The 113107-nt window shown below is 64.6% G+C and carries 111 protein-coding genes and 1 pseudogene (2 of these 112 cut by a window edge); 63 read left to right on the top strand and 49 right to left on the bottom strand.

Going from position 1 to position 113107, the window contains the following annotated elements; all coding sequences use genetic code 11:
- Positions 1-291, bottom strand: partial view of a GMC family oxidoreductase gene (locus FCT00_RS03810; RefSeq protein WP_138421908.1) — the 5' end (the start) only. Its footprint begins 1317 nt before the window's first position; only the first 291 of its 1608 coding nucleotides appear in the window; it begins with the start codon at positions 289-291; the stop codon falls past the left edge of the window.
- A 126-nt stretch (positions 292-417) separates the two neighbouring features.
- Here FCT00_RS03810 and FCT00_RS03805 point away from each other — a divergent pair, with 126 nt between their 5' ends.
- Positions 418-1182, top strand: coding sequence for a LytTR family DNA-binding domain-containing protein (locus FCT00_RS03805; RefSeq protein WP_138421907.1), 765 nt, complete (start codon positions 418-420; stop codon positions 1180-1182).
- 53 nt (positions 1183-1235) lie between these two features.
- Positions 1236-2252, top strand: a complete 1017-nt coding sequence (locus FCT00_RS03800; protein ID WP_138421906.1) for an LLM class flavin-dependent oxidoreductase — start codon at positions 1236-1238, stop codon at positions 2250-2252.
- On the opposite strand, the gene FCT00_RS03795 is transcribed toward FCT00_RS03800, so the two are convergent.
- On the bottom strand, positions 2228-2971 hold the full coding sequence (locus FCT00_RS03795) for an IclR family transcriptional regulator (RefSeq protein ID WP_138421905.1): 744 nt from the start codon (positions 2969-2971) through the stop codon (positions 2228-2230). The two genes, FCT00_RS03800 and FCT00_RS03795, sit on opposite strands and share 25 nt — an antisense overlap.
- Positions 2964-3389: an acyl-CoA thioesterase gene (locus FCT00_RS03790; RefSeq protein WP_138421904.1), complete on the bottom strand. Its 426-nt coding sequence runs from the start codon at positions 3387-3389 to the stop codon at positions 2964-2966. Before FCT00_RS03790 ends, FCT00_RS03795 begins: the two co-directional genes overlap by 8 nt.
- Positions 3390-3478: 89 nt before the next feature.
- Between FCT00_RS03790 and FCT00_RS21780 the strand changes: the two genes are divergently transcribed.
- The 6 genes from FCT00_RS21780 to FCT00_RS03760 all read left to right on the top strand — a co-directional run bounded on the left by FCT00_RS21780 (position 3479) and on the right by FCT00_RS03760 (position 10851).
- A complete protein-coding gene (locus FCT00_RS21780) occupies positions 3479-6205 on the top strand; it encodes a benzoate-CoA ligase family protein (protein WP_138421903.1) in 2727 nt (908 codons plus the stop codon).
- Positions 6206-6270: 65 nt separating this feature from the next.
- Positions 6271-7449 carry an ABC transporter substrate-binding protein gene (locus FCT00_RS03780; protein WP_171042874.1) on the top strand — a complete coding sequence of 393 codons (1179 nt, stop codon included), beginning with the start codon at positions 6271-6273 and terminating at the stop codon, positions 7447-7449.
- Between the two features lie 55 nt (positions 7450-7504).
- Complete coding sequence (locus FCT00_RS03775) at positions 7505-8428, top strand: branched-chain amino acid ABC transporter permease (protein WP_138421902.1); 924 nt, start codon at positions 7505-7507, stop codon at positions 8426-8428.
- Position 8429: 1 nt separating this feature from the next.
- Positions 8430-9401: a branched-chain amino acid ABC transporter permease gene (locus FCT00_RS03770; protein WP_138421901.1), complete on the top strand. Its 972-nt coding sequence runs from the start codon at positions 8430-8432 to the stop codon at positions 9399-9401.
- A complete protein-coding gene (locus FCT00_RS03765; protein WP_138421900.1) occupies positions 9398-10150 on the top strand; it encodes an ABC transporter ATP-binding protein in 753 nt (250 codons plus the stop codon). The genes FCT00_RS03770 and FCT00_RS03765 overlap by 4 nt, the downstream gene beginning before the upstream one ends.
- The gene (locus FCT00_RS03760) at positions 10150-10851 is read left to right on the top strand and encodes an ABC transporter ATP-binding protein (protein ID WP_008333797.1); all 702 of its coding nucleotides are present in this window, start codon (positions 10150-10152) and stop codon (positions 10849-10851) included. Before FCT00_RS03765 ends, FCT00_RS03760 begins: the two co-directional genes overlap by 1 nt.
- Positions 10852-10929: 78 nt before the next feature.
- Here the strand turns inward: FCT00_RS03760 and FCT00_RS03755 are convergent, their stop codons facing one another.
- Positions 10930-12279, bottom strand: coding sequence for a flavin monoamine oxidase family protein (locus FCT00_RS03755; protein ID WP_138421899.1), 1350 nt, complete (start codon positions 12277-12279; stop codon positions 10930-10932).
- Positions 12280-12423: 144 nt separating this feature from the next.
- Here FCT00_RS03755 and FCT00_RS03750 point away from each other — a divergent pair, with 144 nt between their 5' ends.
- Genes FCT00_RS03750 through FCT00_RS03725 form a run of 6 tightly spaced genes read left to right on the top strand, consistent with a single transcriptional unit; the run spans position 12424 to position 18552 of the window.
- Complete coding sequence (locus FCT00_RS03750) at positions 12424-13404, top strand: 3-oxoacyl-ACP synthase III family protein (protein ID WP_138421898.1); 981 nt, start codon at positions 12424-12426, stop codon at positions 13402-13404.
- Positions 13394-14377: an NAD-dependent epimerase/dehydratase family protein gene (locus tag FCT00_RS03745; RefSeq protein WP_138421897.1), complete on the top strand. Its 984-nt coding sequence runs from the start codon at positions 13394-13396 to the stop codon at positions 14375-14377. The genes FCT00_RS03750 and FCT00_RS03745 overlap by 11 nt, the downstream gene beginning before the upstream one ends.
- Positions 14374-15198, top strand: a complete 825-nt coding sequence (locus FCT00_RS03740; RefSeq protein ID WP_138421896.1) for an MBL fold metallo-hydrolase — start codon at positions 14374-14376, stop codon at positions 15196-15198. Before FCT00_RS03745 ends, FCT00_RS03740 begins: the two co-directional genes overlap by 4 nt.
- Entirely contained in the window at positions 15195-16445 is a 1251-nt protein-coding gene (locus tag FCT00_RS03735) for a F390 synthetase-related protein (RefSeq protein WP_138421895.1), read from the top strand. Before FCT00_RS03740 ends, FCT00_RS03735 begins: the two co-directional genes overlap by 4 nt.
- The gene (locus FCT00_RS03730; RefSeq protein ID WP_235888931.1) at positions 16442-17572 is read left to right on the top strand and encodes a GNAT family N-acetyltransferase; all 1131 of its coding nucleotides are present in this window, start codon (positions 16442-16444) and stop codon (positions 17570-17572) included. The genes FCT00_RS03735 and FCT00_RS03730 overlap by 4 nt, the downstream gene beginning before the upstream one ends.
- On the top strand, positions 17569-18552 hold the full coding sequence (locus FCT00_RS03725; RefSeq protein ID WP_138421893.1) for a Rieske 2Fe-2S domain-containing protein: 984 nt from the start codon (positions 17569-17571) through the stop codon (positions 18550-18552). Before FCT00_RS03730 ends, FCT00_RS03725 begins: the two co-directional genes overlap by 4 nt.
- Here the strand turns inward: FCT00_RS03725 and FCT00_RS03720 are convergent.
- The 6 genes from FCT00_RS03720 to FCT00_RS03695 all read right to left on the bottom strand — a co-directional run bounded on the left by FCT00_RS03720 (position 18537) and on the right by FCT00_RS03695 (position 25247).
- On the bottom strand, positions 18537-19694 hold the full coding sequence (locus FCT00_RS03720) for an ATP-grasp domain-containing protein (RefSeq protein WP_138421892.1): 1158 nt from the start codon (positions 19692-19694) through the stop codon (positions 18537-18539). The genes FCT00_RS03725 and FCT00_RS03720 overlap by 16 nt on opposite strands.
- Positions 19695-19732: 38 nt before the next feature.
- The gene (locus FCT00_RS03715) at positions 19733-20683 is read right to left on the bottom strand and encodes a dipeptide ABC transporter ATP-binding protein (protein WP_138421891.1); all 951 of its coding nucleotides are present in this window, start codon (positions 20681-20683) and stop codon (positions 19733-19735) included.
- A complete protein-coding gene (locus tag FCT00_RS03710; RefSeq protein ID WP_138421890.1) occupies positions 20680-21654 on the bottom strand; it encodes an ABC transporter ATP-binding protein in 975 nt (324 codons plus the stop codon). Before FCT00_RS03710 ends, FCT00_RS03715 begins: the two co-directional genes overlap by 4 nt.
- Positions 21655-21656: 2 nt before the next feature.
- Positions 21657-22568 carry an ABC transporter permease subunit gene (locus tag FCT00_RS03705; protein WP_008333824.1) on the bottom strand — a complete coding sequence of 304 codons (912 nt, stop codon included), beginning with the start codon at positions 22566-22568 and terminating at the stop codon, positions 21657-21659.
- A 1-nt stretch (position 22569) separates the two neighbouring features.
- Positions 22570-23577, bottom strand: a complete 1008-nt coding sequence (locus FCT00_RS03700; RefSeq protein ID WP_008333826.1) for an ABC transporter permease subunit — start codon at positions 23575-23577, stop codon at positions 22570-22572.
- A gap of 98 nt (positions 23578-23675) precedes the next feature.
- Entirely contained in the window at positions 23676-25247 is a 1572-nt protein-coding gene (locus FCT00_RS03695; protein WP_138421889.1) for an ABC transporter substrate-binding protein, read from the bottom strand.
- Between the two features lie 299 nt (positions 25248-25546).
- Here FCT00_RS03695 and FCT00_RS03690 point away from each other — a divergent pair, with 299 nt between their 5' ends.
- A complete protein-coding gene (locus FCT00_RS03690) occupies positions 25547-25915 on the top strand; it encodes a GFA family protein (protein ID WP_138421888.1) in 369 nt (122 codons plus the stop codon).
- 10 nt (positions 25916-25925) lie between these two features.
- Here FCT00_RS03690 and FCT00_RS03685 read toward each other — a convergent pair whose 3' ends face one another.
- The gene (locus FCT00_RS03685) at positions 25926-27110 is read right to left on the bottom strand and encodes a M24 family metallopeptidase (protein ID WP_008333832.1); all 1185 of its coding nucleotides are present in this window, start codon (positions 27108-27110) and stop codon (positions 25926-25928) included.
- 161 nt (positions 27111-27271) lie between these two features.
- Between FCT00_RS03685 and FCT00_RS03680 the strand changes: the two genes are divergently transcribed.
- The 8 genes from FCT00_RS03680 (at position 27272) to FCT00_RS03645 (ending at position 40474) form a co-directional block, all read left to right on the top strand.
- Positions 27272-27751 carry an Lrp/AsnC family transcriptional regulator gene (locus FCT00_RS03680; RefSeq protein ID WP_008333834.1) on the top strand — a complete coding sequence of 160 codons (480 nt, stop codon included), beginning with the start codon at positions 27272-27274 and terminating at the stop codon, positions 27749-27751.
- A 109-nt stretch (positions 27752-27860) separates the two neighbouring features.
- Entirely contained in the window at positions 27861-29336 is a 1476-nt protein-coding gene (locus tag FCT00_RS03675) for an NAD-dependent succinate-semialdehyde dehydrogenase (RefSeq protein ID WP_138421887.1), read from the top strand.
- A 24-nt stretch (positions 29337-29360) separates the two neighbouring features.
- Positions 29361-30731: an aspartate aminotransferase family protein gene (locus FCT00_RS03670; RefSeq protein ID WP_138421886.1), complete on the top strand. Its 1371-nt coding sequence runs from the start codon at positions 29361-29363 to the stop codon at positions 30729-30731.
- A 152-nt stretch (positions 30732-30883) separates the two neighbouring features.
- Complete coding sequence (gene nadA, locus FCT00_RS03665; RefSeq protein WP_138421885.1) at positions 30884-31936, top strand: quinolinate synthase NadA; 1053 nt, start codon at positions 30884-30886, stop codon at positions 31934-31936.
- 14 nt (positions 31937-31950) lie between these two features.
- Positions 31951-33501 carry an L-aspartate oxidase gene (locus tag FCT00_RS03660; protein ID WP_138421884.1) on the top strand — a complete coding sequence of 517 codons (1551 nt, stop codon included), beginning with the start codon at positions 31951-31953 and terminating at the stop codon, positions 33499-33501.
- Positions 33498-34346: a carboxylating nicotinate-nucleotide diphosphorylase gene (gene nadC / locus FCT00_RS03655; RefSeq protein ID WP_138421883.1), complete on the top strand. Its 849-nt coding sequence runs from the start codon at positions 33498-33500 to the stop codon at positions 34344-34346. The genes FCT00_RS03660 and nadC overlap by 4 nt, the downstream gene beginning before the upstream one ends.
- 267 nt (positions 34347-34613) lie before the next feature.
- Positions 34614-36359, top strand: coding sequence for an autotransporter assembly complex protein TamA (locus FCT00_RS03650; protein WP_171042873.1), 1746 nt, complete (start codon positions 34614-34616; stop codon positions 36357-36359).
- Entirely contained in the window at positions 36359-40474 is a 4116-nt protein-coding gene (locus FCT00_RS03645) for a translocation/assembly module TamB domain-containing protein (RefSeq protein WP_138421881.1), read from the top strand. The genes FCT00_RS03650 and FCT00_RS03645 overlap by 1 nt, the downstream gene beginning before the upstream one ends.
- Positions 40475-40722: 248 nt before the next feature.
- Here the strand turns inward: FCT00_RS03645 and FCT00_RS03640 are convergent, their stop codons facing one another.
- The 3 genes from FCT00_RS03640 to FCT00_RS03630 form a co-directional block, all read right to left on the bottom strand.
- Positions 40723-41388, bottom strand: a complete 666-nt coding sequence (locus tag FCT00_RS03640; protein ID WP_138421880.1) for a hypothetical protein — start codon at positions 41386-41388, stop codon at positions 40723-40725.
- A gap of 91 nt (positions 41389-41479) precedes the next feature.
- The gene (locus tag FCT00_RS03635; RefSeq protein ID WP_138421879.1) at positions 41480-42127 is read right to left on the bottom strand and encodes a hypothetical protein; all 648 of its coding nucleotides are present in this window, start codon (positions 42125-42127) and stop codon (positions 41480-41482) included.
- Between the two features lie 131 nt (positions 42128-42258).
- On the bottom strand, positions 42259-42900 hold the full coding sequence (locus FCT00_RS03630) for a hypothetical protein (RefSeq protein ID WP_138421878.1): 642 nt from the start codon (positions 42898-42900) through the stop codon (positions 42259-42261).
- A gap of 152 nt (positions 42901-43052) precedes the next feature.
- Between FCT00_RS03630 and FCT00_RS03625 the strand changes: the two genes are divergently transcribed.
- Entirely contained in the window at positions 43053-45266 is a 2214-nt protein-coding gene (locus tag FCT00_RS03625; RefSeq protein ID WP_138421877.1) for a sensor histidine kinase, read from the top strand.
- A complete protein-coding gene (locus tag FCT00_RS03620) occupies positions 45263-45910 on the top strand; it encodes a LuxR C-terminal-related transcriptional regulator (protein ID WP_008333850.1) in 648 nt (215 codons plus the stop codon). The genes FCT00_RS03625 and FCT00_RS03620 overlap by 4 nt, the downstream gene beginning before the upstream one ends.
- Here the strand turns inward: FCT00_RS03620 and FCT00_RS21585 are convergent.
- Both FCT00_RS21585 and FCT00_RS03610 read right to left on the bottom strand, forming a co-directional pair.
- Positions 45907-46440 carry a helix-turn-helix transcriptional regulator gene (locus FCT00_RS21585; protein ID WP_212747992.1) on the bottom strand — a complete coding sequence of 178 codons (534 nt, stop codon included), beginning with the start codon at positions 46438-46440 and terminating at the stop codon, positions 45907-45909. The genes FCT00_RS03620 and FCT00_RS21585 overlap by 4 nt on opposite strands.
- Positions 46441-46770: 330 nt before the next feature.
- The gene (locus tag FCT00_RS03610) at positions 46771-47886 is read right to left on the bottom strand and encodes a HupE/UreJ family protein (protein ID WP_138421876.1); all 1116 of its coding nucleotides are present in this window, start codon (positions 47884-47886) and stop codon (positions 46771-46773) included.
- Positions 47887-47950: 64 nt separating this feature from the next.
- Between FCT00_RS03610 and FCT00_RS03605 the strand changes: the two genes are divergently transcribed.
- Positions 47951-48751 (top strand): DUF4198 domain-containing protein, encoded by an 801-nt coding sequence (locus FCT00_RS03605; protein WP_138421875.1) that lies wholly within the window; start codon positions 47951-47953, stop codon positions 48749-48751.
- A gap of 157 nt (positions 48752-48908) precedes the next feature.
- Here FCT00_RS03605 and FCT00_RS03600 read toward each other — a convergent pair whose 3' ends face one another.
- Positions 48909-49511: an arylesterase gene (locus FCT00_RS03600; protein WP_138421874.1), complete on the bottom strand. Its 603-nt coding sequence runs from the start codon at positions 49509-49511 to the stop codon at positions 48909-48911.
- Positions 49512-49599: 88 nt separating this feature from the next.
- On the opposite strand from FCT00_RS03600, the gene FCT00_RS03595 reads away from it, so the two are divergent.
- Positions 49600-50268 (top strand): ABC transporter ATP-binding protein, encoded by a 669-nt coding sequence (locus FCT00_RS03595; protein ID WP_040885122.1) that lies wholly within the window; start codon positions 49600-49602, stop codon positions 50266-50268.
- Positions 50265-52784: an ABC transporter permease gene (locus tag FCT00_RS03590; RefSeq protein WP_138421873.1), complete on the top strand. Its 2520-nt coding sequence runs from the start codon at positions 50265-50267 to the stop codon at positions 52782-52784. The genes FCT00_RS03595 and FCT00_RS03590 overlap by 4 nt, the downstream gene beginning before the upstream one ends.
- On the opposite strand, the gene creD is transcribed toward FCT00_RS03590, so the two are convergent.
- The 12 genes and pseudogenes from creD to FCT00_RS03530 all read right to left on the bottom strand — a co-directional run bounded on the left by creD (position 52768) and on the right by FCT00_RS03530 (position 62712).
- Complete coding sequence (creD, locus tag FCT00_RS03585; RefSeq protein WP_138421872.1) at positions 52768-54171, bottom strand: cell envelope integrity protein CreD; 1404 nt, start codon at positions 54169-54171, stop codon at positions 52768-52770. The genes FCT00_RS03590 and creD overlap by 17 nt on opposite strands.
- A gap of 194 nt (positions 54172-54365) precedes the next feature.
- Positions 54366-55145 (bottom strand): succinate dehydrogenase iron-sulfur subunit, encoded by a 780-nt coding sequence (locus tag FCT00_RS03580; RefSeq protein ID WP_008333876.1) that lies wholly within the window; start codon positions 55143-55145, stop codon positions 54366-54368.
- A 12-nt stretch (positions 55146-55157) separates the two neighbouring features.
- Positions 55158-56963 carry a succinate dehydrogenase flavoprotein subunit gene (gene sdhA, locus FCT00_RS03575; protein ID WP_138421871.1) on the bottom strand — a complete coding sequence of 602 codons (1806 nt, stop codon included), beginning with the start codon at positions 56961-56963 and terminating at the stop codon, positions 55158-55160.
- Between the two features lie 10 nt (positions 56964-56973).
- On the bottom strand, positions 56974-57351 hold the full coding sequence (gene sdhD, locus FCT00_RS03570) for a succinate dehydrogenase, hydrophobic membrane anchor protein (RefSeq protein WP_008333881.1): 378 nt from the start codon (positions 57349-57351) through the stop codon (positions 56974-56976).
- Between the two features lie 10 nt (positions 57352-57361).
- Positions 57362-57745, bottom strand: a complete 384-nt coding sequence (gene sdhC, locus FCT00_RS03565; protein WP_138421870.1) for a succinate dehydrogenase, cytochrome b556 subunit — start codon at positions 57743-57745, stop codon at positions 57362-57364.
- A gap of 169 nt (positions 57746-57914) precedes the next feature.
- The gene (locus tag FCT00_RS21650) at positions 57915-58154 is read right to left on the bottom strand and encodes a DUF4344 domain-containing metallopeptidase (protein WP_235888960.1); all 240 of its coding nucleotides are present in this window, start codon (positions 58152-58154) and stop codon (positions 57915-57917) included.
- Between the two features lie 18 nt (positions 58155-58172).
- Positions 58173-59447, bottom strand: a pseudogene (locus FCT00_RS21645) (DUF4344 domain-containing metallopeptidase); the annotation flags it as partial.
- A 38-nt stretch (positions 59448-59485) separates the two neighbouring features.
- Complete coding sequence (locus FCT00_RS03550; RefSeq protein WP_138421867.1) at positions 59486-60031, bottom strand: hypothetical protein; 546 nt, start codon at positions 60029-60031, stop codon at positions 59486-59488.
- A 28-nt stretch (positions 60032-60059) separates the two neighbouring features.
- Complete coding sequence (locus FCT00_RS03545; RefSeq protein ID WP_138421866.1) at positions 60060-61094, bottom strand: MaoC family dehydratase; 1035 nt, start codon at positions 61092-61094, stop codon at positions 60060-60062.
- A gap of 1 nt (position 61095) precedes the next feature.
- Positions 61096-61299: a DUF1737 domain-containing protein gene (locus FCT00_RS03540; RefSeq protein WP_008333892.1), complete on the bottom strand. Its 204-nt coding sequence runs from the start codon at positions 61297-61299 to the stop codon at positions 61096-61098.
- A gap of 9 nt (positions 61300-61308) precedes the next feature.
- Entirely contained in the window at positions 61309-61854 is a 546-nt protein-coding gene (locus FCT00_RS03535; RefSeq protein ID WP_138421865.1) for an NnrU family protein, read from the bottom strand.
- 3 nt (positions 61855-61857) lie between these two features.
- Positions 61858-62712, bottom strand: a complete 855-nt coding sequence (locus FCT00_RS03530; protein WP_138421864.1) for an HpcH/HpaI aldolase/citrate lyase family protein — start codon at positions 62710-62712, stop codon at positions 61858-61860.
- A 280-nt stretch (positions 62713-62992) separates the two neighbouring features.
- On the opposite strand from FCT00_RS03530, the gene FCT00_RS03525 reads away from it, so the two are divergent.
- Positions 62993-63304 (top strand): hypothetical protein, encoded by a 312-nt coding sequence (locus FCT00_RS03525; RefSeq protein WP_138421863.1) that lies wholly within the window; start codon positions 62993-62995, stop codon positions 63302-63304.
- On the opposite strand, the gene FCT00_RS03520 is transcribed toward FCT00_RS03525, so the two are convergent.
- Positions 63297-64049 carry a sulfite exporter TauE/SafE family protein gene (locus FCT00_RS03520; RefSeq protein WP_235888930.1) on the bottom strand — a complete coding sequence of 251 codons (753 nt, stop codon included), beginning with the start codon at positions 64047-64049 and terminating at the stop codon, positions 63297-63299. The two genes, FCT00_RS03525 and FCT00_RS03520, sit on opposite strands and share 8 nt — an antisense overlap.
- Positions 64050-64201: 152 nt before the next feature.
- Between FCT00_RS03520 and mdh the strand changes: the two genes are divergently transcribed.
- Positions 64202-65164, top strand: coding sequence for a malate dehydrogenase (mdh, locus tag FCT00_RS03515; RefSeq protein WP_008333903.1), 963 nt, complete (start codon positions 64202-64204; stop codon positions 65162-65164).
- A 217-nt stretch (positions 65165-65381) separates the two neighbouring features.
- Here the strand turns inward: mdh and FCT00_RS03510 are convergent, their stop codons facing one another.
- Both FCT00_RS03510 and FCT00_RS03505 read right to left on the bottom strand, forming a co-directional pair.
- Complete coding sequence (locus FCT00_RS03510) at positions 65382-66398, bottom strand: glycosyltransferase family 2 protein (RefSeq protein ID WP_171042872.1); 1017 nt, start codon at positions 66396-66398, stop codon at positions 65382-65384.
- Positions 66391-67443 carry a glycosyltransferase family 2 protein gene (locus FCT00_RS03505; RefSeq protein WP_138421861.1) on the bottom strand — a complete coding sequence of 351 codons (1053 nt, stop codon included), beginning with the start codon at positions 67441-67443 and terminating at the stop codon, positions 66391-66393. The genes FCT00_RS03510 and FCT00_RS03505 overlap by 8 nt, the downstream gene beginning before the upstream one ends.
- Before the next feature lie 120 nt (positions 67444-67563).
- On the opposite strand from FCT00_RS03505, the gene FCT00_RS03500 reads away from it, so the two are divergent.
- From FCT00_RS03500 to lpdA, 10 genes are all read left to right on the top strand, one after another.
- A complete protein-coding gene (locus FCT00_RS03500) occupies positions 67564-68115 on the top strand; it encodes a TetR/AcrR family transcriptional regulator (protein WP_008333909.1) in 552 nt (183 codons plus the stop codon).
- Positions 68116-68295: 180 nt separating this feature from the next.
- Positions 68296-69489, top strand: coding sequence for an ADP-forming succinate--CoA ligase subunit beta (sucC, locus tag FCT00_RS03495; protein WP_138421859.1), 1194 nt, complete (start codon positions 68296-68298; stop codon positions 69487-69489).
- An 11-nt stretch (positions 69490-69500) separates the two neighbouring features.
- Positions 69501-70247, top strand: coding sequence for a sulfotransferase family 2 domain-containing protein (locus FCT00_RS03490; RefSeq protein ID WP_138421858.1), 747 nt, complete (start codon positions 69501-69503; stop codon positions 70245-70247).
- A gap of 2 nt (positions 70248-70249) precedes the next feature.
- On the top strand, positions 70250-71134 hold the full coding sequence (sucD, locus tag FCT00_RS03485; RefSeq protein ID WP_138421857.1) for a succinate--CoA ligase subunit alpha: 885 nt from the start codon (positions 70250-70252) through the stop codon (positions 71132-71134).
- 59 nt (positions 71135-71193) lie between these two features.
- Positions 71194-74169, top strand: a complete 2976-nt coding sequence (locus FCT00_RS03480; protein WP_138421856.1) for a 2-oxoglutarate dehydrogenase E1 component — start codon at positions 71194-71196, stop codon at positions 74167-74169.
- A gap of 4 nt (positions 74170-74173) precedes the next feature.
- Positions 74174-75697 carry a 2-oxoglutarate dehydrogenase complex dihydrolipoyllysine-residue succinyltransferase gene (odhB, locus tag FCT00_RS03475; protein ID WP_138421855.1) on the top strand — a complete coding sequence of 508 codons (1524 nt, stop codon included), beginning with the start codon at positions 74174-74176 and terminating at the stop codon, positions 75695-75697.
- 91 nt (positions 75698-75788) lie between these two features.
- A complete protein-coding gene (locus tag FCT00_RS03470; protein ID WP_138421854.1) occupies positions 75789-76181 on the top strand; it encodes an MAPEG family protein in 393 nt (130 codons plus the stop codon).
- A 116-nt stretch (positions 76182-76297) separates the two neighbouring features.
- Entirely contained in the window at positions 76298-76795 is a 498-nt protein-coding gene (locus FCT00_RS03465; protein WP_040885127.1) for a hypothetical protein, read from the top strand.
- A 7-nt stretch (positions 76796-76802) separates the two neighbouring features.
- A complete protein-coding gene (locus FCT00_RS03460; protein WP_138421853.1) occupies positions 76803-77213 on the top strand; it encodes an MAPEG family protein in 411 nt (136 codons plus the stop codon).
- Between the two features lie 84 nt (positions 77214-77297).
- Positions 77298-78683 carry a dihydrolipoyl dehydrogenase gene (lpdA, locus tag FCT00_RS03455; protein WP_138421852.1) on the top strand — a complete coding sequence of 462 codons (1386 nt, stop codon included), beginning with the start codon at positions 77298-77300 and terminating at the stop codon, positions 78681-78683.
- Between the two features lie 449 nt (positions 78684-79132).
- Here lpdA and FCT00_RS03450 read toward each other — a convergent pair whose 3' ends face one another.
- The 3 genes from FCT00_RS03450 to FCT00_RS03440 all read right to left on the bottom strand — a co-directional run bounded on the left by FCT00_RS03450 (position 79133) and on the right by FCT00_RS03440 (position 81892).
- Complete coding sequence (locus FCT00_RS03450; protein WP_138421851.1) at positions 79133-80317, bottom strand: amino acid aminotransferase; 1185 nt, start codon at positions 80315-80317, stop codon at positions 79133-79135.
- 37 nt (positions 80318-80354) lie between these two features.
- Positions 80355-81212, bottom strand: coding sequence for a 3-mercaptopyruvate sulfurtransferase (gene sseA / locus FCT00_RS03445; protein WP_138421850.1), 858 nt, complete (start codon positions 81210-81212; stop codon positions 80355-80357).
- Between the two features lie 92 nt (positions 81213-81304).
- Positions 81305-81892 carry a TetR/AcrR family transcriptional regulator gene (locus FCT00_RS03440; RefSeq protein ID WP_138421849.1) on the bottom strand — a complete coding sequence of 196 codons (588 nt, stop codon included), beginning with the start codon at positions 81890-81892 and terminating at the stop codon, positions 81305-81307.
- Between the two features lie 51 nt (positions 81893-81943).
- On the opposite strand from FCT00_RS03440, the gene FCT00_RS03435 reads away from it, so the two are divergent.
- Entirely contained in the window at positions 81944-82375 is a 432-nt protein-coding gene (locus FCT00_RS03435) for a VOC family protein (RefSeq protein WP_138421848.1), read from the top strand.
- Here the strand turns inward: FCT00_RS03435 and FCT00_RS03430 are convergent.
- The 5 genes from FCT00_RS03430 to FCT00_RS03410 form a co-directional block, all read right to left on the bottom strand.
- Complete coding sequence (locus FCT00_RS03430; RefSeq protein ID WP_138421847.1) at positions 82372-83406, bottom strand: permease; 1035 nt, start codon at positions 83404-83406, stop codon at positions 82372-82374. The genes FCT00_RS03435 and FCT00_RS03430 overlap by 4 nt on opposite strands.
- Positions 83403-83768: an ArsR/SmtB family transcription factor gene (locus tag FCT00_RS03425; RefSeq protein ID WP_138422550.1), complete on the bottom strand. Its 366-nt coding sequence runs from the start codon at positions 83766-83768 to the stop codon at positions 83403-83405. Before FCT00_RS03425 ends, FCT00_RS03430 begins: the two co-directional genes overlap by 4 nt.
- Before the next feature lie 213 nt (positions 83769-83981).
- On the bottom strand, positions 83982-84425 hold the full coding sequence (locus tag FCT00_RS03420; protein WP_138421846.1) for a YaiI/YqxD family protein: 444 nt from the start codon (positions 84423-84425) through the stop codon (positions 83982-83984).
- A complete protein-coding gene (gene fghA, locus FCT00_RS03415; protein ID WP_138421845.1) occupies positions 84422-85252 on the bottom strand; it encodes an S-formylglutathione hydrolase in 831 nt (276 codons plus the stop codon). The genes FCT00_RS03420 and fghA overlap by 4 nt, the downstream gene beginning before the upstream one ends.
- A gap of 73 nt (positions 85253-85325) precedes the next feature.
- Positions 85326-85901 (bottom strand): YqgE/AlgH family protein, encoded by a 576-nt coding sequence (locus tag FCT00_RS03410; protein ID WP_008333950.1) that lies wholly within the window; start codon positions 85899-85901, stop codon positions 85326-85328.
- A gap of 110 nt (positions 85902-86011) precedes the next feature.
- Between FCT00_RS03410 and FCT00_RS03405 the strand changes: the two genes are divergently transcribed.
- Entirely contained in the window at positions 86012-86818 is an 807-nt protein-coding gene (locus FCT00_RS03405) for a protein-disulfide reductase DsbD domain-containing protein (protein ID WP_138421844.1), read from the top strand.
- On the opposite strand, the gene FCT00_RS03400 is transcribed toward FCT00_RS03405, so the two are convergent.
- The 4 genes from FCT00_RS03400 to FCT00_RS03385 form a co-directional block, all read right to left on the bottom strand.
- The gene (locus FCT00_RS03400; protein ID WP_138421843.1) at positions 86810-90166 is read right to left on the bottom strand and encodes an efflux RND transporter permease subunit; all 3357 of its coding nucleotides are present in this window, start codon (positions 90164-90166) and stop codon (positions 86810-86812) included. The two genes, FCT00_RS03405 and FCT00_RS03400, sit on opposite strands and share 9 nt — an antisense overlap.
- Before the next feature lie 3 nt (positions 90167-90169).
- On the bottom strand, positions 90170-91642 hold the full coding sequence (locus FCT00_RS03395) for an efflux RND transporter periplasmic adaptor subunit (protein WP_138421842.1): 1473 nt from the start codon (positions 91640-91642) through the stop codon (positions 90170-90172).
- 105 nt (positions 91643-91747) lie between these two features.
- Positions 91748-92290 carry a molybdenum cofactor biosynthesis protein B gene (gene moaB, locus FCT00_RS03390; protein WP_138421841.1) on the bottom strand — a complete coding sequence of 181 codons (543 nt, stop codon included), beginning with the start codon at positions 92288-92290 and terminating at the stop codon, positions 91748-91750.
- Positions 92287-93081 (bottom strand): uracil-DNA glycosylase, encoded by a 795-nt coding sequence (locus FCT00_RS03385; protein WP_138421840.1) that lies wholly within the window; start codon positions 93079-93081, stop codon positions 92287-92289. Before FCT00_RS03385 ends, moaB begins: the two co-directional genes overlap by 4 nt.
- Positions 93082-93199: 118 nt before the next feature.
- Between FCT00_RS03385 and FCT00_RS03380 the strand changes: the two genes are divergently transcribed.
- The 12 genes from FCT00_RS03380 to FCT00_RS03325 all read left to right on the top strand — a co-directional run bounded on the left by FCT00_RS03380 (position 93200) and on the right by FCT00_RS03325 (position 100116).
- The gene (locus FCT00_RS03380) at positions 93200-94156 is read left to right on the top strand and encodes an aspartate carbamoyltransferase catalytic subunit (protein ID WP_138421839.1); all 957 of its coding nucleotides are present in this window, start codon (positions 93200-93202) and stop codon (positions 94154-94156) included.
- Positions 94153-94701 carry a hypothetical protein gene (locus FCT00_RS03375; protein WP_138421838.1) on the top strand — a complete coding sequence of 183 codons (549 nt, stop codon included), beginning with the start codon at positions 94153-94155 and terminating at the stop codon, positions 94699-94701. The genes FCT00_RS03380 and FCT00_RS03375 overlap by 4 nt, the downstream gene beginning before the upstream one ends.
- Positions 94698-95090: a hypothetical protein gene (locus FCT00_RS03370; RefSeq protein ID WP_138421837.1), complete on the top strand. Its 393-nt coding sequence runs from the start codon at positions 94698-94700 to the stop codon at positions 95088-95090. The genes FCT00_RS03375 and FCT00_RS03370 overlap by 4 nt, the downstream gene beginning before the upstream one ends.
- Complete coding sequence (locus tag FCT00_RS03365) at positions 95087-95635, top strand: aspartate carbamoyltransferase catalytic subunit (RefSeq protein WP_138421836.1); 549 nt, start codon at positions 95087-95089, stop codon at positions 95633-95635. The genes FCT00_RS03370 and FCT00_RS03365 overlap by 4 nt, the downstream gene beginning before the upstream one ends.
- On the top strand, positions 95632-96894 hold the full coding sequence (gene pyrC, locus FCT00_RS03360) for a dihydroorotase (protein ID WP_138421835.1): 1263 nt from the start codon (positions 95632-95634) through the stop codon (positions 96892-96894). The genes FCT00_RS03365 and pyrC overlap by 4 nt, the downstream gene beginning before the upstream one ends.
- Positions 96891-97331 (top strand): GNAT family N-acetyltransferase, encoded by a 441-nt coding sequence (locus FCT00_RS03355; RefSeq protein ID WP_008333963.1) that lies wholly within the window; start codon positions 96891-96893, stop codon positions 97329-97331. Before pyrC ends, FCT00_RS03355 begins: the two co-directional genes overlap by 4 nt.
- 9 nt (positions 97332-97340) lie before the next feature.
- A complete protein-coding gene (gene plsY / locus FCT00_RS03350) occupies positions 97341-97946 on the top strand; it encodes a glycerol-3-phosphate 1-O-acyltransferase PlsY (RefSeq protein ID WP_008333965.1) in 606 nt (201 codons plus the stop codon).
- Positions 97943-98164, top strand: a complete 222-nt coding sequence (locus FCT00_RS03345) for a toxin-antitoxin system YwqK family antitoxin (protein ID WP_138421834.1) — start codon at positions 97943-97945, stop codon at positions 98162-98164. The genes plsY and FCT00_RS03345 overlap by 4 nt, the downstream gene beginning before the upstream one ends.
- A gap of 93 nt (positions 98165-98257) precedes the next feature.
- Positions 98258-98707, top strand: a complete 450-nt coding sequence (locus tag FCT00_RS03340) for a DUF805 domain-containing protein (protein WP_008333968.1) — start codon at positions 98258-98260, stop codon at positions 98705-98707.
- A gap of 28 nt (positions 98708-98735) precedes the next feature.
- The gene (locus FCT00_RS03335; protein WP_008333971.1) at positions 98736-99188 is read left to right on the top strand and encodes a DUF805 domain-containing protein; all 453 of its coding nucleotides are present in this window, start codon (positions 98736-98738) and stop codon (positions 99186-99188) included.
- An 89-nt stretch (positions 99189-99277) separates the two neighbouring features.
- Positions 99278-99667: a DUF805 domain-containing protein gene (locus FCT00_RS03330; protein WP_138421833.1), complete on the top strand. Its 390-nt coding sequence runs from the start codon at positions 99278-99280 to the stop codon at positions 99665-99667.
- Positions 99664-100116, top strand: a complete 453-nt coding sequence (locus FCT00_RS03325) for a DUF805 domain-containing protein (protein WP_138421832.1) — start codon at positions 99664-99666, stop codon at positions 100114-100116. Before FCT00_RS03330 ends, FCT00_RS03325 begins: the two co-directional genes overlap by 4 nt.
- Positions 100117-100131: 15 nt before the next feature.
- Here the strand turns inward: FCT00_RS03325 and FCT00_RS03320 are convergent, their stop codons facing one another.
- The 5 genes from FCT00_RS03320 to FCT00_RS03300 form a co-directional block, all read right to left on the bottom strand.
- Positions 100132-100839, bottom strand: a complete 708-nt coding sequence (locus tag FCT00_RS03320; RefSeq protein WP_235888929.1) for an ABC transporter ATP-binding protein — start codon at positions 100837-100839, stop codon at positions 100132-100134.
- A complete protein-coding gene (locus tag FCT00_RS03315; RefSeq protein WP_008333976.1) occupies positions 100836-101606 on the bottom strand; it encodes an ABC transporter ATP-binding protein in 771 nt (256 codons plus the stop codon). Before FCT00_RS03315 ends, FCT00_RS03320 begins: the two co-directional genes overlap by 4 nt.
- The gene (locus tag FCT00_RS03310) at positions 101603-102865 is read right to left on the bottom strand and encodes a branched-chain amino acid ABC transporter permease (protein ID WP_138421831.1); all 1263 of its coding nucleotides are present in this window, start codon (positions 102863-102865) and stop codon (positions 101603-101605) included. The genes FCT00_RS03315 and FCT00_RS03310 overlap by 4 nt, the downstream gene beginning before the upstream one ends.
- Positions 102862-103794: a branched-chain amino acid ABC transporter permease gene (locus tag FCT00_RS03305; protein ID WP_138421830.1), complete on the bottom strand. Its 933-nt coding sequence runs from the start codon at positions 103792-103794 to the stop codon at positions 102862-102864. Before FCT00_RS03305 ends, FCT00_RS03310 begins: the two co-directional genes overlap by 4 nt.
- A gap of 91 nt (positions 103795-103885) precedes the next feature.
- Complete coding sequence (locus FCT00_RS03300) at positions 103886-105121, bottom strand: branched-chain amino acid ABC transporter substrate-binding protein (protein WP_008333980.1); 1236 nt, start codon at positions 105119-105121, stop codon at positions 103886-103888.
- A gap of 163 nt (positions 105122-105284) precedes the next feature.
- On the opposite strand from FCT00_RS03300, the gene FCT00_RS03295 reads away from it, so the two are divergent.
- The 9 genes from FCT00_RS03295 to FCT00_RS03255 form a co-directional block, all read left to right on the top strand.
- On the top strand, positions 105285-106472 hold the full coding sequence (locus FCT00_RS03295) for an acyl-CoA dehydrogenase family protein (RefSeq protein WP_138421829.1): 1188 nt from the start codon (positions 105285-105287) through the stop codon (positions 106470-106472).
- Between the two features lie 4 nt (positions 106473-106476).
- Positions 106477-107583, top strand: a complete 1107-nt coding sequence (locus FCT00_RS03290) for an acyl-CoA dehydrogenase family protein (protein ID WP_171042871.1) — start codon at positions 106477-106479, stop codon at positions 107581-107583.
- Positions 107580-108398 (top strand): SDR family NAD(P)-dependent oxidoreductase, encoded by an 819-nt coding sequence (locus tag FCT00_RS03285; protein ID WP_138421828.1) that lies wholly within the window; start codon positions 107580-107582, stop codon positions 108396-108398. The genes FCT00_RS03290 and FCT00_RS03285 overlap by 4 nt, the downstream gene beginning before the upstream one ends.
- 4 nt (positions 108399-108402) lie before the next feature.
- Positions 108403-108861: a MaoC family dehydratase gene (locus FCT00_RS03280; protein WP_138421827.1), complete on the top strand. Its 459-nt coding sequence runs from the start codon at positions 108403-108405 to the stop codon at positions 108859-108861.
- Entirely contained in the window at positions 108858-109787 is a 930-nt protein-coding gene (locus tag FCT00_RS03275) for an SDR family NAD(P)-dependent oxidoreductase (protein WP_138421826.1), read from the top strand. Before FCT00_RS03280 ends, FCT00_RS03275 begins: the two co-directional genes overlap by 4 nt.
- Positions 109788-109801: 14 nt before the next feature.
- Entirely contained in the window at positions 109802-111004 is a 1203-nt protein-coding gene (locus FCT00_RS03270; protein ID WP_138421825.1) for an acetyl-CoA C-acyltransferase, read from the top strand.
- Positions 111005-111085: 81 nt separating this feature from the next.
- The gene (locus FCT00_RS03265) at positions 111086-112321 is read left to right on the top strand and encodes an acyl-CoA dehydrogenase family protein (protein ID WP_138421824.1); all 1236 of its coding nucleotides are present in this window, start codon (positions 111086-111088) and stop codon (positions 112319-112321) included.
- The gene (locus FCT00_RS03260) at positions 112322-112978 is read left to right on the top strand and encodes a histidine phosphatase family protein (protein WP_138421823.1); all 657 of its coding nucleotides are present in this window, start codon (positions 112322-112324) and stop codon (positions 112976-112978) included.
- A gap of 7 nt (positions 112979-112985) precedes the next feature.
- Positions 112986-113107 carry the start of a phosphotransferase family protein gene (locus tag FCT00_RS03255; protein WP_138421822.1) on the top strand. 901 nt of this gene lie beyond the right edge of the window, so only the first 122 of its 1023 coding nucleotides appear in the window; its start codon is at positions 112986-112988; its stop codon lies beyond the right edge, outside the window.

Genomic DNA, 113107 nt, shown 5'->3' with positions numbered 1-113107 from the left:
CATGCCGTTGATCGAGGTGCAGCCGCCGACGACCTTGCCGCGGGGATAGGCGAGCGACCGTCCGTTCAGACCCGGTTCCGGCCCGGTGGTCATCATCCAGTCGGTCTTGGGGTTCCCCATCGTATAGAGATACCCGACCGGCACATGGATCCACGGGTAGGTGTCCTTGCCCCCGGCTTCGAGCAGGAGAACGCGGGTGCCCGGATCCTCGCTCAGTCGGTTCGCAAGCACGCATCCGGCGGTTCCAGCGCCGACGATGATGTAGTCCCAGTTGCCGCCGATATCCGCCATGACCCGCTCCCAAGTTTTCAACCGCTTCCATAGTCCCCGTGGCCAAGCTGACGCAAGGTTCGAGGGACGATTTGTTTCGCGTGCGACGAATTGCGCAAAGTGACGGGATCGCTTATTTCATCAGTCATGAGGGCGGGCTATCGGCGCAAGATTCTTGTTGTGCTGGTCATGACGGTGGTTGCCGTCGTGACCGGACCCTTTGGCACATTCTTCGATCTCACCATTCTCGAACGGGCCTATTACTGGCCCGTCGCACTGGTGTTCATCACGGTGCCGATGATCGCGCTGACCGAGTTGACGCTTTACCGCCTGCCCGGAAACCTGCACCCGATCCTGCGCATCGCTGTCGGTGCCTTTATCGCCGGGCCGATCGGCGCGACCGCGCTCTTGGTGCTCGATACGATGGTGCGGCATGCCGAGTTCACGCCCTACAACCTTGGCTTCCGGTGGGTGTTCGTGACCCTGATCGGCTTCGGGGTCGGGGTGTTCGAGGGCTATCTGCGCCCGATGTACCACGCCGCCCCCGAGCCTCAGCCCGACGCCGAAAAGACCGCGCCGAAACCGGCCGAACCGGAGTCGCCCCTGTTCGTGCGCAACCTCGAACCCGAACTTGGGACCGAGCTGATCTCGATCACGACGCAGGACCATTATCTCGATGTCGTCACCTCGAACGGTGCCGGCCGCATTCTCAAGCGTATGTCCGACGCGCTCGCAGAGCTGAACGGCTATCCGGGTATGCAGATTCATCGGTCGCACTGGGTTGCGCTTCACGCGGTCGAGCGGGTCGAGAAGGACGGGCGCAAATGTCAGGTGGTTCTGAAAAACGGCACGACGCTGCCGGTCAGTCGCCCGAACGTGCCTGTCCTGACGGAAGCGCTGGAAAAACGCTAGGGTTCTCGACACGGGCCGGGCGGATGCCTAGGTCTGTCGGGAAAGGACCCGCCATGACCGCCTATTCCATCCTCGATCTCGCGCCCGTTCCCGAAGGGTCGACGCCCGCAGATGCCCTCGCCAATTCCGTGGACCTTGCCCAGCACGCCGAACAATGGGGCTACACCCGGTACTGGTTCGCAGAGCATCACAATTCGACTGGGATCGCGTCCGCCGCGACCTCGATCATGATCGGTCATGTTGCGGGCAAGACGAACACGATCCGCGTGGGGGCGGGGGGCATCATGCTGCCGAACCACGCGCCGCTCATGGTGGCCGAACAGTTCGGAACGCTTGCGACGCTATATCCCGACCGGATCGACCTTGGTCTGGGCCGCGCGCCGGGCACGGATATGGCGACCGCGCGCGCCCTGCGGCGGATCATGCAGCAGGCGGATACCTTTCCCGAGGATGTGGTCGAACTCATGAGCTATTTCGAACCGCTGACGGAAGGTCAGCGGATCAAGGCGATTCCGGGCGCAGGCACGCGCGTGCCGGTCTATATGCTCGGCTCGTCGCTCTTCGGGGCGCAACTGGCCGCGCATCTGGGCCTTCCCTACGCCTTCGCCTCGCATTTCGCGCCGGACGCGCTGGACGATGCACTTCATGTCTATCGCTCCAACTTCCAGCCCGGTCAGATCGAGAAGCCTTATTTCATGCTGGCGGCCAACGTCTTTGCCGCCGACACCGACGACGAAGGCAAACGGTTGCGCACGTCGATGCAGCAGGCGTTCCTGAACCTGCGCACCGGCAAGCCGGGGCCTTTGCCGCGGCCCGTCGACGACGCATCGCTCATCGCCACGCCGGATCAACTGGCGATGGTGAACCATGCGCTTCGCGTCACGGCCGTTGGCGGGCCGGACCGGGTGGCCTCGCAACTGAATGCGCTGATCGAGCGCTACCAGCCCGACGAAATGATCCTCACGGGCATGATCCATGACCACGAGGCGCGCAAGACATCGTTCCGCATCGCGGCGGAGGTTCTGTCGGACCGCGCGGGCACCGCTCAGGCGGGTGTCGGCGCGGGTTGAGACAATCGCGCGCAGAACGCTTTCAGCGCGGTCACCGGCGCACTGTCCGGTTCGGCGATTGAGACGTCGGTGCCGATCAGCGTGACCGCCGCCTCGACCTCGCCCTGCCAATTGAGCACCGGGGCCGAGATCGCCGCGAGGCCGGGGATGAGATCGCCGGAAACCCAGGCATAGCCGTCATCGCGCACCTGCGCCGCGATGCTGCGGGCGTCCAGTGACGGCTGCGCGTCGCATTCCTCGGCAAGTTTTGCAGCGATGACGTTTGGTTGGGCCCATGTCAGGAAGGTGCGGCCCGTGGCCGACCCCAGAAGGGGCATGGTCGTTCCCAGTCCAAGCGTGGTGACGATGAACCCGGCGGCACGTTCCCAACGGATGATGGTCGGCCCGAAATTGCCCCAGATCGACAGCATCGCGGTCAGGTTCGTCTCGGCGCACAGGTCGGGCAGGGCATCGGCGGTTCGGTTGACGAAATCGAGCCGCGCCATGGCCGACAGCCCAAGCGCGATGGCACCGGGGCCGAGGTCGTATTTCCCGGACTTGCCCGCCTGCGCCACCAGTCCCGCGTTCACGAAACTGGCGAGGTAGCGGTGCACCTTCGACGCGGGCATGTCGACCCGTCGGGCAAGGTCGGAAAGCGAGAGGGGGGCGTTGGCCTGTGCCATCGCCTCGAGAACCCGCAACGCGCTGTCGAGCGACTGTATCCCGGCACTGTCAGCCATGATCCGCCCCCTCGATCAAAGCGCGCAATTGGTCGGTCGGTGCCGCCGTCAGCCGCCCCTCGCGTTCGGCGAAAATGCCGCGTGTTTCGTAGCCTTCGACCAGAACACGGTCGCCGATCCGCCCGGTGTACGGCACCGTCAGGCTGCGGTTGGCCCAATTGATCGGGCCGAGGTCCAGCGTGAACAGGTCGCCGTCCAGTCCGGGCGACCGGAAGTCCGCGTCAGCGTGCATAAGGCCGATACCGCGCGCGCCCAGTTGTCTGCAAAGTGCTGCGTGGCCGCCGTGGCGCTCCAGCAGGAATGTGTGAAAGCACCTGTCGAACCAGCGAAAGAAGTTGGGATAGAACACGATCCCCGCCGCGTCGCAGTGGCCGAAGCTGATCTGGACGTCGATCTGGAAAAGCGGTGTTTCGGCCATATATTTTTCCGTTCTGTAAAACTTGTTGCATCATGCGGAATCGTTTCATACGATCCCGGGCAACGCAAGCTAGACCGAGGGAGGGCGGAATGGCTACGCTCAACACCATCGAAATCGTGGGCGGCGGCCCGGGCGGGCTGTATTCCGCGATCCTTTTGCGCCGCGCGTTCCCCAACGCCCGCGTCCGCGTGACCGAGGCCAGCCCGCGCGGCGTCACCTGGGGATTCGGTGTCGTCTTTTCGGATCAGGCGCTCGATTTTCTCAAGGCCGACGACCCCGAGACCCATGACCTCATCGCGCCGCAGATGGAACGCTGGCGCAACATGACGCTTAACCACCCGGACGGGGCGGTGACGCTGGACGGTGTCGGCTTTTCAGCCATCGGTCGGCTGGAGCTTCTGACGATCCTTCAGGACCGCGCCGAAGCGGTCGGGGCCGAGTTGGTGTTCGACACCCTTATCGACGACATCGACGCGCTCGACGCCGACCTCGTGATCGGCGCGGACGGGCTGAATTCGGTCGTGCGGCAGGCCACGCCCGAGGTGTTCGGGGCGTCCGTCGAGAACATGACCAACCGCTTTGCGTGGTTCGGCACGGACCGGCCTTTCGACACGCTGACCCAGACGTTCGTGCGCCACACGAAAGGGGCGATGAACGCGCATCATTATCGCTACGCGCCGGATATGAGCACCTTCATCGTAGAGATCGAAGAAGGCGGGTTCTTCGCGCACGGCTTCGACAAGATGGACGAGGATCAGACCGCCGCCTATTGCGAAGAGGTCTTTGCCGACGTGCTGGAAGGCGCGAAGCTCATCAAGAACAAGTCGGTCTGGCGGCAATTCCCCAAACTCTGGTGCGAAAACTGGGTGTCGGGCAACCGCGCCCTGATCGGGGATGCCGTTCACACCGCGCATTTCTCAATCGGGTCAGGCACGCGCCTTGCGCTCGAAGACGCCATCGCGCTGGTCGAGGCGATGAAGCGTTCGGCCACTGTCGAAGAAGGCCTCGCCGCCTATCAGGCCAGCCGCCAGCCGATCGCGAAAAAGATCGTGACCGCCGCCAACACCTCCTGCGCGTGGTACGAAACGTTCGGGGAGCGGATCGAGCAAAAGCCGCTCGACTTCGCGATGAGTTACATGACCCGCTCGGGCCGCATCCCGCGCGACCGGCTGCGCAAAATCGCGCCGGAGTTCATGGCGGCCTATGAGGCGCTGCGCCCCGAGATCACGGACCCTGTCACCGACGACACCCCCGGCGCGCGTGAAATCGGGTTCGACAAGTCCAAGCATCCGAATTGCTCTTCCGTCTTGTGGGACAACCTCGACCGCAACCCGGACAAGGTCGCGCTGACCGGACCTGCGGGCGATGTGACGTATGCCGGCCTGATCGCCAATGCCGCGCGTTGGGGCAACGCGTTCAAGGCTGCAGGCCTGATCCAAGGCGACCGCATTGCGTTTTTCCTCGACGATACGCCAACGTATCCTGCGGCCTTCTTCGGCGCGGTGCGGGCCGGGTTCGTGCCCGTGCTGCTCAACACCATGACGCCGCCCGATGTTCTGGCCTACTACCTCGAAGACAGCGCAGCTCCCCTGGCCCTGACCGAACCCGGTCTGGTCGAGGTCTTCGCCAAGGCGGGCACCCGCGTGCCGCTGATCGTGAATGGCGAGGCGCCCGCCGGCACCCGCGCGGCTGCCGATTTCATTGCAGGTCAGCCCGACACGCTCGACCTCGCCCCCACCGGGCCGGACGACATGGCGTTCTGGATGTATTCCTCGGGCACCACGGGCCGGCCCAAGGGCATCGTCCACCTGCATCACGACATGGCCTACAGCCAGCAGAGTTTCGCGGCGAATGTGCTGAAGCTAAGGGAAGACGATATCTGCTTCTCGGTGCCCAAAATCTACTTCGCCTATGGCTTCGGCAACGCCTTCACCTTCCCGTTCTCCATCGGCGCGACCACGCTTCTGATGCCGGGCCGCCCGACGCCCGACGCCGTGCTGGACATGATCGAGACCTACAGGCCCACGGTGTTCTATGGCCTGCCGACGCTTTACACCGCGATCTGCAACGCGCCGGGCATCGCGGAACGGGATCTGTCGTCGCTGCGGCAATCCATGTCGGCGGCGGAAACCCTGTCCGAGGACGTGTTCAACCGCTGGAAGGCGCTCACGGGACTCCCCGCGATCGAGGGTCTCGGGTCGACCGAGCTTCTGCACGTCTACCTGTCGAACACATCCGAGCAACAGCGCCTCGGCGCGGCGGGCAAGGCGGTGCCGGGGTATGAGATCGAATTGCGTGACGCGGACGGAAACCGCGTCGGGTCCGGGGTCGACGGTGTCATGTATGCGCGGGGCGGATCGTCCGCGCCGTGCTATTGGAACCGTCCCGACAAGACCGCCGATACGATGCGCGCCGACTGGATCTACACCGGCGACCGTTTCATCGAAGAGGATGGGTTCTACTATTTCCAAGGCCGCGCCGACGACCTCATCAAAGTGTCCGGTCAGTGGGTCTGGCCGCTGGAAGTGGAGCGTTGCCTGAACGAACACCCGGATGTCCACGAATGCGCCGTGCTGGCACATGAACTACCCGACCGGCGCATGACGTTGCGCGCGGTCGTCGCCTTGAGGCAAGGGCACGCGCCGCGTGAAGGGCAGACCGAAGCTTTGCAGAATTTCGTCAAATCGAGACTCGCCCCCTTCAAGTATCCGCGTTTCGTCAGCTACATTGAAGATCTGCCCAAGACCGGCACCGGGAAACTCGACCGTCAGGCCGTGAAGGCGATGCCGGTAGACGGAGCGGAACGCCTTGCATAGGGTGCAAGTGTGAAAAGCAACGGTCCGACAAGCCCGACGAACGGGCGGACCACCAGGGAGGAACCATGAAACGCATTATCTCGGCGGCACTGGCCGCCACAATGTTCACGAGCGTCGCGCAGGCGGAATCGGTCAAGATCGGCTTCGTCACCACGCTCACCACCCCCGCAGCCGTAATCGGCAACCAGATGGAAAACGCGGTGAACCTCGCCGTCGAGCATCTGGGCGGCAAAGCGGGCGATCTGGATATCGAAGTGATCTTCGGCGACGACGGCTTCGCACCGGAAACCGGCAAGCAGGCCACCGACAAGCTGGTCAAACAGGACGACGTGGATTTCGTCGCGGGCTACATCTGGTCCCACGTCCTGCTCGCCTCGCGCAAATCCGTGCTCGACGCCGGCAAGTTCCTGATCTCGGCCAACGCGGGCCCCAGCCAGATGGCCGGCAAGCTCTGCGATCCCAACTTCTTCTCGACCTCTTGGCAGAACGACCAGACGCCCGAGGCGATGGGCGACGTTCTGAACGATGCCGGGGTGAAATCGCTTTATATCATGGCGCCGAACTATGCCGCGGGCAAAGACATGGTGGCCGGGGTCGAGCGCACGTTCGAAGGCGAAATCGTCGGGCGCGACCTGACGAAGTGGGGCGCGGACGCGCAGCTCGACTTCTCGGCCGAACTCGCCAAGGCGCGGGCCTCGGGTGCCGACGGTATCTTCGTCTTCTACCCCGGTGCGGCGGCCGGTGCTTTCATCAAGCAGTACGACCAGGCCGGCCTTGCCGAAGAGCTTCCGCTCTACTCGGTCTTCACCGTCGACGCGATCTCGCTTCCGCGCCTGCAAGAGGCCGGGTTCACCGCTGTTCTGGGGTCGCAGACCACGCAGGAATGGGATCCGACGCTCGACAACGAAGCGAATGCTCGCTTCGTCGCCGATTACAAGGAGCAGTTCGGCGGTTACCCGTCCTACTACGCGGCGCAGGCCTATGACTCGATCATGCTGATCGCGTCGGCGGTGGCCAAGGTCGGCAACACCGAGGACACCGACGCCCTGCGCGCGGCGCTCAAGGAAGCCGATTTCGACAGCGTCCGGGGCGAGTTCACCTACGGCAACAACAACATCCCGATCCAGAACTTCTACCTGCGCGAAGTGGTCGAGGATGCCGATGGCGTCTGGACCACGAAGGTCGTGAAAACCGTCTATGAGAACGCTCAGGACAACTTCGCGGCCGAGTGCCCGATGGAGTGATCCTCAATCCGGCGCGGGCGGCCCGTCTGCCCGCGCCAACTCCGGGAGCCCCCCCTTGGATTTTGCACTACTCGTCATCCAGACCCTCAACGGTCTGCAACTCGGGCTTTTGCTGTTCCTCGTCGCCTCCGGGCTGACGCTGGTGTTCGGCATTCTCGATTTCGTCAATCTCGCCCATGCGTCGCTTTACATGATCGGCGCGTTCATCTGCGCCACGCTCACCTTCGCGCTGGGCAATTTCCTGATCGCCGTCATCGTGGCCCTGCCGCTGACCGGGCTGATCGGATGGGCCGTCGAACGCTTCGTCGCGCGGCCTTTGTATGAGCGTGACCACCTCGACCATGTGCTCGCCACCTTCGGTCTGATCCTCGTGTTCGAAACCCTCGCCCACCTGATCTGGGGGCCCGAGGGGATCGCCGTGCCGCTCCCCGAATTCCTTCAAGGCCAGATCGTGCTGTCGGAAACGCTCATCATCCCGTCCTACCGCTTCCTCATCATCGGGGCCGGGCTCGCCGCCGCCGGGGGACTGTTCTGGATGGTCAACTTCACGCGCCTCGGCATGTTGATCCGCGCGGGTGCCTCGAACCGCACGATGGTCTCGGCGCTGGGCATCAACATCGAAATGCTCTTCGGTCTCGTCTTCGCCATCGGCGCGACGCTCGCGGGTCTGGCCGGGATGCTCGTCGCCCCGATCACCGAAGCCAACATCGGCATGGGCAACTCGATCATCATCACCGCCTTCGTCGTCATCATCGTGGGCGGCATCGGGTCGATGAAAGGGGCCTTCGTCGCGGCGCTTCTGATCGGGCTGATCGACACGCTGGGCCGCTCGTTCCTCGACGATATCTTCAAGATCTTCATGTCGCCCTCCGCCGCCGAAAACTCGGCCCCCGCGATTTCGGCGATGCTCATCTACATCATCATGGCCGTGGTTCTGGCGCTGAAACCGCAGGGCCTGTTCCCGCCGAAGGTGCGCTGAGATGAGCCGTCGCAACATCATCACCCTCGTCGTCATGGCGCTGCTCGCGGTGCTGCCGCCGGTTTTCTACCTGACCGGCAACGCCTTTTACCTCGACCTCGCCACGCGCCTGACGATCCTCGCCATCGCGGCGGTCAGCCTGAACCTCATCCTCGGCTATGGCGGGCTCATCAGCTTTGGGCACGCGGCCTACCTCGGGATCGGTGCCTATGCGGTCGGTATCCCGGCGCATCATTGGCTCTACGGCGGTCTTGAAAGCCTCGGCCTCGCCACCACGTCGGGCTACGTGCAGATCCCGCTGGCGATCGGGGTCGCGGCGCTCTTCGCCCTCGTCACCGGCGCGATCTGCCTGCGCACCAAGGGCGTCTACTTCATCATGATCACGATGGCCTTCGCGCAGATGATGTACTACGCCATCGTCTCGATCGAGGAATACGGCGGCGATGACGGGTTGGTGATCGACACCCGGTCCGAGCTGCCCTTCATCGACCTCGACGACCCGCTGCAACTCTTCGGTCTCGCCTATGTCTCGCTCGTCGTCGCGATGCTGATCGTGCGGATGATCGTGAACTCGCGCTTCGGCATGGTCCTGCGCGGGGCCAAGGGCAACAACGAGCGCGTCGTGATGCTGGGCTTCAACACCTACCTGTTCCGACTGACCGCCTATGTCATCGCAGGCGCAATGGCGGGCTACGCCGGCGCGCTTCTGGGCAACTTCACCACCTTCATCTCGCCCGAGATGATGGACTGGGGCCGCTCCGGCGAGCTCATGTTCATGGTGATCCTCGGCGGAACCGCCACCCTCGTCGGCCCGGTGATCGGCGCCACGCTCTTCATCGTGCTGGAAGAGGTGCTGTCGTCGCTCACGGTCTACTGGCACCTGCCCTTCGGCCTCCTGCTGCTCGCCGTCGTGCTCTTCGGCAAGGGCGGGATCATGGGGATGCTGCGCGCGGACAAGGAGGACAGCGAATGACCATGCTGGAAACCAGATCGCTGATGAAATCCTTCGGCGGCATCCGCGCCACCGACGACCTGACCCTGTCGGTCGAGCCGGGCGAATTGCACGCCATAATCGGCCCCAACGGCGCGGGTAAAACCACCCTCATCACCCAGCTTTGCGGCTCGCAGAAACCCGACAGCGGCACGATCCTCTACAAGGGGCAGGACATCACCCGCGTCCCCGCCCACAAACGCGCCCGGCTGGGGATCACGCGCAGCTTCCAGATCACCTCGCTCATCCTCGACATGACGGTGATCGACAACATCGCGCTGGCGGTGCAGGCGCGTCAGGGGTCGTCGTTCCGGCTTGTGCGCAATGCGCGCAAGATCCCCGCGATCCGCGACCGGGCGATGGAGCTTCTGGCCCGCGTGGGTCTGTCCGACAAGGCCCATATGGTGACCAGCGCCCTCAGCCACGGCGAACACCGCCATATGGAGATCGCCATCGCGCTGGCCGCCGAAGCCGAACTCATGCTGCTCGACGAACCCATGGCAGGGCTGGGCGCCGAGGAAACCCGTGCGATGATCGACCTTCTGAACGGCATCAAAGGCCAGCACACCATCGTCCTCATCGAACACGACATGGACGCGGTCTTCGCGCTGGCCGACCGTATTTCGGTGCTGGTCTACGGCCACATCATCGCGACCGGCTCGCCCGCCGAAATTCGCGCGAACAAAGACGTCGAAGCCGCCTATCTGGGCGAAGAAAGCGGGGCCGCCTGATGCTGGACGTATCCGACCTCACCACCCATTACGGCACCTCGCAGGCGCTGTTCGGCATGAATTTCTCATTGGGCACCGGCGAGGTGGCGACGCTTCTGGGCCGCAACGGCATGGGCAAGACCACCACGATCAATTCGATCATGGGGATCGTGAAGGCCTCCGGCGGGTCCATCGTCTTCGATGGCGAGGAACTGGTGGGCCGCCCCTCGTTCCGCACCGCCAACCTCGGACTGGGGCTGGTGCCCGAAGGCCGCCAGATCTTTCCTAACCTGTCGGCGCGCGAAAACCTCGTCGCCACCGCGTCCAATCACCTGAACCAGCCCGACCCCTGGACCATCGACCGCGTCTTCGCGCTCTTTCCCGAGCTTGAAAGCCGCGCCTCCTCGATGGGCAACCTGCTCTCGGGCGGCGAACAGCAGATGCTCGCCATCGGTCGCGCGCTCATGACCAACCCCAAGCTGCTGATCCTCGACGAAGCGACCGAGGGTCTCGCCCCCCTCATCCGCCAGAAAATCTGGTCCGCGCTGGCCGACATCCGCGCCACGGGCCTTTCGATCCTCGTCGTCGACAAGAACCTTCACGACCTCATGCGCCTTGCCGACCGCCATTTCATCGTCCAGCGCGGCGAAGTCGTCTGGTCCGGCACCAGCGCCGAGTTGCAGGCCGACCAGACCGCCCGCGAAACCTGGCTCGGCCTCTGATCTTTCCGGTCTGAAAATATCCCGGGGGGTGCGGGGGGCTGGCCCCCCGCCGGCGCGACCGCACAAGCGGGCGCAATCTCAGGGGTCTTCGATCCACTCCGCCGCCCATTGCCCGGACAGATAGGCCCCGTGCGTGGTCGCATGATAGTCGAACGTCGTGTGCTCGCCCGCGAACACCAACCGGTCCGAGGCCGGGGTCTCGAACGCCTTCCACAGGCCCCGCGACGCACCTGCGACGGGAAACGAGTAAGCCCCCCGAAACAACGGATCGATCGACCAAGCGGTCTTCAACACGGCCATCGGCGCACCGGCACCGTCGAATGCGGCGTCGAGCACCTCCAGCGCATCCTGCGTCGCCTCTGACGTGCTCATCCGGTCCGCCACGGGGGCGTAAGCGCCGAAGGACAGGCCCAAAAGGATGTTCTGGTCCGAGAAGGTCCGGTAGTTCAGCCAGTAATTCCAGCGCCCGCGCGGCTCGGTCACGATGCCGAAATACTGTGTGTTCACGTCCCAGAACGCCTGATCGAACTTGAGCGCGATCTTGGTCACGGTGCCTATGCCGATGCCCCGGATGGCGTCGGCATAGGCGGCCCGCAAAGGTGGGTCGAAGGTGACGTCGCCCGCTTTCAGCAGCCCCAAGGGCAGGGCGCAGACCACGTTGTCGCCCGTCACCTCGCCCCACGGGCCCGAGACCCGCGCGACCGACCCGTGCGCGATGCCCGTCACCCGATGCCCCGTGCGGATGTCCAGTCCCTGCGCCAACGGTGCGAGCAGGCGGTCGTAGCCGTCCGGCAGGATCACGTCCGTGCCGGGAAACGCCTCGTCCTCGAAAGCGAGCGCCGCCGACACATCTTCCAACGGCGCGCCGAGATCGAACTCCACATAGGCCGATAGCATCCAGCGCGCTTCGGGGGTGCGCAGGATGTCGGGGTCGATGTCGTCGATCAACGCGGCGAGGCTGCGGGGATCGTCCTCACCCCCAAGCTCGTCATACAACGCGTCCTCGAAGTCTTCGTAGAGCGTGTCCAAAGCCTCGGCCACGTCCTCGCCCATGTCGGTTCCATTCGCATAGAGAACCTCAAGACTGTCGTCAGCGGTCACGAAGGTCGGCGCGCCCAGGTCATCCGCAAGTCCCGCCACCGGGTTGCCGCGCCCCGGCCCGTGAATCCAGCCCGCGCCCCACTCGAACGGAGCGCCAAGGCTGTGATCGGTCCGGATACGCCCGCCGATCCGGTCGCCGGCCTCCAGCACCACGACCTCCGCGCCTGCGTCCTGCAACCGCCGCGCGGCGGAAAGCCCCGCGATCCCGGCGCCGACGACGATCACCTTCCGGCCGCCAAGTCTCTGCGCCTGAACGCGTCCCGCGTGTGTCGCCGCCAGCGCCGCCAGTGCGAACCTGATGCTGTCCCGGCGTGAAAGACGTGTCATGACATGGTCCCCGATCCGTTCCCCCAACGCTATGTAAGCGACCGCTCGCCGTCCAGCGCGATGTCCGGGCTTGGGAATTCGCGAGCGGCGGCGTACATAATCATCCGGGTCCGCCAAAGACGGCGGGGAAGCGGAGGAACAGGGTTGATCACCATCCTCGGGACAGGCCGGGCGCTTCCCGCCCGTTGCATCAGATCCGACACCTTCGATGAACGGATCGGTAAACCTGTCGGCTATCTCGCTGAAACGACTGGTGTCGCCGCCCGCTATGTGTGTGAGGCGGAAAGCCAGATCGACCTCGCCGAAACCGCGTGTCGGGCCGCGCTGGAGGATGCCGGTGTGGCGCCGGGCAACATCGACCTGATCCTGTGCGGCAGCGCGGTGCCCTATCAGCCGATCCCGGCGACCGCCCCGGCGGTCATGCAAAGGCTGGGCATGGCGGATGGAAGCGCGGCCGCGTTCGACGTGAATGCAACGTGCCTGAGCTTCCTGACCGCGCTCGACACCGCTGCCCGCATGATCGCCACGGGGCAGGCGACCCGTGCGCTCGTGGTCGCGTCCGAGATCGCCTCCCGCGCGCTGCCGTGGGACAGGCAGCCCGAAGTCGCGGCGCTGTTCGGGGATGGCGCGGCCGCGGCGGTCGTCACCAAGGCGACCACAGGTGGTATGGTGGCGAGCCTTATGCGGACCTATCCTTCGGCTTACGATGCCTGTTCGCTCGGCTCAGGCGGCACGCGCTTCGACTACCACAACGATCCCGATGGATTCGCCGCCCATGCGTGGTTCGGGATGGACGGGAAAGAGCTTTTCCGCCTTGCCTCCCGCCATTTCGGGGCATTCGTGGACGACCTGCTCGCCCGCGCTGGCTGGGCGCGCGACGACGTCGACCTCGTCATCCCGCATCAGGCCAGCCCTGCCGCGCTCACCCACATGATCCGTCAGACCGGCTTTGCCCCCGACCGGGTGGTCGACATCATCGCCGAACACGGCAACCAGATCGCGGCCTCGATCCCCTTCGTGCTCGATGTCGCGCGGCGGTCTGGGCGGATGGTTGAGGGGACGCGGACGCTTTTCCTCGGCACGTCGGCGGGTGTGTCTTTCGGGGGCTTGGCCTATGTCGCCTGAGCGCATCCTCGTCACCGGAGCGACCGGGTTCCTTGGCGGTGCGCTGGTGCGAAGGCTTCTGGCGGACGGGCGGGACGTGGTCGCGCAGGGCCGTGACCCGTCCGGGTGTGAGGCGTTGACGGCGCAGGGCGTTCCCGTCCTGCGATGGGACGTTTCGGTGCCCCTGTCGGACGTGCCGCCCGCCTTGGCCGGTGTCACCCACATCGTCCACGGCGCGGGACTGTCGTCGCCTTTCGGCTCTCGTGCAGCCTTCGAGGCGGCGAATGTCATCGGCACCCGGAACATGGTCGATCTTGCCCGCCGCCTTGGGGTTCGTCGCTTCGTTCAGGTGTCCAGTTCGACCGTCTATTTCGCCCTGCGTGACCAATTGGACCTGCGTGAGGACGACCCGCTTCCCAAACCCTTCAACGAATACGCCCGCACCAAGCGGCTGTCGGAGGAAATCGCGCTCGCCGCGCCGGACATCGGCCCCCTCGCGATCCGCCCGCGCGGGTTGTACGGGGCGGGGGACACAGTGCTTCTGCCGCGTTTGCTCAAGACCGCCGCCGAACGCCCCCTCCCGCTTCTGCGTGGTGGGGTGGCCCGGATCGACCTGACACATGTCGAGGATGTCGTGGCCGCGATCATCGCCGGGTTGGACGCGCCGACAAGCGCGGAAGGCGAGGTGTTCAATGTCACCGGGGGCGAAACCATCCCGGTAACGCGTCTCGCCGAAAGTGCCTGCGCCCGCGCGGGCGTTTCGCTTCGCTGGCGCAAGGTGCCCGTGACCCTCGGCCTCGCAGCGGCCTGGTCCGCCGAAAGGGCCGCGCTCCTGACAGGGAAAGGCGAACCCGCCATCACCCGATATGCACTGGCGCTCTTCGCCTATGCGCAAAGCCTCGACATCTCCAAGGCCGAGCGCGTGCTGGGCTGGACGCCCCGCATCAGGTTCGAGGAAGGGCTGGATCGTACGTTCGCGAAGGCGGACCCATGACCCCCGTCTTCGCCAACAGCGCCACCGTCCGGGCGCGTGAAAGCCTGATCCTGCGCTGGGGGCGGCGCAGGCCGGTGGAGCTTCGGGTGCGCTTCGGTCTGCTGGAACACCCGCGGATCGGCCCCGTCCTGATCGACACGGGATATACACGCGAAACGGTCGAAGGCGCGCGCAGTCTGGCGCTCAGGACATACGCACGCGCGCTTCGGCCCGAATTGAACGAAGCCGGCCAGCCAAGCGCCGTTCTGTCCCGTCGTGGTGTGTCGAAGGAGGATGTCGCCTGCATCATCCTTACCCATTTCCACGCCGACCACGTTTCCGGCCTGCGCCAGTTTCCCAACGCCCGCATCATCGCCTGCGACAAGACCTTCGCGGCGATCAGTCGAAGGGGTGCATTGGCAAACATACGCCACGGTATCTTTCCCGAACTCCTTCCAGACGACTTCTCCACCCGCCTCACAGGGTTTTCGACCCTGCCCCGATCCGAGGTCACATTGCCCGGCGGCCAACCCGCCGCGGTGGATGTGTTCGGCGATGGCTCGGTCCTGACCGTCGATCTGCCCGGACATGCCGAGGGCCATGTGGGCCTGTTCTTCCCGTCGCTTGCAACGCCGCTGCTCTACGCCACCGACACGCAATGGATGCTGGAGGCGCTCGACCACGGTCGCGCACCGGGTCTGCCCGCCTCGGTCATCGCTGACGATGTGAGCGCCGGACTGAAAAGCACCGGCGCCGTCCGGGCGTTTCGCGATGCGGGGGGGCAGGTCATGCTCTGCCACGACCCGGCGCAGCAGCCCTATGACGTGGAATCCGCGTTGTGATCGCGTTCGTCGAAGCGATCGGCACTTATGTCACGGCGCGGCGCATGGCCCGTCCCGGCATGTCGCGGGAAAGGTTCGAAGCATGGCAGGCCCGACAGGTCGACACATGGCTGGCGCGTGATCTGCCGCGCGTGGCGGCCTATGCCCATGCGCCGAAAAGGCTGTCCGATCTGCCGATCACCGACAAGGCGACGCTCATGTCCGATTTCGCCGCCTACAACGTGCGGGGTCTGACTGCCGATGACGTGCGTCAGGCGATTCAGGCGGATTGCCGGATCGGAAGCCTGACCGTGGGGCAGAGCACGGGAACCAGCGGCAACCGAGGCTATTTCGTCATTTCGAATGGCGAGCGGTTCCGGTGGCTCGGCGCGATCCTCGCGAAAGCGATCCCCGACATGCTGCTGGGGGGCGCGCGGGTGGCGGTGATCCTGCCGCAATCCACGCGGCTTTATGATGCCGCCCGCTGCACCCGGCGCATCGACCTGCGGTTCTTCGATCTCGTCGCGGGGCCGGAGGTCTGGCAAGACGACCTCGCGACCTTCGACCCCACCGTCCTCATCGCCCCGCCGCGACTGCTGCGCCATTTCGCCGAGACGGGCCTTGCTCTCACGCCCCGCCGCACCTTCGCTGCCGCCGAAACCCTCGACCCGGTGGACCGGCCCGTGATCGAAGCGGCCTTCGGTCCGCTCGAACAGATCTACATGGCGACCGAAGGTCTGCTGGCCGTAACCTGCCGCGAGGGCACGCTGCACCTGTGCGAAGACTCGGTGAAGTTCGAGTTCGAGCCGGTGGGCGAAGGCCTCGTCTCGCCGCTCATCACCGCATTCCGGCGGCAGGCACAGATCATGGCGCGCTACAGGTTGAACGACCTCCTGCGCCTGTCCACTGCACCCTGCCGCTGCGGCTCGCCGCTCTTGGCTGTGGACGAGGTCGTGGGGCGGATGGATGACCTCTTCCGTTTCGCAACGGCGGCGCTGACGCCCGACGTGATCCGAAACGCGGTCGTGGACGCGCACCCGGCCATTCAGGACTTCCGCGTGATCCAGACCGGCCCCTCGACCGTCCAGCTTGTCCTGTCTCCTGACGTGTCAGACGCTGTGTGCAAGGCCGCGTTGGCCGCCCTGCGCACCCTGTTCGCGGCGCGGGCGGGCGGGGTGTCGGTGTCGCTCGAACGCAGACCCCTTACGCTCGATACGGGCCGCAAGCTGCGCCGCGTCGAATGTCGGCTGCCGAAAGCGGCTGGATGATCGCGGATCGACATATCAACCCGGGCGCCGAAAACGACCCGGTCAGCGTCGCGGCCCTCGTATCGCTGTTTCGCGATCACCCGTCCCGTGACCTGATTGGAAACCTCACCACCCGCGTCGAGGTGCTGGAGGCGTGCGGGAAGACCTTTCCGATAACGCTGAACGACCGGACGGAACGCGGCAATTGCTACATCTGCCGACCGAGCGCGGGCTATGTCGACTATGGGTTGGACGAGACCCGCTATTTCGTATCGAACCCCGCGCTACGTGCCGCCCTTCGCGGATTGATCCGAGCCTGCGGGCCGGTTCTTGCGGCAAGCGGGCTCGACCATCAGGTACAGGTCAACAACTGGCTCTTCTCGACCAATCCGGTGCCCGCGCTCACCTTGTCCGACGCGACGTCCATCCGCGATACTCTTGTGGGCCGATACCCGGACCGGGCGATCGTGCTGCGATCTTTGAACAGGCTGGCGGATCGCGACTCCATCTCGGCACTTGGACAGACCGGGTTCATCCTGTTGCCAGCGCGTCAGGTCTATATCTTCGCGGACCGCAGCAGTGCCCCGAAGCTCAGCCGCAACATGAAGTGGGACCGCAAACTGATGCGCGCGACCCCGCACGCGGCGGTCGCGAACGAGGCATTCGGTCCAGAGGATTTCGCCCGTGCGGAAGCCCTGTACGGTATGCTTTATCTGGACAAATACACGCCCCTCAACCCGCAATACAAGGCGCTCTGCCTGCGTGAGTTGCAACGAAGGGGGATCGTCGAATTCGCCGGTTTCCGGGATCGTGAGACGGGCATATTGACCGCCGTGACCGGCCTGTTCCGGTCCGGCACGACGCTGACCCAGCCCATCGTCGGTTACGATACGTCACGCCCGCAGGAGGAGGGGCTTTACCGGATGCTGATGGCGCTGTCGCAGGATCGGGCCAGCGCGGAGGGATTGTTTTTCAACATGAGCGCCGGGGCGGCGGAGTTCAAACGGCTGCGCGGGGCCGAACCCGTGATCGAATACACCGCCGTCTACGTCGCGCATCTGGGGCGGCGCGAACGCGCGGCGGTTCGAGTGATGGAGCGGGTGCTGACCCGTGTGGGCGTGCCGCTTCTGGAACGGTTCGGCCTATGAGCGACCAGTGGCAAGCCGTGGCGCTTTCCCGCGCGCTCGGGCGCAAGCCGAAACGGGTGTTCTTCGCGGGTCTGCCCGTGGTGCTGTTTCGCGATGGGCAGGGCAAAGCTGCCGCTCTGCACGACCGCTGCCCCCATCGCTTCGCCGCGTTGTCAGATGGCAGGACACGGAACGGCGAGGTCGAATGCCCGTATCATGGCTGGCGTTTCGGGGCGGACGGGCGATGCACCGCGATCCCCGGCCTCGTCGGCTCGTTGCCGCATTACCGCACCCGCCGTTTCGCGGTGACCGAGGCCGAAGGCGCGATCTTCCTGTCCGAAGGCGCGCCGGAAAAGGCCCCTTACGTCCACTGCCTGCAAGGTCAGGACGTGATCGTCCGTCATGTGACGAGTTCCACGCGCTCGACCCTGATCGACACGGCCGAAAACATCCTCGACGCCACGCATACGCATTTCACGCACAAGGGCCTGCTGCGTGGGCTATCCGCCAAACGCTACACGGTCGCAGTCGAGGTGACGGGCGGGCCGGGTTGGGTCGAGGCCCGCTATACGGGCGAGGACCGGGCGCAAGGCGTGATCTCGAAGCTGCTGGAGGGCGAGCGGGTCAAGACCATTGGGCGGTATCGTCATCCGGGCATTGCCGAACTCGAATACTGGGGGCCGCAGGGGATGGTGCTGGCGACGACATTCCACTTGCGGCAGACAGACGCGCATACGGTCGAGGGGATCGGCTGGCTCATGGGTCCGAAGCAGGGCGGGCTCGGCTATCTCAAGGCGCTCGCCTTCAGGCCGATGTTCCGCATCGCGTTGGAGCAGGATCGCCGCGTTCTGTCGGCGGCCTTGGAGAACGCCCGACATGCGCCGGTCGCGAAGCCGGTGATCGGACCTTTGGATTTCCTGCGCGAAGACATTGCGCGCATTCAGTCAGGCGAGATGCCGCTGGCCGCAGCCACGCCGCGCCGATGTCAGATCGAACTTTGATCCGGCCCGTTCCATTCGATGTCGTATGTCGTCGCGGCGAGCAGGCTGATGCGTCGGCGTAGCGCCAGCCGCGCGAACTCGACCAGGGCCACAAGCTGCGCGCTTTTTGCGCCCGGATCGTCGGGCCAGTCGAGCAACTCGTCCGTCTCTTGTCGGATGCGAAGGAAATCTTTCAACCGGCCCTTTGCCAGCGCCGGGGCAAGACCGTAGACCCAGAGCGCGAGGTGCACGGCCTGCGGCCTTGTCACGTCGGGGTCGCAGGTGGCCTGTCCCGCCAGCATCCGGGCGAAGGACGCGCCGTCGCGAAAGACATGCAGACCACTGGTTGCCCGTGGATTGCATTCGAGCGGCAGGACTCGGCCGTCCGCCAGACGCATCAGGTCGAAAGATACCTGTCCGCTCCAACCCGTTCCCGTCACGAACCGCTCCACGAACGCCGTCACCGCCGCGTCCTCGACCGGGGCGAAGGCGACCGCCGCCCCCGTGCCCGCCCGTGCGAGCGCGCGGTAGGTGGCGAGCGCAGAAAGCCGCCCTTCATGCGCGACGGCATAGGCGCAAAGCTCGGTGCCCGGCAGATAGTCCTGCGCGACCCATGGCCGCGTGGGGGAAGGCGTGATCGCATCCAGCCCGCGGGGATCGGGGCGGATCAGAACGTGCTCTGCAAAACGGGACCAGACCGGCTTGAACACCATGTCACCGGCGCGGTCCCGAATTCTGTCGAGATCCGCAAGACCGCGCAGCAGGTGCGTCTCGGGCACGTCGAGGCCAAGGCCCGCGCAAAGTTCGATGAAGGCGTGTTTGGAATGCACTTGCGCGAGGCGGTCGAACCCCGGCGCGAACACCGGAAGTTCCAGCCCGGCCTCGTCGCGCAGGCGGGCGAGGTGAAAAACCTCTTCGCAGGTCGGCAGGATCAGATCGACGCCCTCGCGCGCAACGATCCGAGAGATTGCCTGCCCATAGGCGTCCGGATCGAAGCATGGCGATGGCGTGCGCTCGTACCGCGCGAACCGGGTCGCGGCCCCGATCGGGCGGCGCATCGTGTCGGTGAGAACGACCCGGTGTCCCGCGCTTCCCAACAGCCGCGCCATGTGCAGCGCGACGGGTGCGCGGGCGCCGGTGACGAGGAATGTCTGTCTCTCCATGGCCGGACGCTAGGGGGCGTCAGGCCCCCGCGCAAGCGTCAGCCCTCGGGATACCAGCAGGCCGCCGGATGCTCGCCCATCAGGTCCGGGCGCTGCTCGCGGCATTTGCTCTTGGCCTTCCAGCAGCGCGGCGCGAAGGGGCAGCCGTCGGGAATGTTGAGCGGCGAGGGCAATTCGCCCTCCAGTTTGATCCGCTTCTTTTCCGGGTTCGGCTCGGTCGACGGCGTCGCCGAGAGCAGCGCCTTGGTATAGGGATGCCGGGGGTTGCCGAACACCGCCTCTTTCGACCCGAACTCCACAGGCCGCCCGAGATACATCACCACCACGTCGTCGGCCACATGCCGCACCACCGACAGGTCGTGCGAGATGAAGAGATAGGCGAGGTCCAGACGCGCTTGCAGATCGAGCAGCAGGTTCAACACCTGCGACTGGATCGACAGGTCGAGCGCCGAGACGGGTTCGTCCAGCACCAGAAGCTTGGGTTCCAGCATCAACGCACGGGCGACCGCGATCCGTTGGCGCTGCCCGCCCGAGAACATATGCGGGAAACGGTCGTAATGCTCGGGCCGAAGGCCCACCAGCTCGATCATCTCGCGCGCCTTGGCCTGCCGTTCCTTGGCCGACATATCGGGGCGGTTGATCTTGAGCGGCTCTTCCAGAATGGCGCCCACCCGGTGACGCAGGTTGAGCGACCCGTAGGGGTCCTGAAATACGATCTGCACCGTGTCGCGCAGCGTGTCCCAGTTGTCGGGCGTCACGTCCTTGCCCGCGATGTTGAGCGTGCCCGCCGTCGGCTCTTCGATCATCGTGACGAGCCGCGCGAGGGTGGACTTGCCGCACCCCGACTCCCCCACGACGGCGAGCGTCTTGCCGGCCTCGATGGTGAACGAGGCTTCCGACAGCGCCTTGACCACGCTGGGTTTCGAGAACAGGCCGCCGCCCACTTCGTAGTGGCGGGCGAGGTTCTGCGCGGTGACGACGGTGTTCATGCCACGCCCTCCTTCGCGTTGACCGGGTAGTGACAGCGCGCAAGGCCGAGTTCCGGCGGCTGCACCGGCGGGTCGATCTTGCGGCAGGTGTCGTTGGCGAATTGGCAGCGCGGCGAGAACAGGCAGCCTTCGGGCCGATCGTACTGCCCCGGCACCACGCCCGGAATGGTCGGCAGATGCCGCTCGGTCGCGCGTTCCGGTAGGGCCGCGAGCAGGGCCGAGGTGTAGGGGTGGTGCGGTTCGGCGAAAAGCTTGCGCACCTCCTGTTCCTCGACCTTTTGCCCGGCATATTGCACCTGAACGCGCTGCGCCGTTTCGGCCACCACGCCCATGTCGTGCGTGATGAGGATCAGGCCCATCCCGGTCTCTTTCTGAAGATCCGTCAGCAGGTCGAGGATCTGCGCCTGAATGGTCACGTCGAGCGCGGTCGTCGGCTCGTCGGCAATGAGAAGGCGCGGCTTGCAGGCGAGCGCCATCGCGATCATCACCCGCTGGCTCATCCCGCCCGACATCTGGTGCGGAAACGCCTTGAGCCGTTTTTCGGGGTCCGGGATGCCCACGAGGTCGAGCAATTCGACCGCCCGCCTGTGGCGTGCCGCGCGGTCCATCTTCATGTGGATGCGCAAGCTTTCCTTGATCTGGAACCCGACCGTGAAACAGGGGTTCAGCGACGACATCGGCTCCTGAAAGATCATCGACATGTCGCGCCCGATCACCTTGCGCCGCGACTTGGCCGTCATGCCGCGCAGGTCCACGCCGTCGAAGCTCATCTCGTCGGCGGTGATCGTCGCGGTCCACGGTAACAGCCCCATCATGGCGAGCATCGAGACGGACTTGCCGGAGCCGGATTCGCCCACGATCGACAGGATGTCGCCCTCGTTCACGGTGATGTCGACGCCGTCCACGGCGCGAAACTGGCCGCCGGCCGTGTCGAAGTCGACGCTGAGATTGCGGATATTGAGGAGGGTCATCGTCAGCTCCTCTTCAGTTTGGGGTCAAGCGCGTCGCGCAGGCCGTCGCCCATCAGGTTGATGGCCAGCACCGTGGTCAGGATCGCGACACCGGGGAAGGTGACGACCCACCACGCGCGTAAGATGAATTCGCGGCTTTCGGCGAGCATCGTGCCCCATTCCGGTGTCGGAGGCTGCGCGCCCATGCCGAGAAAGCCCAGCGCGGCCACGTCGAGGATCGCGTTCGAGAACGACAGCGCCGCCTGCACGATGATCGGGGCGAGGCAATTCGGAAGAACGGTGACGAACATCAGCCGCGGCAGTTTCGCGCCCGCGACCCGCGCGGATACCACGTAGTCCTTGGACAACTCCGTCATCACCGCCGCGCGGGTCAGGCGCACGTAGTGCGGTTGAAGCACGATGGCGATGGCGATCATGGCATTCAGCAGCGACGGCCCGAGGATGGCGACGAGCACGAGCGCGAGCAGCAGCGACGGGATGGACAGGATGATGTCCATGATCCGCATGATGATCGTGTCGAGCCAGCGCGGCGCGAACCCGGCGATGAGCCCGGTCAGAATGCCGCCGGTCGCCGCGAGGATCACGACGATGGTGCCGACGAGGAACGAATAGCGCGCGCCGTAGATCAGGCGCGACAGCATATCCCGCCCCAACGGGTCGGTGCCCAGCGGATAGGTCCAGCTTCCGCCGTCCTGCCACGCAGGCGGCACCAGCGTGGCGCCCCGGTTCTGGGTGGAGGGCTCGAACGGGGAAATGAGAGGCGCGAAGATCGCGACGATCAGGAAGAAGATGAACACGTAAAAGCCGATCACGGCCCCACGGTTCTCGCGGAAGTAACGCCAGAATTCCTTGAACCGGCCGGGGCGGACGGTCGTGGTCGGCGTGGTGTTGGTCGATGAACTCACGTCTGCCATGTCAGCGCTTCCGGATCTTGGGGTTGATGAGACCGTAGAGCAGGTCGACGATCAGGTTCACCACCATTACGAGAAGTGCCACGAGCAGCAGCCCGCCCTGCACGACCGGGTAGTCGCGGCGATAGATGCTGTCGACCATCCACTTGCCGATGCCCGGCCACGAAAAGATCGTCTCGGTCAGGATGGCCCCTGCAAGGAGCATACCCACGGACAGGCCGATCACGGTGATGACCGGGATCATCGCGTTCCTGAGCGCATGGACCCCATTCACCCGCGGCGGGGTCAGGCCCTTGGCGCGGGCGGTGCGGATGTAGTCTTCGCCCAGCACTTCGAGCATGGCCGAACGGGTCTGACGCGCGATGACGGCGAGCGGGATGGTGGCGAGCACGATGGACGGCAGGATCAGGTGCCTTACGGCCGAGACGAACGCGCCATCCTGCCCCGACAACAGCGAGTCGATCAGCATGAAGCCGGTCACGTCGGGGAAATAGTAGAGCAGGTCGATCCGGCCGGACACGGGCGTCCAGCCCAGATTGCCCGAGAAGATGATGATGAGCAGCAGCGCCCACCAGAAGATCGGCATCGAATACCCGATCAGGGCCGAGGACATGAGCGCGCGGTCGAAGAACTTGCCGCGGTTCACGGCGGCGATGACGCCCGCCGGAATGCCCAGCGTGATGGCGATGACGATGGCGCAGAACGACAGCTCCAGCGTCGCCGGAAACAGCGCGAAGAACTCGTCGAAGACGGGGCGCTTGGTGACGTAGCTGGTGCCGAGATCGCCCTGAAGGACGCCGGTGAAGAAATCCCAGAACTGCACGACGAGCGGGCGGTCGAATCCGAACTGCTGGTAAAGCTCGTTGTAGCGTTCTTCGGTCATGCCGCGTTCGCCCGCCATGACAATGATCGGATCGCCGGGCAGCACGCGGATGAAGGAGAATGAGATGATGGTGACCCCGATGAACGTCGGGATGAAGGTCAGGAGCCTCCCGATCAGGTAACGTAGCATCAGCGGGTCCTGCGGTTCGGCTGGGCGTCGGCCTGGCTTGTACGGATCATATCGGCTCCGGTCGGAATGGCGGGGCCCGCAGGCCCCGCCAATTTGCGTTATTCAGCGAGGGAAACCTCGGTGAAGATGTGGCCGCCGAGCGGGTGGACTTTGTAGCCCTCCACTTCGGGGCGCATCGGCATGAACACGACCGAGTGCGCGATGGTCGCCCACGGGGCCTGCTCCTTGAAGATCACCTGAGCCTCTTCATAGAGCGCGGCACGCTCTTCCTGCGTCGGCAGGGTCTTGGCTTCCTGAATGATCTCTTCGAACGGCTCGTGGCACCACTGGGCACGGTTCGAACCGCCCACACCGTCACAGCCCAGGAGCACGGCGAGGAAGTTGTCCGGGTCGCCGTTGTCGCCGGTCCAGCCCAGCAGAACGGCCCCGTCACGCTCGACGTCTTTCGAGCGGTCGAGGTATTCGCCCCACTCGTAGGACACGATCTCGACGTCCACACCGATCTTGGAGAAGTCTTCCTGGATCAGTTCGGCCATACGGCGTGCGTTCGGGTTGTATGGGCGCTGCACCGGCATCGCCCATACCTTCATCGAAAGGTCCGACACACCGGCTTCTTCGAGCATCGCCATCGCGCCTTCGGGATCGTAGGCGTCGTCTTCGATCGCGTCGTTGTAGGACCACATGGTCGGCGGGATCGGGTTCTTGGCGATCGAGCCGGAGCCCTGGAACACCACGTCGATGATCGCCTGCTTGTCGATCGCCATGTTCAGCGCCTTGCGCACCATCGGGTTGTCGAACGGTGCCTGCTGCGTGTTGTAGGCGAGGTAGCCGACGTTCAGCCCTTCCTGCTCCATCACGTTGATGCCGTCGTCATCCATCATCGCCTGAATGTCGGCGGGGTTCGGATAGGGCATCACGTGGCATTCGCCGGCGGACAGCTTCTGGTAGCGGACCGAGGCGTCGGGCGTGATCGCGAAGACCAGATTGTCGACCTTCGGCAGGCCTTCTTTCCAGTATTCGGGGTTCTTGGCGTAACGGATCACCGCGTCCTTCTGGTAGGCCACGAATTCGAACGGTCCGGTCCCGATGGGCTGCTGGTTCAGCATCTCGGGCGTGCCGGCTTCGTCCATCGCGTCGGCGTATTCCTTGGACTGGATCGAGGCGAAGTCCATGGCGAGGTTCGCGATGAACGGCGCTTCGGGACGGGTCAGCACGAACTTGACCGTCATGTCGTCGACCTTCTCGATGGACGAGATCAGGTCGGGCATCGACATGCCGTTGAAGTATTCCCAGGAGCCTTCGGTCTCCATCTGGCGCATGAAGGAATAGACCACGTCATCCGCGTTGAAGTCGCGGGTGGGGGTGAAGTAGTCCGTTTCGTGGAACTTCACGCCGGAGCGCAGCTTGAAGGTCACTTCCAGACCGTCTTCCGAGGTTTCCCAGCTTTCGGCCAGACCCGGAACGACGTTGGTGGTGCCCGTCTCGAATTCGACGAGGCGGTTGTAGATCGGGTGCGACGAGGCGTCGAAGGTCGTGCCGGACGTGTAGAGCGCCGGGTCGAAGCCTTCGGGGCTGCCTTCGGAGCAATAGACGAGCGTCGATTGCGCCGAAGCGGTGCCCGCGAGCAGGGCGAAAAGGCCCGCTGCGGTCAGTGTTTTTCTTAGAGACATTTGTAACTCCCTGTTTGGGTCTCTCGCTCTGATCGGTCTTGCCTGAGGGAGGGTGCCGGGCCCGGCGGCTCCATAAACGGAACCGCCCGCCTCACGGGCGGGCCAAGCTTGTTCTCCCTGTCATCCGGGGTCTTGCGCCCCATGTGATCAAATTTCTTACGACGCAGTCGGGTCGAGACAACCCGTGCCGTTGCGTCAACTTTGACCATCAGGTCAAACTCACGCAACCCTTATTTTTGTGAGGTGAATTGGACGGGTTCGAACAAACCGACAGGGCTCGGGTCGAAAGGAGATCGGGTATGGAAACGGTGACGGGCGGCTGCCTATGCGGAAATCTGCGCATATCGGCGCGGGGCATGCCGGATCGCGTCGGGCTGTGTCATTGTCTGGATTGCCGAAAGCATCATGGCGCCGTGTTCTTTGCGGCTGCGTTCTTTCCCGCGGACGCCGTGACCGTGGACGGAGAAACGAAGCAGTATCAGGGCCGTCATTTCTGCCCCACCTGCGGCTCGTCCGTATTCTCGGTCAGCGAGGGCGAATTCGAGGTGCATCTCGGCACACTGGATGAGCCGGGCGTGTTCGAGCCGACATATGAGCTGTGGACCTGCCGACGGGAGCCGTGGTTGCCGCAGGTGCCGGGGGTCGAGGGGTTCGAGCGCGACGGCTGAGCCCGACCTCTCAGTCCTTCACAAAGAGCTTCCGCTCGACGTTGCAGAGGGTCTGGGCCGGGCCGTCCTCGGTGATGAGGATCGTCTCGGTCGTCTCAAGACCCCAGTCGTCCATCCACAGGCCGGGCATGAAGTGGAAGGTCATGCCGGGTTCCAGCACGGTTTCGTCGAAGGCGCGGATCGACACGGTGTGCTCGCCCCAATCCGGCGGATAGGACAGGCCCACGGCGTAGCCCGCGCGGTTGGGCCGTTCGATCCCGACCTTCAGCAGTTCCACGTCCAGCGCCCGCGCGATGTCGCAGGCCCGATTGCCCGCGCGCGCCACTTCGATCCCTTGGTTGAGACCTTCGGTCAGCGCCTCGGACGCGTCTTTCATGTGCTTGGGCGGCTTGCCAAAAAAGATCGTCCGGCTGAGCGGCGCGTGGTAGCGGCGATAGCATCCCGACTGCTCGATGAACGTCGCCTCGCCCTTCTTCAGCGCCTCGCCGTTCCACGTCAGGTGCGGGGCCGAGGCATCCGCGCCCGAGGGCAGGAGCGGCACGATCGCCGGGTAATCGCCCCAACTGTCGTCCTCGCCATGCACCGAGGTCTTGAAGAGTTCGCCCACCAACTCGTGTTTGAGCATCCCCGGCTCCGCGATCTCGACCGCTTTGCCGATGACCAGTTCGGAAATCCGCGCGGCGCGGCGCATGAACGCCAGTTCTTCGTCCGACTTCCTGAGCCGCACCCAGTTCACGAGCGTCGAGGCGTCGATGAAATCCGCCTCCGGCAGCCCCTCGGCCAGCACCGCGAACGCGCGGGCGGTGAAGAAGTAGGTCTCCATCTCGACGCCGATGCGCTTGTCGCCATAGCCCATGATGCGCAGGTGACTGGCAAGATCCTCCATCGGGTGAATGTCGGGCGCCTGAATATAGCGGTCGGCGTAGTAGATAATCTCGTCATCATCCATCCAGACCGTGCGTCGCGCCCCATTGGCATCCTGTAGCCGCCCCCACCAGATCGGTTTGCCGTCGAGCGGCAGGATCACCCCCTGATGCACATAGAACGACCAGCCGTCGTAGCCCGTGATGTAATTCATGTTCGACGGGTTCGTCAGGAACAGAACGTCGATCCCCATCGCTTCCATGGCGGCGCGCGTCTGGGCGATGCGGCGGTCGAATTCCCCTTGGGTGAAATGCGCATTCTCAATCGGCATGACGACTCCCGTTCCGTCTGGGTTGCTTGGGTCAGGCAGAGGATGGCGGAAAAGCCCGCAGGTTCAATGACTTTCTGGCGCAGTGACGTGCGGGGCGGTCGGGAGCAGCCGAAATGCGTTCCTGCTGTTGGGAACCGCGAAAGTCGTGATAAAGGCCTGATATGGTTGCCCTCGACGCCACAGACCTCGCCATCCTCAAGGTGCTCGCCCGCGACGGGCGTATCACCAAGGCCGCGCTTGCCGATGCGGTGGGGCTGTCGCCCACGCCCTGCTGGAACCGCCTTAAGCGGCTGGAAAAGGCCGGGGTGATCGACGGCTACGGCGCGCGCTTCGACCTGCGCAGGATCGGGCCGTCGGTGACGGTCTTCGTTGCGGTCGAGATCGCAGATCACACCGCCGCCAGTTTCCGCATCTTCGAAGACGCGCTTACCCGGTATGACGAGATCACCGCCTGCTGGGCGCTGGGTGGCGGTTACGATTACCTCATGCAGGTCGTCACCCGCGACATCGACGCCTATCAACGCCTGATGGACGTGATGCTCGACGCCCGCATCGGCCTGTCGCGGTATTTCACCTACATCGTGACCAAGCCCGTCAAAGGCGGCCCGCCGCCCCTGGGTTTGATCGCGGGAGAGGAATAGTCTCCCAAACCCTGCGGGCAGGAGAGGAATCCTCTCCGCAAGAGACCAAATTCGGCCTCGACGCCCGCGCGAATCCCTCATCTTGAGCCCATCGAACAGGAGGCTTGAGATGCTCGACACAGCGATCCCGACCCACGTGGACATCACCGACAAGCGGCTTTTGCGCAGCTTCGCCTATGTGAACGGCAAGTGGCGCGCGGCCTCGGACGGTGGTTCGTTCAACGTCACCGACCCCGCCAACGGCGCTTTCCTCGGCGAAGTCGCCAAGCTGACCGCAGAGGATTCCACTTCGGCCGTCGACGCCGCGCAGATGGCCTTTGCCGACTGGTCCATGACTCTGCCGCAGGAGCGTGCCGCGATCATCCGCCGCTGGTTCGACCTGATGCTCGCCCACAAAGAGGATCTCGCCCGCATCATGGTGCTGGAGCAGGGCAAGCCGATCTCCGAAGCGCGGGGCGAAATCGACTACGCTGCCTCTTTCGTGGAGTTCTATGCCGAAGAGGCCAAGCGCCCGAACATCGAAGGCGTGACCAGCCACCTCCACGATGCCGAGGTCGAGCTGTGGCTCGAACCCGTCGGTGTCGTCGCCCTCGTCACCCCGTGGAACTTCCCCTCCGCGATGCTGACGCGCAAGGCCGCCGCCGCGCTTGCAGCCGGCTGCACCATCGTTGCGCACCCGTCGCACGAAACCCCCTATTCCGCGCTCGCGCTGGCGGAACTCGCGGAACGCGCGGGCGTGCCACCGGGCGTGTTCAACGTCGTCACCGGCCACGCGCCCACCATCGTCGAGCCGTGGACGCAGGACCACCGCGTGCGCGCCCTGTCTTTCACCGGCTCGACCGAAGTGGGCCGGCTCCTCTACCGCCAGTCGGCTGCCACCGTGAAACGACTGGTCATGGAACTGGGCGGCCACGCCCCGGTGATCGTGTTCAAGAACTGCGATCTGGACGAAGCCGTGGCCGAGACGATGAAGGCCAAGTGGGCGACCTCCGGGCAGGATTGCCTTGGCGCGAACCGCATCTATGTCGAACGCGCCGTCTATGACGAGTTCTGCCAGATGTTCACCGAAGCGACCGAGGCGCTGACCATTGGGCGCGGCATGGACGACCCGGACATCGGCCCGCTGATGAACGAGAAAGCCGTGGCGAAACAGGAGGAACACGTCGCCGACGCGCTCGCCAAAGGCGCGACGCTCATGTGCGGTGGCAAACGCACCGAGCATGGCGATCTGTTCTACGCGCCCACCGTGCTCAAGGACGTGACCGACGACTGCCTCATCATGCGTGAGGAGACCTTCGGCCCCGTCGCCGCGATCACCCCCTTCGACAGCGAGGACGAGGTGGTGCGCCGCGCGAACGATACGGAATACGGTCTTGTGGCCTATGTGCATTCTATGGACCCGCGCCGCATCTACCGCCTGACCCGCGCGCTGCAATACGGCATGGTTGCGGTGAATCGCACCAAGGTCACGGGCGCGCCGATCCCCTTTGGCGGGACCAAGCAATCCGGTCTGGGTCGCGAAGGTGCGCGGCGCGGCATGGAGGAATTCATGGAAATCAAATACGTCTGCCGCGACTGGGCGTAATCATCGAGTAAAAAAGGAAAAACGATGCTCAAGAACGATCAACTCGACCGCTGGGACCGGGAGAACTTCTTTCACCCGTCCACGCACCTCGCCCAGTTCGCCCGTGGCGAAGCGCCGAGCCGCGTCATCCAGACCGGCAAAGATTGTCACATCACCGACCGCGACGGGAACGAACTTCTCGACGCCTTCGCCGGGCTCTATTGCGTGAACGTCGGCTACGGCCGCCCCGAAATCGCCGAAGCCATCGCCCAGCAGGCCAAGGAACTGGCTTATTACCACGCCTATGTCGGCCACGGCACCGAGGCGTCGATCACGCTTGCCAAGATGGTGCTCGACCGCGCGCCGGACCATATGTCCAAGGTCTATTTCGGCCTGTCTGGCTCGGACGCGAACGAAACCAACATCAAGCTGGTCTGGTATTACAACAACATCCTTGGCCGCCCCGAGAAGAAGAAGATCATCTCGCGTTGGCGCGGCTATCACGGGTCGGGCCTGATGACCGGGTCGCTGACAGGCCTGCATCTGTTCCACAAGAAATTCGACCTGCCGCTGGAACAGGTCATCCACACCGAGGCGCCGTATTACTACCGCCGCGAGAACACCGACATGACCGAAGAGGATTTCGTCGGTCACTGCGTTTACGAACTCGAGCAACTGATCGAACGGGAAGGGGCCGACACCATCGCCGCCTTCATCGGCGAGCCCGCGCTGGGCACCGGCGGCCTCGTCCCGCCGCCTGCGGGCTATTGGGAGGCGATCCAGAAGGTGCTCGAAAAGCACGACATCCTGCTCATCGCGGACGAGGTCGTGACCGGCTTCGGGCGTCTCGGGTCCATGTTCGGCTCCGACCACTACGGCATCAAGCCCGACCTCATCACCATCGCAAAGGGCCTGACCTCGGCCTATGCGCCGCTGTCGGGGTCCATCTTGTCCGACAAGATGTGGAAGGTGCTGGAGCAGGGGACGGATGAGAACGGCCCCATCGGCCACGGCTGGACCTATTCGGCTCACCCGATCGGCGCGGCGGCGGGCATCGCGAACCTGAAGCTGATCGACGATCTGAACCTCGTCCAGAACGCGGGCACCGTCGGCGCGCATTTCAAGGCGGCGCTCAAGGCCGAGGTGGGCGACCATGCCCATGTGGGTGAGGTGCGTGGCGAAGGCCTCCTCTGTGCGGTCGAATTCGTGAAAGACCCGGAAACGCGCACCTTCTTCGATCCGTCCGAGGGGATCGGCGCCAAACTCGCCGGTGCGCTTCTGTCCGAGGGCGTCATCGCGCGCGCCATGCCGCAGGGCGACATCCTTGGTTTCGCGCCGCCCTTCTGCCTGACCGAAGCGCAGGCGGACGAGATCGCGACCAAGCTCGGGCGCGCCGTTCGCAGCGTTCTGGGATAAGCACGCGGCGGGGCCGATCTTGAATTTCGGCCCCGCGACCCCATATTAGGTCAGCAAAGCAGACCTAAAACTCCTTCTAAACAGCGGTTTACCTTGCAGCTTTGCATCCAAGGTGCTTGAAGGGGCCGGTATGACCCGGAAAGGGGGCGGACATGCTCGATTTTCGCACCATGCGTCAGGAACTGGCCGAGGTTTACGACCTCGCGCCCAACCCGGACCTGGCCGAGGAAATGAAGGACGACTACGCGAAGATGGATCGCGTGGTGTCGCCGCCCGAATGGGCCGTGGCCGCACCCTATGTGCGTGCGATTAACCGCCTGAAAAAAGAGAAGAACGCGGTTATCCTCGCGCATAACTACATGACGCCGGACATCTATCACGGCGTGGCCGATTTCGTGGGCGACAGCCTGCAACTCGCCATCAAGGCGACCGAGGTCGAGGCCGAGACCATCGTCCAGTGCGGCGTGCATTTCATGGCCGAGACGTCGAAGATCCTGAACCCGGCGAAACGCGTGTTGATCCCGGATATGGAGGCAGGCTGTTCGCTCGCCAACTCCATCGGGGCCGATGGCATCAAGCAGATGCGCGCGCAATATCCGGGCGCGCCGGTCGTGACCTACGTGAACACGACCGCCGAGGAAAAGGCCAACTCCGACATCTGCTGCACCTCGTCCAACGCCGCCGCCATCGTGCGCGCGCTGCCCGAGGACACGATCATTATGGCGCCGGACCAGTACCTTGCCCAGAACGTCGCGCGGCAGGTGCCGGAAAAGAACATCGTCTGGTGGAACGGCTCCTGCGTGGTGCACGAAAGCTTCACGGCACAAGACCTCAAGGACTATCGTCAGTGGAACCCCGACACCACGATCATCACCCACCCCGAATGCCCGCCGGACGTGGTGGACGAAAGCGATTTCTCCGGCTCCACCAGCGGCATCATCAACTATGTGCGCGAGCATAAGCCCAAGCAGGCGTTGCTCGTGACCGAGTGCTCGATGGCCTCGAACATTTCCGACGAATTGCCCGAAGTGGATTTCGTCGGCCCCTGTAATATGTGCCCCTACATGAAAAAGATCACACTGGAGAAAATCCTGTGGTCGCTTCACGCGGGCGTCGAAGAGGTGCACGTCGATGAAGACGTGGCCGCCAAGGCGCGCGTGGCGGTCGAGCGGATGATCGACCTCAGCAAGAAACTGGGCATCTGATAGGGGCGACCCCCATGAAAACCGAACGTATCGTCATCGTCGGCGCGGGTATGGGCGCGCTCTATGCGGCCCTGACGCTGGCGCCGCGCCCGGTGCTGATGATTTCGCCCGAACAACTTGGCGAGGGTGCAAGCTCGGCCTGGGCGCAGGGCGGCGTCGCCGCCGCGATGGCCGCGTCCGATACGCCCGAGGCACATGCCAAGGATACCATGACCGCAGGGGCGGGGACCGTGGATGGCGAGGTCGCCGCGATGGTCACCCGCCACGCCGCCGAACATATCCTCGACCTGACCGCGTTCGGCACGCCCTTCGACCGTGATGCCCAAGGCAATTACGTGATGAGCCGGGAGGCCGCGCATTCCGCCGCGCGCGTCGTACGGGTCAAGGGCGATCAGGCGGGTCGTCAGATCATGGAGACGTTGATCGCCAAGGTCCGCGCCACGGCATCGGTGCAGGTCATCGAAGGCGCCCTCGCGACCGGGCTCGAGACAGAAGGCGAGCGCGTCACCGGCGTCTGGATCAGGCACACCGACCCGGCCTCCGGCCCCGTGCTGATCGAAACGCCCGCCGTGCTTCTGGCCGGTGGCGGCTCCGGCGGGCTTTACGCGCATACGACGAACCCGCCGCGCATCCGGGGGCAGGTCATCGGCTTCGCCGCCCGCGCGGGCGCCGTGATCGCCGACCCTGAATTCGTGCAATTCCACCCCACCGCAATCGACATGGGCGAAGACCCCATGCCGCTCGCGACCGAGGCGCTCAGGGGGGAGGGTGCGATCCTCGTCAATGCCGATGGCGAACGGTTCATGACGACGGTGCATGAGGATGCCGAACTCGCGCCGCGCGACATCGTCGCCCGCGAGATCTTCAAGCAGACGCAGGCGGGCAAACGCCCGATGCTCGACACGCGCGCCGCGCTGGGCGCCGAGGTGCTGACCCGATTTCCGGCGGTGGCCGAGGCCTGCGCGCGCGCCGGGTTCGATCCGGTCGAAAACCCGATCCCCGTCGCGGTCGCAGCGCACTACCACATGGGCGGCGTCGATACCGACGAACATGGCCGCTCGTCGCTCGACCGCCTCTGGGTCTGCGGCGAAGCCTCGTCCACGGGGCTGCACGGTGCAAACCGGCTCGCCTCCAACGGTCTGCTCGAAGCCTTGGTTTATGGCAAGAAAGCCGCCGAAGACATCGCGCGGACGCTTGGCGACATTCCCGAGGCCGAAGAACTGACCTTCACCTTCCCGACGGGTGGCGAGGACGTGGACGAAGCCGCCGTGATGGACCTGCGCCGCACCATGACCACCCATGTCGGTGTGCGCCGCAATGCGGACGGGCTGAAGCAGGCGCTCGCCACCATCGCCGGGCTGGAAGCCGCGGCCAACAACGAGACCATGCGCAACATGACCGCGACCGCGACCCTTATCGCCGCCGCCGCGCTGACCCGCGAGGAAAGCCGGGGCGGGCATTATCGCGACGACTTTCCCGAGCAGGTTCCCGCGCTCGCCCATCGCACCAAGATCACGCTGGAGGCCGCCGTCGGCATCCGGGACGCCGCCAAGGATATGGTATGACCTACGCCACGCTGCCCGACATCGTTCTGGAACCCATCGTGCGCAATGCGCTGATGGAGGATCTGGGCACCTATGGCGACGTCACTACCCGTGCCGTGATCCCGCCCGCGACGACCTATGACGCCGCGATCAACGCGCGTGAGCCGGGGATCGTCTCAGGCATGCAAATCGCGCGCATCGCCTTCGGCCTCGTCGACCCCTCGCTTGAAATCGAGCCGCTCGTCGAGGATGGCGACACCATCGCGCCCGGCGACACGCTCATGCGCATCCGGGGCAAGGCCGCGTCGATCCTGTCGGGCGAACGCGTGGCGCTGAACTTCGCGGGCCGCCTGTCTGGCATCGCCACCATGACCGAGTCCTTCGTGGCGAAGACCGAAGGCACAAAGACCCGGATCACCTGCACCCGCAAGACCACGCCGGGCCTGCGTGTGGTCGAAAAACTCGCCGTTCTGCATGGCGGCGGCTTCAACCACCGCTATTCGCTCTCCGACGCGATCCTCATCAAGGACAACCACATCGCGGCCGCCGGGGGTGTCCGCGCGGTGCTGGAGGCGTCCAAGGCGGTGGCCAGCCACATGATGACCGTCGAGATCGAGGTCGATACGCTCGACCAGCTTGCCGAAGTGCTCGACGTCGGCGGGGCGAGCGCGGTTCTGCTCGACAATATGGACACGCCGACATTGGTCGAAGCGGTCAAGATGACGGGCGGGCGCCTGCCCTTGGAAGCATCCGGCAACATGAAGCTCGAGCGCATCGCGGAAGTTGCCGCGACGGGCGTCGATTACATCTCCTCCGGGGCCCTGACGCACTCGGCCCGGACCCTTGATCTCGGTCTGGATTTTTAGCTTTCAAATCCGAGACTTAGAGTCGTGATTGCGAAGTCGGGACGCTATATCTTGCGTCTTTTGTATGTGTCGCCACGACCACTACGTCGGCGGGAACGGGGCATTCCGGTCACAACTCGGTCATGACCGCTAGCAGCGGCGTCTACTTCCGGTTACGATTCACGGCACGAGCAAACGCGCGAACCTGGGGATCGCGAATTCATGAGGCCAAAATTTCGCCTGACGCGGCTCCTGCCGACCGCCGTCGCAATTGTATGTCTTGCGACCATGTCCGCGACGGCGCTGGATGATATCCAATTCAATGTCGAAGGCGGCGGAGCGTTGCAGAAGGACCTCGAGTCCGCGTCGCTCCTGCTGTCCGTTCAGGAAGAGGGGATCGACGATCCCCGTGATCTGCTCGCCACGTCGCTGGCGGAATACGAGCGGCTTCTGAACACGCTTTACGCCAACGGGCACTACGGCGGCGTCATCAACGTGCAGCTCGACGGGGTCGAAGCCGCCGCGATCCAGAATTTCAACGTGCCGAGCACGGTCCGCAGTATCACGGTCGATGTGCGTCCGGGTCAGCAGTTCCATTTCGGCAGCACCCAGATCACGCCGCTGGTGCAGGGCACGCAGAAGATCGACGAATTCCGCAACGGCGAGCCGGCCTATTCGACGGTCATTCAAAGCGCGGTGGAAAGCGCGGTGGACGATTGGCGTCACGCCGGCCGGGCCAAGGCGACCGTGCGCGATCAGGACCTGACCGCGAACCATCAGAACAAACTCATCAACGCACGTATCTGGATCGACCCAGGTCCGCTGGTCCGGTTCGGGCAGCTTCGCCACACGAATGCCTCGGCCGTCCGCACGAGCAAGATCGAACGGATCGCCGGACTGCCCGAGGGCGAAGTGTTCGATCCCGACGAGGCGGAAGCGGCGGCCAACCGTCTGCGCCGCACCGGGGCCTTTGCCTCGGTCGTGCTGCGGGAGGCCGAAACGCTGGGCCCGGGCAACACGATGGACATGCTGCTGACCACGGCGGACATGAAGCCGCGTCGGTTCGGGTTCGGGGCCGAACTCTCGTCGATCGAAGGGCTGGGGCTGTCGGCCTACTGGATGCACCGCAACCTCTTGGGCGGGGCCGAACGGTTCCGCGTCGATGCCGCGGTCAACGGCATCACGCCCGCGCTCAACAATCTCGACGTGGAACTCGACGCGCGTCTGGATATTCCGGCAGCCTTCGGCACCGACAACGACGCCTATGTCGAGGTGGCCGGGCTGTGGCTGCGCGAACCCTCCTACAACATCCTCGGGGCGGGGATCGAGGCAGGGGTGAAGCGCTACTTCAGCCCGAACCTCGAAGGCGAGATCGGCCTTGGCTTCGCTTATGCGCAGGTGACCGACAGCTTCGGCACGCGCAGTTTCACCACCGTCAAGGTTCCCGCCATGGTCGAATGGGACAAGCGGAACGACAGCCTGAACCCGACGCGGGGCTTTTACGTGCGTGCGGATGCCCAGCCGTTCTTCGATATCGGTCGGGGCGTTGGCGCTTGGGGCCTGCTCGATGCCCGCGTTTACCGTGGCTTCGGCGAAGACGACCGCTTCGTCCTCGCGGCGCGGGGACAGGTCGGCACCGTGGTCGGCCCGAACCCGTCGCAGACCCACCCTGATCTGCTGTTCTATTCGGGTGGCGGCGGCACGGTGCGCGGCCAGCCCTACCAATCGCTCAACTTCGCCTCCGGCACCGGCACGGTGGGGGGGCAGGCCTTCCTCGGCGGCCAGTTCGAGGTGCGCGTCAAGGCGACCGATACCATCGGTGTCGTCGGGTTCTTCGACGTGGGCTACCTTGGCGATACGGGGTTCTTCGGAGGCACGACCGCATGGCACTCCGGCGCGGGTCTGGGCGTGCGCTACAACACCGCGCTCGGTCCGATCCGGCTTGACGTCGGTTACCCCGTCACCGGCGGCGTCCGCTCGCCCAACCCGCTGCGCAACGTGCAGCTTTATGTCGGGATCGGGCACGCCTTCTGATGAAAAGATTTCTCGCCCTTCTCGCCACGCTCACCCTCATCGGCCTGCCCGCAGGGGCGCAGGACGACACGACCGAGGAAGAGGACAAGTCGATCCTCGAATCCTTCCTCGAAGAGAACCTGTCGTCCGAAGGGATGGAGGTGACCGTCAACGGTTTCTCCGGTGCCTTGTCGCGTGAGGCGACGATGCAGGAGATGACCTTTGCCGATGCGGAAGGCGTCTGGCTCAGGTTGGAGGACGTGGCGCTCAACTGGAACCGGGCCGCCGTGCTGCGCGGGCGGATCGAGGTGCGCGAGTTGTCGGCGGGGCTTATCGAACTGGCGCGCCTGCCCGCGGGCGGCTCATCCGGCCCTTCGGCGGAAGCGTCGGATTTCACGCTGCCGGACCTGCCCGTTTCGATCGACATAGGCCTGATCGACGCCGAACGCCTCGTCCTCGGCGCGCCGGTGTTGGGCGAACGCATCGAAATGACGCTCGAAGGCTCGGCCAATCTCGCCGACGGCGAGGGGGCGGTCGATGTGGCGCTGTCCCGCACCGACGGCGAATTGGGCGAGCTGACCCTCGCCGGGTCTTATTCAAACACCTCCAAGGTCCTTGCCGTGAACCTTCGGCTCGAAGAAGGGCAAGGGGGCATCGTCGCGAACCTCGCCAGCCTGCCGGGCGAGCCTGCACTGTCGGTGCGGGTCGAAGGCGAGGATCGGCTCGACGATTTCACGGCGAACATCGTGCTCGCGACCGACGGCCAGAACCGGTTGGCCGGGCAGGTGCGCGCAGCCGCCGTTGTCGATGGTGAAGGCGACGCTCAAAAGACCCAGTTGCAGATCGAAGCCGATCTGGCCGGTGACCTGCGCCCCCTATTCGAAGAGCAGTATCAGGCGTTCTTCGGGGGGGAGAGCGTGCTGCACCTCGACGCGACCCGGTTCCAGAACAAGTCGATCCGGGTGGCGGATCTGTTCCTCAAGACCGAGGCCCTGGAACTGCGTGGCGACGCGCTGGTATCGGCGAAAGGCTGGCCGCAGAATGCGCAGATCACCGGCACGCTGGCCAATGCGGACGGATCGCCCGTGGTGCTTCCCATTGCAGGGCCGGAGACGCGGATCGGGTCCGCCGAGATCGAATTCGACTATGACGCCCTGCGTGGCGAAGGCTGGGTCGGTGCCATCGAGCTGGAAGGTTTCGCGCGCGAAGACATGGCGCTCGCCGCACTCAACGTGTCGGGAGCGGGAAAACTGCGCTCCGGCGGGGGCGACACCATTCCCAGCGTGGGCGGGCGTGTCGTCATATCTGCGGACGGGATCGACCTTGGGGACGAGCCGCTGAATGCCGCCGTGGGCGAGCGCATCACCGGCAACCTGATTTTCGCCAAGGCCGACAACACGCCCTTTCGGTTCACCGACGTGGATATCTCGGGCGAGGATTACGGCCTGACCGGCGACGTGACCCTGCGGACCGAGGTCGAACAGCTCGACCTCGTTTCCGAACTCGACCTGAGGCTCGAAGCCGAGCGGCTGGCCCGCTTCGCCCAGATTTCCGGTCAAGACCTCAAGGGCGCGGCGTCGCTGTCGATCAAGGGGTCCGTCGCCGTACCGGATGGGCCGTTCGACCTTGAAATCGACGGCGCGACCCAAGACCTTTCCGTGGGGATCGCCCAAGTCGACAGCCTCTTGGCGGGGGAAAGCCGGATTTCCATCGCGGCGGACCGGAACCAGCAGCGCACGGCCATCAACCGTTTGACCATCGCCGGGCCGGGCATCACGGCTTCGGCCATGGGCGAGTTGCGGACCAATGGCAGCAGTCTGGATGCGCAGATCGAATTGCCGGATGCGTCCCGGCTGGATGAACGGCTCTCGGGTCGGCTTGCGCTGAACGCCACGGCGGTTCAGGTGCGCGACGACTGGACGGTCGAGGCGACGGCGACAGGCCCCGGTGGCTTGGACGCGGACATCACCGGAACCGGCACCATCGCAGACGGTGCCATCGGCCCGGTTCAGGCAACGCTCGTCGCGGCGCTCGACAGTATCGCCCCCTATTCCGGCCTTGCCGGAACCGATCTGGGCGGGGCGGTCGATCTGACCGCCTCGGTGGATGCGGACCTGACCACCATGGCGGTCGCGCTCACCGGGTCTTTGCAGGGCCAGAATCTGTCGTTTCGCGTGGGGGACACCGATCAGTCCTTCGCGGGCGCAAGCGAGCTGGTGTTCGACGTGAGCCGGGATGCGGCGGGCGCGCTCGCCGCCGACGTCACCGCGCGTGGCCCCGGGGGGCTGATCGCGGATATCGAAGGCACCGGCGCGATGGTCGATGGCAAGATCGGCCCGGTCGCGGCGACGGTGAATGCCTCGGCCAATTCCATTGCGCCCTATTCGGGCCTCGCAGGCCGCGATCTGGCGGGGTCGATCGACCTGTCCGCCAATGTCGAGGCGGACCTGACCACCATGGCCGTCTCGCTCGACGGCAGTTTGCAGGGCCGGGATCTGTCGTTCAGCGCGGGCGAGGTGGACCAGCTTCTTGCCGGTGGCAGCGAGGTCGTGTTCGACGTCCGGCGCGACGAGGCGGGCAAGATCTTCGTCGACAGGCTGACGGCGAACACGCCGCAGGTCAGCCTGACCGCCGACGGCACGTCGGAAGGGGGCCAGAGCCGTGTGAACTTCGACGCGCGCTTGGCCGATGTCGGGCTTTTCGTGCCCGAGTTCCCCGGCGCCTTCTCGGCAAGCGGCACGGCTGTCCTGACCGGCGACGATTACCGCGTCGATATCTCGGGCCAAGGGCCGGGCGGGATCACCGTGAACGTGGCGGGCAGCCTTGCCAGCACGATGGACAACGCGAACCTGTCGATCGACGGCACCGTGCCACTCGCCCTCGCCAATGCCTTCACCGGACAGAACCGCGTCGACGGCACCGCGAGCGTGAATGTGAACCTCAACGGCCCGCTTGCGCTGACCTCGCTTTCCGGCACCGTGCGCACGACGAACGCCCGCGTGGCGGTGCCCAGCCTGCGGGTTTCGCTCGATCCGATTCAGGCCAACGTCAATCTCGGGAACGGGCGTGCCCGGCTCGAAGTCGGGGCGGCCGTATCATCGGGCGGGCGGATCGAGATTGCCGGGCCGATCACGTTGGAACCGCCGTTCAACGGCGATCTCGTCATCCGGCTTCAGAATGTCGGGCTGACCGATCCATCCCTCTACGACACGCAGATCAACGGCCAGTTGACGGTGAGCGGCCCGTTGACGGGCGGTGCCCGGATCGCGGGAACCGTGCGCCCCGGCGTGGCCGAGATCCGCATTCCATCGTCCGGCTTCGGCGTCGCCGGGACCGTCGAGGGGCTGCGCCATGTCAACGAACCCGCCGCCGTCTATGCGACCCGCGTGCGGGCCGGACAGGTCGGCACGACCGCGAGCGGCAATTCGGCGGGCGGTCCCGCGTTCCCGCTCGACATCGTCGTGGATGCGCCGAACCAGGTCTTCATCCGTGGGCGCGGGCTGGACGCCGAAGTCGGCGGGCGTTTGCGCCTTACGGGCACCACGAACGACATCGTGCCTCAGGGCAGCCTGTCCCTGATCCGGGGGCGACTGTCCCTGCTCGGCAACCGCATCGAACTGACCGAGGCGCGCGCGACGCTCGAAGGCGATTTCGACCCCTTCATCGCGGTCACCGCCGAGACGACCGTGGACGATACCGCGATCCAGATTCGGATCGACGGACAGGCGACCGACCCCGAGATCACCTTTTCCTCGGTGCCCGATCTGCCGCAGGACGAGATCTTTTCGCGTCTGATCTTCGGGCGTTCGATTTCGGAAATCTCCGCGCTTCAAGCGCTCAGGCTCGCCAACGGGATCGCGACGCTGACCGGACGGTCCGGGGGCGGGGTGATCGGCAACCTCAGGCAGGGGTTCGGTCTGGCGGACCTCGACATCGGTCAGAACGACGACGGGGCGCTCGCGGTGCGGGCCGGGGCCTATATCTCGGAAAACATCTATACCGGCGTCGAAGTCGGGGCCGATGGCGAGGCCGAGGTGAACATTAACCTCGATCTGACCAAGAACCTGACGGCACGCGGCGCGGTGTCGAACAAGGGCGAAGCGTCCATCGGCATCTATTTCGAGCGCGACTACTGAAACGAAAGACGCCCCCCGGTGGCACGAGGGTTCGGAAGGAACCTCGGGCCTCGGGGGGCGCTTCGCTCACGGCGTACTGAAATGGCTTCTGAAATCGCCCTCTGAAATTCTTCCGCGCCGTGCGGCACGGTGCCGATGGTCGATTACCTGAAGCCCCACTGGTCCGGGTGTGCCCCCGGATCCCTTGGGTTTATCGTGGACTTTCAGTCTCAAGTTGTAACCCCCCTGAACAGGGGGGTTGCCGAGTCTCAGTTGGCGACACCGTAGAATTGGCCGGTGACGATGGCGTCGTTAGCGGTGCCGGTGATGGCCGATACGCCGCCGCTCGGGTTGATGTTGAACTGCGCCTCCCCCGTGACCACCCGGGCGTCGGAGCCACGGAAGTCACCTTGAAGCCAGCTTCCCTGCGCGGTGCCGAACCCGGCCTGAAGCCGGTTGCGCACCCCGGTGTCGTCGTTGCGAAGCGTTCCGCCGATCGACACGAACATCGTCGATGCGGCGGTGGGTCCGAAGCCGGAGGTCAGAACCTGGTTGAGGGGCAGAAGCCCGGGCGCGTCGTCGCTGGAGAGTTGACCGGAATAGGTCACGCGCTGCCCGTTGACGGTGCCCGCGAATCCGCCGGCCGTCGCGGTGATCGGATCGGTCGACGAAAACGACGCTTCCATGATGAGACCCCCACGGATCGAACCGGATTGGGTCGTGCCGGATATGGTGTCGATCTGGATCTCGCCCTCATAGGTCGCCGACCCGAAGATCGGGACCGCTGCGGGGGTGAGCGCGTTGTTCGTCGCGAAGACGGTATCGAACTGCGCCTCGGTCGTTGTGTTGGTGTCGAAGTTGACCGTGGAGCAGGCCGACATGGCCGCACAGGCCAGCACGGCCACAAAGGGCCGCGCGAAACGTAAGTGATTCAAATGGAGTCTCCCAAAAAAGCAGATGCAGACCGGGCGAGATTAGCTTGCGAAAACTTCCTTGTCTCGCTGCAAAACACGTCATCCGAACGGATCAGGGCGTCTGGCGATCTGCCCACACCTCGACACTGGCGTCGGCTTCGGTCGACCGTCCGGTGATCGCCGAGGTGCCGCCGTTCGGCGCGATCCGGAACGTGCCGTCGCCCACCAGAGTGTCGCCCGTTCCACGGAAAACGCCATCGATCTGCGATCCCGCTTTCAACGTGTTTTCGACCCCGCTTGCGTCGTTGACGAGCGTGCCGCCAAGGTCGGCTGTGAACCAGCTTCCCGGACCGGGAGGATCGAAGATCGTGCCTGTCCGCCGCTCCGGGTTCATGTCGAGCGCGTAGAGATCGCTCAACGTGCCGGAATAGGTCACCGGCACTCCACCGATCTCTCCCGCAAAGCCTCCGGCGGCAACCTCCAGCGTTCCGGTGTATTCGTCGAAGGTGCCGTCGATCTGAAGCCGACCCCGGATCGATCCGTTCCGGGTCGTTCCGTCGGAGGTATAGATCTGAAGCTCCCCGACATAACGGGCGGTGGTGTCCTTGGGTGCGGTAGCGATGCCGATGAACGGGCTGTTTCGCGGCACCCAGATCGCGGCGAACTCCGCCTCGGTCGATGTGGTCGGGGCGAAAACAGGCAGGACACGGGGCGTCGTCGGGTCGGTCGTGCCCGGCGGGTTCTGAACCGACGCATCCACGACCGCGCATCCGGCGACGAGGGCCAGAACGGAAACGAGAAAACCAATGCGCGTCGGTCTGAAAATGCGTGGCAACCAATCCGGGGGCAAATCCCCATGCCCCCGGAGGTTAGCCTGTCACGCGGTGCGTGTCACTGTTCGGCGTAGAACTGGCCGCCGGTCGCGGCACCGAAACTTGCGCCGGTGATGGCCGAGGTTCCGCCGGTCGGCGTGATCGCCACACCGACAGCACCGGCCACGGCCTGACCGTCCGTGCCGTAGAAGTTCCCCATCAGGTTCGACCCCGGCTCGAACTTGTTCTCGACCCCGGTCGCGTCCTCGGTCAGCGTGCCGCCGAACGACAGTGCCATCGACGTGGTCTCGCCACCCCCGGCAATCGCAGGCAGGGCCGCGGTGCGGATTTCGTTGAAGGCCGAGCGGTCGGTCGACTGGTCATGCGTGAGCGTGCCGGAGAAGGTGGTCTGCTGCCCGTTGATCTCGCCCGCGAAATCCGTAGCCGACATGGTGAACGGCGTGGCCGAGGCGAAGTTCGCCGTCAGTTCGAGCGCACCGCGGATCGACCCGCTTTCCGAGCCGTTTTCCAGCGTCAGGATCTGCATCTCACCGTTGTAGGTCGCCGAGCCCGACAGGGGCGTGGTCGTCACGCCAAGCCCTGCGGCGGCCAGAAACGCTTCGTTGAATTCTTCGGGCGTCGCGCTGACGCCATTGTTGCCGAAACAGCCCGCCAACAGGGACGTAGCGGCCAGCGCCGCGCTGATGTGAATGAGTCTCATTGGTATACCCCTCCAGAAATGACTGGCTTCAAATGGGGGTGGGGGTTCCATTTTGGCAATCCCCCGGTTCTGGGGGTGTGGCCCCCGGTTTCAGGGGGTTTCGCGGCCCGCCACTTCGCGGCAAGATCGCAAAAAAGGGGATAGGGACAAACGTGCGCGTTTTCGCTCCGGTGCGGATTTTCCTTGCGGTCGGGCTGTTCGGTCTGGCGCTGGTCGTGGCCGCCGTTGTGCTGGCGACACGTCAGCCGTGGCTGGGGCTCGATCTCAGGCTCGACGACACGGGTCAGGCGGTCCTGATCGAGAAGAGCGAGGGACCAGCGGTCCTGATTTCCGAATGGTATCGGCTGGAAGGTGTCGAAGGCGAGGACGGGGTGCGCGTGCCGGTCGGCCCTACCACGATCATCGAAGAGCCGGACCAACTGTCGGACTTCGACACGCTCGACCGGTTCCGGGCCGAACAGGACGGGATCGCGCGCGCGATGCGTTCGGACCTGGTGACCCTCCATCTTGCGGCACCCGGCGACGTGACCCGCGAGGTGACGGTCACACCCCGTCCGCACCGCCCGATCTCGGACCTGCCCGCGATGTTCTGGGTGCAGGTCTTCGTCGGGCTCAGCGGTATCCTGATCGGCGGGTGGATCTGGTCCCTCGCGCCCGGTCGTAGGCCGCAGGCGTTCCTGATGCTGACCGGGGTCGGTTTGGCGCTGTCCTCGACGGCGGCGGCGATCTATTCGACCCGCGAACTTGCGCTTCCGGCGTCATATTTTCAGGTGTTGGGGCCGTTGAACCTGACGGGCTCTTTGACATTCGGGGCCGGGGTCATCGGCCTCTTCCTGAGTTACCCGGCACAGATCGGGCCAAGGTGGCTTGCCCTCGTGCAGGTCGGCGTGATCGCGGCGTGGCTTGTGGGGGCCTTCACGCGGGTCATTCCCGATTACACCTTCGCCTATCAGCTTCCCATCGCCACCGCGATGCTGGTGCTCGTGTTGCTGGTCGCGTTGCAGTTCCGGCGCGCGCGCAAGGCCAAAGATCTGCCCGCCCGCGCGGCCCTGCGCCTGTTCGGGCTGTCGGTTCTGATCGGGGCGGGCAGCTTCGTGGGCCTCGTCACCGTGCCTCAACTCCTCGGTCTCGAAGCACAGGTTTCCCAAGGCTATGCCTTCACGCTGTTCCTGATCTGCTACCTCGGCCTCGCCCTCGCCGTGCGGCGGCACCGGATCTTCAACCTCGATCAATGGGCGTTTCGCATCCTGTTCTTCGCCGTCGGCGCACTTTTCCTCGTCTGCCTCGACGCGGCCCTTATCTATGGCCTGTCGCTGGAACGCGCCCCTGCGCTGGGCATCGCGCTTTTCACCGTCGCCTTCTTCTACCTTCCCTTCCGCGAAGCCGTGTCGCGCCGCTTCGCAAGATGGCGCGGGCAGACCACGGTCGAGGCGTTTTTTCGCGATGTCTCCACGGTGGCGCTGACCAAAGACCCGCAGGAACAGGCCCTGCGCTGGGACGAACTGCTTCAGGCGATGTTCCAACCGCTCTTCATCGAAAGCGGGCCGAACGTCACCGAACACGCGGAGCTTGCCGGGGAGGGCGTCTTTCTCGTCCTGCCCGCGGTCGCCCCGCTTCCGTCCCGGCAACTCAAATGGGCCGCTGGCGGTCGGCGGTTGTTTTCTGACAGCGATGTGCAGAAGGCCGAAGAACTGGTCGATATCCTGTCCCAGCTTATCGAAAGCCGAAAGGCGTATGAAACGGGCGCCGCCGAAGAGCGGTCGCGCATCGCACGCGACATCCACGACAACATCGGCATCCAGCTTCTCGGCGCGCTGCATTCGCAAGATCCGAAGCGCAAGGACGTGCTGATCCGTGAAACGCTCGCCGATCTGCGTGAGATCATCGACAACCAGACCGGGCCGGGGCTGGACCTTGGCAATCTGATCGCGGACCTGCGCCTTGAACTGTCCGAAGTGCTCGAAGCGGCCGGGCTTTTGGTCAACTGGCCGCTTGGCGCGAACCTGACGGGCTACAATCTGAGCCCCCGGATCGCCCACGCCCTGCGGTCCGTCCTGCGCGAATGCGTCAACAACGCCATCCGCCACGCCGGTGCGCGCGAGGTGGGTGTCGGCTTCGACGTCCAGAAGGGCCATGTCCGCATCACGGTGACCGACGACGGCCGGGGGTTCGACCCGAAAGCGGACGTGTTCGGACAGGGGGTTCAGAACATGCTCGTGCGCGTGTCGGCGCTGGGCGGGCACCTCAAGGTCAGCCCCGCAGCCCCGGGAACCGAACGGCCGGGAACGCATATTCTGGTGGACCTGCCGCTCATGCGCGGCGCGATCGACGACGACGACGACGGCATGATGGAGGCTGCGCAATGAAACGCGCTCTGATCCTCGAAGACGTTCAGGAAACCCGCATCTGGCTGGGCGAGATCGCCTTGCGTGCCTTTCCCGACCTGACGATCACCGAAGCCGCCACCATCGCGGCCGCGCATGTGGCGCTTGACCGCGACCTGCCGGAGATTGCCCTCATCGACCTTGGGCTGCCCGACGGGTCCGGTCTGGAAATCCTGCGTAAACTCAAACAGAAATCCCCGACCAGCATCGCGGTCGTCACGACGATCATGGGGGATGACGTTTCGGTCGTTTCGGCGCTGTCCGCCGGGGCGGACGGGTATCTGCAAAAGGACCAGACGCAGGACCAGATGGTCGCCCAATTGCGCCAGATCAGCCACGGTATTCCCGCGCTGTCCCCTGCCGTGGCGCGCCGGATCATGGGGCATTTCTCGCGCACCGGGCCTGTGGCCAACGACGACGGGAAACTCACGGATCGGGAAACGGACGTGCTTGCCCTGATCTCACGTGGTTTGCGAAATGCCGAAGTCGCCCGCGAACTCGGCCTCGCGGAAAGCACCGTCGCGGGCTACATCAAGACGATCTATCGCAAGTTGGGGATCTCGTCGCGCGCGGAGGCCGCATGGCACGCGACCCGGCTGGGCCTGTCCGAGAACCGCCGGGGTTAGCCCACAAGCCCAAGATCACGGGCGATCATCGCCGCATGGGTCCGGTTCTTGGCGTCGAGTTTCCGTATGACGGCGCGCACGTGCATCTTCACCGTCACTTCCTTGATGTTGAAATCGTGCGCGATTTCCTTGTTCTGGAGGCCCTTGCAGACACCAGCCAGCACCTGCAACTCCCGGTCCGACAGTTTCTGCGCGACGACACTCGGATCGGGAAGAACGTCCTCGTTCAGGGTCGGAATCCTGAGGCCCGTATGCATCAGCGACAGCAGGTGGCCCATGGCCGCGCTCGGCATGTCGTCGGTCAGCACCGCGCCCGCCCCGTTCACGATACAGCGCCAGACGGTCGAGGGACTCGCCTTATGCGGGAGTACGATCGCCACCGGCTTGCCCCGGCTGCGCGAAATCGTCGAGAACGCCGACCTGAGGTTGGCCTCGCTGACAGAGGGGACGTGCAGGACGATGACGTCCAGTTCCTTACCATCCGTGCGAAGCCGTTGATCGGCCTGAAAACAATCGGAGACGCGATCCACGGAAACCTCGGCCCCACCGATGTGCGCCGTCGCAATTTTATCTGTAATGCTTGCCAAGTCGCTGGCGACCAAAACCTTCACCAACTGTCCCCTTTCGCACGTTGGTTCGCGCGACCGCTCTTCCCAGTCCAAGCAGGCATTACACAACTGCTGGTTAGCCAAAACCTATCAATAAGGATAAATCGTCGCGCTTTTCCTCAAAACCTGAAGAATTTCGAAGTTTCCTGTTCCGCAAAATGCGGGCCTGCGCGGAATCGAAAAAACCCTGTGTTTAAATAATGTTAGGAAGGGTAAGGTTTTCCTTACCCTACGGCAGTCCCGTCTTGCGCGTCAGAGAATCAACCGCTCGACCGCCCACCAAAGGCCCATCAGGCCGATGAGAACGGACGCGGGCACGACGATGCGCTGGCGATACCAGGGCCTTGCGCCGAACCAGACGGTAATCGAGAAAAAGGCGGTCGTGACGATTGCGATCTGGCCCAGTTCGACGCCGATGTTGAACGCGATCAGACTGGCGAGGAAATACGCGGGCGACAGCCCGATCTCGCCCAGCACCGAGGCGAAGCCGAGGCCGTGCAACAGGCCGAAGCCAAACACAACCATAAGGCGCATTCTGGATAATTTCGGTCGGAGGATGTTTTCGACCGCGACATAAGCAATCGACAGGGCGATCAGGGGTTCCACGATGCTTGCGGGCACCGAAACGACACCAAGGCTCGCCAGAGCGAGCGTAATCGTATGGGCGACGGTAAACGCCGTGATCTGATACAACAGCGGCCGCACTTCGCGTGAAAAGAAAAACAGGCCGAGCACGAAAAGAATATGGTCGAGGCCCTTGGGCAGAATATGCGTGAAGCCGAGCCAGACGTAATTCGCGAAACTGGCAAGTCCGGTGATTTCGACCGTCCCGGTCCGGGGCATCGGCGCCGACATCTGTCCGGGGCCGAGAAAAGCCGAATACGCCTCCTGACCTTCCGGGAGATCCTGAACGATCTGGCGCAGGATGATCGGGCCGTATTGCGCGTCCCATCCCACCGTCACGTCGCTCCCATCGTCCGGCAGGGTGGCGCGCAGGATCACTCGGCTTTCCCGTGGCAACGCGTCGCTCACGGCCTCGGCCGTCGACGCCTCGACCAGTTCGGGCACGAGCATCGTGTCCCCGGCCTGCATCCGCACGCCGTCCGACAGGTCCGGCCAGGCGGCTTCCAGTCGTTGCGAGAACGCGTCGGGAGAAAGCGCGCGCAACGCGTCATAGGCATCTGCAAGAGGGGAATTGTTGGTGTCGGTCACCGATGACAGGTCGATCCCGGCCACCATCGCCTCGCCCTGAAGGATGATCGACATCTCGAGGCTGTCCTCGCCGATCTCGATATCCGCGATGGCGGGCGACATTTCGTGCGCCGTGGCCGGTGTCGACAGGGCCATCACGATAACGACAAGCCACATGCCAAGCGTTGACAGTGGCCGCCATGCTGCCACCCTGCACCCCCGACCCAATAATGGATGCCCCATGCGCCTGCTCGCCTCTCTCGTCGCCTTCTTGTTCTTCGTCCCGGCCGCCACGGCCCACGAATTCTGGATCGAGCCTGAAACCTATACGGTCGACCCGGGCGATCCGATCATCGCGGAACTGCGGGTCGGACAGGATTTCAAGGGCGCGGCCCAAACCTATTTTCCCGACCGTTTCGCGCGGTTCGATGTGAAAATGGGGGAAAGCACCCGTGCTGTCGAGGGCCGTATCGGTGACAGGCCCGCGATGACCTTTGTCCCAGAGGGCGAGGGGCTTGCCGTCGTGATCCACGAAACCAAGGGCCATACCCTGCGATACAGCAGCCGCGACCTGTTCGAGAACTTCGTCGAGCACAAGGATCTGGGCGACGTGTTGGAGCGCCACGCGGCGCGCGGTCTGCCCGAACTCGAGTTTCGCGAGGCCTATACCCGCTATGCCAAATCCCTCGTCGCGGTCGGAGACGGGGCCGGCGCGGACACGGCCGTGGGCCTGCACACCGAAATCGTCGCGCTGACAAATCCCTATACCGACGATCTGTCGGACGGAGTCGGGGTGCGCGTGCTGCTGGATGGAAAACCGCGGGCCGATGCGCAGGTCGAAGTGTTCGCCCGCGACGGCGACGGGGACGTCACCCAGAGCTTCTATCGCACCGACGCGGCGGGCGAGACGGTCATTCCGGTCGGCCCCGCGACGGAGTACATGGTGGACGCGGTCGTCATGGAGGACACCGGCAACGACGACCCCGAAGCGGGGCCGGTCTGGCACTCGGCCTGGGCCAACCTGACGTTCCGCACCCCCTGAAGACCGAGCGGAGACGCGCAAAAGCGCGTCACAGGTTTTGCGCTGCCCCGCCTCTGGCGGGCCAGCGCGGTGGGGGGAGGCCAGCCTCCCCATCGCCGGTGGCAGGCCACCGTCGATTCCCCTCCGAGGTTTCCGGAAACGAAGAAGAGCGGACCCGTCAGCCGCCCGCGCGTGCGTAGAGTTTCATCGCGTAGGGCCCGATCTCGGCGACGTTCAGCTTCACGCCCTGTGCGTTCGGGTGGATGCCGTCGCGCTGGAAACCGTCGGTGCGCGACATCTCGCCCCGTCCCATCGCCTTGCCCATGCCCTGAAAGATGTAGGGCATGAAGATCATATCGGGGTGGCGCGCGGCGATACGGGGATACATCTCGTCGAAGGCGCCTTTGTACTCGGGGCCGAAATTCGCGGTGGCGCGGTAGCCCACCAGCATGACGGGCAGGTTTTTCGCCTTCACCTTCTGGATGATCTGTTCGAGGTTCGCTTCGATCGAATTGAGCGGTATGCCCCGCAGGAGATCGTTGCCGCCCAGCGCGATCATGACCGCGTCGACCTCATCCGTCAGGGACCAGTCCACGCGGTTCAACCCACCCCGCGTCGTGTCGCCCGAGACGCCCGCGTTTATGATCTTCACATCCGCGCCGCGAGCCTGCATCCAGCCCTCAAGCTGCGGCACCAGCCCGGCCTCCGCCGGAAGGCCGTAGCCCTGTGTCAGGCTGTCGCCCAATGCCAAAATCGTGACCTCTTCGGCGATGGCGGGCATGGCGAGGAAAGGGAATATCAACAAAGACTTGGATATGACCCGCCGCAGCCCATATCCCTTGGGCACGATCCGTGAAAAGGCTTTCCGCATGACCGACCCCGTTCTTGACCTGACCGATGCCAAGCTGAGCCTCATGGGCAATGCCGGGCCGGTCGATATCCTGCGTGGGATCACGCTTTCGGTCGCACGGGGGGAGACGTTGGGGCTGACGGGGCCAAGCGGTTCGGGCAAATCATCGCTCCTGATGTTGATGGGCGGGCTGGAGCGCGCGACCTCGGGCCGGGTGGCCGCCCTGGGCCAAGACCTCGGGCCGATGGATGAGGATGCGCTCGCCCGCTTTCGTCGGGATCATATGGGTGTCGTGTTCCAGTCATTCCACCTCATCCCGACGATGACGGCCATTGAAAATGTCGCGACCCCGCTGGAACTGGCGGGAACCCGCGATGCCTTCGACCGGGCCGAGGCGGAGCTGGAGGCGGTCGGGCTGGGACATCGAAGCGGGCACTACCCGTCGCAGATGTCGGGCGGCGAGCAACAGCGTGTGGCGCTGGCACGGGCCGCGGTCACGCGGCCCGAAATTTTGCTGGCCGACGAGCCTACGGGCAACCTCGACGGGGCCACCGGGCAGGCGATCATGGACCTGCTGTTCGGGCTGCGGGATCGCCACGGGTCGACGCTCGTCTTGGTCACCCATGCGCCGGAGTTGGCCGAACGCTGCGACCGGGTCATCGGATTGGCCGACGGGGTGCTGGCGTGAGCGTTGCGTGGCGTATCGCCCGACGGGAACTGCGTGGCGGCCTCACCGGCTTTCGTGTCTTTCTGGCCTGCCTCGCGCTGGGTGTCGCGGCGATTGCGGCGGTCGGATCGGTGCGCTCCGCCATTCAGGCGGGGATCGCCGAACAGGGGGCCGTGCTGCTGGGGGGCGATGCCTCGGTCCAATTGACCTATCGTCGGGCGTCTACGGACGATCTGGACTACCTCGCCAGCGTGGCGGACGAGGTGGGGGAAGTGATCGACTTCCGCTCGATGGCGCGGCTTCCGGGCGATGCAGATATGGCGCTGACGCAGGTCAAGGCGGTGGATGGGGTCTACCCGATCTATGGTCAGACCGTGCTGGACCCGGTGATGCCGCTGGACGAGGCGCTCGAGCTGCGGGACGGTTTGCCGGGCGCGGTCATGGCGCCGCTTCTGGTGGAACGGTTGCAGATCGCGCCCGGCGACACTTTTTTCCTCGGCGCGCAGGAATTCCGGCTGTCGGCGCGGCTCATGTCATTCCCCGACGATGGCTCCGGCGGGTTCGATTTCGGGCCGCCCACTTTGGTTCATATCGACGGGCTGGCGAACTCAGGGCTCATCACCGAAGGCACGCTGTTCAACTCGGAATACCGGATGCGGTTGCCCGACGGGACCGACCTATCCGCGCTGGAAGCACAGACGATGCAGGCGATGGCGGGGTCCGCCCCGCGCTGGTCCGACGCCCGCAACGGCGCGCCGGGGGTGAGCGAATTCGTCGACCGGCTGGGCAGTTTCCTCGTGCTGGTCGGGCTTGCCGGGCTGGCCGTGGGCGGTGTGGGGATTTCGGCGGCGGTGCGTAGTTATCTGGACGAAAAGACCGAGGTGATCGCGACGCTCAAGACGCTGGGGGCCGGGCGCCGCACGATCTTTGCCGTCTATGCGTTTCAGATCGGGGTGCTCGCGGTGATCGGAATCGTGCTGGGGCTGATCCTTGGTGGGCTCCTCCCCATCGTCTTCGGTCCGATCATCTCGGCGGCTCTTCCCATCCCCGCCGACATCACGATCCGCCCCGGACCCTTGGCCGAAGCGGCCCTTTACGGCGTGATCGCGGCGGCGCTGTTCACGCTCTGGCCGCTGGCCAAGTCTGAAAACGTGCGCGCCGCGGCGTTGTTTCGGGATGGTGGCACACCGGAGGGTTGGCCGCGCCCGGTCTATGTGCTGTCCACCGGCGTCCTCCTCGCCCTGCTCGTGGGGGCGGCGACGTGGTTTTCGGGCATGGAGCGGATCGCGCTCTGGTCCGCTTTCGGCATCTTCGTGGCGTTTCTGCTGCTCGTGGGCGCTGGCCGTGCGGTGAAGGGGCTTTCGCGTCGGCTGGCCCGCACACGCGCGCTGCGCGGGCGGCCGATGCTGCGCATGGCGCTGGCGTCGGTCGGCGGGCCGGGGAACGAGGCGGCCTCGGTGGTGCTGTCGCTGGGGCTTGGTCTTTCGGTTCTCGCCGCCGTGGGGCAGGTGGACACCAATCTGCGCGGCGCGATCCAGCGCGAACTGCCGGACATCGCGCCGAGTTTCTTCGTCGTCGACATCCAGCCCGACCAGATCGACGCGGTGCGCGACCGGGTGACGAACGATCCGAAGGTCAGTCGGATGGACGCGGCCCCGATGTTGCGGGGGATCATCACGCAGATCAACGGGCGCGACGCGAAGGAGGTCGCGGGCGATCACTGGATCGTCGAGGGCGACCGGGGCGTGACCTATTCCGCCGCCTTGCCGGACCGGACCAAGATCACGGCAGGCGAATGGTGGGCCGAGGATTACGCAGGCGACCCGCTTATCAGTTTCGTGGCCGAAGAGGCCGAGGAAATCGGGCTCGAGATCGGCGACACGATGACGATCAACATTCTGGGGCGGGAAATCACCGGAACGCTCGCCAGTTTCCGGGACGTGGATTTTTCATCCGCCGCGATGAACTTCACCATCGCCATGAACCCCGCCGCGCTTTCCGGTGCACCGCACAGCTGGCTCGCCACCATCTATGCCGAGGACGACGCCGAGGCGGCACTCATGCGCGATATCACCCGGACCTATCCCAACATCACCATGATCTCGGTCAGCGATGCGATCGGCCGGGCGACCGAGTTGCTGGGCACCATCGCCGCTGCGATCACCTATGGTGCATTGGTCACGCTCGCCACGGGTGCGGTCGTGCTGATCGGCGCGGCGGCGGCGGGCGAACGCGCGCGGACCTATGAGGCGGCGGTGCTGAAGACGCTGGGCGCGCCGCGCGGACGCATCCTTGCCGAGTTCGCCTTGCGCTCGGCCATCCTCGGCGGGGCGGCCGGGATCGTCGCGGTGTTCGCGGGGGGGCTGGCGGGTTGGGCGATCTCGACCTTCGTGATGGACACGACGTTCGTGTTCGAGCCGGTCTCGGCTGCCGCCATCGTGATCGGCGGCGTGGTCGTCACGCTGCTCGCCGGGCTGGCGTTCGCGTGGCGGCCGCTTTCGGCCCGGCCCGCGCGGGTGCTCAGGGCGCGGGAGTAGGGGGCGGCTCTTTCTTGCGGTGGAGCGGTCTTGCGTCCTCGCCCGCATACCAATCCTCGTCCCGCGTCATCCACATGGTGGCAGCCAGCGCGATAAAGGCCAGCGTTGAGCCCGCGATCAGCGCATAGTCGGTGGATTGCAGGATCAGGTAGAGCACGGCGTAGAGCACCACCAGCATGACGAAGAGCACGCTGGTGCGCGCACCGAGTTTCAGCCCGAACCAGCCGAACATGGTGATGAGGATGATCGTCGCGGCGGAGGACAGCAGATAGGCTGTGCCGAACCCGATCTGTTCGGCATAGGCGACCATCAGCAGCACGAAGGTCGTCTGACTGAGCCCGATCAGGATGTATTGCACCGGATGCGCGGGCCGCGTGGTATGGCGGTCGATCAGAAGCACGGTCAGGAAGGTCAGCGCGATGAACAGGATGCCGTATTTCGCCGCGCGAAACGCCTTTTGGTAAAAATCGTTGGGCTCGTAGTAATCGACGCCGAACGCCATCTGGTTGCGCATGGCGTCGGTATAATCCTCGCGGCTCAGTTGCGGCAGGGTGCGCGCGAGGTGCGGAATCGTCCATGTCGCCTCGAACCCGTCATCTGTGATGGTTGAGCCGTCGGGCAGAAAGCCCCCGGTGAAACTCGGGTGCGGCCAGTCCGAGGCGAGCGTGACGGCGGTCTGCCGTCCCACCGGCGCGATCTTCAGCGTCTGCGCCCCATTGAGGCCCAGACGCTTCGAAAACGCCTCCATCCCCCGTGGATCGCCCAGATCGGCTGTGATCCCGGCGCTGTTGCCCGCGGATGCGAGCGGTTCGATTGCCACGTCTTCGCCGTCCACGGTCAGCTCGGCCACCCCGCGCAGGGCGGCGTTGGAGCTGATGTTGAGGATAAGGTAGGCTGCATCCCATCGGATCACCTCCTGCCCGCGCGCTTGGGCTTCGATCTGATCGGTCGGAAAATCGAACGCCATATCGACGTCCGCGCGATAGACCGGCACGTTGAAGATACCGCGATGGCGCATCTCGGTCGTGGTGTCGATGGTCACGTCGAAGCGGTCGGGATTCACGTAGATCGAGCTGCGCCACACGGTTTCGCGCTTGGTCACGCTTTGCAGCACCGGGTTGCCGTTGCCATCGGTCTGAATGTTGCCGGTCGCAGGGTCCGTCACCTGCTCCTGCACCACCCGGTCGACAGTTTCCTGCACCGGGACGACGAGGATCGGGCCGGATATCACCTGCGCGCCGCCCCATTCGCGACCGACCTCGACCATGGCGTCGCGGGAATAGTTCTTGCGCGAATTGATGACCTCGGAGGCGAGGATCAGGGGAATGACCATAAGGATGGTCAGAATGCCGACGATGAGAAACCGAAAGCCCAGTGAACGCCGCATGAAAGTCCTCCCTGAATGGGCGCGATCATGCGGCGGAACGACGGGGTGCGCAATGTTCTTGGGCGGTTGGGCGGTGCTCATCGCCGGGCTTTGGCCCGTTCTTCACGACGAGAGCGCCGCGCGCTGGAAGGGCGGGACGCAAAAAAAAGCCCCGCCGGAGCGGGGCTTTGGGATCGTTGCGAGGACTGCGCCGATCAGATCGTGCGCTGCACCATCTTTTTCTTGATCTCCGCGATGGCCTTGGCCGGGTTCAGACCCTTGGGGCAGGTCTGCGCGCAGTTCATGATCGTGTGGCAGCGGTAGAGTTTGAACGGATCTTCCAGATCGTCCAGACGCTCGCCCGTCGCCTCGTCGCGCGAGTCGATGATCCAGCGATAGGCGTGGAGCAGCGCGGCGGGGCCGAGGTAGCGTTCGGAGTTCCACCAGTAGCTCGGGCAGGAGGCCGAGCAGGAGGCGCACATGACGCATTCGTAAAGACCGTCGAGCTTCTTGCGGTCTTCGATCGACTGGCGCCATTCCTTCGCCGGAGCGTTCGTCTTGGTTTCGAGCCACGGCATGATCGACGCATGTTGCGCGTAGAAATGCGTGAGGTCGGGGACGAGGTCGCGCACGACGTCCATATGCGGCAGCGGATAGATTTTCACGTCGCCCTTGATCTCGTCGAGACCGTAGATGCAGGCGAGGTGGTTGCCGCCGTCGATGTTCATCGCGCAAGACCCGCAGATCCCTTCACGGCAGGAGCGGCGGAAGGTCAGGGTCGGGTCGATCTCGTTCTTGATCTTGATGAGCGCGTCCAGAACCATCGGCCCGCAGGTGTCCATGTCGACGAAATAGGTGTCGACGCGCGGGTTCTGGCCGTCATCCGGCGTCCAGCGATAGATCAGGAACTTGCGCACGTTCTTGGCGCCCTCGGGCTTGGGCCAGGTCTTGCCGGTCCGGATGCGCGAGTTCTTGGGGAGTGCGAATTCAACCATGGATCTCTCTCCTTAGAACGTCCGCGCCTTGGGCGCGATTTTCTTGAGTTCGATGCCGCCCTGATCCTCTTTCGTGAGCGGATCGAGAATGACGGGGCGGTAGCTCAGCGTCACCTTGCCGCCGTCGACGCGGGAGATCGTGTGCTTGCGCCAATTCTCGTCGTCGCGGGCGGTGTGATCTTCCATCGCGTGCGCGCCACGGCTTTCCTTGCGGGCTTCGGCGCCGACGATGGTGGCCAGCGCGTTCGGCATGAGGTTGGTCAGCTCCAGCGTTTCCATCAGGTCCGAGTTCCAGACTAGCGAGCGGTCGGTGACCTTGAGGTCGGCCAGCTTGCCCGCGATACCGCTCATCTTCTCGACACCCTCTTTCAGCGTCTTGTCGGTGCGGAACACGGCGGCGTCGGCCTGCATCGTCTTCTGCATCTCGAGGCGCAGTTCGGCGGTCGGCGTGCCGCCGTCGGCGTGGCGCAGCCCGTCGAAACGATCGAAGGCCGCGTCGATGGAAGCCTGGTTCGGGGTCGGCACCGGCGACTTGGCGTCCACCACCTCACCCGCGCGGATCGCGGCGGCGCGGCCGAACACGACGAGGTCGATGAGCGAGTTGGAACCAAGCCGGTTCGCCCCGTGGACCGACGCGCAGCCCGCTTCGCCCACGGCCATCAGGCCCGGCACCACGGCGTTCGGGTTGTCGGCGGTCGGGTTCAGAACCTCGCCGTAGTAGTTCGTGGGGATGCCGCCCATGTTGTAGTGAACGGTGGGCAGAACCGGGATCGGCTCTTTCGTGACGTCCACGCCCGCAAAGATTTTCGCGGATTCGGAAATACCCGGAAGCCGCTCGGCCAGCGCTTCGGCGGGCAGGTGGCTGAGGTTCAGGTGGATGTGGTCGCCCTCGGCCCCCACACCGCGCCCTTCCCGGATTTCCATGGTCATCGAGCGCGAGACGTAGTCACGCGGGGCGAGGTCTTTGTACTGGGGCGCATAACGCTCCATAAACCGCTCGCCTTCGGAGTTGGTGAGGTAGCCACCTTCGCCGCGCGCGCCCTCGGTGATGAGACAGCCGGAGCCGTAGATGCCGGTCGGGTGGAATTGCACGAATTCCATGTCCTGAAGCGCAAGGCCCGCCCGCGCCACCATGCCGCCACCGTCGCCGGTGCAGGTGTGGGCGGACGTGGCCGAGAAATAGGCGCGGCCATAGCCGCCCGTCGCCAGCACCACCATCTTGGCGTTGAAGACGTGCATGGTGCCATCGTCGAGCTTCCAGCAGACGACGCCCTGACACACGCCGTCATCCGACATGATGAGGTCGATGGCGAAGTATTCGATATAGAACTCGGCGTTGTTCTTGAGCGACTGACCATAAAGCGTGTGCAGGATCGCGTGACCCGTGCGGTCGGCGGCGGCGCAGGTGCGCTGCACGGCCGGGCCTTCACCGAACTCGGTGGTGTGGCCCCCGAAGGGGCGTTGGTAAATCTTGCCCTCTTCGGTGCGCGAGAACGGCACGCCGTAGTGTTCGAGCTCATAGACGGCGGCGGGCGCTTCGCGGGCGAGGTATTCCATCGCATCCGTGTCGCCCAGCCAGTCGGACCCCTTCACGGTGTCGTACATGTGCCACTGCCAGTTGTCCGGCCCCATGTTCGACAGCGAGGCGGCGATCCCGCCCTGTGCCGCGACCGTGTGCGAGCGGGTCGGGAACACCTTGGTCACGCAGGCGGTTTTCAGACCCTGCTCGGCCATGCCCAGCGTCGCGCGCAAGCCCGCGCCACCGGCACCGACCACGACCACATCGTATTCGTGCGTTTCGTATTCGTATTCAGCCATGTCTTGTCCCTCAGGCGCCCAGCGAGATGCGGATAACGGCGTAGACGCCGACGAGCGCGAACAGCGTGCAGAGCAGGCGGGTGGCGATGATGATCACCATCCCGGCGCGGCCATGCACGTAATCTTCGACGACCACCTGCACGCCTTGGAAGAGGTGCAGGAAGGCGGTTAGGAAAAATGCGATCGCGATGATCGCGTTCACCGGATGCGCATATGCGGCGCGCACCGCCTCGTATCCATCGCCAAGGTTGTAGGCGAAGGGAAAGACGAAGAGCGGCACGAGGAACAGGAGCGCGATGGCGCTGATCCGCTGTTCCCAGAAATGCCCGGTGCCCTGCTTGGCGGAGCCAAGGCCTTCGACGCGGGCGCGGTCGGTCTGATAACGCATGATGTCCCCCTTATCCGACGATGATGGTCACGATGACCATGACGACGGCGAAGCCGATGCCGATCAAGGCCGTGCGGTTCACGGTTTTCTGTCCGAAGTGCGAACCCGTGTCCCAGATCAGGTGCCGAACGCCGTTGGCGAAGTGCAGCCAGAGCGCGCAGATCGACAGGAAGAACACGATATCCCCGAACCATGAGGTCAGGACCGCGCTGGCCGTCTCGAAATACTCAGGCCCCGTTGCGAGCGCGAGAAAATACCAGACGATCAGCACGCCGGAAAAGCCCATGGCAACGCCGGTGATCCGGTGCAGGATCGACAGTTTCGCATTGAGCGGAAGGCGATAGGCCTGAAGGTGGGGGGAGAGCGGGCGGTTGCCCTGGTTCACATCAGCCATGAAGCGACCTTTCGATGCAGTTGGCGACGAGCTGTTTGCAATTCGGCCCCATCCATAGACAAAATTGACCGAGAGTCACGGGTGGATTCCACCAAATCGCGTTTGATCGGCGCTAACGTGAAGATTTTGTGACATTTGTGATCACGGTCAAAGTCCGCGTGATCACAAATCACCAATCCGCCATTTCTGCGAGGAAATCGACATATTCGGTGCAGATCGTGATCTCGCGATATTCCGGGTCGTAGAAGGCGTTCGCCTCGCCGCAACCCGCGTATGAGATCACCAGATCGTCGTCGAGGCTGAATTCCGCGTTCAGCGCGTCGATCTCGTCGAACAGAAGATCGGCGATATAGTCGTCCCGCTCGAATCCGCCTGCCACGAAGGTTTCGCCTTTTCCGGCCTCCGCCATCGCGTCCAAGACCTGTCCCCATGAGTTGTTGGCCTGAAGAAACTCGTCCTCGCACCATTCGGCGCGTTCCTCGGGCAGGCCGAGCTCCTCGGCCACGTCGTCCCGCTCGTCCGGGTTGGCGCCGTAAAAGATGCAGACTAGGTTGTAATACCGCTGTTCGTCCGGCCCATGCACGTCCCAGAACATCGGTTCTTCCCCGGCCTCGCGGGCCATGTCCGCCTCGGTCAGGAACCCGAAGGCCGCGTCATAGGCGATGCCGACCGCGTCCTCTTCTTCCCAGAACGCATCGACGAGCAGGATCGACAGAACATCCGCCGCGTCCTCCTCCTGCCCGAAGATCGGCACGTCCTGAATGTCGATCAGGGCGTGGCCCAATTCGTGATAAAGCGTGGCCAAGATGTTCGATTCCACGAAGGCTTCCACATCCTGCGCCACCGCAAGAGACGGCAGTCCCACAAGGGCCGCCGTGGCGAGTTCTTTCAGCAATTCGGTATCCCCCTAGCGGGCCATATTGGCCAGTTCTTCCCCAAATTCCGTGCAGATCTGAATCTCCAGCAGGCCCGGGTCATAAAAGGCATTCGCCTCGCCGCAGGGGATCACGCTGATATTCAGTGTCTCGGGCAGAACCATTTCGGCATTCAGCCGTGCGACTTCGCTCCGCACGAAACGGGTCAGATGGTCGTCCTCGTTCATCACCCAGTCGAGCCGGATGGTCTGCCCCGGCGCATCGGTGACCAGACCATCGAGCACCGCGTTCCATGACGTTTCCGCAAGCGCATATTCCTCGTCACAGGTGCGCGCCCGCGCTTCGGGCAGATCGAACAGATCGACAAGGTCGGCCCGCATGTCGGTATCGACCCCGTACATGAGACAGGCGAAATTGTAATAGCGTTGCAGGTCCGGCCCATGCACGTCCCACAGCGAAAGGTCGTCGCGATGCTTTCCCGCGCCTTCCGCGAAGAGCCAGTAATTGCGGGCCACATCCCCCGCCATGCGCTGCACCGTCACGTCGTCATGCAGCCGGTTCATCAGGACGACTGCGAAGGTGTCGGCCGCAAACTCCTCCGGCCCGTAGATCGGCAGGTCCAGCAGGTCGATCAGCGCATGGGCCAGTTCGTGATAAAGCGTCTCGGTGACGTTCGCCTCGACATACAACTGCACGGGATCGACGCGGGCAGGGGCGGCCTGAAGGGTTTGGCCGCCCGGCTTTGCGAAGGTGTAGAAATCCTTGTCCCCTTCGGCGTGCGCCGGAGAGAGAGACAGGGCGAGGGCGATGGCAGCCGCGAAACGCATGGCTACATGAGGGCGCGAACCGCGGGCGCCGTCAAGAACTAGCTGTCACGGCACCGAAAGCGAAACCGCGCCGCGGTCGCCTCGGCATCGGTCGGTCCGACATACATGACCTGACATGTTTCCGTTTCCTGCGGGAACCTCAGCAATTCACCGGGAAGCAGGTTATGCTCCTCGCCGTTGAAATAGACGCCGGCCCAGGTCTCGCTCCCGCTTTTGAAACGGTGGAAGCCGAGGCTGGCGAAGTCGCCGTCCGGCGCGTCGAGGTCGACGGCGCTGTTGGGCGGCAGGTCGAAGACACCGCTGAAGACGCGTAGGTAAGAGCCGCTTTCGCCACTGTTGTCGGCGGTTTCGGCCAGAGCCTGCGAAACGCCGCCCAAGGCGCTGATGGCCTTTTCCAACTGTTCGTCGTTCTGGGGCGCGATACCCTGATCCGAGATCGACGTGGCAATGCTGTCGAGACTTGCGACGAGGTCGTCGATAGTGCTGACCGTCGTATCGGTGGCGCGATCGAATAGGGCGAAACCGGCGACGCCGGCAGCCAGCAATCCGCCGACGAAGCCAAGCCCCTCTTTCAGAAATTTCATGTGCGAATACCCCTAAGTAACGGGGTCATCACATCGGCATCAGCGCCCAGTAGTCAAGATCGAGCATCACGTGGGGCAGGTATTTCCCGTCCTCGCCCTTGAGCGCGAAGTCCTGAATGTCGCCTTTGGTCGCCACTAGCCGCAACCGCACCGCCCCCACGCCGGGCGCCGGGGTTTCGGCCTTGTCGAGCACTTCGGACCATGCCCGCACGGTGTCGCCCGCGAAGCACGGGTTGGAATGGGCGCCCGCGTTCAGGCCGACGATCATCTGCGCGTTTGCCAGACCGTTGAAGCTGAGGCTCCGGGCCATCGAAATCACGTGCCCGCCGTAGATCAGGCGCTTGCCGTCCTCGCGGTTGGTCGCGTCGAAATGCACCTTGGCCGTGTTCTGCCACAGGCGCGTGGCGATCATGTGCTCGGCTTCCTCGACGGTGACACCATCCACATGGTCGATCTTTTCGCCGATCTCGTAATCGCCGAACCTGTGCCGCTCGCCCGCCAGCTTGAACTCGTAGCGTGAGAAATCGAGCCCTTCGGGGATCACCAGATCCTCCACCGGCACGACCTGTCTCAACTCCGGCACCAGCGTGTCCGGCGCATCGGCGGAAAGGTCTTTCTTCCGCACCATGACCCAGCGGATGTACTCCAGCACCGGCTCGTCATGCTGGTTGTAGCCGGTCGTCTTGACGTAGACGACGCCCGATTTGGCGTTCGAGTTCTGCTTGAGCCCGATCACCTTGGACTCCGAACGCAACGTGTCGCCCGGCCAGACCGGTTTCAGCCAACGCCCTTCGGCGTAGCCAAGGTTCGCGACCGCGTTCAGGGAGATGTCCGGGACCGACTTGCCGAACACCACGTGGAACGCGGCAAGGTCGTCGAACGGTGAGGCATCCAGCCCGCACTCCCGCGCGAATTCGTCGGAGGAGTAGAGCGCGTGACGGGCCGGATAGAGCGCGTGATACATCGCACGCTCGCCCCCCGATACCGTGCGCGGCACGGCATGGGTAATCACCTCGCCGATGCGATAATCCTCGAAAAACCGGCCCGGATTGGTCTTTGCCACGCTATTGCTCTCCCAGCTTGATGTCGGGGTGGTAGTCGCCGGGGGCGTCCTTGGTCACGGCCTGACCGCAGCGCATCACGCCGTTGGCGGCGTCGAAGGCATAGGTCGGGCTGCCGTGAAGCACCCAGCCCTTGTTCAGGGCCGCCGTCACCTTGTGGCAGAACTCCGACGTGTCGTCGGCGGACAGAAATCGATAGAGTTGCATGGCTGCTCCTTATCCGAACGCCGGGTAGCCGAGCCAGTAGTGGACGCCCGCGATGGCGGCGAAGACGACGACGGCACCGACGGCAGCCCCGATTTCCTTGCCGACCGGGAAGGGTCCGGTGTTTTTGGCGGGTTTGGCTTGACGATTGATGAGGATCACTTCGATCACGGCCCAAGTCAGAAGGCCCCCGAACAGCACGAAGGACGGCATGTCGCCGTTCACCAGCAGGTGCGCGATGGCCCATGTCTTGACGCCGGTAAGCTGCGGGTGGCGGATCTTGGACGTGATCCACGTTTTCATGCCGGACGCCGCGAACAGGTAGACCGCGAACAGCATGAGCAGGTTGTTGATACCCACCATTGCGGGACTGCGGCCCCAATAGACCGACCCGTCCCACATCCGGTAGCCGATCACCATCAGGACGATCCCGGCGAGAGACAAAAGCGCGACAGGCCCCTTGGCCTTGTCGCCCATATTGGCGCGCGCCGTGGGCGCGATACGTTTGAACAGATGCGCGAGCGCCCAGATGAGGACGCCCAGAATGAGAACGAGCATGGCTTATCCTTCGAGACTGGCGATGGCCTCTGCTTTCGCGAGCAGAGCTTTCGCGGTCACGATATGCAGATTCTCGACGATCTTTCCATCGACGACCGCCACGCCCTGTCCCGAAGCCTCGACCTCTTCAAAGGCCGCGATCTGGCGGCGGGCGAGGTCGATGTCGGCCTCGGAGGGCGCGAAGAGCTCGTTCGCGATTTCGATCTGCGCGGGGTGGATCAGCGTCTTGCCGTCGAAGCCGAGGTCGCGGCCCTGTTCGCATTCCGCGCGCAGACCGTCGTCGTCCTTGAACGCATTGTAGACTCCATCGACGATCAGGGCGCCAGCGGCACGGGCCGCGATCAGGCTGATCTGAAGGCTGGTCATGACGGTGGAGCGGTCGGGTGTGACGCGGCAACCCAGTTCCTTGACCAGATCGTTGGTGCCCATGACGATCCCCGCCAGACGCGGGTGGGCCGCGATCTCGCGCGCGTTCAGGATGCCCTCGGGCGTCTCCATCATCGCCCAGAGCGGGACATCGGGGATCATGTCGGCCAGCGTTTGCAGATCGTAGGCCGAGTTCACCTTGGGCAGAAGCAGCGCGTCGATTTCGGCGCCCTGCATCGCTTCGACGTCCTGACGACCCCAGACCGTATCGAACCCGTTGATCCGCACGATCCGCATCCGGTTGCCGAAGCCGCCCTTGTCCAGTTCCGCGCGCAGGGTGGCCCGTGCATCCGCCTTGGCGTCGGGGGTCACGGCGTCCTCGAGGTCGAAGATGATCGCATCGGCGGGCAACCCCCGCGCCTTGTCCAGCGCCCGCTCTTTCGAGCCGGGAATGTAGAGCACGGAGCGGACGGGGCGCGTCGATTGGGTCATGATTCTACCTCTGAGCAATTTTGTTGCGCGAAACCAACATGGGGCGCACGAATTGGCAAGGGTCAATGTGCCGCAATGCAGAAAAACGCGGGGGAGACGAAGCAACGCCCCTGCCGTTAACCAAACTTTCGGGGATGTGGCGCGAGGATGAATGCACAAGCCGGGCGACGGAGGCCCAATGCGGTTGGCCATCACGCCACGGGGACAAGCCCGGCGATGTCACAGGGTTTGCCGTCGGACTACCGGCTGGCCAGCAAGCCCCGACCTGAAGGACCGAACCATGAAACGGACCCTTATCGCATCGACCCTCGTCTGCCTGTCCACGCTCGCCGCGTCGACCGCAGCCGCCCAGACCGCCAATTGCTCGACCCGTGACCATGTCGTCGGACACCTCGCCGACCGCTTCGGCGAGGCGCGCCAGTCCATCGGACTCGCGTCCGGCAACCGGATCGTCGAGATGTTCGCCTCGCCCGAAACCGGCACATGGACCCTGACCATGACCACGCCCGACGGGCGCACCTGCATCATCGGTGCGGGCCAGGCCTGGGAACGTGTCGAGGACGAGGTGACGCCTGCGGGCCAGCCTACGTAAGCGCATCCGCGATCAGCTTGGTCCCGGTGAGGACGAGGAGCGTATATGTGATCGTGAAATAAAGGCGCTCGGGGATGATGTCGTGAAGTTTGACCCCGAGCCAGACGCCGATCACCGCGGCGGGAATCAGTATCAGGTCCGCCTTGAGCGACTGCCACGTGAAGATGCCCAGAAACATATAGGGCACGAACTTCATCAGGTTGATCGCCCAGAACACCAAGACGGTGGTCGCCTGATACGTCGTCTTGTCCAGCCCGCGTGACAGAAGGAAGACCGCGGCGGGCGGGCCGCCGGCGTGACTGACGAACGAGGTGAAGCCACCGACCGTGCCCGAGATGAGCCCGCCGGTTCGGCCCATCGGCTGCCGGGCGGGCCGAAGCAGCCCGAGTTTCCGTGCCAGTTGAAACGCGACGAACCCGATCGCGACGGCGCCGATCAGCAGCCTGAACACATCCGGATCGGCCAGATGGTAGAAGACCGCACCAAGCGCCACACCGGGAATGGCACCGAGGATCAGCATCAGTGCTGCGAAGCGATCCCACTTCTTCCAGTAGGGCTTGAGCGCAGTGACATCCATCAGCATGAGAAGCGGCAGCATCAGACCGACGGCCTGGCCTGGTTCCAGAATCAGCGCCAAAAGCGGTGTCGCGGCAAAGGCCGCCCCGGACCCGAAGCCGCCCTTGGATATCCCCGCGAAGATCACGGCCGGGATCGCGACGAGGAAGAACATGAGGTCGATTTCCAAAGCGCGCGCTCCCGAAGTCTCTGATTGCCCACACCTTTAGCGGTATCAACGGGGCCTGCAAGGCATCCTGCCGCAATGCAGCGCCCTTGCGCCGTCTGGTGAACGGGGCTAGGCAGCGCGAGGACAGTAAAACCTGATCGGAGATCAATCACATGGCTCGACCCAAGATCGCGCTCATCGGCGCAGGCCAGATCGGCGGCACGCTCGCTCACCTCGCCGCCCTCAAGGAACTCGGTGACGTCATCCTTTTCGACATCGCCGAAGGCACCCCGCAGGGCAAGGCGCTGGACATCGCGGAAAGCGGCCCGGTCGAAGGCTTCGACGCGGCGCTGAAGGGCACGAACGATTACGCCGACATCGCGGGCGCGGACGTCTGCATCGTCACCGCCGGTGTGCCGCGCAAGCCCGGCATGTCGCGTGACGACCTCCTCGGCATCAACCTGAAGGTGATGAAATCGGTCGGCGAAGGCATCCGGGACAACGCGCCGGACGCGTTCGTGATCTGCATCACCAACCCGCTCGACGCGATGGTCTGGGCGCTTCAGCAGTATTCCGGCCTGCCGCCGGAGAAGGTCGTCGGCATGGCGGGCGTTCTGGACGCCGGTCGTTTCCGTCACTTCCTGTCGGTCGAATTCGACGTGTCGATGAAAGACGTCACCGCCTTCGTGCTGGGCGGCCACGGCGACACGATGGTGCCGCTGGTGCGCTATTCGACCGTCGCCGGTATCCCGCTCCCCGATCTGGTGGAGATGGGCTGGACGACGCAGGACAAGCTCGACGCGATCGTGCAGCGCACCCGTGACGGCGGCGCCGAAATCGTCGGCCTGCTCAAGACCGGCTCGGCGTTCTATGCGCCCGCCGCCTCGGCCATCGAGATGGCGGAAGCCTATCTCAAGGACCAGAAACGCCTCCTGCCCTGCGCGGCATGGGTCGATGGTGCGCTGGGCCTGAACGGCATGTATGTCGGCGTTCCGACCGTGATCGGTGCCGGCGGCATCGAGCGCATCGTGGACATCAAGATGACCAAGGACGAGCAGGCGATGTTCGACAACTCGGTCGAAGCGGTGAAGGGCCTTGTCGAAGCCTGCAAGGGCATCGACTCGAACCTCGGCTGATCGCAGTCCACAGGTAAGTTTCGAGAGGGTCGGGCGGTTGCCCGGCCCTTTTACGTTTTTGGGGGGTGACGGCGCTGCGTTAACCTTTGGCGGGATTTCGTGGAGTTAAGTCTTTGGAAGAAAAGGGATGTTTTCGGGGAGGATACTAGTATCCTAGTATCCTAGGATTCCGACACGCGCGTCCAAGAACCCCTTCCAAACCACGCCCCACCGCCCCTCATCCCGGCGCAGGCACCGAAAGCAACGCGCCCCGACGTGCCGACACTTCTGCGGCAAGTTCGTCCAGACGGGGGGCTAGCGCGAGGTCCAGCCGCGCGCCGGTCGCATCGAATTCCACCTGCGGAGCGTGACGCGCGACGATGCCCTCGATATCGAACGGCACGCTGTGCAGCGCCCCGCGCGCCGACAGGGTCGCCAGCGTGTCGACCGACAGTCGATAGGTCCGTTCGAACCGCTCGAGCGCCGCCGCTTTCACGTCCCGCGCCGCGATGATTTCGCGCAAAGCGGCGTAACGTGCAGGCCGCATCAGGATGCGCCGCTCCGATTGCACGGCATAGCGGAGTTGCTTCACCGCCCAGTGCGTCGGCGTCAGCCCTTCGAAATGCAGAATGCGCATCCTTTCGGCTCTGCGCCGCGGCCGCGGCCCGTCTGGCCCCATGACCCGGTGCGTCACGACGTGGTGCGGCATGTATGCGGGCACCATCGGCTTGGCCGAGGCATAGCCGGCCATCCCCTTCGGCTCCAGAAAGCGGGCGTCATCGCCGTAAACGTCGGCCAGCTTGCCCTCGACCGCGCCCCGGAACGCACCGGCGAAAAGCCCCGTGTCGCCGGGCGCCAAGACCCGTTCCCACGGCGGAACGGCCAGCCAGTCGGCGTCGCCCACCGCGTCCACGTCGTGCCAGACCCCCTCCGGTGCCCAGAGAAACTCGTCCGCGTCCAGATGGATCAGCCAATCCGCCAGTCCCTGTGCCACGGCCCACCGGAAGTTGGTGTTCTGCCTTGGCGTCTGAATGTCCGGCCGCCTGTCCCATCCCAACGCAGACCAGTGCGCGGCGTCGCAGCGGATCACGTGCACGCCGTCCACGCCGTCCAGCACCGCCGCCGCCGGATCGTCGGGGTCGTCAAAGAACAGCGTGACTTCGGCCCCCATGTGGAGGTGATGGCAGGCGAAGGCGAGCACGAGGTCGATAGGTTCGCGCACCGTCGCGACCACGCCCCAACGGCGATCAGGCATTGCGTCTGGCCTGACGCTTCTGGCGGACGATGGATTGCGCGCGGGCCGAAAGCTCGGCCCGATGCAGCCGGTCGAACCCCTCTGCGCTGAAATCCGGCGAAAGATGCGGGGCCACCCGCGCGACCGCCCCCGCCACATCCACAGGGTAGTCAAAGAGCGCCCCGGCCTCGCGCAGTGTCGCGGCCTCGTCCTCGTTCAGGCGATAGAGCGCCTCATAGACCCGCGCCCCGGCCCGCTCGGGGTTCGGCGCCTGTAGGATCGCGCCGATCGAGGCCATACGCTGTGTGTTCAGGAGCTTGTTCATGGCCGCGCCCTGCTCGGCATAGCGCAGGTTCTTGAGCGCCCAATGCGCGGGCGTGATCCCGTCGAAATGCAGGATGCGCGCGCCCGGTGCCGGGACCGACGGGCGCACCGGCGCGCCTTCGGCGTCCCGCACCTTGTGGATGGCCAGAAACCCCTCGCCGACGCGGGCCATGGCCTTGCCCGCGGAATAGCCGCCCATGCCGCCGGACAACGCCGCCGCGCGCTTGCCATAGACCCGTTCCGCCAGACCGGGCATGTCATGCAACGGCCCGCGAAAAATCCCGCCGTAGATCTCGCCGTCCGGTGCCGCCTGCCAGCATCGCTCGACATTGGGAATATGAAGCCACGCGCCGTCGGGCACCTGGGCCAGCTCGTCGGCCAGAGGCCCCGGCAACCAGAGCAACTCATCGGCATCCGCGTGAAGCAGCCAATCCAGATCGCTCTGCGCCATGACCCGGTTCGCATTCACCGTCTGTCGTTTGGTCTGAAGCGCAGGTGGCTTTGCGAACCCGGCCTCTCGCCAGTGGTCGGCGTCGCATAGCGTCACCGTGACACCGGGAATGGTCGCCGCCACCTTGGCCGCCGGGTCATGCGACACGTCGAAGAACAGGTGAACCCGCTCGGCGCCCAGTGCGAGGTGATGACAGGCAAAGCCCACGATCAGCGCGACCGGCTCGCGCACCGTGGCCACGACGCCCCAACGCGGCGGTTTTCCCGATGCAGTCGATACGTTCTGTTTCACTTGGGGGTCATTTGTGCCGTGATTTGTGTTAAGCTAGGGTCATTGACGGCTTTAAGTCCAGTTAACCCTTTTGTTTTGGTGTTCGAGGCGTCACAACACGATGACGGACAAAGGACTGACATGGCAGTTAAACGCAGGGCGGATTTCGCCGAAAATCGTGTGCGCATCCTCGAGGCTGCGGATGAAATCTTCGTCGAGCGCGGCGTGGGGGCACCACTCGACTCCATCGCGCAACGGGCCGGCGTGGGACGTGCGACGTTCTTCCGGCACTTCCCGGACCGCCGCGCACTTATCAACGAAATGCTGGATCTGTTCCTGAGCAAGCTCGAAGAAACCAGCAGCAAGCTGGACGTGACCGAGACATCGATCAACGAAATCACTCCGATGTTCTACGATCAGATGATCCACTACGCGCCGGTCGCCGATTTCCTGCGTGCGCAAAGCCGCGAAGACCCGGTTCTGCTCGAAGCCATCGACCGCTTCCACGCACTGCTGCGCCCCCATGTTCAGGCCGCGATTTCGGCGGGAACGGTGCGCGAGGATCTGCGCGAAGCCGACATCGTGATCTTCGCCGTCATGCTCGCAGCCGCCGCGACCACGCCGAATATCGGGCCCGAAGGCCGCCGCGCCGCCTATGACCTGATGATGCGCGGACTGCAAAAACAGGGCTGAAGCCCCGAATCTCCGCTGCGACCGGCTGACGCACCGGAGTTTTGTGATCACGACTTCGCGGGGTGTGATCACAAGCTGCGCAATTCTTGGCCATTTTATCGGTAACACCGAAAAATACGTTTCATGGCGGTTCGCGCGGGTGCATGTAGGGCCCGAACGCAAACCAGATGGGACGAGTTCATGAACATCCATGAATATCAGGCGAAGGCGCTCCTTCGCGATTATGGCGCTCCGGTCTCCGATGGCCGTGTGGTCATGAAGGCCGAAGAAGCCAAGACCAAAGCCAGCGAACTGGACGGCCCGCTCTGGGTCGTGAAAGCTCAGATTCACGCTGGCGGCCGCGGCAAGGGCCACTTCAAGGAAGAAAGCGCCGGGGAAAAGGGCGGCGTGCGCCTCGCCAAGTCGGTGGAAGAAGCCGCCGAAGAAGCCAAGAAGATGCTCGGCCGCACGCTGGTCACGCACCAGACCGGTCCGGCGGGCAAGCAGGTCAACCGCATCTACATCGAAGCAGGCTCGGGCATCGAAACCGAACTGTACCTCGCGCTGCTGGTGGACCGCCAAACCTCGCGCGTGTCCTTCGTCTGCTCGACCGAGGGCGGCATGGATATCGAAGAGGTGGCCGCGTCGACCCCCGAAAAGATCCTCTCCTTCTCGGTCGATCCCGCGACCGGCTATCAGCCGTTCCACGGCCGCCGCATCGCCTTCGCCCTCGGCCTCGAAGGTCCGCAGGTCAAGCAGTGCGTGTCGCTGATGGCCACCCTTTACAAGGTGTTCACCGAGCGCGACATGGAGATGCTCGAGATCAACCCGCTGATCGTCACCGACGGCGGCGACCTCAAAGTGCTCGACGCCAAGTTCGGGTTCGACGGCAACGCGCTGTACCGCCAGCCGGATGTCGCGAACCTGCGGGACGAGACGGAAGAGGACTCGAAGGAACTCGAGGCCTCCAAGTACGACCTGAACTACATCGCGCTCGACGGTGAGATCGGTTGCATGGTGAACGGCGCGGGCCTCGCCATGGCGACGATGGACATCATCAAGCTTTACGGTGCGGAACCGGCCAACTTCCTCGATGTCGGCGGCGGCGCCACGAAAGAGAAAGTGACGGAAGCCTTCAAGATCATCACGTCCGACAAAAACGTGAAGGGCATCCTCGTGAACATCTTCGGCGGCATCATGCGCTGCGACGTCATCGCCGAGGGGGTGATCGCCGCGGTGAAGGAAGTCGGTCTCGAAGTGCCGCTCGTCGTCCGCCTCGAAGGCACGAACGTCGACAAGGGGAAAGAGATCATCGCGAACTCCGGCCTGAACGTGATCGCTGCCGACGACCTGAAGGACGGTGCGCAGAAGATCGTGAAAGCGGTGAAAGGCTAAGGCCCGGACGAATGGTCTTCGTGGTCCCGACATACAACCTCGTTTACGCGGCCGTTCCCAAGGCCGCGTGCACGTCGTTGAAACGGGCCATGTACCGGCTCGAGCATGGCACCGAGTTCAGGGGCGTCGAAACGGACGGCAAGCGGCTGGGGCTCCAGCAGGCTTTTCCGACGACGCGGTTCGAGCGGGGCGATTTCGCCCAGCTTGACGATCCCTGGCTTTTCGCCGTGATCCGTGACCCCGCCGAACGGGTGCTCTCCACCTGGTCGGAGCGGGTCATGGGGGCGGGCCGGTTGGAGATTGCGAACGACCGGCGCATGGGATCGGGTCTGACCCGGATCATGCGCAAGGTCACCGGCGGGATGGGGGCGCAGCCGATGCTGGACCCGCGCCCGACGCTCGACCAGTTCGTGCTGAACCTCGACCATTATGCCGCGACCTATCCGGCCGTCGCCCATCACGTGCAGTCGGCAAGCTGGTTCCTTGGCCCCGATCTGGGGATCTACGACCGCATCTATACGGTGCACGAGCTTGACCAGCTTCAAACCGACATCCGCGCGCGCACCGGCGTGGCCGATTTCACCATTCCGCACCGGAACGCTTCCCCAAAGGCCTACAGGGCCACGATCGACGACCTGTCGGACGCGGCCTTTGACGCACTCATGACGTGGCTGGAACCCGAATACGACTTTCTGGGACAGTGGGTCGATATGCCCCGCCGCGACCAACGCAACACGCAACAGACAGGAACCATATAACAATGGCCGTACTCGTTGATGAAAACACCAAGGTGATCTGCCAGGGCTTCACCGGCTCGCAGGGCACCTTCCACTCGGAACAGGCGATCGCCTACGGCACCAAGATGGTCGGCGGCGTGACCCCCGGCAAAGGCGGCCAGACGCATCTCGACCTGCCCGTGTTCAACTCGGTCCACGAGGCCAAGCACAAGACCGAAGCCAACGCTTCCGTCATCTACGTGCCGCCGCCCTTCGCCGCCGACTCGATCCTCGAGGCCATCGACGCCGAGATGGAGCTGATCGTCTGCATCACCGAGGGCATCCCGGTCATGGACATGATGAAGGTCAAGCGCGCGCTGGAAGGGTCGTCGTCGATCCTGATCGGCCCGAACTGCCCCGGCGTCATCACGCCCGACGCCTGCAAGATCGGCATCATGCCGGGCCACATCCACAAGCGCGGCACCGTCGGGGTCGTGTCCCGCTCGGGCACGCTGACCTATGAGGCTGTGAAGCAGACCACCGACGTCGGCCTTGGCCAGTCGTCCTGCGTCGGCATCGGCGGCGACCCGATCAAGGGCACCGAGCACATCGACGTGTTGGAATGGTTCCTCGCGGATGATGAGACCGAGTCGATCATCATGATCGGTGAAATCGGCGGCTCCGCCGAAGAAGAAGCGGCACAGTTCCTTAAGGACGAAGCCAAAAAAGGTCGCAAGAAACCCGTCGCGGGCTTTATTGCCGGGCGCACGGCCCCTCCGGGCCGCCGCATGGGCCACGCTGGCGCGATTGTGGCTGGCGGCAAAGGCGGTGCCGAGGACAAGATCGAAGCCATGAAATCGGCCGGTATCGTCGTCGCGGAAAGCCCGGCCCAGCTTGGCGAAGCCGTGCTGGAAGCAATCGGCAAGTAAGAAAACGCGCGTGTCCGGTATGGTCCGGGCGCGCGTAAACCATTTTGTCAGGTGAAGCCATGACGGACCAAAGCCCCAACGACCAGTTCCATGCCTCTTCGTTCATGCAGGGACACAACGCCGAGTATCTCGAACAGCTCTATGCCAAATACGCCAACGACCCGAATGCGGTCGACGAGGCATGGCAGGCGTTCTTTCGCGAGCTTGGGGATGACGAGGTGTCGGTCAAACGCGAGGCGCAGGGGCCGTCGTGGATGCGCGCCGACTGGCCGCCGCAGCCCAGCGATGACCTGACCCACGCGCTTGACGGTCAATGGCCCGCCGAGCCGGAAAAAGCGCCCAAGGATTTGGCGAAAAAGATCGCGGACGAGGCGTCGAACCGCGAAATCGAGATTTCCGAGGACGCGATCAAACGCGCCGTGCTCGACTCGGTCCGCGCGCTGATGATTATCCGGGCCTACCGGATCAGGGGCCACCTTGCCGCCGACATCGACCCGCTGGGGATGCGCGACACGTCGGGCCACGCCGAGCTTGACCCGAAATCCTACGGCTTCACCGAGGCGGACATGGATCGCCCGATCTTCCTCGACAATGTGCTCGGGCTCGAAGTCGCGTCGATGCGTCAGATCATCGACATCGTGCGCGCCACCTACTGCGGCACCTTCGCGCTGCAATACATGCACATTTCGAACCCGGAAGAAGCCGGCTGGCTCAAGGAACGGATCGAAGGCTACGGCAAGGAAATCCGCTTCACCCGCGAAGGGCGGCGCGCGATCCTGAACAAGCTGGTCGAGGCCGAAGGTTTCGAGAAGTTCCTGCACGTCAAATACATGGGCACCAAGCGGTTCGGCCTCGACGGTGGCGAAGCCCTGATCCCGGCGATGGAGCAGATCATCAAGCGCGGCGGCAACCTCGGCGTCGAGGAAGTCGTCATCGGGATGCCTCACCGGGGTCGTCTGTCGGTGCTGGCCAACGTGATGTCCAAGCCCTACCGCGCGATCTTCAACGAGTTTCAGGGCGGCAGCTTCAAGCCCGAGGACGTGGACGGGTCGGGCGACGTGAAATACCACCTCGGCGCGTCGAGCGACCGGGAGTTCGACGGCAACACCGTCCACCTGTCGCTGACCGCCAACCCCTCGCACCTCGAAGCGGTGAACCCGGTCGTGCTGGGCAAGGCGCGCGCCAAGGGCGACCAGTTGAAAGACCCCGAGCATCACAAGGTGATCCCGGTGCTTCTGCACGGTGACGCGGCCTTTGCCGGGCAAGGCGTGGTGGCCGAGTGCTTCCAGCTGTCGGGGATCCGTGGCCACCGCACCGGCGGCACGATCCATATCGTCGTGAACAACCAGATCGGTTTCACCACCGCACCGAGTTTCTCGCGCACCTCGCCCTATCCGACGGATATCGCGCTGATGGTGGAAGCCCCGATCTTCCACGTGAACGGCGACGATCCCGAGGCCGTGGTTCACGCCGCCAAGGTGGCGACCGAGTTCCGGCAGAAGTTCCACAAGGACGTGGTGATCGACATCTTCTGCTACCGCCGCTTCGGCCACAACGAGGGGGATGAACCGATGTTCACCAACCCCCTCATGTATAAAGAGATCAAGACCCACAAGACGACGCTGCAACTCTACACCGACCGTCTGGTGAAGGATGGCCTTATCCCCGAAGGCGAGATCGAGGATATGAAGGCCGCGTTCCAGGCCCACCTCAACGAAGAGTTCGAGACGGGCAAGGACTACAAGCCGAACAAGGCCGACTGGCTGGACGGGCGCTGGTCGCACCTCGACAAGCAGGGCGAGGATTATCAGCGGGGCGAAACCGCGATTTCCGAGGACACGTTCCAGGAGGTCGGGCGCGCGCTGACCACCGCGCCGGACGGGTTCACGCTGCATAAGACCGTGGGGCGTCTGCTCGACACCAAGGCCGAGATGTTCAAGTCCGGCAAAGGCTTCGACTGGGCCACGGCCGAGGCGCTGGCCTTCGGTTCGCTCTTGACCGAGGGCTATCCGGTGCGCCTTGCCGGGCAGGATTCCACGCGCGGCACGTTCTCGCAGCGTCACTCCGGTCTCATCAATCAGGACACCGAAGAACGCTATTACCCGCTGAACAACATCAAGTCGGGTCAGGCGCGCTACGAAGTCATCGACTCGATGCTGTCGGAATACGCGGTGCTCGGGTTCGAATACGGCTACTCGATGGCCGAGCCGAATGCGCTGACGCTGTGGGAGGCGCAGTTCGGCGACTTCGCCAACGGCGCGCAGATCATGTTCGACCAGTTCATCAGTTCCGGTGAATCGAAGTGGCTGCGTATGTCCGGCCTCGTCTGCCTGCTGCCGCATGGCTACGAAGGGCAGGGGCCTGAACACTCGTCGGCGCGTCTTGAGCGGTTCCTGCAAATGTGCGGCGCCGACAACTGGATCGTCGCCAACTGCACGACGCCCGCGAACTACTTCCACATCCTGCGCCGGCAGCTTCACCGCTCCTACCGCAAGCCGCTGATCCTGATGACGCCGAAATCGCTTCTGCGGCACAAGCACGCCGTGTCCGAGGCCGCCGACTTCATTTCCGGCTCGTCCTTCCACCGCGTGTTGTGGGACGATGCGGATGCGCAGAAGCGGACCGGCCACGCCGATATCGAGCTGAAGTCCGACGACAAGGTGCGCCGTGTCGTGATGTGCTCCGGCAAGGTCTATTACGACCTGCTCGAAGCCCGTGACGAGGCGGGGATCGACGACGTCTACATCCTGCGGGTCGAACAGTTCTATCCCTTCCCGGCCTTGTCGCTGGTCAAGGAAATGGAACGCTTCCCGAACGCCGACGTCGTGTGGTGTCAGGAAGAGCCCAAGAACCAGGGCGCGTGGACGTTCATGGAACCCAACATCGAATGGGTCCTGTCGCGCATCCGCGAAACCAACTACCGGCCCAAATACGCCGGCCGCGCCGCCTCGGCCTCGCCCGCGACGGGTCTGGCCAGCCAGCACAAAGCACAGCAAGCCGCGCTCGTTAATGACGCGCTGACCATCGAAGGATAAGATCATGAGCACCGAAGTCCGTGTTCCCACGCTGGGCGAAAGCGTGACCGAAGCCACCGTCGCGACGTGGTTCAAGAAACCCGGCGATGCCGTGCAAGCAGACGAAATGCTGTGCGAGCTTGAAACCGACAAGGTGACGGTCGAAGTTCCGGCCCCCGCCGCCGGCACGCTGGGCGACATCGTCGCGAACGAGGGCGATACCGTGGGTGTCGACGCGCTCCTCGCCACGATCGAGGAAGGCGAGGGGGCCAAGCCCGCCAAGTCCGATAAGAAAGACGCGCCGAAGGATGAACCCAAATCCGAAGCCCCCGCTTCGGGTGGTGGCGACAGCGTCGACATCATGGTCCCCGCGCTGGGTGAATCGGTGTCCGAGGCGACCGTTTCGACGTGGTTCAAGAAAGTGGGCGACACCGTCGCGGCGGACGAGATGCTGTGTGAGCTTGAAACCGACAAGGTGTCGGTCGAAGTGCCCGCGCCCTCCGCTGGCACAATCACCGAAATCCTCGCGGACGAGGGTGAAACGGTTGCCGCCGGTGCCAAACTCGGCGTGATCTCGGCCTCGGGCGACGCCCCGGCCCCGGCGCAGAAGTCCGAAGCGCCGAAGAGCGATGAGGCCAAGTCGTCCTCCGGCAAGGACGTGGAAGATGCACCGTCCGCCAAGAAGATGATGGCCGAGGCCGGGCTTAAATCCGATGACGTCAAGGGCACGGGCCGCGATGGCCGCGTGATGAAAGAGGACGTGCAGGCCGCGATTTCGGCCTCCAAGTCCGCCGCGTCCTCGCCCGCACCGGCCAGCGCCCCGCGCGCGCCCGTCTCGGCCGACGACGAGGCCCGCGAAGAGCGCGTGAAGATGACGCGCCTGCGCCAGACCATCGCCCGCCGTCTGAAGGAAGCGCAGAACACCGCGGCCATGCTCACCACCTACAACGAGGTGGACATGACCGAGGTCATGGCGCTGCGTAACGAATACAAAGACCTGTTCTTCAAGAAGCACGGCATCAAGCTCGGCTTCATGTCCTTCTTCGTGAAGGCCTGCGCCCATGCGCTGAAAGAGGTGCCCGAGGTGAACGCCGAAATCGACGGCACCGACGTCATCTACAAGAACTACGTCCACATGGGCGTGGCCGTCGGCACGCCCACCGGGCTGGTCGTGCCGGTCGTGCGCGACGCCGATCAGATGTCGTTCCACGGGATCGAAGCCAAGATCAACGAGCTCGGCAAACGCGCCCGTGACGGCAAGCTGTCGATGGCCGAGATGCAGGGTGGATCATTCACCATCTCGAACGGTGGCGTCTATGGCTCGCTCATGTCTTCGCCGATCCTGAACCCCCCGCAGTCGGGCATTCTCGGCATGCACAAAATCCAGGATCGTCCGATGGTCGTGAACGGCGAGATCACGATCCGCCCGATGATGTATCTGGCGCTCTCCTACGACCACCGCATCGTCGACGGCAAAGGCGCCGTTACCTTCCTCGTCCGGGTGAAGGAAGCCCTCGAGGATCCGCGCCGTCTGCTGATGGATCTGTAAGGTGCGGTGGGTTGGCACCCACCCTACGGTCCCGTTTGGGACGGGGAGGGCGGGTGCAACCCACGCTGGCGCTTGGTCGGAGGCCGAATGAATGTCCATCGCGCTTTGGGGACTGGTCGGATTGGCGCTGCTGGTCCTCGTCTACGTCAGCACGGACAGCTTTCTTCTGAAAGGCAGCGTGGGCAACGCATGGACGGTCGGCGCGCGGGACAACCCGCCCGAGATCGGCCCAATTGCGGCGCGCGCCCATCGCGCGCTCTGGAACCTTCTCGAAACCGCCCCCGCCTTCCTCGCCGTCGCACTTGTCGCGGAACTCACGTCGCGGGGCGGGGCTTGGGTCGCGTGGGGCGTCGCGCTCTATCTTGGGGCGCGTATCGCCTATCTGCCCGCCTATCTCTCGGGTCTGCCTTGGGTGCGCACGGTGTTCTGGCAGGTGGCCACGCTCGGCATCGTCCTCATCCTGATTGGAGTGCTGGTCGGATGATGTTTTCCGCGCCTGATCGCCAATCCGTGAACACCCGGCGGGGGGCCGTTGACGCCAAGACCCTTCCCGCGCGATATGGCCGCGCCCCGCTTCGGGGTGTTAACAAAGGCCCCAACATGCATATCCGCCGCGCCCTCCCGCTTCTCGCTCCCCTCGCGCTTGCCGCCTGCACCGTGCCCGCTCAGATCGATCAGGCGCCGGTGCCCTACACGGCGCTCAAACCCCTGAACGAGGTCGGCACGTCGTCGTTCAGCGTGCGGGTGATGAATGGCGCGAGCCGCATTCCCAAAGAGATGACGGGTATCCCCTGCACCTTCGGCGGCGACGGCTTCGTGTCGTCCTTCACCGCGCCCGCCATTGTGACCGCACCGAACATGGGCGCGCGCACGCCCGCCGCTTCGGTCAAGTGCAGCTTCGAGGGCCGGACCCAGACCCGCGCGCTTCAGGCGCAGAACAAGACGCTGGGCGACATCACCGGAACGGTGTCGGCAGGCGCCAACGCGGGTGTCGTCGGCGTGCTCGTGGGCGGTGCCGTGGCCGCCGCCCAGACCGTCACCCGCGACAAGACCGCCGATGTCTGGGGCTACCCGGACGTGACCATCACCTTCGACTGAGGCCAGCATGACACCGGAACTCACCGTCCTCGCCCTTGCCGCCCTGCTACAGGTCGTGCAGTTCGCCCTGATGGCGATTCCGGCGAACCTCGAGCTCGGTGTCGGCAAAACGGCGTCGCCCCGCGATACGTCCCGGCTGAAGACCCCGCTGGTCGAGCAGGTTTCGGACCGGACCGGTCGACTCATGCGCGCCTTCACCAACCATTTCGAGGCGCTGATCCTGTTCACGATAGCGGTCGTGGTGGTGTCGGTGTCGGATCAGTCCACGGGCTTCACGGCGGCTTGCGCCTGGATCTACCTCGGCGCGCGCGTCCTCTACATCCCGGCCTATGCCTTCGGCTGGGTGCCGTGGCGGTCGTTCATCTTTTTCGTCGGCCTCTTGGCGACGACGCTCATGATCCTCGCCGCGCTGTTTTGAGGCGGGGGTGACAATCGTATGTACGGCATGTGCACATGATGTGTACGCGCGGTGCACAGCAAGAAACGGCCAAAGGAGGGACCTATGGCAGACTATGATGTGATCGTGATCGGCAGCGGGCCGGGGGGCTATGTCTGTGCGATCCGGTGCGCCCAACTGGGCCTCAAGACCGCCTGTGTCGAAGGGCGCGATACGCTGGGCGGCACCTGTCTGAACGTCGGCTGCATCCCGTCCAAGGCGCTTCTGCACGCGACCCATTCGCTGCACGAGGCCGAACACAACTTCGCCACCATGGGTCTCAAGGGCAAATCGCCCTCGGTCGATTGGAAGCAGATGCTTGCCTACAAGGACGACGTGGTCGGCCAGAACACCAAGGGCATCGAATTCCTGTTCAAGAAGAACAAGGTCGACTGGCTAAAGGGCTGGGGCAAAATCTCGGGCAAAGGCGAGGTCACGGTCGGGGACGAGACCCACAAGGCCAAGAATATCGTGATCGCGACCGGGTCCGAAGCGTCGAGCCTGCCGGGTGTCGAGATCGACGAGAAGGTCGTCGTGACCTCCACCGGCGCGCTGGAGCTCGGCAAGATCCCGAAGAAACTGGTGGTGATCGGCGCAGGTGTCATCGGGCTTGAGATGGGGTCGGTCTACGCACGGCTCGGGTCGGACGTGACGGTGGTGGAATACCTCGACACGATCACCCCGACGATGGACGCCGAGGTGTCCAAGCAGTTCCAGAAGCTCTTGAAGAAGCAGGGGCTGGAGTTCGTTCTGGGGGCCGCCGTTCAGGGCGTCGAGGCCATGAAGACCAAGGCCAAGGTGACCTATAAGCTCAAGAAAGACGACAGCGAAGAGGTGCTGGACGCCGACGTGGTGCTCGTCGCCACCGGTCGCCGCGCCTTCACCGATGGGCTGGGCGCGGCCGAAGCGGGGGTCGAAATGACCGACCGCGGCGTCATCAAGACCGACCACTGGAAAACCAGCGTCGACGGCATCTGGGCAATCGGCGACGTGACCTCCGGCCCGATGCTGGCGCATAAGGCCGAGGACGAAGGCATGGCGGTCGCCGAGTCGATCGCCGGTCAGGCGGGTCACGTGAATTATGACGTGATCCCCAGCGTGATCTACACGGTGCCGGAAGTGGCGGCTGTCGGGAAAACCGAGCAGGAGCTGAAGGATGAGGGGCGCGACTACAAGGTCGGCAAATTCTCGTTCATGGGCAATGCGCGCGCCAAAGCGGTGTTTCAGGGCGACGGCTTCGTGAAGATCCTGTCCGACAAGGCGACGGACCGCATACTCGGTGTCCATATCATCGGACCCTCGGCGGGCGACCTGATCCACGAGGCCTGCGTGGCGATGGAATTCGGCGCGGCCGCCGAAGACCTCGCCCGGACCTGCCATGCTCACCCGACCTTCTCGGAAGCGGTGCGCGAGGCGGCGTTGGCCTGCGGCGACGGGCCGATCCATATGTAAGAAGCACTGCGCCGCAGGCTACGCCCGCGTCGCGACGGCGCCTCGCTGCGCTCGGCTGGGGAAGACCTCGAAAGGTCGGGCTGTGTATGGCGATCGGGTAGGGGGGCTGTCTGCCCCCCTCGCCCTGCGGGCTCACCCCCCGAAGGTTTCCGGAAACAGAGAAGATGAACGGTCCACCCCCTGCTTATATGGCAGGGGGCTTCTCCGTTTACGGCCCTGGCTCCTCAGCTGGTGCCGCATGCCAACGATAGCGTGTTAACCTTAATAAGCGGTAAACCCGCCCCTTCTCTGTTTCAAAAAACCTCGGGGGGCGTTGGCCAGCTTGCTGGCCGGCGCGGGGGCAGCGCCCCCTCTGGCTTCGACGTCAGCGCGATTTTGGAGGTCGGAAACGCAAACGCCGCGCCCAAAGGGCGCGGCGCGTCGCGACGGCGAAGCCGGCGCAATCCCTGTCAGACACCCGCATCGACGATGGCATCGGCGAGGATGTCGACGGTATCCTTATTCAGCCCGGCGATGTTCATGCGGCTGTCGCCGACCATGTAGATCCCGTGCTTTTCCTTCATCGTCTCGACCTGTTCGGGGGTCGCACCCAGGCGCGAGAACATGCCGCGGTGTTCGGCGAGGAAGCCGAAACGGTCGGAGCCGGTGCGCGCCTGCAACGCCTCGGCGAGTTGCGTGCGCAGGCCGAGCATGGTGTTGCGAACCTCCTCCAGCTCCGTCTCCCATTCGGTCCGAAGCGTCGGATCGTCGAGGATCATCTGCACCACGCGCGCGCCGTGGTCCGGCGGGAACGAGAAGTTCTGACGGTTCAGGTGCGTCAGGTTCTGCTGTGTGACGGCTTTCATCTTGTCGTCGGGCGACACCGCCATCAAAAGGCCCGTGCGTTCGCGATAGACCCCGAAGTTCTTGGAGCAGCTCGCCGCGATCAGGCTTTCGGGCAGGGTCGAGGTGATGTGGCGCACGCCTAACGCGTCCGCTTCGAGCCCGTCACCGAAGCCTTGATAAGCGATGTCGATCAGCGGAAGCGCCTGTTTGGCGCCCAGAAGCTCGGTGACTTCCTTCCACTGTTCCATATTCAGATTGGCGCCTGTCGGGTTGTGGCAACAGCCGTGCAGGATCACCACGTCGCCTGCCGCCACATTGCCGAGGTCAGCCATCATGCCGGAGAAATCGACCGCACGGGTGTCGTTGTCGAAATAGCGGTACGGCGTCATCTTCATCTTGAGATGCTTGATGATCGACAGGTGGTTCGGCCAGGTCGGGTCCGACACCCAGACGGTCGCGTCGGGGTTCGCCATTTTCACAAGTTCCAGCGCCTGATGAATTGCGCCCGTGCCGCCGGGCTGGGCCGCCGCGGCGAGGCGGCCCTCTTCGACCGCGCCGTTCAGCACCAGACCGGACAGCGCCTTGACGAAGGCCGGGTCGCCGCCGAGAGCGGTGTAGCTCTTGGTCGTCTCTTTTTCGAGCAGCTGTTTCTCCGCCGTTTTCACCGCGCGCATCACCGGGGTGTTGCCGGTGGGGTCCTTGTAGACGCCCACACCAAGATCGACCTTGGTGTCGCGCGGGTCTTCGCGGTACTCGACCATGAGCGCCATGATCTTGTCTTGAGCTTGTGCGTTCAGATGTTCGAACATCTCTCTCTCCTTGTCAGCCCGAAGGGGCCGTTCGCATTCAGGCTTCGCCGGTGGCGATCTTGAGGTCGTTGTACATGCCCCATTCGGCCCACGACCCGTCATAGATCGCGTGGCGCGGGTGGCCGAGGCGGGCGAGCGCGAGGTCGATGATCGCCGCGGTCACGCCGGAGCCGCAGGACGAGATGACGGGTTTTGCGAGGTCCACGCCTGCCGCCTCGAACACGGCTTTCAGGCCGTCCACATCCTTCATCGTTCCGTCCGCGTCCAACAGGTCGGTGAAGGGCACGTTGCGTGAATTGGGGATATGGCCCGAGCGGAGGCCTTCGCGCGGCTCGGGCGCTTCGCCTTTGAACCGGGCGGCGGAGCGGGCATCGACGATCTGCCAGTCACCAAGTTTGGCGGCGGCGGCGACCTGCGTCACGTCCTTCACCATGTCGGCCTGACGGGACACGGTCATGTGGCGGTCGCGGATGATCGGCGGCATGTCTTCGGTCGGGCGGCCTTCGGCCAGCCATTTCGGCAGGCCGCCGTCCAGCACGGCGACATCGGTCTTGCCCATCAGGCGGAAGGTCCACCAGACACGCGGGGCGGAAAAAATGCCGTTGGAATCGTAGACCACGACCTGGTGACCGTCGCCGATCCCCTTGGCGCGCATCCGCGACATGAATTTTTCGACCGGCGGGGCCATGTGAGGCAGGTCGGAGCGGGCATCGGAAATCTCGTCGATGTCGAAGAACCGCGCCCCCGGAATGTGCGCTTCGTCGTATTCCGCCTGACCGTCGCGCCCGGCATCGGGCATGTGCCACGACGCGTCGATGATCCTGAGATCGGGATCGTTCAAGTGCTGGGCGAGCCAGTCGGTCGAGACCAGCGTTTTCGGATCGTCCTTGGCCATCGTGCTCCCCTCGTTCACGGGTCCGGTCTTGCCTAGCGCCGGGGGGGCGGACTGGCAAGGGGGACGGCGGGGGGCGACGTGCCGAAACGGCGTTATTTCGCGGGGGTGAGCAGCTTCAGCGCGCCGTCGACCAGCGCGGCGGCGAAGGCGTCGTCGAGCGGCTGGTGACCTGCGAGCAGGCGGTAGAGGACGGGGCCGTAGATCATGTCGAGCGTGACCTCGATCCCGTCGGGCGGGGGGATCTCGCCTCGTTCGGCTGCGGTGGCGATCAGGCTGCGCCCCGCCTCGCGCGAGGACAGGATCACGCGGTTGCGGAAGGCCCGGGTGAATTCGCTGTCCGGGTCGGCGGTGGCGAGCGCCATCGCGATCTGGCGGCCACGGGTCGTCGCGAAGGCGCGCACGAGGTCGGTGAGCTGGCGGGAGAGGGCGTGTTCCAGCGACGCGCCCTGAGACTTGCTTTCGGGAAAACCAGCCATAAGCGCGGCCATTGCAAGCTCGGAGGCGTTGGCCCAGTGGCGATAGATCGTCGGCTTGCCAACGCCGGAGCGGGCCGCGACCGCCTCGACCGACAATCGACCGAAACCCTGATCGAACAGGATCTCGCGCGCGGCGGCGAGCGCCTTGTCTCGTGCGGCCTTGGAGGGTGGGCGACCGCGGGGTCTGGGGGTGTCTTGACTCATTTAATTACGATACGTAACGTAAATAAGCGAGTCGGGCAAGGATGGACGGCGATGAAACTCATTCCCTATATCGTCTGCCGGGACGCGCCGGCGGCCATCGATTTCTACGTTGCGGCCTTTGGTGCGGTCGAGGATTTCCGGATGACCGAGCCGGGCTCCGGCAAGCTGGGCCATGCTGAGCTGGAGATCGGTGGCGCGCGGCTGATGCTCGCTGATGAATGGCCGGATTTCGGCGCGCTCTCGCCCGACAGTATCGGTGGCACGGCGGTCACGCTTTACCTTCAGGTCGAGGATGTGGATGCGGTCGTCGCACAGGCCGAACAGGCCGGCGCGATGGTGCTGCGCGCGCCAGCCGATCAGAGTTTCGGGGAACGCACGGCGACGGTGCAGGACCCGTTCGGGCACCGCTGGATGCTGGCCAAGGTCAAGGAAGTGCTGACCGGGGAAGAAATGCAGAAGCGGTGGGAGGCGGAGGTCGGCTAGACCACCGCCTGAAAGACGAGCCCCGCAAGGATCGCGCCCAAGACTCCGAGGCCGAGGTAAAGCGCGAAGACACGCGGCTTCACCAGCGCCCAGACCGCGGCCATCGCCGGGATCGAACTGACCGCGCCCGCGACCATGAAGGACATGGCGGCCCCGGAGCTCATCCCCTGTTCCATGAGACCGGCGAGCAGGGCGGGCGCCACGTAGCTGTTGAGATAGGCGGGCATACCGACCAGCGCCGAGAGCGCGATGGGACCAGCGCCCGTGCCGCCCACGACCGAGGCGATCATCTCGGCGGGCATGTAGGTGATGAGCAGGGCCTCCAGGATATAGGCCAGCACCAGCCATTTGGTGAGGAACACGAGGTTTTCCCATCCTTCGTGGCGGAAAGCTTGGCGGCGCGCGGCCTCGGTCCAGATGCGCCAGTGAGGACGCCCGGTGGCCGGGTTCGCGCCGCAGCCGCATCCCTGTTTCGGGCGCGGTTTGGCGACGTTCGCGAGCAGACCCGCGCGAGAGAGCGCCATGGTCGCGAAGCCTCCGAAAAGGCCGAGGCCGACGGCGGCGGTGGCTTTGCCGATGGCGAAGGGCCAGTCGAGCGCGGCGGCGGTGATGAGGAGCGAGCCCGGGTCGATCAGGGGCGATGCGAGCCAGAAGGCCATGATCGCGGCGATGGGTGCCCCGAGCGCGATGAGGCCCGCGACGAAGGGAATGACCTCGCAGGAGCAGAACGGGGCGAGGCCGCCGAAGAGGGCGGCGAGCACGATGGCAGATGCCTCGCGCCTCTCGAAGGCGCGCCCGATCAGGGTTTCGGCGCCGGAGGCCTTGAGATAGGCGACCAGAGCGACCGCGACGAGAATGAAGGGCAGGGTGCCTGCGAAGGCGCGGAGGGCATCGGTGCCGATTGTCGCAAGACGGGTCGGGTCGAGAACGGCGACCGTTATGAGCGCGAGGGCCGACGCCGTCCACGGAGATCTGAGGCGCTTCGCAATCTCGCCGACAGATGGCGCGCGCGGTGCTGTGCTGTCGGTCATGCCGCTTCTCCCCCGGTGCAGCCGCAGGTGTCGTCGCACCCGTCCTTGGCGCAGCCCGATCCGCAGGTATCGCTGCATTCGTCGGCGCAGCATTCCTCGACGATGTAGGCCGCAAGCGCACGCAATTGGTCGAAGCTCGCCCGGCTGATCGTTTCGCGCCCCTGCCGTTCCTGAAGGACGAGGCCGCCCGCGACGAGGAACTTGAGGTGATGGGCGAGGGTGGAAGGCGCGATTCCGGTCCGCTCCTGGATGCGAGCCATGTTGAGCCCGCTTTCACCAGCGCGCACCAGGGATTTCAAAACCGACAGACGGGATTCCGAGCCAATGGCAGAGAAACCGGCGGAGGCCGCTTCGGGGGTCATGAGGATACCTTTCAACTAATAAACTAGATTTATAGTTGATTCGGTCCGTCTGTCCAGTGGGGAGCGGATTTGGAGCGTTTGGTGGGGTGAAGGCCGGGGTCTTGGTATGCACCAGAATCCTAGGATACTAGGATTCTAGTATCCTGAAATGCATAGATTTCAGAGAGTTACAGGCCGCTCATGCCTCCAGCGTTAACGAAGTTCTTAACGCGCTCAACCAGCAGCGCGTCTGAGCGCCCGCTCCAGCCCATCGCGAAACCGCGACCGGTGCGCTTTGGAAAACGCCTTGCCGCCACCCTGCCGGAACGGGTCCGCAGCCCGGAGGTCCGCCATGAGATCACGCGTGGCAAGCACCTGTCCGATGTTCGCGACCGTCAGCGCCTCGCCGTCATGTTTGACCACCTGTGCGCCTGCTTCGACGCATTTCGAGGCGAGCGGGATATCTCCCGTCACCACCACATCGCCGGGCCCGGCGCGTTCGGCGATCCACTTGTCCGCTTCGTCCGGTCCGTCGGGCACGTAGATCACTTCGATCAGAGGGTTGGACGACGGGCGAAGACCGCCGTTGCACACCAGCGCCAGCCGAACCTTGTGGCGCGTGGCCACAGCTTCCGCCTCGGCCTTGACCGGGCAGGCGTCGGCATCGACGTAGATCACCCGTAAAGCGCCTCGGCGTGGAAGGCGACATGCTCTTCCATGAAGCTCTGCACGAAGAAATACGAATGGTCGTACCCCGGTTGCAGCCGCATGATCGCCTGCTGGCGCTTCTGCCCGACCTCCTGCATCAAAGTCTCCGGCATCAGCAGATCGATGAACTGATCCTTGGTGCCGGTGTCGACCAGCATCGGCCCGTCGAACCCGCGTTCGCGCATCAGGAACACGGCGTCATGCGCTTCCCACGCGTCCTGATCGTCGCCGAGATAGGCGGTGAGCTGCTTCTGACCCCAGTCCGAGGCGGTCGGGTGGCAGATCGGCGCGAAGGCCGAGATCGAGCAGAACCGTTCCGGCAGGGTCATTCCGATGGTGAGTGCGCCGTGACCGCCCATCGAATGTCCGGTGATCGACTGGCGTTCAGGGTCGAGGGCGAAGTGGTTGAACAAAAGCTCCGGCAGATCCTCGGTGATGTAATCCCACATCCGGAAATGCTGCGACCATGGCGGTTCGGTGGCGTTGACGTAAAAGCCCGCACCTTGGCCAAGGTCATAGGCTTCGTCATCGGCCACACCCGGTCCGCGCGGCGACGTGTCGGGAAAGACAAGCGCGATCCCATGTTCGGCCGCCCAGCTTTGGGCACCGGCCTTTGTCATCGCGTTCTCATGCGTGCAGGTCAGGCCCGACAAATACCACAAAAGCGGCACCGGCCCTTCGCGGGCTTCCTCGGGCAGGAACAGCCCAAAGGTCATGTCCGTGCGCGTCGCGTTCGAAGAATGGGTATAGACCCCCTGAACCCCGCCAAAGCAGGCGTTTTCAGACTGTATTTGCACGGTTGACCCCTCCTTCGTTCATTGCGCCGACCTGAACATGAGGGGCGTGGAAGGGCAAGCGGTTGGTGATGTTTCAGGCGCGCCCGCCGCCGGACGACAGGACCGAAGGGTCGATACCCAGCTTGCGCAGCGCGCGCGACCATTTGGACTCGTTGTCGCTGTCGAACACGATGGCCGCATCGGCATCCACCATTAGCCAGGCGTTTTCCTGCAACTCGCCCTCGAGCTGGCCCGGTCCCCACCCGGCATAGCCCAGCGCGGTCAGCGCCTTGTCCGGCCCGTCACCGTTCGCGATGTCTACAAGGATATCCTTGGTCGCCGTCATGCCGAAACCGCCGTCGACCGCGAGCGTGCCCGCGCTGCCCTCGTAGTCGCCGGAATGGAGGACGAAGCCGCGCCCGCCCTCGACCGGGCCGCCGAAATGAACGTGGATGCCGGCGCTTCCGGCACCGCGCCCGATCTCAAGTTGGTCGAGAACGTCGTCGAGCACGATATCGGGCACCGTCTTGTTCACGATCAGGCCCATCGCGCCTTCGTCCGAATAGGCGCACAGGAACACCACGCTCGATTCGAACCGGGGATCGCCCATGCCGGGCATCGCGACGAGCAGCTTGCCCGTCAGGTCGCTGAAATTCACAGGCGTCTTCATGTCCCAAAGATGGGCATGCGGGCCACAGGTTTGCAAGGGCTTCGCTCGGATCGCGGGGGACTGGCAGGAATGTGACTTTTGCTTCACGCGATGCTGGCTATATCGGATGCATGAAGTTGCGAACTGCCCCCCTTTTCCTCGCTTTGGCGATGCTGGCCACACCTGTGTCGGCCGAGCCTGCGCCTGCGAATGTCACGCTCCTGCCCGGCTGGCGTATGGAGAATGGTCATCACATGGCTGCGATCCGCGTCGATCTGTCGGATGGGTGGAAGACCTACTGGCGCGCACCGGGCGAGGGCGGGATCCCGCCCGAAATCGACTGGTCGCAATCGTCGAACGTGGCCGGGGTCACGTTTCACTGGCCGGTGCCGGAAGTTATCCGGCGCGACGGGGTGACGACGATCGGATACGAGGACGAACTCGTGCTGCCCGTCGAACTGGTCCCCGCGCGCGGCGGCGAAGCCATTCATATCGACGCCGACGTGCTGGTCGGTATCTGCGAGGAAATCTGCGTGCCGCTCGAGACCGGCTTCGATTCGGTCCTGCCAGCCGACCTGACCGCGCCCGATCCCGTGATCGAACGCGCGTTGGCGGCCCGGCCGGACACGGCCGCCGAAGCGGGGGTGTCCGCCGCCAGCTGCAAGCGCGAGGAGCTTTCCGACGGTGTGCGCCTGACCGCTCAGATCGACATGCCGTCGCTGGGTGGCGACGAACTGGTGGTCATGGAGGCCGCGAACCCGGCGATCTGGGTATCCGAAGCCGTGGCAACGCGCGGGGCCGAAGGGGCACTCATGGCGCATGCGGATTTCGTGCCGCCGAACGCGCGACCCTTCGACATCGAGGGCGACGAGGTGCGTCTGACGGTCATCGGTGCGGGCCGCGCCGTGGATATTCCCGGCTGCGACCTGTCAGAGTGACTTTGGCCTGACGATCAGGGCCGTCACATAGGCCCCCACCGCGACCAGCGCGGCCCCCAGTACGAACAGACCCGTCGCCGCGCCGATCGTCCCGGTCCCGCCGGGCATCGTTCCGGTGACCAGCACCCATCCCATCGTCGCCACGAACAGCGCAGCGATGAGACTGGCCGACACCGCCATGATCCGCATGACCCAAGGTGCACGGTGCCCGATGGCAAGACCGTGGCGCAGCGCGTTCATCTGCCGCCGGACGTCTTCTTGCATGGCGAGGATCGCGGGCACGACGAGCAGGACGAGGAAGAAGCCGAAGCCAAGCCCATAGACGAGCGTGACGACCGTGGGTTTCAGGAACTGCGCCTGTTGCGAGCTTTCGAACAAGAGCGGAAGCAGGCCCAGCACCGTGGTCGCGGTCGTCAGGAACACCGGGCGCAGACGGTCCGCCACCGCATCGACGATAGCCGGGCGAATGCCGCGTTCGGCGGCGTATTCATCCACGGTCGACACCAGCACGATGGAATCGTTGATGATGATCCCGACCATGCCGATCAGACCCACGACCGAGAACATCGACAGCGGAATGTTCCAGGCATGGTGGCCATAGATCGCGCCGATCAGGCCGAAGGGGATGATCGCCATGACGACGAGCGGACGGGTCCAGCTTGAAAAGATCCACGCCAGCACGATGTAGATGCCGACAAGGCACAGGACGAGGCCGACCATGGCGTCGGACAGGAACTGATCCTCTTGCTCGCTCAGGCCCGACAGGCGGTATTCGACGCCGTAGTCCTCGGCGATGGTGGGCAGGATGGTCTGCTCCATCGCAAGCTGGATCTCGGCGGCCCGGTCGGCGTCGCCTTCGTCCATGTCCCCCGTCACCTCGACCACGCGCAGGCCGTTCTCGCGGTTGACGCTGGCGAACCCGGTGCGGGAGGTGACGCGCACGATGTCCGAGAGGTTCACGTAGTTCCCGGCATCGGTGCGAAGCTGCGACTTTTCGAGGAAGGCGAGGGAAAGCTCCTCGTCCGGCAGTTCGACCCGGATCGCGGCGGAGCGCATTCCGTCGGGATAGGTCGCGGCCTCGATCCCAGACAAGCGATTGCGCAGCACTTGCCCGACATCGTCGATGGCGAAGCCCAGCGCCTGCCCCTGCGGGGTAAGTTCCAGAACCAGTTCTTCCTTGTCGTAGGCGAGGCTGTCTTCCAGTGCCGATATCTCCGGGAAATCGCTAAGCGCGGTCTTGAGTGCTTCGGCGGCGGCTTTCAGAAGCTCGTTGTCGGCCCCCATAAGCTGAATATCGATGGCATCCCCGCCCGGCCCGAACCGGCCGCCGCGGAACGAGAATTCTTCGAGCAGCGGGTGCTGCGGCACCGCGTCCTGCACGATCGAGACGAATTCGAACGAGGAATAGGGGCGAAGATCGGCGTCGATCAGTTCGATGGTGATCGCGCCCAGCAGGTCTTCGTCTTTGTCCTCGGCGCTGGCAAGGCCACGGCCCGACGAGCCGCCGATTTCGGCAAGGACATAGGTGATCGGATTGCGCCCGTGTTCCTCTTCAAGCCGTTTTCCGGTCGCGTCCACCGAGGCCTGAAGCTGGCGCAGGAACCTGAGCGTATCCTCGCGCGATGCGCCGTTCACCATCGCGAAGCTGCCGGTCACGGTGCCCTGCTCAGGCGCGTTGAAAAAGCGGAAAGGCACGTCGCCCCGGATGAACAGCCCCGCCTGCGTGGCAAGCAGCAGAACGCCCCCCGCGAAGACCGCGTATCGTGCGGTGACGACCCAGGTCATGAGCGGACGGAACAGCGTCTCGCGGAACCAGCGGAACCCCTTGTTCACCTGCCGCGACGGCCAGTCGTACCAGTGTTCCTTCGCCGCATGGGCGAGTGCGTGCGACATATGGTTGGGCAGGATCAGGAAGCATTCGACGAGCGAGGCGGTGAGGACCGCGATCACGGTGAAGGGCACGTCCGCGATGAACTCGCCGAACCGGCCCTCGATCATGGTCAGCCCGAAAAAGGCGATGATCGTCGTCAGGGTCGAGGAAAACACGGGCGAGAACATGCGCCGCGCCGCGTTCTCGGCGGCTTCGACCGGGGCCTCGCCGCGCCGTCGCGCCCGGAAATCGGCGTGCTCGCCCACGACGATGGCGTCGTCCACGACGATCCCCAGCGTGATGATGAGCGCGAAGAGCGAGATCATGTTGATGGTCAGCCCGAACATATACATGATCGCGACCGCAGCCAGCATGGACACCGGAATACCCGCTGCGACCCAAAGCGCCGTGCGCGCGTTCAGGAACAGAAACAGCGTGATGAGAACGAGGACGAGGCCCATCGCCCCGTTTTCCATCAGGATATTGAGGCGTCCGGTGATAAGCTCGGCCCGCGTGCGCACAAGGTCGATGGACACGCCCTGCGGCAGCGTGGTCATCATCCGTTCGGCGACCTGTTCGACCGTGCGCTGGATGCCGATGGCGTCGCCCGCCGCGTTGCGGTCGACCCGCACGGTCACGGCGGGGTTGTCGCCCACGAAAAACGTGCGGGCGCGGTCCACGCCCTCCACCCGAACCGTGGCCACGTCGCCGACGGTCAGCGTCGCGCCGTCCAGTTCCGAGCGCAGCACGATGGCCTCGATCTCGTCCGCCGAACGCTTTTCGACGCCTGCCCGGATGCGCGCCGCGCCCGACGCCACGTTGCCCGCCGGGCTCGCCTCGGCCTCGCCCGCGATGGCCTGGGCGATCTGCGCCATTGTCACGTCGTAACGAACAAGATCGGCGGTCTTGACCTCGACCACCGTCTGCGGGGCGACGACGCCCTGAATGGTGGTGCGCGTCACACCCTCTTGGAACAACCGTGCGACCATTTCGTCCGAGAACCGGGCGAGCTGGTCGATGCCCACGGGTCCGGTGATGACCACATCCGTCACCCGGTCGCGCCAGCCGCCGCCCGAGACGTTCGGGTCTTCGGCGGCGTCAGGCAGGTTCGAGACGCTGTCGACGGCGGCCTGAACGTCGTCCAGTGCCTGCGCCATGTTCCAGCCGGGTTCGAACTCCAGCCGAATATAGGCGGACCCTTCGCGGGCGCGTGACGAGCTTTCGTCCACGCCGTCGATGGCCAGAAGCGTGGGTTCGAGCACTTGAATGATGCCCGCGTCCACGTCTTCGGCGCCGGCACCGCTCCACGTTACCGTCACGCGGATGTCGTCGACGACGACGTCGGGAAAGAACTGCGCGCGCATGTTGGGCATCGCGGCAAGGCCCGCCACCATGAGCAGCACGAAGAGCAGGTTCGCCACCGTGGCGTGGCGGGTGAAGTAGGACAGGATGCCCCCGGCGTTGACGCGACCCGCCATGGATCAGCCCCCCATCCGGCTTTCGATGCGCTCGATCATGTTCGCGGGCACCTCGGGCTGGCGCAGCTGGGCGAGGATGCGATCCTTGATCTCGGGCGGCATCATCTGGTTGCCTTCGACGAACGAGATCAGACGCGACCGGCGTTCTTCGTCGAGCGTGACCATCGCCGGTGCCGCCGGCACCCCTTCGGCACCTTCCGCGTTTTCGTCCACCCGTTGCGGGTTCACGCGGATACCGGCGCCAAGGGTCGGGGTGCGTTCCTCGACCACTTCCCGGCCTTCCAGATCGCCGATCTCGATCAGCACGGTGTCGCCCTGACGGCGGGCGACGGTGACCGACACCTCCTGAAGCCTGTCCTCTTCGCCCAGCACCAAAACCGTGCCGGACGATGACAGAGCGGTCGCGGGAATTTCGGCCACCCCTTCAAGTTCCGGCTCCCGAATGGTGACGGTCACGAAATCGCCGGGCCGGAACCCCGTCGCGCGGGCAAGCGTCGCGAAGATCAGGCGGCCGGTCTGGCCGTCGCCGACAGCCGCGCTTTCGCGGGCGATCGTGCCGGTGGTGACGAGGTCGAGGTCGTTCAGGTCGAGGCTGACGACGACTTCCGCCGGGACGAGGTTGCCCTCGCTGTCAATGAGGCGGGTGTATTGCGCGGTCGACAGGCGGAAACTGACCTCCAGTGCGTCCGGGTCGACCAGCGTCGCGATCTGTTCGTTCGCGGTGACGAGCCGACCTTCGAGCGCCGCCACATCGGCCAATGCGCCCGAGAAGTCGGCGCGGATGGTCGCCTCGTTCAGCCGCCGCTCGGCCTCGTTCAACGCGATGGTGGATCGGTCGAGCGCGATCTTGGCCGACGAAACGCGGGCGCGGGCCGCGTTGATGTTCGAGCGGGCCGAGAGCACCGCCTGTTCCGCCGAGCTTTCGGCCAGTCGCGCGGTTTCGAGATCGGCCGCGAGACCCACGCCACGGTCGAGCAGGTCCTGCTGGCGGGTGGCGGCGGTCTGCCGCAGTTCGTACTGGCGCTGGGCGCTGGCAAGGTCGTCCTGTTCGAGGATCAGCGCGGCCTCGGCATCCGACACTTCCGCCTCGGCATCCGCCATGTCGGCCCGGGCCAGCGCCACGGCGTCTTCAAGGTCCGACGGGTCGATCCGCACGAGCATCTGTCCGCTCTGAACCCGCCCGCCTTCGACGAAATTCTCGCCCAGTTCCACAACGGTGCCTGCCGTGCGCGCACGGATTTCCAACGTGCGGCGCGAAACGACCTCACCGAAGGCTTCGAGAACGGGTGAAACGGTCTGGCTTTGAACCGGCACGAGCGCCACGGAATAGACCCGCTCGCGCGCGGGCATCGAGCCGGACGTGCGCGCCATGCGCGTTTCGACGGCATCGCGCACGATATAGGCGGCCAGCCCCAATCCGGCGACGGTCAGCGCGGCAAGGAACAACCCTGTCAGGGAACGGCGGAGAAAGCGCATGTGGCGTCCCGTTTCAAATCAGACAATTCACCTTGCCCGCACCCAATGCCGCTGGCAATCGGGCACGGCTGACAAGGCCGTTACGATTTCAAACGGCCGTCGGCTTCATTTCCGTCGCTTGTGTTCGTCGAGACGTGGAAAAATCTCGACGAAGTTGCAGGGCGCGTGGCGATAGTCGAGTTGGTAGGCCAGAATATCGTCCCAAGCGTCCTTGCAGGCCCCGGTCGAGCCGGGCAGCGCGAATAGGTAGGTGCCGTTCGCCACGCCACCCGTGGCACGGCTTTGCACCGCAGATGTGCCGATCTTCTGCATCGAGACCATCGTGAACACGGTCGCGAAGGCTTCGATCTCTTTCTCGTAGACGTCGCGATGCGCCTCGACCGTCACGTCGCGACCCGTAAGCCCCGTGCCGCCGGTCGAGAGGATCACGTCGATCTCGGGGTTGGCGCACCAGTCACGTAGCTTGGCCGCGATCACCTCGCGCTCGTCCTTCACGATGGTGCGGTCGGCAAGCACATGGCCAGCCGCTTCGATCCGACCGACGAGGGTGTCGCCGGAGCGGTCATCCTCGACCGTGCGGGTGTCGGAAACGGTCATGACGGCGATACGCACCGGAATGAACTCCTTCGACGTGTCGATGCGGCTCATGTCTTGGCCCTCAGCTTGGCTTGGATGTCGAGAAGGTCCGCCCAGGCCTCGCGTTTGGAGATCGGGTTTCTGAGCAAATAGGACGGGTGGAACATCGGAAGCGCCGGTTTGCCCAGCACCTCGGTCCACGTGCCGCGCAGCTTGGTGATCCCCTGACGGTCCAGAAGCGCGGTCAGGGCGATGTTGCCCATCGGGATGATGATGTCGGGGTCGGCCAGTTCGATGTGACGCAGCAGGAACGGCGTGAACATCGCGATCTCTTCCGGCGTCGGGTTGCGGTTGCCCGGCGGGCGGTAGGGCAAGACATTGGTGATGTAGAGCGCGTTTTGCGCGTCGGGCGTCGCGCGGTTCAGACCGATGGCCGCGAACATCTGATCGAGGAGCCGCCCTGCGGGGCCGACAAAGGGTTTACCTTCACGGTCCTCTTCCGCCCCCGGCCCTTCGCCAACGATCATCACGCGGGCGGCCGGGTTGCCGTCGGAAAACACGAAGGACCGCGCACCTTTCTTGAGCGGCGAGCCATCGTAAGCCTGCATCGCTTCGGCCAGCGCCTCGAGGCTGCCCGCGCCAGCGGCGTGTTCCTTGGCGACTGCCACCCAATCTGTGCGGGGCACCTCGCGCAGCGGGGTCGGGCCTTCGGGCACGGGGGCGGGCGCTGCGGGTGTTCTCGGTGGCTCCGGCTTCAGCTCGTAGCGGTCGATCGGCGCCTCGGCGACCGCATCGGTCACCCCAAGCTCGACATACCATTCGAGCAGTGCTTTCGCCTGATGCCAGTCCAGAGCCGATTCCATGCCGGTGAACCTAAGCCCCGGCGCGAGGGCCGTCCATGGCGCTCGCGCCGCACCCCCGTCTCCGGGGATTGCCCGTCTCCGGCCCGCTTCCTATAAGCAGGGGCGAAAGGGGCCGCCGATGACATTCCGCCACCGTCACCTTCTGGGGATCGAACCGCTTCATCCCACGGAAATCACGACGCTCCTCGATCTGGCCGATACCTATGTCGATCTGAACAAATCGCCCCACAAGCGGCGCGAGGTTCTGTCGGGCCTGACCCAGATCAACATGTTCTTCGAGAACTCGACCCGCACGCAGGCGAGTTTCGAGCTTGCGGGCAAGCGTCTGGGCGCGGACGTGATGAACATGGCGATGCAGGCGTCCTCGATCAAAAAGGGCGAGACCCTGATCGACACGGCGCTGACGCTGAACGCGATGCACCCGGATCTGCTGGTCGTGCGACATCCGCATTCGGGGGCGGTGAACCTGCTGGCCGAAAAGGTGAACTGCGCGGTCCTGAACGCAGGCGACGGCAAGCACGAACATCCGACGCAGGCGCTTTTGGATGCGCTGACGATCCGGCGGACGAAGGGGCGGCTGCACCGCCTGACCATCGCGATCTGCGGTGACATCGCGCATAGCCGCGTGGCACGTTCGAACCTGATCCTTCTGGGCAAGATGGAGAACCGGGTGCGGCTTGTCGGCCCGCCGACCCTTATGCCGTCCAAGATCGAAGAGTTCGGGGTCGAGGTCTATGACGACATGAAGGCGGGGCTGGAAGACGCCGACGTGGTCATGATGCTCCGGCTTCAGCGCGAACGGATGGACGGCGGCTTCATCCCGTCCGAACGCGAGTATTACCACCGGTACGGGTTGGACGCCGACAAGCTTCGGCTGGCCAAGGACGACGCTATCGTCATGCATCCCGGCCCGATGAACCGGGGGGTCGAGATCGACGGAACCATCGCCGACGACATCAATCGCTCGGTCATTCAGGAACAGGTCGAAATGGGCGTGGCCGTGCGCATGGCGGCTATGGATCTTCTCGCCCGAAACCTGCGGGCCGAGACCGAAGACGAGGGAGTCATGGTATGATCGCCGATCTGAGTTTTCCCGGCCCGAACGCGCCGCGCACCATCTTCGTCTTCAAGCTCGACATCGACCCGAACGAGGTCGAGGCGTGGTCGAAGCCGGACGAGGCGGGGGACATGCATCTGGAATATGCGCTGGGTGTGAAAAAGCTCGACCCGGCGCATGTCGAGGTCTTTCCCGTGAGCCAGATCACGGAATTCGGGCTGACACGGTATCTGACCGACGCCAGCGGCATGAGCGTCGAAAGCGTGGCGGCGGATGCCAAGAAACTGTCGGCCCTGCGCGGTGTCATCGTGCTCGTCCACAACAAGGCGGTCTCGGGCGAGGGCGAATTCAAGCCGCGCAACGAGGCGGAGTTCGTGGGGCGCTACACCGAGGCGCAGAGCCTTTCGGTCTCGACCCCGACCACGAGCTATGAGGCGACGCGCGGCACCCTGTCGGGCGGATCGACGCCGGGCAAGGCGCCGGGACGGATGCCGTGGGGCATCCTTCTGATTTCCGCTGCGGCGATTGTCCTGATCGCCGCGATCCTCATGGGGCTGGCATGACCGAAGAGACCATCGCGACCTTCACCGGCAACCGCACGACTTACATCAAGGAGCACGTCATGCTCGCCGCCATCGGCTCGGTCGCGGCGGTCGGCGTGCTGATGGCGATGGGCAACGAACATGCCTGGACCGGCGTGGTCGGTGCGGTCGCGGCCATTGCGGTGCGCGGCGTCTATGTCGCCTCGGAACAGATCGGGCAGGACTGGGTGCTGACGCCCACGACGCTCGTCTCGCCCGCCGGGGTTCGCATCCCACGGTCCGAGATCGCCAAGGTGCGCACGATCTTTTCCGCCGCGCAGGTCATCACCCGCTCCGGCGACAAATACATGATCAAGTATCAGTCCGACCCGGCGGCGACCGCTGCCACCATCGAAGGGGCGCAGGCATGAGCACACCGTCCGGCTGGGAAGGCATCCTCGACGAGGGCGAGGTAATCCTGTGGCAGGGCCGCCCCGGACAGGGGTTTCACGTTGGCGCGGGCGGCTTTTTCGGCGGCATCTTCGGCCTGTTCTTCGCGGGTTTCGCGGTGTTCTGGATGGTCATGGCGTCGAACGCGCCGGGGAATTTCTGGATGTTCGGGCTGATCCACTTCAGCGTCGGCCTCGCCCTCTCCATCGGCTCCATCGTCGGGCCGACGTGGAAACGGCGGCACAGCTGGTACACCCTGACCGACCGCCGCGCCTTCATCGCCACCGACATGCCGTTCAAGGGCCGCACCCTGAAAAGCTATCCCATCGGGCCGAACACCGTGATCGACTATAAGCAGGGCGACCCGGCCTCGATCCATTTCGCCGAGGAATGGAAGCGCGGCAGCAAGGGCGGCAGCTACAAGGTCAAGATCGGGTTCGAGCGGCTCGAGAACGGCGACGAGGTGATGCGTCAGGTCCGTAAGGCACAGGAAGTGGACGAGACGATGATCCGGGAGCACACATGACCATCCGCACCTTCATCAACGCCCGGCTGATCGACCCCGAAGCCGGGACCGATGCGATGGGGTCGCTGACCATCGAGGATGGCGCGATCATCGCGCGTGACGGGCGTCCTGCGGGCGAGGTGATCGACTGTGGCGGCAAGTGCCTCGCGCCGGGGATCATCGACATCGGCGTGAAGATCGGTGAACCGGGGGAGCGGCACAAGGAGGGGTTCCGCACCGCCGGGCGCGCAGCGGCGGCGGGTGGGGTGACCACGATGGTCACGCGGCCCGACACGACGCCCGCCATCGACACCCCCGAGACGCTGGATTTCGTGAAACGCCGGGCGCGGGAGCGGGCGCCGGTGCGCGTGCATCCGATGGCCGCACTGACCAAAGGGCGTGAAGGGCGCGAGATGGTCGAGATGGGGTTCCTGATGGATGCGGGCGCGGTGGCGTTCACCGACTGCGACCATGTGATCGGGGACAACAAGGTGTTTTCCCGCGCCATGACCTATGCCCGCTCGGTCGGCGCGCTCATCATGGCGCATCCGCAGGACCCGTCGCTGACGGCGGGGTCCGCCGTGACCTCGGGCAAGTTCGCGTCGCTACGTGGCCTGCCGGCGGTGTCTCCGATGGCCGAGCGGCTGGGGTTGGAGCGCGACATGGCGCTCGTCGAACTGACCGGGGTGCGCTATCACGCCGACAACCTGTCGACCGCCGCCGCGCTGCCTGCGCTGGAGCGGGCTAAGGCGGCGGGACTGGACGTCACCGCCGGGGTGAACATTCACCACCTGACGCTGAACGAGTTGGACGTGGGCGACTACCGCACCTTCTTCAAGCTGAAGCCACCGCTGAGGTCCGAGGATGACCGCAAGGCGATGGTGGAAGCCGTGGCCTCGGGCCTGATCGACATCGTCTGTTCGATGCACACGCCGCAGGACGAGGAATCGAAACGCCTGCCGTTCGAGGAAGCCGCCAGCGGCGCGGTGGGTCTGCAAACCATCCTGCCCGCCGCGATGCGCCTGATCCACGACGGGTCGATGGACCTGCCGACCCTGTGGCGCGCGCTGTCCACCAATCCGGCCAAGCGTTTCGGCCTGCCTGGCGGCACGTTGGCCGAGGGGCGGCGCGCCGACCTCGTCCTGTTCGACCCCGACGCGCCCTTCGTGCTCAACCGCTTCACGCTGGAGAGCAAATCCAAGAACACGCCGTTCGACGAGGCGCGGATGCAGGGCAAGGTTCTGGGCACATGGGTCGGCGGGCAGCGGGTGTTCGGGTGATCCGGCCTGCGCGGCCAGACGATCTTGCGACGCTCGGGGATGTCGCGATGCGGTCCAAGGCGCATTGGGGCTATGACGCCGATTTCCTCGAAGCCTGCCGCGAAGAACTGTCGCCCACCGCCGCCGACCTCGGCCCCGGTCTTATGACGTGGGAGGACGAGGCGCCAAGGGCGGTGGCCCATGTGGTCATGGCGGGCGGCGTGGCGGAGCTTTACCTTTTGTTCGTCGCGCCCGAGGCGATGGGGCAGGGGATCGGGCGCGACCTTTTCGGCTGGGCGTGCGACTATGCCCGTGGAGAGGGGGCCGAACGGCTGGGGCTTGACGCGGACCCCTATGCCACGCCGTTCTATGAGAAGATGGGTTGTGTTCAGGTCGGCGAAGTGCCCTCGGCCACGTGGCCCGACCGGATGCTGCCGCGCATGGAATACCAACTGTAGAGGCCAAGAATGCCCGAAGCTGTCACACTTCTACCGCTCCTGATCGTCACGGCGCTGGTCGCCTATCTCGTCGGGTCCATTCCGTTCGGGATCGTCATGGCGCGGCTTTTCGGGCTGGGCGATCTGCGCAAGATCGGGTCCGGCAACATCGGTGCGACGAATGTCCTTCGCACCGGCAACAAGCTGGCGGCGGCCCTGACCCTGATCCTCGATGCCGGGAAAGGCGGGTTCGCGGTGCTGATCGCGCGGGCGTTCTTTGCCGAGGATGCGGGCCAGATCGCAGGCTTTGCCGCCTTCTTGGGCCATTGTTTCCCCGTCTACCTTGGGTTCCGGGGCGGCAAGGGCGTGGCCACATGGCTCGGCACCCTGTTCGCGCTGGCCTGGCCGGTGGGGATCGCCGCCGCGCTCACATGGCTGGCGACGGCGGGGCTTTTCCGCATCTCGTCGCTCGCCGCACTCGTGGCCGCGGCTCTCACCCCGCTCTGGGCCTGGGTGCTGGGCTTTCCGACCACCATCGCGCTGCTCGTCGCGCTGGCGGTTCTGATCTATATCCGCCACCACCAGAACATCGCACGCATCCTCGCCGGGACCGAAAGCCGGATCGGCAAGAAATGACGGACGAGACGTTCGAGCACTTTCACAAGGACGGGTCGCTCTGGGCGAAGGGAACGCTGCGCGACGGCGAACAACACGGGTATTGGGAGTTCTTCCGCAAGGACGGCACGCGCCTGCGTTCGGGCCATTTCGAACGCGGCGTGCAGGTCGGAGAATGGACGACCTATGACAAGGAGGGCGCGCCCTACAAGGTCACGCGTATGAAACCGAAACCGTGAATATGTGAAGCCGCACGGTCCAAAAAGTTGATTTTCGGCGGCTTTCAGGCAAACTGAACTCAATAACATTTTCGAGATCAGGGAGTTGGGACAATGAACATGATGCAGGCGGTGCAGACCGTCTTTTCGAAATACGCGACCTTCTCGGGACGTGCGCGCAGGGCCGAATTCTGGTGGTTCGTGCTGTTCTACATGATCGTGAACCTTGTGCTGAGTATCGTGGACTCGTTCCTGTTCGGCACCACGACGACGACCGAGAACGGCTTCTCGGCCTCGACCGACACGCCGTATCTGTCGATGGTCTGGTGGCTTGCGACGATCATCCCCTACCTCGCCGTCAGCGTGCGGCGGCTGCATGACATCAACCGCGTTGGCTGGTGGCTGTTCATCGGTCTGATCCCGCTGGTCGGTTTCATCGTGCTGATCGTCTGGTTCGCAACCGGCGGTGACAAGGGGGCGAACCGTTTCGGTCCCGACCCGATCGACGGCAGCGACGGCGACGGGGGCGAGACGTATTCGGACACCTCGGTTCCGCGTGTGTGACACTGGCATCTGAAGGGGAGATGGCACCATGAACATGATGGAGGCGGTGAAATCCGTCTATTCCAACTACGCGAAGTTTTCCGGGCGTGCCCGGCGGGCGGAATACTGGTGGTTCTACCTGTTTTACCTGATCGTCTATCTGGTGCTGGGCGTGGTGGACTCGCTCCTCTTCGGCACGACGACGACCGGTGATGGGAGTTTCTCGGCCTCGACCGACACGCCGATCCTGTCGGGCATCTTCGCGCTCGGTTCGCTCATCCCGAACCTCGCGGTCGGGGTGCGGCGCCTGCACGACATCAACCGTCGCGGCTGGTGGCTGCTGATCGCGCTCATCCCGCTCGTCGGAATCATCATCCTGATCGTCTGGCTGGCGAAAGCCGGGGACAAGGGGCCGAACCAGTATGGTGGCGATCCGATCAGCGGCGAAGGCGAGGGGCCGGCAGAGCCCTCCTATAGCGAGACCTCCATTCCCAAGGTCTGAGACGTGGGTTAGAACATCGAACGGGGCGGCCATAGCGCCGCCCCTTTTTACACGGGGACCGGGGCAGGTAACCGAAGGGAGACAGGCAGATGGACATGAAGACCGCCGTCGAGACGGTGTTGCGCGACAAGTACGTGGAATTCAACGGACGTGCGCGGCGCGCCGAGTTCTGGTGGTTCATCCTGTTCGTTTTCGTCGTTTCCACGATCCTGTCACTCATCGACATGGCGCTGTTCGAGGGCGTGTTGCGGGACATCGGGCCGCTCTCGGCGATCTTCACGCTCATCACGCTGATCCCCGCCATCGCCGTGACCGCGCGACGCCTGCATGATGTCGGGCGCTCGGGCTGGTGGCAGCTTCTGTTCCTGCTTCCCGTCATCGGTTTCCTCGTGATCCTTTTCTGGGCGGTCCAGAAGGGCACCGAGGGCCCGAACGACTACGGCCGCGACCCGCTGGGCAGCACAGCCCCCGCCGCATGATCCGCGCTGTCGCGCAGGCGCTCCGCAATTACGCGACCTTCCGGGGCCGCACCGGGCGGCGCGCGGCGTGGTGGTTTCTTGGCTTTTTCGTCGTCGGGAATTTTCTTCTGGTGAACCTGACCAAGTTCGCGCTGCTGGGCGAGGTCTACGGGCTGGCCAAGTGGGCTTCGCTCGTGTCGTGGTTCTTTTTCTGGTCGATGATCCTGCCCATGTCCGCGCTCACCGCGCGGCGCTTGCAGGATATCGGGAAACCCGGCGCGCTGACGATCCTGCCGACCGCCGCCGTCATGCTGGTCAGCGTGAATGAACGGCGGCTCATCACGCAGGGGTACGAGGCGCTGATCCCCGTGTTCATCGTGGCGACGCCGGTTTTCCTGTGGTTCTTCTACTGGCTCGCGCGGCCCGGTGATCCGGGCATCAACGCCTATGGGCCGCCGCCGGGCGCCTGAACGCCCGGCGATTGATCAGACCTCAAGCCACTCCGCCCGCACATCGTCGCGCTCGGCGAACTCGGCGGGGGTGCCGGAATAGACGATCTCGCCATGACCCATCACATAGACCCGGTGCGCGATGCGCAGGGCGATGGAGAGCTTTTGCTCGACCAGCAGGATCGCGACCCCCGTCTTGGCGATCTCCGCGATCATGTCACCGATCTGCTGGACGATCTTGGGGGCCAGCCCCTCGGTCGGCTCATCAATGATGATAAGCTCCGGGTCGCCCATGAGCGTGCGGCACATGGTCAACATCTGCTTCTCGCCGCCCGACAGCACGCCCGCCGGATTATCGGCCCGCGCCCGCAGGTTCGGGAACATGTCCAGCATCTCGTCGATGGTGTATTTGCCCGGATTGCGCATGTCCTTGACGCCGAGGACGAGGTTCTGGCGCACGGTCATCGAGGGGAAGATGTCACGGCTTTCGGGCACGTAGCCCAGCCCCATCCGCGCGATCTTGTGGCTTTCCAGCCCCGCTATGGGTTCGCCCTTGAACAGAACCTCGCCGCGCGGCGTCACCTCGCCCATGATCGCCTTGGCGGTGGTCGACCGCCCCACGCCGTTGCGACCCAGAAGCGCGATCACCTCGCCCGGCATGATCTCCATATCCACGCCGCGCAGAACGTGAGACTTGCCGTAATAGGCGTGCAGGTCTTTCACCTGAAGCATCGCTTGGGTCATGCCGTCACCTCTTCGGGAAGGGCTTCATCGCCCAGATAAGCCTCGCGCACGGCGGCGTTGCCGCGAATGCCCTCGGGTTTGTCGGTCGCGATGATCTCGCCATAGACGAGCACGCTGATCCGGTCGGCAAGGTCGAAGATCACGCCCATGTCGTGCTCGACGATCACCAGCGTCTTGCCCTCGCTCGCCCGCCGGATCAGGTCCACGGCGCGTGCGGTTTCCGAATGGCTCATCCCCGCCGTGGGCTCATCCAGCAGGATCACGTCGGCCCCGCCCGCGATGGTGATCGCAATCTCCAGCGCGCGTTGGTCGGCATAGGGCAAAAGCGCCGCCGGAACGTTGGCCTTGTCGGCCAGCGAACAATGTTCCAGCACCTCCCACGTCTTTTGCTGCACCGCCTTGTTCGAGCCGATGTTGCGCCACCAGGCATAGCCCTGACCCATCGAATGCAGCACGCCGCAGCGCACGTTTTCGCGCACGGTCATGTTGGTGAAGATGTTGGAGACCTGAAAGGACCGGCTGAGGCCGAGCTTGTTGATCTCGTGCGGCGGCATGTCCGAAATGTCCTGCCCATGGAGCGAGACGGTGCCGGAGGTGGGCGTGTAAAGCCCCGAGATCAGGTTGAAGAGCGTCGACTTGCCCGCCCCGTTCGGCCCGATGATCGCGTGACGCTCGCCCGGCGCAATGTCGAGCGAAACGTCGTTGATGATCTTGGCCGGACCGAAGCTTTTGTTCAGCTTGTCCAGTGAAAGCGCAGGGGTCGTCATGCGGCCTCCTTGTCTTTGGATGCGTAGCGGGTCAGGGCGACCCCGGCGACGGCGGTGACCACGATGATCAGCCAGCTCAGGACGTTCTGGTGGCCAAGGTGCATTCCGAACGGCTCATAGACTTCGCCGTAGCCGTTGGACCAGCGGACCGAGACCTCGACCAGCACGATCAGACCGATGAGCATGAGCAGGATGCCCGCGAGCTTCATCAGGAGCCCCGCGATATACTGTCCCGGATTGCTGCCGCGCAGCCCGTCCCAGATGCCGAAGACGATGCCTGCGATGCCGCGCGGGGCGAACATCACGATGGCGATGAACAGCACGCCAAGATACAGCAGCCACGCCTCGGTGAAGTCCGACAGCATCGACTGCATGTAGGTCAGCAGGATCGCCCCGAAGATCGGCCCGACGAAGTAGGTGATGCCACCCACGTAGGCCATGATGAGCACGAAGCCCGAGGGCACCAGAGACATCGCGTCCGGCGTGAAGATCTCGTAGTTCACGGCCGCCATGCCGCCCGCAAGGCCCGCGAAGCCGCCCGCGAAGATGAACACGAGGTAGCGCACGCGCTGCGGGTTGTAGCCGATGAACTGCACCCGCTGGGCATTGTCGCGTGTCGCCTCGGACAGCTTGCCCAGCGGCGTGCGGGTGAAGGCCCACATGCCGACGAGGCCGACGACGGTCCAGAAGGCGATGAACCAGTAGACTTCGCTGATCGGACCCATGGACAGGCCGAACAATTCGACTCCGTTCATCCGGTCGCCCGAAATCCCCTGTTCGCCGCCAAAGAAGCTGTCGAACATGAAGGCGGCGGCAAAGACCAGTTCCGCCACGCCGAGCGAGATCATGGCGAAGGTCGTGCCCGCCTTGCGACAGGACGGCCAGCCGATGATCGCACCGGCGAGCGCCCCTCCGGCGAAACCGACGAGGGGGAGGAAGAACACCGGGAACCCGGCCCACAGTCCCGACCCGTCCTCGATCCAGTTCATCGCGTGCATGGCGACGTACCCGCCGAAGCCGAAGTAGACGGCATGACCGAAGGACAGAAGGCCCCCCTTGCCGAGGATCATGTTGTAGGACAGCGCGAAGACGATGTTGATGCCCATCTGGTGCGCGATGGTGTAGAACGTCCGGCTTGGTCCGACCATCGGGATTGCGGCCAGACAGGCGGCGAAGATCAGGATCGGCAGGGTGCGTTGCCGGAACTTGGCCCCCGCGCTGGGCGCGAGGTTCTGGAAGGTTTGTGTCGTGTCGCTCATAGCTCCTGCTCCCCCATCAGGCCCTGCGGACGGAAGATCAGCATGAGGACCAGCAGCAGGAAGGGCAGGACCGGCGCGAGCGACGAAATGGTGATCGACCCGACTTCCGACATCTCGGTCAGGCCGATGAAGCCGAAGAGGTCAGCGAAGCTCGCGTTGATGCCGACGGCGAAGTTTTGCAGGAGGCCAATGAGGAGCGAGGCGAGGAACGCCCCCTCGAGCGACCCGATGCCACCCACGACGACCACCACGAAGACGATGGGGCCCATCTGGACCGCCATGGCCGGATCGGTGACGAAGATGTTGCCCGCCATGAGGCCCGCAAGACCCGCGAGCGCGCAGCCGATCCCGAAGACGGTCATGAAGATGAAGGGCACGTTGTGGCCCAGATGGCCGACCATGTGCGGATGCGTCAGCGCGGCCTGAATGATAAGGCCCGCGCGGGTGCGTTTGAGCAGGAACCAAAGGCCCACGAGCATCGCGATGGCGATGAAGATCACGAAAATCCGGTAGGCCGGAAAGGTGGCGCCGTAGATCTCGAACGCCGCGAAATTCAGAAGGTCCGGCACGCGGTAGTCCACGGCGGTCTTGCCATAGACGATCTTGACGACCTCTTCGATCAGGTAGGCGAGGCCGAAGGTGAACAGCAGTTCCGCGACATGGCCGTTCGCATGGACCTTGCGCAGCCCGTAGCGTTCGACGAGCGCGCCGACGAGGCCCACGAGGACCGGCGCGATGAACAGCGCGATCCAGAAGCTCGTGCTGCCGGTGATGGTGAAGGCGAAGTAGGCGCCGAGCATGTAAAAGCTCGCATGTGCGAAGTTCAGAACGCCCATCATCGAGAAGATGAGCGTCAGGCCGGAGGACAGCATGAACAGGAGCAGGCCATAGCTCACACCGTTCAATAGCCCGAAGACAATCGTTTCCATTGGGACCTCGTGGGGGAACGAAGGGCGCCGTACGCTGCCGCACGGCGCCCCATATCAAGCCAGTGACAAGCCCGGATACGGGCGCGCGGACTTACTCCGGGCGCTCCATTTCACAGGTGGTCGGCTGTTCTGCGCTTTCCATCGAAATCGTGCCCGCATCCACGAGCTTCCATCCGAGGTCGATATTGTCCACGCCGTATTTCACGTCGTCCGACACCACCGAGATGTAAAGCGGCTGCTGGATCTGGTGATCCTCGGCGCGCATCGTGGCCGAACCGTAGGCGTGCTCGATCGTCAGACCTTCCAGCGCCTTGGCGACCGGGATCGGATCGGCCGAGCCGGCAGCTTCGGCGGCGGCCACGAACATGTCCATCGCGTTCCAGGCGCGGTGGTAGTAGTAGTCGTAGTCCGGGAAACGCTCCTTGTATTCCTCGATCAGCGCGTATTGCTCATCCGAGGCTTCGAGGTTCGTGGTAACTTCGGACACCTGATACAGAAGGCCGATGCCTGCTTCGCCCAGCGACGACACCGCACCCTTGGACCCGCCGTAGAAGGTCAGGTAGGGCACGTCCGATCCGCTTTCGGCGGCAGCCTTCATCAGAAGCTGCATGTCCGCGCCCCAGTTGCCGGTGATGACCGCATCGGCACCCGACGAGATGATCTTCTGGATGTAGGGGGTGAAGTCCTTGACCTTGCCCAGCGGGTGAAGCTCGTTCCCGACGATCTCGATGTCCGGGCGCTTCTCGGCAAGCTGGCTTTCGGCGGCGGCCGCGACGGCCTGACCGAAGACATAGTCCTGACCGATCAGATAGACCGACTTGATGTCGTCACGCTCGGCGATCCAGTCGGTGATCCCGGCCATTTTCATGTCGGCGTGGGCATCGAAGCGGAAGTGCCAGAAGCTGCACAGCTCGTTGGTGAAGGCGGGCGTCACGGCGGCGTAGTTGAAGAACAGGATCTCTTCGCCGGGGTTGCGCGCATTGTGCTTGTTCACCGCTTCGATCAGCGCGGCGGCGACGGAGGAACCGTTGCCCTGAAGGATGTAGCGTGCGCCGTCGTCGATGGCTTTCTGAAGCTGAACCAGCGACTCTTTCGGGTTCACCTTGTTGTCGTAGCCGGTGACCTCGATCATGTCGCCGTTCACGCCGCCATTGGCGTTGATGTGCTCGGCGGCGAGCTGGAAGCTGGTGTAAGCCGCTTCGCCCGACGGGCCGAACGGACCCGAAAGCGGGTCGATGAAGGCCATCTTGATGGTGTCGGCGCTGGCCGCACCGATCGCGATCACGGATGTTGCAGCCGCCAGAATGGCGGTTTTGCGAAAGTTCATTGAATCCTCCCTTTTTTCGAAAACGCCCGTCTGCGGGTGCCTTCTATGTTCCGCAGTGAAAAACGATGTTTCATCCGAGTCAAGAAATTTGTGAAACTCATTTTCGCCTTGCAGAACTGCGAGGCTTTGTGCCGATATGAAGAAAACGGGAGGAGAATCACCCATGCCGGATATGGGTCAGGAAAGTCTTGCCGACTTTCGGGCAGAGATCGCTGACTGGATCGACCGCACCGCGCCCGCCTCGCTGCGGGATCGCGCCTTCAGTGAAGACGACATTTGCTGGGGTGGCAAGCGTTGGGTTTTCGCCTCGGACGACCAGAAGGCGTGGCTGGAGGCCTGCGCCGAGCGCGGGTTGACCGCCCCGACATGGCCGGAAGCATACGGTGGCGCAGGGTTCAGCCGGGCGCAGGACAAGATCTTCAAGGAAGAGATGGATAGGCTTCGCGTGAAGAAGCCGCTGGACAGCTTCGGCCTCTGGATGCTCGGCCCGGCACTGCTGGCTTTCGGCACCGAAGAACAGAAACGCCATTTCCTGCCGCAGATCACGCGCGGCGAGGTGCGTTGGTGTCAGGGCTATTCGGAACCCGGCGCCGGGTCGGATCTTGCCAGCGTTCAGACCCGTGCCGAGGACATGGGCGACCATTGGCTCGTGAACGGCTCGAAAATCTGGACCTCCTACGCCGACAAGGCCGACTGGATTTTCGCGCTCGTGCGCACCGACCGGGACGCGCCCAAGCATCGCGGCATCAGCTTCATGCTGATCGACATGGAAAGCGAGGGCGTCACGACCAAGCCGATCCGGCTGATCTCGGGCAAGTCGCCGTTCTGCGAGACGTTCTTCGACAATGTGCGCGTGCCCAAGAGTTATGGCGAGGGGCTGTCGGCGATCGTCGGAGAACAGAACCGGGGCTGGGACGTGGCCAAGCACCTGCTGACCCATGAGCGCGAGATGATCGGTGGCGGTGGCTCGGGTCTGACCGGCGGGCGCAGCGTGGCGAGCGTGCTGGCGGACGAGGGGCAGGACGATCCCGTCATCATGGGCCGCGCGATGAAACTGGGCGTCGATGAGCTTGCGATGAACCTGACGCTGGATCGCTACAAGGACATGGCGAAACAGGGGGGCGTCGGCAATGCCTCGGCCATGCTGAAATACTACGGGACCGAGTTGAACAAGGCGCGGTTCGAGCTGCTCATGTCCGCTGGCGGGTCCGATGCGCTGGCGTGGGAGGGGTCTTACGGCACGCTCGCGCCGGAATGGCTGCGCACCAAAGCAAATTCGATCGAGGGCGGCACGTCCGAGGTGATGCTCGACATCCTCGCCAAGCGCGTCCTCGAATTGCCGGGGGACTGACGGAATGGCGATGCTGATACCGACCGAAGATGAAACCATGCTGCGCGATGCCGCGCGCGGTTTTCTGGACGACGCGGCCCCGGTCGCGAACCTGCGGGCGAACCGCGATCAGGGCCGTGCCTTCGACCCGGACCTCTGGGCCGAGATGGTCAAGATGGGCTGGGCCGGTGTGCTCGTGGGCGAGGACGAGGGCGGTTCCGACATGGGGTTCGCCGCCGCGAACATCCTGGCCGAAGAGATGGGGCGCACGCTTGTCGCGTCGCCGTTCCTGTCCTCCGCCGTGATCGCTGCCAGCGCGCTGCGCGCGGCAGGGCGGCCGGCCGGTGCAATCGCGTCGGGCGACGTGACCTATGCGCTGGCGGTGGACGAGGGGCCGAAGTTCGCGCCCGCCGCGACTGTGATGCAGGCCAGCGCCGATGGAAACGGGTTCAGGCTGTCGGGCACCAAGACATTCGTGGGCGAAGGCACCAGCGCGACCCGCGTCCTCGTGCTCGCCAAGGCCGACGCCGGGCTCACGCTCTTCGATCTCGAAGCCGACCGCGCGGGCCTGACCCGTGACAAGTTCGATCTCGTTGACAGCCGTGACCACGCCGCGTTGACCTTCGACGACGTGCAGGCCACGGGCGAGGATGTCGTGGGCGAAGTCGGGCAGGGTCTGGCCGCTCTGGCTCCGGCGCTGAGGGCCGGACATGCTGCATTGGCCGCCGAGTTGACGGGCCTGTCGGCGGGTGCCTTCGGCATTACCGCCGCCTACCTCAAGGAGCGCAGGCAGTTCGGGCGGCGCATCGGCAGCTTTCAGGCGCTCCAGCATCGGGCCGCGCATCTGTGGTGCGAAATCGAGGTCACCGCCTCGACGATCCTGAACGCGGGTCGTGTGCTTGACGCCACCCCCGATGAGGCCGACCTTGCGGTCTCGCTCGCCAAGGCGCGGGCCACGGAAACCGCGAACCTCGCCGTGCGCGAGGGGGTTCAGATGCATGGGGGGATCGGCATGACCGACGAATACGACATGGGCTTTTACATGAAACGCGCACGGGTCGCGGCCGAATGGCTGGGCGACTACGGCTATCACGCGGCGGTCGTCGCACGGGCGCGGGGGATGGCGGCATGAACATGACCCCTGCACGTCTTTTCGACCTCACCGGGAAGGTGGCGCTCGTCACCGGCGGTTCATCGGGTATCGGGCGTATGGCGACCGAAGGGCTCATGGCCGCGGGTGCCAAGGTGCTGATCGCCAGCCGCAAGGGCGATGCCTGCGTGGCGGTCGCAGAGGAACTGAACGCGCTGGGCCTGCCGGGAACCGTCGAAGGGTTCGCGGGCGACGTCTCGACACAAGAGGGCGTCGATGCGCTCGTCGCCGAGGTCAAGACCCGCACCGATCATCTGAACATCCTGATGAACAACGCAGGCCGAACCTGGGGCGCGCCGCTGGGCGAGTTTCCCTGGGACGGCTGGGACAAGATCAACGCGCTTAACGTCACGGGTATGTTCCAGCTCACCCAGGCGCTTCTCCCCCTGCTCGAAGCAGGGGCGCGGGATGCCGATCCGGCCCGTGTGGTCAACACCGGGTCGGTGATGGGCACCGTGCCCAAAGGTGGCGGGGCCTATTCCTATGCCGTGTCCAAAGGGGCTGTGCACCACATGACCGCGATCCTCGCCAACGAACTGGCCGAGCGCGGCATCACCGTGAACGCCATCGCGCCGGGCCCGTTTCCGTCGAAGATGACCGCCTTCGCGCTGACCGATCAGGATCAGGCCGGGCGCACCGCCGACCGTGTGCCGCTTGGGCGTCTCGGGCAGCCCTCGGACATCGCCGCGGCGCTGCAATACCTGTGCGGACCGGGTGGCGCCTATGTCACCGGGGCGATCCTGCCCTTGTCCGGTGGTATCAACGTCCACTCTCCCGGCTCGCTGTTTGCGGAGTGACGCGATGACGCTCGATGAATACCTTTCGCTTCAGGGTCACGAACTCGGCGTTTCGCGCTGGTTCGACATCACGCAGGAGCGGATCGACGCCTTCGCCGAGGTGACCGAGGATCACCAGTATATCCATACCGACCCGGTGGCCGCCGCACGCTCGCCCTTCGGCGGGACGATTGCCCACGGGTTTCTGACCGTGTCGCTTTTGTCGGCCATGACATACGACGGCGTTCCGGCGATCGACGGCACGAAGATGTCCGTCAACTACGGCTTCAACAAGCTGCGCTTCCTGTCGCCGGTGAAGGTGGGGAGCCGCATTCGCGCACGCTTTGAACTGAAATCCTGCGACACGTCCCGGCCCGGTGAAATCACCACCGTGACCAAAGTGACCGTCGAAATCGACGGGGCCGAGAAACCGGCTCTCATCGCCGAGTGGATCGGTCGCAGATATCTGGAGACGAACGAATGAGTGTTTCTTTCGAGGGCCGCGTGGCCATCGTCACGGGCGCCGGGGCCGGGCTGGGCCGGTGTCACGCCTTGGGTCTGGCCGAGCGCGGCGCCAAGGTCGTGGTCAACGATCTGGGCGTCGCGACCGACGGCAGCGGATCGGGGTCGGACGCCGCGCGCGCGGTGGTCGAGGAGATCCGGGCGGCGGGCGGTCACGCCATCGCCAACGGGGCCGATGTGACCAGCGCCGACGACACCCGCAAGATGGTGGACGAGGCGATTGCCGAATTCGGCCATGTCGACATTCTCGTCAACAACGCAGGCATCCTGCGCGACAAGAGTTTCGCCAAGATGGACCTGTCCGACTTCGCCAAGGTGCTCGACGTGCATCTCATGGGGACCGTGAATTGCTGCAAGGCGGTCTGGACCCACATGGCCGCGCGCGAATACGGGCGGATCGTGGTCACGACCTCCTGCTCGGGCATGTACGGGAATTTCGGACAGTCGAACTACGGTGCCGCCAAGGCCGGGGTCGTGGGGCTGATGAACACGCTCGCCATCGAGGGCGCGAAGAAGAACATCAAGGTCAACACGCTGGCCCCCACGGCGGCCACGCGGATGACCGAGGCGCTCCTCACGCCCGAGACGCTGGAATTGCTCCAGCCCGAGACGATCACGCCGGGCCTTCTGGCGCTCGTGGCCGAGGATGCGCCGACCAAGATGGTGCTGGGCGCAGGCGGCGGCTGTTTCGCAGAGATCCGCATCACCGAAACGCAAGGTGTCGCGCTCGTCGGCGACGATCTGAACGTCGACGGCGTGGTCGCCGCGATGGGGCGCATTCGTGACCCCGAAGGCGCTGCCGTGATGGACAACGCGTTTTCGCAAACTCGCAAATATGCCCGCATGGGCGCGGCGGCCCGTGGTCTCCCGCTCCCGTGGAACGAATAAGGAAGGACAGAACCATGCGCGATGCCGTCATCGTTTCGACCGCCCGCACCCCGATCGGCAAGGCCTTTCGCGGTGCCTTCAACAACACCCATGCGCAGGAACTGATCGGTCATGCCGTTCGCCATGCCGTCGACCGCGCCGGGCTCGAGGGTGGCGAGGTGCAGGATTGCGTGATCGGCACGGCGATCCAACAGGGCTCCACGGGTGGCAACATCGGGCGTCAGGCGGTCATCCGCGCGGGGCTGCCGACCAGCGTGGCGGGCATGTCGATGGACCGGCAGTGCGCGTCGGGCATGATGGCGATTGCGACGGCGGCCAAGCAGGTCGTGCATGACGGGATGCAGGTGGCCATCGGGGGCGGGGTCGAGTCGATCAGCCTCGTCCAGAACCAGGACATGCGCACCGATCACCTGCGCGACCCTTGGGTGATGGAGCATGTGCCGTCGCTTTACATGTCGATGCTGGAAACCGCCGAGATCGTCGCGGACCGCTACAACGTCAGCCGCGAGGATCAGGACGCATACGCGCTGCAAAGCCAGCAGCGCACGGCGGCGGCGCAGGCGGCGGGCAGGTTCGACGACGAGATCGTGCCGCTGACCTCGACGCAGGCGATCATCGACCGGGACACCAAGGAAGTGTCCTTCGCCGAGGTGAAGCTGGAGAAGGACGAGGGCAACCGGCCCTCGACGACCATCGAAAACCTCTCGGGCCTGTCGCCGGTGTTCCGCGACGGGCAGGTCGTTCAGGAAGGCAAGTTCATCACGGCGGGCAATGCCTCGCAACTGTCCGACGGGGCCAGCGCAAGCGTCATCATGGAGGCGAAAGAGGCCGAGAAGCGCGGACTTCAGCCTTTGGGCCGCTATGTCGGCGTGATGGCCGCCGGTCTCGACCCCGACGAAATGGGGATCGGGCCGATCTACGCGGTGCCGAAACTGCTCGAGGCGCACGGGCTCAAGATGGACGACATCGGGCTGTGGGAACTGAACGAGGCCTTCGCCTGTCAGGTGCTCCATTCCGCCCGCGTCCTTGGCATTCCGAATGAAATTCTGAACGTGAACGGCGGCGCAATCTCGATCGGCCACCCCTACGGCATGTCCGGGGCGCGCATGGTCGGGCACGCGTTGATCGAAGGAAAACGCCGCGGCGCGAAATACGTGGTCTGCACCATGTGCGTCGGCGGCGGCATGGGCGCGGCAGGGTTGTTCGAGGTGCTCTAAGCGCCAAACACTATTGCCAATAATTGAACACTAGTGTTCAAATAAGCGAGCCGGCATCCGGCCGGACAAGGAGGACAGAATATGGATCTGGGCGTCACCGAAAAGGTCAAGCCATTGATCGAAGCCGTGCGAAAGCTGATGGCGGAAAAGATCGTGCATCTCAGCGAGGAATACGAAGGCGAGATCGGGAACAACCCTCAGAACGACCGTTTCGTGCTGAACGACCGTCAGAAGGAAATCCTCGACGAGCTGAAGTCCGAGGCGAAGAAACGCGGCCTGTGGAACTTCTGGCTGACCGACAGCGAGGCGGGCTATGGCCTGACCACAGTGGAATACGCCTACCTCGCCGAAGAGATGGGCAAGGCGCCGCTGGGGGCCGAAACCTTCAACTGCTCGGCCCCGGACACCGGCAACATGGAAGTGCTGGAACGCTATGGCACGCAGGCACATAAGGACCGCTGGCTGAAACCGCTCCTCGATGGCGAAATTCGCTCGGCCTATGTGATGACCGAGCCGGGCGTGGCCTCCTCCGATGCCGTTCAACTGTCTTTCGAGGCGAAGAAGGACGGGGACGAATGGGTGCTGAACGGTGAAAAATGGTGGATCTCCGGCGCGGGCGATCCGCGCTGCCAGGTCTACATCGTCCTCGCCCAGACCGACCCCGAGGCTGCCAAGCACGCGCGTCACACGATGTTCGTGATGGACGCCGACACGCCCGGCGTCGAGATCCTTCGCCCGATGCAGGTCTTCGGCAACGACGACGCGCCGCATGGCCACATGCATATGAAGTTCACCGACGTGCGCCTGCCCGCCGACGCCGTGATCCTTGGCGAAGGCCGGGGGTTCGAGGTCGCACAGGGGCGGCTTGGACCGGGTCGCATCCACCACTGCATGCGTGCCATCGGTCAGGCCGAACGCGCGCTGGAACTCATGTGCAAACGCGGCCTGTCGCGCGAGGCGTTCGGCAAGAAGATCGTCTCGCTCGGTGCCAACTTCGACATCATCGCGAACGCGCGGATGGAGATCGAAATGGCCCGGCTTCTGTGCCTCAAGGCCGCCTACATGATGGATACGGTCGGTGTTAAGGAAGCGCAGCCGTGGATTTCGCAGATCAAGGTGGTGGCACCGCTCATGGCCACCAAGGTGGTGGACGAGGCCATGCAGATGCATGGTGGCGAGGGCATCAGTCAGGATCAGCCGCTGGCGCGGATGTACACCAACCTGCGCACCCTGCGCTTCGCCGACGGCCCCGATGCGGTCCACCGGCGTCAGGTCGCACGCGCCGAGCTGCGCAAGTATACCAACGAGAAGATCTGAATGGGTCTTCTCACCGTCATACGTCACGCTCAGGCGTCGTTCGGCGCGGCGAATTACGACAAGCTCTCCGAGCTTGGTCATCGCCAGTCCGAGGCGCTGGGCGTGGCGCTCAAACGGCAGGGCTGGGCGTGGCCGGACAAGGTGATGGTCGGCTCGCAAGTCAGGCACCGCGAGACGCTGGAGGGGATCGCGAAAGGCTTTGGCGTCGCGGCCCATCCGGTCGTGCATCCGGGCCTGAACGAGTTCGATTTCTCGGCGCTGCTGGCGGCGCACAAGCAGACCGACGCGCTGCCCGAACACACCAAAGGGGACCGCGCCGCGCATTTCCGGCAGCTCAAGGCGACCGTTCTGGCGTGGCAGGCGGATGAAATCGAAAACCCGCCCGAGACTTTCGGCGCCTTCGTCGGCCGGGTGCAGGATGCGATGGCGGCGGCCGAGGGCGACACGCTCATGGTCTCGTCCGGTGGCGCGATTAGCCAGATGGTGCGGCTGGTTATGGACGCCCCTGCCGAGCAGCAGATCCTGCTTCAGCTTCAGATGAAGAACTGCGCCGTGAACAAGATCGTGCAGGGCCGCAACGGCACCTATCTGCACGGCTTCAACGAAACCCCGCATATCGACGCCGCCAACGCGGACGAAATGCTGACCTATAGCTGAGGGAGCCATGACCGACACCCAGCAGCTCGACACCGACGCCGTCGCCAAGTGGCTGGAAGCCAATATGGACGGCTTTCAGGGGCCGATCACGGCCGAGAAGTTCAACGTCGGCCAGTCGAACCCGACCTT

The sequence above is a fragment of the Maritimibacter alexandrii genome (assembly GCF_005871115.1).
GTDB classification, from domain to species: Bacteria; Pseudomonadota; Alphaproteobacteria; order Rhodobacterales; family Rhodobacteraceae; genus Maritimibacter; species Maritimibacter alkaliphilus.
This window is presented reverse-complemented; position numbering and strand designations above follow the sequence as displayed.

Bases quoted from the DNA above. Each gene is read 5' to 3' on its own strand.
- FCT00_RS03380 (WP_138421839.1), top strand. From the start codon at position 93,200: ATGACATTCCGCCACCGTCACCTTCTGGGGATCGAACCGCTTCATCCC.
- FCT00_RS03285 (WP_138421828.1), top strand. From the start codon at position 107,580: ATGAACATGACCCCTGCACGTCTTTTCGACCTCACCGGGAAGGTGGCG.
- FCT00_RS03410 (WP_008333950.1), bottom strand. From the start codon at position 85,901: ATGAAGACGCCTGTGAATTTCAGCGACCTGACGGGCAAGCTGCTCGTC.
- FCT00_RS03645 (WP_138421881.1), top strand. From the start codon at position 36,359: ATGAAAAGATTTCTCGCCCTTCTCGCCACGCTCACCCTCATCGGCCTG.
- FCT00_RS03280 (WP_138421827.1), top strand. From the start codon at position 108,403: ATGACGCTCGATGAATACCTTTCGCTTCAGGGTCACGAACTCGGCGTT.
- odhB (WP_138421855.1), top strand. From the start codon at position 74,174: ATGAGCACCGAAGTCCGTGTTCCCACGCTGGGCGAAAGCGTGACCGAA.
- FCT00_RS03715 (WP_138421891.1), bottom strand. From the start codon at position 20,683: ATGAACACCGTCGTCACCGCGCAGAACCTCGCCCGCCACTACGAAGTG.
- FCT00_RS03605 (WP_138421875.1), top strand. From the start codon at position 47,951: ATGCGCCTGCTCGCCTCTCTCGTCGCCTTCTTGTTCTTCGTCCCGGCC.
- FCT00_RS03595 (WP_040885122.1), top strand. From the start codon at position 49,600: ATGACCGACCCCGTTCTTGACCTGACCGATGCCAAGCTGAGCCTCATG.
- sseA (WP_138421850.1), bottom strand. From the start codon at position 81,212: ATGGCCAAGGACGATCCGAAAACGCTGGTCTCGACCGACTGGCTCGCC.
- FCT00_RS03745 (WP_138421897.1), top strand. From the start codon at position 13,394: ATGTCGCCTGAGCGCATCCTCGTCACCGGAGCGACCGGGTTCCTTGGC.
- FCT00_RS03755 (WP_138421899.1), bottom strand. From the start codon at position 12,279: ATGACACGTCTTTCACGCCGGGACAGCATCAGGTTCGCACTGGCGGCG.
- FCT00_RS03385 (WP_138421840.1), bottom strand. From the start codon at position 93,081: ATGGAATCGGCTCTGGACTGGCATCAGGCGAAAGCACTGCTCGAATGG.
- FCT00_RS03650 (WP_171042873.1), top strand. From the start codon at position 34,614: ATGTCCGCGACGGCGCTGGATGATATCCAATTCAATGTCGAAGGCGGC.
- sdhD (WP_008333881.1), bottom strand. From the start codon at position 57,351: ATGCGTTATCAGACCGACCGCGCCCGCGTCGAAGGCCTTGGCTCCGCC.
- FCT00_RS03435 (WP_138421848.1), top strand. From the start codon at position 81,944: ATGAAACTCATTCCCTATATCGTCTGCCGGGACGCGCCGGCGGCCATC.
- nadC (WP_138421883.1), top strand. From the start codon at position 33,498: ATGACCTACGCCACGCTGCCCGACATCGTTCTGGAACCCATCGTGCGC.
- FCT00_RS03425 (WP_138422550.1), bottom strand. From the start codon at position 83,768: ATGACCCCCGAAGCGGCCTCCGCCGGTTTCTCTGCCATTGGCTCGGAA.
- FCT00_RS03450 (WP_138421851.1), bottom strand. From the start codon at position 80,317: ATGTTCGAACATCTGAACGCACAAGCTCAAGACAAGATCATGGCGCTC.
- FCT00_RS03685 (WP_008333832.1), bottom strand. From the start codon at position 27,110: ATGCCGATTGAGAATGCGCATTTCACCCAAGGGGAATTCGACCGCCGC.
- FCT00_RS03405 (WP_138421844.1), top strand. From the start codon at position 86,012: ATGAAGTTGCGAACTGCCCCCCTTTTCCTCGCTTTGGCGATGCTGGCC.
- FCT00_RS03720 (WP_138421892.1), bottom strand. From the start codon at position 19,694: ATGGAGAGACAGACATTCCTCGTCACCGGCGCCCGCGCACCCGTCGCG.
- FCT00_RS03325 (WP_138421832.1), top strand. From the start codon at position 99,664: ATGATCCGCGCTGTCGCGCAGGCGCTCCGCAATTACGCGACCTTCCGG.
- FCT00_RS03440 (WP_138421849.1), bottom strand. From the start codon at position 81,892: ATGAGTCAAGACACCCCCAGACCCCGCGGTCGCCCACCCTCCAAGGCC.
- FCT00_RS03500 (WP_008333909.1), top strand. From the start codon at position 67,564: ATGGCAGTTAAACGCAGGGCGGATTTCGCCGAAAATCGTGTGCGCATC.
- FCT00_RS03620 (WP_008333850.1), top strand. From the start codon at position 45,263: ATGAAACGCGCTCTGATCCTCGAAGACGTTCAGGAAACCCGCATCTGG.
- FCT00_RS03580 (WP_008333876.1), bottom strand. From the start codon at position 55,145: ATGGTTGAATTCGCACTCCCCAAGAACTCGCGCATCCGGACCGGCAAG.
- mdh (WP_008333903.1), top strand. From the start codon at position 64,202: ATGGCTCGACCCAAGATCGCGCTCATCGGCGCAGGCCAGATCGGCGGC.
- FCT00_RS03600 (WP_138421874.1), bottom strand. From the start codon at position 49,511: ATGCCCGCCATCGCCGAAGAGGTCACGATTTTGGCATTGGGCGACAGC.
- FCT00_RS21780 (WP_138421903.1), top strand. From the start codon at position 3,479: ATGGCTACGCTCAACACCATCGAAATCGTGGGCGGCGGCCCGGGCGGG.
- FCT00_RS03525 (WP_138421863.1), top strand. From the start codon at position 62,993: ATGAAACGGACCCTTATCGCATCGACCCTCGTCTGCCTGTCCACGCTC.
- FCT00_RS03265 (WP_138421824.1), top strand. From the start codon at position 111,086: ATGGATCTGGGCGTCACCGAAAAGGTCAAGCCATTGATCGAAGCCGTG.
- FCT00_RS03730 (WP_235888931.1), top strand. From the start codon at position 16,442: ATGATCGCGGATCGACATATCAACCCGGGCGCCGAAAACGACCCGGTC.
- FCT00_RS03370 (WP_138421837.1), top strand. From the start codon at position 94,698: ATGACCGAAGAGACCATCGCGACCTTCACCGGCAACCGCACGACTTAC.
- sdhC (WP_138421870.1), bottom strand. From the start codon at position 57,745: ATGGCTGATGTGAACCAGGGCAACCGCCCGCTCTCCCCCCACCTTCAG.
- sdhA (WP_138421871.1), bottom strand. From the start codon at position 56,963: ATGGCTGAATACGAATACGAAACGCACGAATACGATGTGGTCGTGGTC.
- FCT00_RS03550 (WP_138421867.1), bottom strand. From the start codon at position 60,031: ATGAAATTTCTGAAAGAGGGGCTTGGCTTCGTCGGCGGATTGCTGGCT.
- moaB (WP_138421841.1), bottom strand. From the start codon at position 92,290: ATGAGCCGCATCGACACGTCGAAGGAGTTCATTCCGGTGCGTATCGCC.
- FCT00_RS03315 (WP_008333976.1), bottom strand. From the start codon at position 101,606: ATGACGACCCCTGCGCTTTCACTGGACAAGCTGAACAAAAGCTTCGGT.
- FCT00_RS03695 (WP_138421889.1), bottom strand. From the start codon at position 25,247: ATGTCTCTAAGAAAAACACTGACCGCAGCGGGCCTTTTCGCCCTGCTC.
- FCT00_RS03330 (WP_138421833.1), top strand. From the start codon at position 99,278: ATGGACATGAAGACCGCCGTCGAGACGGTGTTGCGCGACAAGTACGTG.
- FCT00_RS03295 (WP_138421829.1), top strand. From the start codon at position 105,285: ATGCCGGATATGGGTCAGGAAAGTCTTGCCGACTTTCGGGCAGAGATC.
- FCT00_RS03465 (WP_040885127.1), top strand. From the start codon at position 76,298: ATGCATATCCGCCGCGCCCTCCCGCTTCTCGCTCCCCTCGCGCTTGCC.
- FCT00_RS03395 (WP_138421842.1), bottom strand. From the start codon at position 91,642: ATGCGCTTTCTCCGCCGTTCCCTGACAGGGTTGTTCCTTGCCGCGCTG.
- creD (WP_138421872.1), bottom strand. From the start codon at position 54,171: ATGCGGCGTTCACTGGGCTTTCGGTTTCTCATCGTCGGCATTCTGACC.
- FCT00_RS03740 (WP_138421896.1), top strand. From the start codon at position 14,374: ATGACCCCCGTCTTCGCCAACAGCGCCACCGTCCGGGCGCGTGAAAGC.
- FCT00_RS03375 (WP_138421838.1), top strand. From the start codon at position 94,153: ATGATCGCCGATCTGAGTTTTCCCGGCCCGAACGCGCCGCGCACCATC.
- nadA (WP_138421885.1), top strand. From the start codon at position 30,884: ATGCTCGATTTTCGCACCATGCGTCAGGAACTGGCCGAGGTTTACGAC.
- FCT00_RS03790 (WP_138421904.1), bottom strand. From the start codon at position 3,389: ATGGCCGAAACACCGCTTTTCCAGATCGACGTCCAGATCAGCTTCGGC.
- FCT00_RS03345 (WP_138421834.1), top strand. From the start codon at position 97,943: ATGACGGACGAGACGTTCGAGCACTTTCACAAGGACGGGTCGCTCTGG.
- FCT00_RS03535 (WP_138421865.1), bottom strand. From the start codon at position 61,854: ATGCTCGTTCTCATTCTGGGCGTCCTCATCTGGGCGCTCGCGCATCTG.
- FCT00_RS03275 (WP_138421826.1), top strand. From the start codon at position 108,858: ATGAGTGTTTCTTTCGAGGGCCGCGTGGCCATCGTCACGGGCGCCGGG.
- FCT00_RS03340 (WP_008333968.1), top strand. From the start codon at position 98,258: ATGAACATGATGCAGGCGGTGCAGACCGTCTTTTCGAAATACGCGACC.
- FCT00_RS03320 (WP_235888929.1), bottom strand. From the start codon at position 100,839: ATGACCCAAGCGATGCTTCAGGTGAAAGACCTGCACGCCTATTACGGC.
- FCT00_RS03540 (WP_008333892.1), bottom strand. From the start codon at position 61,299: ATGCAACTCTATCGATTTCTGTCCGCCGACGACACGTCGGAGTTCTGC.
- FCT00_RS03300 (WP_008333980.1), bottom strand. From the start codon at position 105,121: ATGAACTTTCGCAAAACCGCCATTCTGGCGGCTGCAACATCCGTGATC.
- FCT00_RS03800 (WP_138421906.1), top strand. From the start codon at position 1,236: ATGACCGCCTATTCCATCCTCGATCTCGCGCCCGTTCCCGAAGGGTCG.
- FCT00_RS03530 (WP_138421864.1), bottom strand. From the start codon at position 62,712: ATGACCCAATCGACGCGCCCCGTCCGCTCCGTGCTCTACATTCCCGGC.
- FCT00_RS03670 (WP_138421886.1), top strand. From the start codon at position 29,361: ATGCTCAAGAACGATCAACTCGACCGCTGGGACCGGGAGAACTTCTTT.
- FCT00_RS03700 (WP_008333826.1), bottom strand. From the start codon at position 23,577: ATGCTACGTTACCTGATCGGGAGGCTCCTGACCTTCATCCCGACGTTC.
- FCT00_RS03510 (WP_171042872.1), bottom strand. From the start codon at position 66,398: ATGCCTGATCGCCGTTGGGGCGTGGTCGCGACGGTGCGCGAACCTATC.
- FCT00_RS03335 (WP_008333971.1), top strand. From the start codon at position 98,736: ATGAACATGATGGAGGCGGTGAAATCCGTCTATTCCAACTACGCGAAG.
- FCT00_RS03460 (WP_138421853.1), top strand. From the start codon at position 76,803: ATGACACCGGAACTCACCGTCCTCGCCCTTGCCGCCCTGCTACAGGTC.
- FCT00_RS03430 (WP_138421847.1), bottom strand. From the start codon at position 83,406: ATGACCGACAGCACAGCACCGCGCGCGCCATCTGTCGGCGAGATTGCG.
- FCT00_RS03675 (WP_138421887.1), top strand. From the start codon at position 27,861: ATGCTCGACACAGCGATCCCGACCCACGTGGACATCACCGACAAGCGG.
- FCT00_RS03805 (WP_138421907.1), top strand. From the start codon at position 418: ATGAGGGCGGGCTATCGGCGCAAGATTCTTGTTGTGCTGGTCATGACG.
- FCT00_RS03290 (WP_171042871.1), top strand. From the start codon at position 106,477: ATGGCGATGCTGATACCGACCGAAGATGAAACCATGCTGCGCGATGCC.
- FCT00_RS03690 (WP_138421888.1), top strand. From the start codon at position 25,547: ATGGAAACGGTGACGGGCGGCTGCCTATGCGGAAATCTGCGCATATCG.
- FCT00_RS03680 (WP_008333834.1), top strand. From the start codon at position 27,272: ATGGTTGCCCTCGACGCCACAGACCTCGCCATCCTCAAGGTGCTCGCC.
- plsY (WP_008333965.1), top strand. From the start codon at position 97,341: ATGCCCGAAGCTGTCACACTTCTACCGCTCCTGATCGTCACGGCGCTG.
- FCT00_RS03310 (WP_138421831.1), bottom strand. From the start codon at position 102,865: ATGAGCGACACGACACAAACCTTCCAGAACCTCGCGCCCAGCGCGGGG.
- FCT00_RS03725 (WP_138421893.1), top strand. From the start codon at position 17,569: ATGAGCGACCAGTGGCAAGCCGTGGCGCTTTCCCGCGCGCTCGGGCGC.
- FCT00_RS03610 (WP_138421876.1), bottom strand. From the start codon at position 47,886: ATGTGGCTTGTCGTTATCGTGATGGCCCTGTCGACACCGGCCACGGCG.
- FCT00_RS03365 (WP_138421836.1), top strand. From the start codon at position 95,087: ATGAGCACACCGTCCGGCTGGGAAGGCATCCTCGACGAGGGCGAGGTA.
- sucC (WP_138421859.1), top strand. From the start codon at position 68,296: ATGAACATCCATGAATATCAGGCGAAGGCGCTCCTTCGCGATTATGGC.
- lpdA (WP_138421852.1), top strand. From the start codon at position 77,298: ATGGCAGACTATGATGTGATCGTGATCGGCAGCGGGCCGGGGGGCTAT.
- pyrC (WP_138421835.1), top strand. From the start codon at position 95,632: ATGACCATCCGCACCTTCATCAACGCCCGGCTGATCGACCCCGAAGCC.
- FCT00_RS03270 (WP_138421825.1), top strand. From the start codon at position 109,802: ATGCGCGATGCCGTCATCGTTTCGACCGCCCGCACCCCGATCGGCAAG.
- FCT00_RS03480 (WP_138421856.1), top strand. From the start codon at position 71,194: ATGACGGACCAAAGCCCCAACGACCAGTTCCATGCCTCTTCGTTCATG.
- FCT00_RS03305 (WP_138421830.1), bottom strand. From the start codon at position 103,794: ATGGAAACGATTGTCTTCGGGCTATTGAACGGTGTGAGCTATGGCCTG.
- FCT00_RS03760 (WP_008333797.1), top strand. From the start codon at position 10,150: ATGCTGGACGTATCCGACCTCACCACCCATTACGGCACCTCGCAGGCG.
- FCT00_RS03795 (WP_138421905.1), bottom strand. From the start codon at position 2,971: ATGGCTGACAGTGCCGGGATACAGTCGCTCGACAGCGCGTTGCGGGTT.
- FCT00_RS03490 (WP_138421858.1), top strand. From the start codon at position 69,501: ATGGTCTTCGTGGTCCCGACATACAACCTCGTTTACGCGGCCGTTCCC.
- FCT00_RS03470 (WP_138421854.1), top strand. From the start codon at position 75,789: ATGTCCATCGCGCTTTGGGGACTGGTCGGATTGGCGCTGCTGGTCCTC.
- FCT00_RS03705 (WP_008333824.1), bottom strand. From the start codon at position 22,568: ATGGCAGACGTGAGTTCATCGACCAACACCACGCCGACCACGACCGTC.
- FCT00_RS03400 (WP_138421843.1), bottom strand. From the start codon at position 90,166: ATGGCGGGTCGCGTCAACGCCGGGGGCATCCTGTCCTACTTCACCCGC.
- FCT00_RS03770 (WP_138421901.1), top strand. From the start codon at position 8,430: ATGAGCCGTCGCAACATCATCACCCTCGTCGTCATGGCGCTGCTCGCG.
- FCT00_RS03780 (WP_171042874.1), top strand. From the start codon at position 6,271: ATGAAACGCATTATCTCGGCGGCACTGGCCGCCACAATGTTCACGAGC.
- FCT00_RS03765 (WP_138421900.1), top strand. From the start codon at position 9,398: ATGACCATGCTGGAAACCAGATCGCTGATGAAATCCTTCGGCGGCATC.
- FCT00_RS21650 (WP_235888960.1), bottom strand. From the start codon at position 58,154: ATGGCGGAGGCCGGAAAAGGCGAAACCTTCGTGGCAGGCGGATTCGAG.
- FCT00_RS03710 (WP_138421890.1), bottom strand. From the start codon at position 21,654: ATGACCCTCCTCAATATCCGCAATCTCAGCGTCGACTTCGACACGGCC.
- FCT00_RS03260 (WP_138421823.1), top strand. From the start codon at position 112,322: ATGGGTCTTCTCACCGTCATACGTCACGCTCAGGCGTCGTTCGGCGCG.
- FCT00_RS03630 (WP_138421878.1), bottom strand. From the start codon at position 42,900: ATGAGACTCATTCACATCAGCGCGGCGCTGGCCGCTACGTCCCTGTTG.
- sucD (WP_138421857.1), top strand. From the start codon at position 70,250: ATGGCCGTACTCGTTGATGAAAACACCAAGGTGATCTGCCAGGGCTTC.
- FCT00_RS03660 (WP_138421884.1), top strand. From the start codon at position 31,951: ATGAAAACCGAACGTATCGTCATCGTCGGCGCGGGTATGGGCGCGCTC.